Source organism: Pseudomonas sp. zfem001 (genome assembly GCF_032621725.1).
Lineage (GTDB): Bacteria > Pseudomonadota > Gammaproteobacteria > Pseudomonadales > Pseudomonadaceae > Aquipseudomonas > Aquipseudomonas sediminis.
The window spans coordinates 1178347-1293257 of the sequence record NZ_JAVYJI010000001.1 but is presented as its reverse complement, the minus strand read 5'-3'; the positions used below and the strand labels follow the sequence as shown (position 1 = coordinate 1293257).

The 114911-nt window shown below is 62.5% G+C and carries 102 protein-coding genes (2 of these 102 only partly in view); 43 read left to right on the top strand and 59 right to left on the bottom strand.

Annotation, left to right across the window (positions count from 1 at the left end; genetic code table 11):
• Positions 1-455, top strand: the 3' portion of a protein-coding gene (locus RTH74_RS06055; RefSeq protein WP_316914085.1) for a phasin family protein. Its footprint begins 433 nt before the window's first position; the window shows 455 of its 888 coding nt (coding positions 434-888); its start codon lies off the left edge, out of view; its stop codon occupies positions 453-455.
• Between the two features lie 91 nt (positions 456-546).
• On the opposite strand, the gene RTH74_RS06050 is transcribed toward RTH74_RS06055, so the two are convergent.
• The 10 genes from RTH74_RS06050 to RTH74_RS06005 form a co-directional block, all read right to left on the bottom strand.
• On the bottom strand, positions 547-1161 hold the full coding sequence (locus RTH74_RS06050) for a TetR/AcrR family transcriptional regulator (RefSeq protein WP_099522801.1): 615 nt from the start codon (positions 1159-1161) through the stop codon (positions 547-549).
• 67 nt (positions 1162-1228) lie between these two features.
• Positions 1229-2911 (bottom strand): class II poly(R)-hydroxyalkanoic acid synthase, encoded by a 1683-nt coding sequence (gene phaC, locus RTH74_RS06045; RefSeq protein WP_106733717.1) that lies wholly within the window; start codon positions 2909-2911, stop codon positions 1229-1231.
• A gap of 230 nt (positions 2912-3141) precedes the next feature.
• Positions 3142-3999: a poly(3-hydroxyalkanoate) depolymerase gene (gene phaZ, locus RTH74_RS06040; protein ID WP_017678527.1), complete on the bottom strand. Its 858-nt coding sequence runs from the start codon at positions 3997-3999 to the stop codon at positions 3142-3144.
• 153 nt (positions 4000-4152) lie between these two features.
• Entirely contained in the window at positions 4153-5832 is a 1680-nt protein-coding gene (gene phaC, locus RTH74_RS06035; RefSeq protein WP_316914084.1) for a class II poly(R)-hydroxyalkanoic acid synthase, read from the bottom strand.
• 296 nt (positions 5833-6128) lie between these two features.
• Entirely contained in the window at positions 6129-6500 is a 372-nt protein-coding gene (locus RTH74_RS06030) for a gamma-butyrobetaine hydroxylase-like domain-containing protein (protein ID WP_179546007.1), read from the bottom strand.
• 79 nt (positions 6501-6579) lie between these two features.
• The gene (gene hslU, locus RTH74_RS06025; protein WP_099522797.1) at positions 6580-7920 is read right to left on the bottom strand and encodes an HslU--HslV peptidase ATPase subunit; all 1341 of its coding nucleotides are present in this window, start codon (positions 7918-7920) and stop codon (positions 6580-6582) included.
• 75 nt (positions 7921-7995) lie between these two features.
• The gene (gene hslV / locus RTH74_RS06020; protein ID WP_004372920.1) at positions 7996-8526 is read right to left on the bottom strand and encodes an ATP-dependent protease subunit HslV; all 531 of its coding nucleotides are present in this window, start codon (positions 8524-8526) and stop codon (positions 7996-7998) included.
• Between the two features lie 96 nt (positions 8527-8622).
• Positions 8623-9297, bottom strand: a complete 675-nt coding sequence (locus tag RTH74_RS06015; RefSeq protein ID WP_099522796.1) for an SPOR domain-containing protein — start codon at positions 9295-9297, stop codon at positions 8623-8625.
• Positions 9298-11037 (bottom strand): arginine--tRNA ligase, encoded by a 1740-nt coding sequence (gene argS / locus RTH74_RS06010; RefSeq protein ID WP_316914083.1) that lies wholly within the window; start codon positions 11035-11037, stop codon positions 9298-9300.
• A 186-nt stretch (positions 11038-11223) separates the two neighbouring features.
• Positions 11224-13443, bottom strand: coding sequence for a primosomal protein N' (locus RTH74_RS06005; protein WP_316914082.1), 2220 nt, complete (start codon positions 13441-13443; stop codon positions 11224-11226).
• A gap of 158 nt (positions 13444-13601) precedes the next feature.
• Here RTH74_RS06005 and rpmE point away from each other — a divergent pair, with 158 nt between their 5' ends.
• The 4 genes from rpmE (at position 13602) to RTH74_RS05985 (ending at position 17447) form a co-directional block, all read left to right on the top strand.
• The gene (gene rpmE / locus RTH74_RS06000) at positions 13602-13814 is read left to right on the top strand and encodes a 50S ribosomal protein L31 (RefSeq protein ID WP_003459015.1); all 213 of its coding nucleotides are present in this window, start codon (positions 13602-13604) and stop codon (positions 13812-13814) included.
• A 26-nt stretch (positions 13815-13840) separates the two neighbouring features.
• Positions 13841-14641, top strand: a complete 801-nt coding sequence (locus RTH74_RS05995) for a thermonuclease family protein (RefSeq protein WP_316914081.1) — start codon at positions 13841-13843, stop codon at positions 14639-14641.
• The gene (locus RTH74_RS05990; RefSeq protein ID WP_316914080.1) at positions 14638-16074 is read left to right on the top strand and encodes a M48 family metalloprotease; all 1437 of its coding nucleotides are present in this window, start codon (positions 14638-14640) and stop codon (positions 16072-16074) included. The genes RTH74_RS05995 and RTH74_RS05990 overlap by 4 nt, the downstream gene beginning before the upstream one ends.
• A gap of 104 nt (positions 16075-16178) precedes the next feature.
• Entirely contained in the window at positions 16179-17447 is a 1269-nt protein-coding gene (locus RTH74_RS05985) for a malic enzyme-like NAD(P)-binding protein (RefSeq protein ID WP_125833675.1), read from the top strand.
• A 108-nt stretch (positions 17448-17555) separates the two neighbouring features.
• Here the strand turns inward: RTH74_RS05985 and RTH74_RS05980 are convergent, their stop codons facing one another.
• Positions 17556-19964, bottom strand: coding sequence for a penicillin-binding protein 1A (locus RTH74_RS05980; RefSeq protein WP_420713140.1), 2409 nt, complete (start codon positions 19962-19964; stop codon positions 17556-17558).
• A 184-nt stretch (positions 19965-20148) separates the two neighbouring features.
• Here RTH74_RS05980 and RTH74_RS05975 point away from each other — a divergent pair, with 184 nt between their 5' ends.
• The 10 genes from RTH74_RS05975 (at position 20149) to RTH74_RS05930 (ending at position 34497) form a co-directional block, all read left to right on the top strand.
• Entirely contained in the window at positions 20149-21213 is a 1065-nt protein-coding gene (locus tag RTH74_RS05975; RefSeq protein WP_017678539.1) for a pilus assembly protein PilM, read from the top strand.
• Complete coding sequence (gene pilN, locus RTH74_RS05970; protein WP_099522789.1) at positions 21213-21785, top strand: type 4a pilus biogenesis protein PilN; 573 nt, start codon at positions 21213-21215, stop codon at positions 21783-21785. Before RTH74_RS05975 ends, pilN begins: the two co-directional genes overlap by 1 nt.
• Positions 21782-22405, top strand: a complete 624-nt coding sequence (gene pilO, locus RTH74_RS05965) for a type 4a pilus biogenesis protein PilO (RefSeq protein ID WP_099522788.1) — start codon at positions 21782-21784, stop codon at positions 22403-22405. Before pilN ends, pilO begins: the two co-directional genes overlap by 4 nt.
• The gene (gene pilP, locus RTH74_RS05960; protein ID WP_316914078.1) at positions 22402-22926 is read left to right on the top strand and encodes a type 4a pilus biogenesis lipoprotein PilP; all 525 of its coding nucleotides are present in this window, start codon (positions 22402-22404) and stop codon (positions 22924-22926) included. Before pilO ends, pilP begins: the two co-directional genes overlap by 4 nt.
• 55 nt (positions 22927-22981) lie before the next feature.
• Complete coding sequence (gene pilQ, locus RTH74_RS05955) at positions 22982-25093, top strand: type IV pilus secretin PilQ (RefSeq protein ID WP_316914077.1); 2112 nt, start codon at positions 22982-22984, stop codon at positions 25091-25093.
• A gap of 5 nt (positions 25094-25098) precedes the next feature.
• Positions 25099-25617, top strand: a complete 519-nt coding sequence (gene aroK / locus RTH74_RS05950) for a shikimate kinase AroK (protein WP_099522785.1) — start codon at positions 25099-25101, stop codon at positions 25615-25617.
• A gap of 51 nt (positions 25618-25668) precedes the next feature.
• Positions 25669-26772 (top strand): 3-dehydroquinate synthase, encoded by a 1104-nt coding sequence (gene aroB, locus RTH74_RS05945; protein ID WP_316914076.1) that lies wholly within the window; start codon positions 25669-25671, stop codon positions 26770-26772.
• 10 nt (positions 26773-26782) lie between these two features.
• A complete protein-coding gene (locus RTH74_RS05940) occupies positions 26783-28357 on the top strand; it encodes an AAA family ATPase (RefSeq protein ID WP_316914075.1) in 1575 nt (524 codons plus the stop codon).
• 238 nt (positions 28358-28595) lie between these two features.
• The gene (gene gltB / locus RTH74_RS05935) at positions 28596-33044 is read left to right on the top strand and encodes a glutamate synthase large subunit (protein ID WP_316914074.1); all 4449 of its coding nucleotides are present in this window, start codon (positions 28596-28598) and stop codon (positions 33042-33044) included.
• A 34-nt stretch (positions 33045-33078) separates the two neighbouring features.
• Positions 33079-34497: an FAD-dependent oxidoreductase gene (locus RTH74_RS05930; protein ID WP_106737407.1), complete on the top strand. Its 1419-nt coding sequence runs from the start codon at positions 33079-33081 to the stop codon at positions 34495-34497.
• Here the strand turns inward: RTH74_RS05930 and RTH74_RS05925 are convergent.
• Complete coding sequence (locus tag RTH74_RS05925) at positions 34482-36413, bottom strand: sigma 54-interacting transcriptional regulator (RefSeq protein WP_316914073.1); 1932 nt, start codon at positions 36411-36413, stop codon at positions 34482-34484. The two genes, RTH74_RS05930 and RTH74_RS05925, sit on opposite strands and share 16 nt — an antisense overlap.
• Before the next feature lie 268 nt (positions 36414-36681).
• Between RTH74_RS05925 and RTH74_RS05920 the strand changes: the two genes are divergently transcribed.
• From RTH74_RS05920 to hemE, 5 genes are all read left to right on the top strand, one after another.
• Entirely contained in the window at positions 36682-38049 is a 1368-nt protein-coding gene (locus RTH74_RS05920; protein ID WP_316914072.1) for a CmpA/NrtA family ABC transporter substrate-binding protein, read from the top strand.
• Positions 38049-38885: a nitrate ABC transporter permease gene (ntrB, locus tag RTH74_RS05915; protein WP_021487805.1), complete on the top strand. Its 837-nt coding sequence runs from the start codon at positions 38049-38051 to the stop codon at positions 38883-38885. Before RTH74_RS05920 ends, ntrB begins: the two co-directional genes overlap by 1 nt.
• A gap of 4 nt (positions 38886-38889) precedes the next feature.
• Entirely contained in the window at positions 38890-39798 is a 909-nt protein-coding gene (locus RTH74_RS05910) for an ABC transporter ATP-binding protein (protein ID WP_316914071.1), read from the top strand.
• Positions 39791-40231, top strand: a complete 441-nt coding sequence (gene cynS / locus RTH74_RS05905) for a cyanase (protein ID WP_021487807.1) — start codon at positions 39791-39793, stop codon at positions 40229-40231. The genes RTH74_RS05910 and cynS overlap by 8 nt, the downstream gene beginning before the upstream one ends.
• Positions 40232-40334: 103 nt before the next feature.
• Positions 40335-41402 carry a uroporphyrinogen decarboxylase gene (hemE, locus tag RTH74_RS05900; protein ID WP_316914070.1) on the top strand — a complete coding sequence of 356 codons (1068 nt, stop codon included), beginning with the start codon at positions 40335-40337 and terminating at the stop codon, positions 41400-41402.
• A gap of 36 nt (positions 41403-41438) precedes the next feature.
• Here the strand turns inward: hemE and RTH74_RS05895 are convergent, their stop codons facing one another.
• On the bottom strand, positions 41439-41921 hold the full coding sequence (locus tag RTH74_RS05895; RefSeq protein ID WP_316914069.1) for a DUF2141 domain-containing protein: 483 nt from the start codon (positions 41919-41921) through the stop codon (positions 41439-41441).
• A gap of 32 nt (positions 41922-41953) precedes the next feature.
• On the opposite strand from RTH74_RS05895, the gene RTH74_RS05890 reads away from it, so the two are divergent.
• The 4 genes from RTH74_RS05890 to RTH74_RS05875 are packed head-to-tail and all read left to right on the top strand — an operon-like array spanning position 41954 to position 45443.
• Complete coding sequence (locus RTH74_RS05890; RefSeq protein ID WP_316914068.1) at positions 41954-42871, top strand: dialkylrecorsinol condensing enzyme; 918 nt, start codon at positions 41954-41956, stop codon at positions 42869-42871.
• A 19-nt stretch (positions 42872-42890) separates the two neighbouring features.
• Complete coding sequence (locus tag RTH74_RS05885) at positions 42891-44048, top strand: beta-ketoacyl-ACP synthase III (protein WP_316914067.1); 1158 nt, start codon at positions 42891-42893, stop codon at positions 44046-44048.
• Entirely contained in the window at positions 44038-44445 is a 408-nt protein-coding gene (locus RTH74_RS05880; RefSeq protein WP_316914066.1) for a hypothetical protein, read from the top strand. The genes RTH74_RS05885 and RTH74_RS05880 overlap by 11 nt, the downstream gene beginning before the upstream one ends.
• Entirely contained in the window at positions 44442-45443 is a 1002-nt protein-coding gene (locus RTH74_RS05875) for a BtrH N-terminal domain-containing protein (RefSeq protein WP_316914065.1), read from the top strand. The genes RTH74_RS05880 and RTH74_RS05875 overlap by 4 nt, the downstream gene beginning before the upstream one ends.
• 87 nt (positions 45444-45530) lie before the next feature.
• Here RTH74_RS05875 and RTH74_RS05870 read toward each other — a convergent pair whose 3' ends face one another.
• The 6 genes from RTH74_RS05870 to RTH74_RS05845 are packed head-to-tail and all read right to left on the bottom strand — an operon-like array spanning position 45531 to position 49901.
• Entirely contained in the window at positions 45531-46082 is a 552-nt protein-coding gene (locus tag RTH74_RS05870) for a hypothetical protein (protein ID WP_316914064.1), read from the bottom strand.
• Complete coding sequence (locus RTH74_RS05865) at positions 46079-47188, bottom strand: beta-ketoacyl synthase N-terminal-like domain-containing protein (RefSeq protein ID WP_316914063.1); 1110 nt, start codon at positions 47186-47188, stop codon at positions 46079-46081. Before RTH74_RS05865 ends, RTH74_RS05870 begins: the two co-directional genes overlap by 4 nt.
• Positions 47185-47451: an acyl carrier protein gene (locus tag RTH74_RS05860; protein ID WP_074676408.1), complete on the bottom strand. Its 267-nt coding sequence runs from the start codon at positions 47449-47451 to the stop codon at positions 47185-47187. The genes RTH74_RS05865 and RTH74_RS05860 overlap by 4 nt, the downstream gene beginning before the upstream one ends.
• The gene (locus RTH74_RS05855; RefSeq protein ID WP_316914062.1) at positions 47433-48623 is read right to left on the bottom strand and encodes an ABC transporter permease; all 1191 of its coding nucleotides are present in this window, start codon (positions 48621-48623) and stop codon (positions 47433-47435) included. Before RTH74_RS05855 ends, RTH74_RS05860 begins: the two co-directional genes overlap by 19 nt.
• The gene (locus RTH74_RS05850; RefSeq protein WP_316914061.1) at positions 48620-49504 is read right to left on the bottom strand and encodes an ABC transporter ATP-binding protein; all 885 of its coding nucleotides are present in this window, start codon (positions 49502-49504) and stop codon (positions 48620-48622) included. The genes RTH74_RS05855 and RTH74_RS05850 overlap by 4 nt, the downstream gene beginning before the upstream one ends.
• Positions 49497-49901: a beta-hydroxyacyl-ACP dehydratase gene (locus RTH74_RS05845; RefSeq protein ID WP_316914060.1), complete on the bottom strand. Its 405-nt coding sequence runs from the start codon at positions 49899-49901 to the stop codon at positions 49497-49499. The genes RTH74_RS05850 and RTH74_RS05845 overlap by 8 nt, the downstream gene beginning before the upstream one ends.
• 63 nt (positions 49902-49964) lie before the next feature.
• On the opposite strand from RTH74_RS05845, the gene RTH74_RS05840 reads away from it, so the two are divergent.
• Positions 49965-50519, top strand: a complete 555-nt coding sequence (locus tag RTH74_RS05840) for a methyltransferase (RefSeq protein WP_316914059.1) — start codon at positions 49965-49967, stop codon at positions 50517-50519.
• 18 nt (positions 50520-50537) lie between these two features.
• On the opposite strand, the gene RTH74_RS05835 is transcribed toward RTH74_RS05840, so the two are convergent.
• The 23 genes from RTH74_RS05835 to RTH74_RS05725 all read right to left on the bottom strand — a co-directional run bounded on the left by RTH74_RS05835 (position 50538) and on the right by RTH74_RS05725 (position 70275).
• Positions 50538-51131, bottom strand: coding sequence for an Sbal_3080 family lipoprotein (locus RTH74_RS05835; protein ID WP_316914058.1), 594 nt, complete (start codon positions 51129-51131; stop codon positions 50538-50540).
• A gap of 54 nt (positions 51132-51185) precedes the next feature.
• Complete coding sequence (locus RTH74_RS05830) at positions 51186-51626, bottom strand: hypothetical protein (protein ID WP_017363378.1); 441 nt, start codon at positions 51624-51626, stop codon at positions 51186-51188.
• A gap of 102 nt (positions 51627-51728) precedes the next feature.
• A complete protein-coding gene (locus RTH74_RS05825) occupies positions 51729-52118 on the bottom strand; it encodes a hypothetical protein (RefSeq protein ID WP_316914057.1) in 390 nt (129 codons plus the stop codon).
• Between the two features lie 26 nt (positions 52119-52144).
• Entirely contained in the window at positions 52145-53371 is a 1227-nt protein-coding gene (locus RTH74_RS05820) for a beta-ketoacyl-ACP synthase (protein WP_179545979.1), read from the bottom strand.
• Positions 53371-54114 carry a 3-oxoacyl-ACP reductase FabG gene (gene fabG, locus RTH74_RS05815; RefSeq protein ID WP_316914056.1) on the bottom strand — a complete coding sequence of 248 codons (744 nt, stop codon included), beginning with the start codon at positions 54112-54114 and terminating at the stop codon, positions 53371-53373. The genes RTH74_RS05820 and fabG overlap by 1 nt, the downstream gene beginning before the upstream one ends.
• Positions 54107-54580, bottom strand: coding sequence for a hotdog family protein (locus RTH74_RS05810; protein ID WP_179545977.1), 474 nt, complete (start codon positions 54578-54580; stop codon positions 54107-54109). The genes fabG and RTH74_RS05810 overlap by 8 nt, the downstream gene beginning before the upstream one ends.
• Positions 54577-55779 (bottom strand): beta-ketoacyl-[acyl-carrier-protein] synthase family protein, encoded by a 1203-nt coding sequence (locus RTH74_RS05805; RefSeq protein ID WP_316914055.1) that lies wholly within the window; start codon positions 55777-55779, stop codon positions 54577-54579. The genes RTH74_RS05810 and RTH74_RS05805 overlap by 4 nt, the downstream gene beginning before the upstream one ends.
• The gene (locus RTH74_RS05800) at positions 55779-56273 is read right to left on the bottom strand and encodes a hypothetical protein (RefSeq protein WP_316914054.1); all 495 of its coding nucleotides are present in this window, start codon (positions 56271-56273) and stop codon (positions 55779-55781) included. Before RTH74_RS05800 ends, RTH74_RS05805 begins: the two co-directional genes overlap by 1 nt.
• Positions 56273-56992: a class I SAM-dependent methyltransferase gene (locus tag RTH74_RS05795; RefSeq protein ID WP_316914053.1), complete on the bottom strand. Its 720-nt coding sequence runs from the start codon at positions 56990-56992 to the stop codon at positions 56273-56275. The genes RTH74_RS05800 and RTH74_RS05795 overlap by 1 nt, the downstream gene beginning before the upstream one ends.
• A gap of 12 nt (positions 56993-57004) precedes the next feature.
• Positions 57005-58252, bottom strand: coding sequence for an NAD(P)/FAD-dependent oxidoreductase (locus RTH74_RS05790; RefSeq protein WP_316914052.1), 1248 nt, complete (start codon positions 58250-58252; stop codon positions 57005-57007).
• On the bottom strand, positions 58239-59387 hold the full coding sequence (locus RTH74_RS05785) for a sodium:proton antiporter (protein ID WP_316914051.1): 1149 nt from the start codon (positions 59385-59387) through the stop codon (positions 58239-58241). The genes RTH74_RS05790 and RTH74_RS05785 overlap by 14 nt, the downstream gene beginning before the upstream one ends.
• Positions 59384-61708, bottom strand: coding sequence for a hypothetical protein (locus RTH74_RS05780; RefSeq protein WP_316914050.1), 2325 nt, complete (start codon positions 61706-61708; stop codon positions 59384-59386). Before RTH74_RS05780 ends, RTH74_RS05785 begins: the two co-directional genes overlap by 4 nt.
• Positions 61692-62318 carry an outer membrane lipoprotein carrier protein LolA gene (locus RTH74_RS05775; RefSeq protein WP_316914049.1) on the bottom strand — a complete coding sequence of 209 codons (627 nt, stop codon included), beginning with the start codon at positions 62316-62318 and terminating at the stop codon, positions 61692-61694. The genes RTH74_RS05780 and RTH74_RS05775 overlap by 17 nt, the downstream gene beginning before the upstream one ends.
• A gap of 104 nt (positions 62319-62422) precedes the next feature.
• Positions 62423-62848: an acyl-CoA thioesterase gene (locus RTH74_RS05770; RefSeq protein ID WP_179571429.1), complete on the bottom strand. Its 426-nt coding sequence runs from the start codon at positions 62846-62848 to the stop codon at positions 62423-62425.
• Positions 62841-64382, bottom strand: a complete 1542-nt coding sequence (locus tag RTH74_RS05765) for an aromatic amino acid ammonia-lyase (protein WP_316914048.1) — start codon at positions 64380-64382, stop codon at positions 62841-62843. Before RTH74_RS05765 ends, RTH74_RS05770 begins: the two co-directional genes overlap by 8 nt.
• Complete coding sequence (locus tag RTH74_RS05760; protein ID WP_316914047.1) at positions 64363-65310, bottom strand: glycosyl transferase; 948 nt, start codon at positions 65308-65310, stop codon at positions 64363-64365. Before RTH74_RS05760 ends, RTH74_RS05765 begins: the two co-directional genes overlap by 20 nt.
• Positions 65307-66053 (bottom strand): glycosyltransferase family 2 protein, encoded by a 747-nt coding sequence (locus RTH74_RS05755; protein WP_316914046.1) that lies wholly within the window; start codon positions 66051-66053, stop codon positions 65307-65309. The genes RTH74_RS05760 and RTH74_RS05755 overlap by 4 nt, the downstream gene beginning before the upstream one ends.
• On the bottom strand, positions 66046-67710 hold the full coding sequence (locus tag RTH74_RS05750; RefSeq protein WP_316914045.1) for an AMP-binding protein: 1665 nt from the start codon (positions 67708-67710) through the stop codon (positions 66046-66048). Before RTH74_RS05750 ends, RTH74_RS05755 begins: the two co-directional genes overlap by 8 nt.
• Positions 67707-68252 (bottom strand): hypothetical protein, encoded by a 546-nt coding sequence (locus RTH74_RS05745; RefSeq protein ID WP_125833640.1) that lies wholly within the window; start codon positions 68250-68252, stop codon positions 67707-67709. The genes RTH74_RS05750 and RTH74_RS05745 overlap by 4 nt, the downstream gene beginning before the upstream one ends.
• A gap of 4 nt (positions 68253-68256) precedes the next feature.
• Complete coding sequence (locus RTH74_RS05740; RefSeq protein WP_316914044.1) at positions 68257-68523, bottom strand: acyl carrier protein; 267 nt, start codon at positions 68521-68523, stop codon at positions 68257-68259.
• A 12-nt stretch (positions 68524-68535) separates the two neighbouring features.
• On the bottom strand, positions 68536-68796 hold the full coding sequence (locus RTH74_RS05735; RefSeq protein WP_125833638.1) for a phosphopantetheine-binding protein: 261 nt from the start codon (positions 68794-68796) through the stop codon (positions 68536-68538).
• Positions 68777-69586 (bottom strand): lysophospholipid acyltransferase family protein, encoded by an 810-nt coding sequence (locus RTH74_RS05730; RefSeq protein ID WP_316914043.1) that lies wholly within the window; start codon positions 69584-69586, stop codon positions 68777-68779. Before RTH74_RS05730 ends, RTH74_RS05735 begins: the two co-directional genes overlap by 20 nt.
• Positions 69559-70275 carry a beta-ketoacyl synthase chain length factor gene (locus RTH74_RS05725; RefSeq protein WP_125833637.1) on the bottom strand — a complete coding sequence of 239 codons (717 nt, stop codon included), beginning with the start codon at positions 70273-70275 and terminating at the stop codon, positions 69559-69561. The genes RTH74_RS05730 and RTH74_RS05725 overlap by 28 nt, the downstream gene beginning before the upstream one ends.
• 249 nt (positions 70276-70524) lie before the next feature.
• Between RTH74_RS05725 and RTH74_RS05720 the strand changes: the two genes are divergently transcribed.
• Positions 70525-71295, top strand: coding sequence for a ParA family protein (locus tag RTH74_RS05720; protein WP_099522777.1), 771 nt, complete (start codon positions 70525-70527; stop codon positions 71293-71295).
• 45 nt (positions 71296-71340) lie between these two features.
• Here the strand turns inward: RTH74_RS05720 and RTH74_RS05715 are convergent, their stop codons facing one another.
• The 9 genes from RTH74_RS05715 to RTH74_RS05675 form a co-directional block, all read right to left on the bottom strand.
• A complete protein-coding gene (locus RTH74_RS05715; protein ID WP_316914042.1) occupies positions 71341-72138 on the bottom strand; it encodes a universal stress protein in 798 nt (265 codons plus the stop codon).
• A 122-nt stretch (positions 72139-72260) separates the two neighbouring features.
• Entirely contained in the window at positions 72261-72704 is a 444-nt protein-coding gene (locus RTH74_RS05710) for a YiiD C-terminal domain-containing protein (RefSeq protein WP_316914041.1), read from the bottom strand.
• A 92-nt stretch (positions 72705-72796) separates the two neighbouring features.
• Complete coding sequence (trxC, locus tag RTH74_RS05705) at positions 72797-73231, bottom strand: thioredoxin TrxC (protein ID WP_316914040.1); 435 nt, start codon at positions 73229-73231, stop codon at positions 72797-72799.
• Positions 73232-73289: 58 nt separating this feature from the next.
• Positions 73290-75080 carry an SLC13 family permease gene (locus tag RTH74_RS05700; RefSeq protein ID WP_316914315.1) on the bottom strand — a complete coding sequence of 597 codons (1791 nt, stop codon included), beginning with the start codon at positions 75078-75080 and terminating at the stop codon, positions 73290-73292.
• Positions 75081-75361: 281 nt separating this feature from the next.
• Positions 75362-76825: a protein adenylyltransferase SelO gene (gene selO, locus RTH74_RS05695; RefSeq protein ID WP_316914039.1), complete on the bottom strand. Its 1464-nt coding sequence runs from the start codon at positions 76823-76825 to the stop codon at positions 75362-75364.
• A gap of 16 nt (positions 76826-76841) precedes the next feature.
• Positions 76842-80192, bottom strand: coding sequence for a mechanosensitive channel MscK (gene mscK, locus RTH74_RS05690; RefSeq protein WP_316914038.1), 3351 nt, complete (start codon positions 80190-80192; stop codon positions 76842-76844).
• Positions 80193-80315: 123 nt separating this feature from the next.
• Positions 80316-82061: a potassium/proton antiporter gene (locus RTH74_RS05685; protein ID WP_099522771.1), complete on the bottom strand. Its 1746-nt coding sequence runs from the start codon at positions 82059-82061 to the stop codon at positions 80316-80318.
• A gap of 161 nt (positions 82062-82222) precedes the next feature.
• Complete coding sequence (locus RTH74_RS05680) at positions 82223-84028, bottom strand: acyl-CoA dehydrogenase (RefSeq protein WP_316914037.1); 1806 nt, start codon at positions 84026-84028, stop codon at positions 82223-82225.
• A gap of 134 nt (positions 84029-84162) precedes the next feature.
• The gene (locus RTH74_RS05675; protein ID WP_316914036.1) at positions 84163-85209 is read right to left on the bottom strand and encodes a nitronate monooxygenase; all 1047 of its coding nucleotides are present in this window, start codon (positions 85207-85209) and stop codon (positions 84163-84165) included.
• A 122-nt stretch (positions 85210-85331) separates the two neighbouring features.
• Here RTH74_RS05675 and RTH74_RS05670 point away from each other — a divergent pair, with 122 nt between their 5' ends.
• Complete coding sequence (locus RTH74_RS05670) at positions 85332-86180, top strand: 23S rRNA (adenine(2030)-N(6))-methyltransferase RlmJ (protein WP_106733767.1); 849 nt, start codon at positions 85332-85334, stop codon at positions 86178-86180.
• 78 nt (positions 86181-86258) lie between these two features.
• Here the strand turns inward: RTH74_RS05670 and RTH74_RS05665 are convergent, their stop codons facing one another.
• From RTH74_RS05665 to RTH74_RS05650, 4 genes are all read right to left on the bottom strand, one after another.
• A complete protein-coding gene (locus RTH74_RS05665) occupies positions 86259-87512 on the bottom strand; it encodes an HD domain-containing phosphohydrolase (protein WP_316914035.1) in 1254 nt (417 codons plus the stop codon).
• Between the two features lie 70 nt (positions 87513-87582).
• Complete coding sequence (locus tag RTH74_RS05660) at positions 87583-87780, bottom strand: putative motility protein (RefSeq protein ID WP_061238377.1); 198 nt, start codon at positions 87778-87780, stop codon at positions 87583-87585.
• Positions 87781-87796: 16 nt separating this feature from the next.
• Positions 87797-88450 (bottom strand): peptide-methionine (S)-S-oxide reductase MsrA, encoded by a 654-nt coding sequence (gene msrA / locus RTH74_RS05655; RefSeq protein ID WP_296235686.1) that lies wholly within the window; start codon positions 88448-88450, stop codon positions 87797-87799.
• A 50-nt stretch (positions 88451-88500) separates the two neighbouring features.
• Positions 88501-91221, bottom strand: coding sequence for an EAL domain-containing protein (locus tag RTH74_RS05650; protein ID WP_316914034.1), 2721 nt, complete (start codon positions 91219-91221; stop codon positions 88501-88503).
• A 165-nt stretch (positions 91222-91386) separates the two neighbouring features.
• On the opposite strand from RTH74_RS05650, the gene RTH74_RS05645 reads away from it, so the two are divergent.
• Positions 91387-91893 (top strand): hypothetical protein, encoded by a 507-nt coding sequence (locus tag RTH74_RS05645; protein WP_316914033.1) that lies wholly within the window; start codon positions 91387-91389, stop codon positions 91891-91893.
• Positions 91894-92018: 125 nt separating this feature from the next.
• On the opposite strand, the gene aceF is transcribed toward RTH74_RS05645, so the two are convergent.
• Positions 92019-93980, bottom strand: a complete 1962-nt coding sequence (gene aceF, locus RTH74_RS05640; RefSeq protein WP_316914032.1) for a dihydrolipoyllysine-residue acetyltransferase — start codon at positions 93978-93980, stop codon at positions 92019-92021.
• Positions 93981-93991: 11 nt separating this feature from the next.
• Positions 93992-96637 (bottom strand): pyruvate dehydrogenase (acetyl-transferring), homodimeric type, encoded by a 2646-nt coding sequence (gene aceE / locus RTH74_RS05635; RefSeq protein ID WP_106733772.1) that lies wholly within the window; start codon positions 96635-96637, stop codon positions 93992-93994.
• A gap of 271 nt (positions 96638-96908) precedes the next feature.
• On the opposite strand from aceE, the gene glnE reads away from it, so the two are divergent.
• The 15 genes from glnE to RTH74_RS05560 all read left to right on the top strand — a co-directional run bounded on the left by glnE (position 96909) and on the right by RTH74_RS05560 (position 114274).
• Complete coding sequence (gene glnE / locus RTH74_RS05630) at positions 96909-99851, top strand: bifunctional [glutamate--ammonia ligase]-adenylyl-L-tyrosine phosphorylase/[glutamate--ammonia-ligase] adenylyltransferase (protein ID WP_316914031.1); 2943 nt, start codon at positions 96909-96911, stop codon at positions 99849-99851.
• 64 nt (positions 99852-99915) lie between these two features.
• On the top strand, positions 99916-100839 hold the full coding sequence (locus RTH74_RS05625; RefSeq protein WP_003459089.1) for a branched-chain amino acid transaminase: 924 nt from the start codon (positions 99916-99918) through the stop codon (positions 100837-100839).
• 60 nt (positions 100840-100899) lie between these two features.
• Positions 100900-101943 (top strand): lipopolysaccharide heptosyltransferase II, encoded by a 1044-nt coding sequence (waaF, locus tag RTH74_RS05620; RefSeq protein WP_316914030.1) that lies wholly within the window; start codon positions 100900-100902, stop codon positions 101941-101943.
• A gap of 1 nt (position 101944) precedes the next feature.
• Positions 101945-102949, top strand: a complete 1005-nt coding sequence (gene rfaC / locus RTH74_RS05615) for a lipopolysaccharide heptosyltransferase RfaC (RefSeq protein WP_099522760.1) — start codon at positions 101945-101947, stop codon at positions 102947-102949.
• Positions 102950-102958: 9 nt separating this feature from the next.
• A complete protein-coding gene (locus RTH74_RS05610; protein ID WP_316914029.1) occupies positions 102959-104083 on the top strand; it encodes a glycosyltransferase family 4 protein in 1125 nt (374 codons plus the stop codon).
• Positions 104080-104886 (top strand): lipopolysaccharide core heptose(I) kinase RfaP, encoded by an 807-nt coding sequence (gene rfaP / locus RTH74_RS05605; RefSeq protein ID WP_316914028.1) that lies wholly within the window; start codon positions 104080-104082, stop codon positions 104884-104886. Before RTH74_RS05610 ends, rfaP begins: the two co-directional genes overlap by 4 nt.
• Complete coding sequence (locus RTH74_RS05600) at positions 104886-105620, top strand: lipopolysaccharide kinase InaA family protein (protein WP_125879017.1); 735 nt, start codon at positions 104886-104888, stop codon at positions 105618-105620. The genes rfaP and RTH74_RS05600 overlap by 1 nt, the downstream gene beginning before the upstream one ends.
• Positions 105617-106360, top strand: a complete 744-nt coding sequence (locus RTH74_RS05595; RefSeq protein ID WP_179545944.1) for a lipopolysaccharide kinase InaA family protein — start codon at positions 105617-105619, stop codon at positions 106358-106360. Before RTH74_RS05600 ends, RTH74_RS05595 begins: the two co-directional genes overlap by 4 nt.
• Positions 106360-107805 (top strand): lipopolysaccharide kinase InaA family protein, encoded by a 1446-nt coding sequence (locus tag RTH74_RS05590; RefSeq protein WP_316914027.1) that lies wholly within the window; start codon positions 106360-106362, stop codon positions 107803-107805. Before RTH74_RS05595 ends, RTH74_RS05590 begins: the two co-directional genes overlap by 1 nt.
• Positions 107806-107817: 12 nt before the next feature.
• Positions 107818-109572 (top strand): carbamoyltransferase, encoded by a 1755-nt coding sequence (locus RTH74_RS05585; RefSeq protein WP_125879014.1) that lies wholly within the window; start codon positions 107818-107820, stop codon positions 109570-109572.
• Positions 109559-110677, top strand: a complete 1119-nt coding sequence (locus tag RTH74_RS05580) for a glycosyltransferase (protein WP_316914026.1) — start codon at positions 109559-109561, stop codon at positions 110675-110677. The genes RTH74_RS05585 and RTH74_RS05580 overlap by 14 nt, the downstream gene beginning before the upstream one ends.
• A gap of 27 nt (positions 110678-110704) precedes the next feature.
• A complete protein-coding gene (locus RTH74_RS05575) occupies positions 110705-111586 on the top strand; it encodes a DUF6625 family protein (RefSeq protein ID WP_125879128.1) in 882 nt (293 codons plus the stop codon).
• A 2-nt stretch (positions 111587-111588) separates the two neighbouring features.
• Positions 111589-112734 carry a glycosyltransferase family 4 protein gene (locus RTH74_RS05570; RefSeq protein ID WP_316914025.1) on the top strand — a complete coding sequence of 382 codons (1146 nt, stop codon included), beginning with the start codon at positions 111589-111591 and terminating at the stop codon, positions 112732-112734.
• The gene (locus RTH74_RS05565) at positions 112731-113615 is read left to right on the top strand and encodes a glycosyltransferase (RefSeq protein ID WP_125879011.1); all 885 of its coding nucleotides are present in this window, start codon (positions 112731-112733) and stop codon (positions 113613-113615) included. Before RTH74_RS05570 ends, RTH74_RS05565 begins: the two co-directional genes overlap by 4 nt.
• A 2-nt stretch (positions 113616-113617) precedes the next feature.
• Positions 113618-114274: a CatB-related O-acetyltransferase gene (locus tag RTH74_RS05560; RefSeq protein WP_316914024.1), complete on the top strand. Its 657-nt coding sequence runs from the start codon at positions 113618-113620 to the stop codon at positions 114272-114274.
• Here the strand turns inward: RTH74_RS05560 and RTH74_RS05555 are convergent.
• Complete coding sequence (locus RTH74_RS05555) at positions 114247-114891, bottom strand: lipopolysaccharide kinase InaA family protein (protein WP_316914023.1); 645 nt, start codon at positions 114889-114891, stop codon at positions 114247-114249. The genes RTH74_RS05560 and RTH74_RS05555 overlap by 28 nt on opposite strands.
• Positions 114891-114911, bottom strand: partial view of an O-antigen ligase family protein gene (locus tag RTH74_RS05550; RefSeq protein WP_316914022.1) — the 3' portion only. 1161 nt of this gene lie beyond the right edge of the window; only the last 21 of its 1182 coding nucleotides appear in the window; the start codon falls outside the window, past its right edge; it ends in the stop codon at positions 114891-114893. The genes RTH74_RS05555 and RTH74_RS05550 overlap by 1 nt, the downstream gene beginning before the upstream one ends.

Here is a 114911-nt window from a genome sequence, read left to right as displayed (position 1 = left end):
CGGTGGCCAAGCCAGCAGCCAAGGCTGCGCCTAAGCCTGCCGCGAAAGCAGCCGCCAAACCGGCTCCGAAAGCAGCTGCCAAACCCACTGCAAAACCGGCCGCCAAACCTGCTGCTAAAGCTGCAGCCAAGCCAGCTGCCAAACCGGCCACTGCAAAAGCTGCCGCAAAACCTGCGGCAGCGGCCAAGCCAGCAGCCAAACCTGCGGCCAAGCCCGCGGCGAAACCGGCAGCCAAGGCCGCAGCGAAACCCGCTGCCAAGCCTGCAGCAGCCGCCAAGCCCGTAGCCAAGCCTGCGGCCAAACCGGCGGCGGCGAAGAAACCCGCTGCGAAGAAGCCGGCTGCGCCCAAGGCTGCAGCGCCGAAACCGGCTGCACCGGCTCCGGCACCTCCCGCGACCCCGACCGCTACACCGGCTCCGGCTGCCACTCCGGCAACCCCAGCCACCTCGTCCTGAGTGTCTCAGGACCAAAAACGCCCGGCCTAGTGCCGGGCGTTTTCATTTCCGGCCCAAGGTGTGCGCCAAGCGCAGCAACCTAGGGTGCGCATCAGGCTTCCAGATAACGCTGTGCCAGGTGTTCGACGGTGCCGCGTGACGGCTGGTTCAGGTGCGGCGCGACCAGCATCATGATCTGGTACACCACCAGGCGCACTTCACCCTGCTGGTCGAGGATGCGCTGGTAGTCGAGGGAGAAGAGCAGGGTCAGGGTGATCTGCTCGACCAGTTGGCCGAGAGCCTGAGTGCCGCTGTTCAACTGCCCATCGGCCATCAGGCGGGCGAGCAGGGCAGCCAGGGTGCGTTTCAGCGCGTTCAGCCAATGACGAATGCCTCGTGCCAGCTTCGGCAAACGTCCCGCCAGGTTGGACATATCCTGGAAGAGAAAGCGGTATTGCGACAGGCGCTCGACGATCAGGTGCAGGAACAGCCAGTAGTCCTCGACATCCAGTTGGGCCTCTGCGGGTGGATCGAGTAGCGGCGCCATCTCGCTCTGGAAGCGCTCGAACAGTTCCAGTACCAGCGGCTCCTTGCCATGGAAGTGGTAGTAGAGATTGCCTGGGCTGATGTCCAGCTCGTTGGCGATCTCCAGAGTCGAAACATTGGGCTCGCCCTGCTCGTTGAACAGCTGCAGGGCGGTTTGCAGAATGCGTTCGCGGGTTTTCATCCTTGGCTTCTTGTTCGACTGCGCGAGGGCTGACCATAACCGGCCGGCGTGCTGGCGGCCACAGCTTTCAGCGGATATGCACGTAGGTGCCGGGTGCCGCCTCCATGGTCGGATGCTTCTGGCTGCCCAGGGTCATCAGTGTGGCGCGTTGCTCGCCGGAGCGCGCCTGAATCCACTCCAGCCACTGCGGCCACCAGCTGCCCTGCTGATGCTGGGCGTCGTGATACCAGGCGCGCGGGTCTGAGGTGAGCTTGGCGTTCTCGTAGTAGTTGGCCTTGGGGTTGCCCGGCGGGTTGAGAATGCTCTGGATATGGCCGCTGTTGGAGAGGATGAAGCGGCGGTTGCCGCCGAGCAGCAGGGTCGAGCGGTAGACCGCGTCCCAGGGCGTGATGTGATCGTTGATGCCGGCCACGCTGAAGCTGTCGACGTTGACTTTACTGAGGTCCACCGGCGTGCCACACACTTCCAGAGCACCGGGACGGCTGAATGGGTTGTGTTTGAAAAAGTCGATCAGGTCACCATGCAGTGCGGCGGGCAGGCGGGTGTTGTCGTTGTTCCAGTAGAGGATATCGAAGGCCGGAGGCTGCTTGCCGAGCAGGTAGTTGTTGATCCAGTAGTTCCAGATCAGGTCGTTGGGGCGCATCCAGGCGAATACCCTGGCCATGTCGCGACCATCCAGCACGCCTTGCTGGTAGGAGCGGCGCTTGGCCGACTCGAGGGTTTCCTCGTCGGCGAAGAGCATCGCCGGGCTGTCGATCTGACTGTCGAGCAGACTGACCATATAGGTAGCGCTGGCAACCTTGCGTAACTGCCGGCGCGCCTGCAGGTGGCCTTGCAGGGCGGCGATGGTCAGACCACCGGCGCAGGCACCGAGCAGATTGACGTCCTTGCTGCCGGTAATTGCGCGGCAGGCGTCGACGGCCTCCTCGACCGCCTGCACGTAGCTCGACAGGCCCCATTCGCGGTGCCGTGGATCGGGGTTGCGCCAGCTGATCATGAAGGTCTGCAGGCCGTTCTTCAGTGCGTACTGGACGAAGCTCTTGTCGTTGGACAGATCGAATATGTAGTACTTGTTGATCTGCGGCGGCACGATCAGCAGCGGGCGCAGGTACTGCTTTTCGCTCATCGGCTTGTACTGGATCAGCTCCAGCAGCTCGTTGCGAAATACCACCGCGCCGGGGGTGCAGGCCAGGTTACGGCCGACCTCGAAAGCATGCTTGGTCACCTGGCTGGGCATGCCGTCGTTGTGTAGCAGGTCGTCGAGCAGGTGGCGCAAGCCCTTGAATGCACTACTACCGCCGGTATTGAACAGCTCCTTCAGCGCCTGCGGGTTGAGCGGGCTATTGGAGGGCGACAGCGCGTCACTCATCAGCGCGGCGAGAAAGCGCGCGCGGGCGCGATCATCGGCTGACAGATCGCTGTCGTCGATCCATGCCGCCAGTTGCTTCTGCCACGCCAGATAGGCCTGCAGACTGCGGCGATAGAAGGGATTGAGGTGCCAGGTTGGATCGGCGAAACGGGCATCCTGCGGATTGACCTTGTGCAGGGTGTCGCCGAGCAGCACCCGGCCAAGCTGGCCGCCGAAGGCCAGCAGGTGACGACCACTGCGTACCGGGTTCTTCAGGCCTTGGGCGGCCAGCAGGCGCATGGTGGACAATAGATCGCGGCCGCGTACGCCCACTACCGCGCTCTGGGCATTCATGAAACTGGCAGGTGCCGGCAGTGAGGCCGGGTTCGACTTGTCTCGCATGGTGTAACACTCCATCGTCAAACCGCCTGGCAGGTCGTTGAGCACGACCCGCAAGAGACTTTCATGGCGCGGACTGCCTGACGCGCGCCTTGTGCTTGTGCAACCTGTGCAGCAAGCCCTGTACCAGGCGCGCGGGAAGTGCATTCCAGAGCGCCGCGTCGAAAATCGAAGGGGCCGTTATCGGCCCCTTCGTCGCGCATGCCCTACATTGCGCACTAAGCTGGTGCGGGTCAATGCTGGCGCACGGGTGTTGGCTGCGGGTGCATCACCGCGCGGTGCCGTTCCTCTTCGAGAAACTTCATGATGATCGGTGCCACCGCCTCGGCGCGGGTCACCAGGAACAGGTGGCCGTCGTCGATCACGTGCAGTTCGGCGTTGGGAATGCGCCAGGCCAGCAGGCGCATGTTGATCAGTGGGATCAGCGGGTCGTCGTCGCCGGCCATCACCAGCGTCGGTTGGCGGATCTTGTGCAGCCAGTGAATGCTGGTCCAGCCGAGGCCGGCGAACAGCTGCCAGTAGTAGCCCATCTTGCCGCCCGAACGCACCTTGCTGGCATGCGCCATGGCCAGCTTGGGATCGCGGCGGAAGGCGCCGCCGTAGATGTCCGGAGCGATGCGTACGCCGTAGGACGGCTGCACGTAGCGCCGCGGGCTGGCCATGCGCCAAAGCACCTTGGGCTTGCCCGGAACCATCACGGCGCCCGCCGAGGTGGCGGCGAGGATCAGCTTCTTGCAGCGCTCGGGGTAGTCATGGGCGAACTGCTGCGCGAGTGCGCCGCCCCAGGACACGCCGATGGCATTGACCTGACCGTAGTCGAGATAGTCCAGCATGCGCGCCGCCAGCTTGGCCAGACCGGGAAACCGGTAGGGCGTGGCCGGGGTCGATGAGCCACCAACGCCAGGAACGTCGAAGGCGATGATTTCCAACTCTGGGTCCAGGGCGGCGACGAAGGGCATCACCAGCTCCAGGTTGGCGCCGATGCCATTGAAGATCAGCAGCGGCACCAACTGGCTATTGCCCGGCCGCACCGCGGTGCGGATGGTCTGCCCATCGAGGTCGATGGTGCGGAATACGAATGGTTGCGGCATGGGCGCAGCCCCTATGGAGTTAAGCGCTGGAGGCGACGATCCTGGCCGCTTCCAGAATGACCAGGGCAATCCTGGTTCGTCACTCCCGGCCAGGCCGTCGTGACGTGCGGCACTTCCCAGTGCCGCGGGCAGTGTGGCGCCAGAGGCGCCGCATCAACGTTCGTGTACGTAGGTGCCCGGGGCGGCTTCGCCGGCCGGGAATTTCTTGTTGCCCAGTGTGGTGGACGCGTTCTTGGTCTTGCCTGAGCGCTCGGCCAGCCAGGTCTGCCAGTGCAGCCACCAGGAGTCGGCGTGCTTGGTCGAGCTTTCCTGCCAGGCCTTCGGGTCCAGCGGCATCTCGCTGTTGGTCATGTAGCGCGCCTTGGGGTTGCCCGGTGGGTTGAGGATGCTCTGGATGTGGCCACTGTTGGATAGCACGAACTCGCACTTGCCGCCGAACAGGTGAGCCGACTTGTAGCAGGAGTCCCACGGCGTGATGTGGTCGGTGGTGCCGGCGACGACGAAGAAGTCGCAGGTGACCTGCTTGAGGTCGATCGGTGTGCCGCAGACTTCCAGCGCGCCCGGACGGGTCAGCGGGTTGGTCTGGAACATCTCGATGAACTCGCCGTGCAGGGCGGCTGGCAGGCGTGTGGTGTCGTTGTTCCAGTAGAGAATATCGAACACCGGTGGCTCGTTGCCGAGCAGGTAGTTGTTGACCCAGTAGTTCCAGATCAGGTCGTTGGGGCGCATCCAGGCGAACACCTTGGCCATGTCGCTGCCTTCCAGCACGCCGGCCTGGTAGGAACGGCGCTTGGCCGCTTCCAGGGTTTTCTCGTCGGCGAACAGCGCCACCTGGGTGTCGAGTTGAGTATCGAGCACGCTGACCAGCAGGGTCAGGGCGTTGACCTTCTGCTGGCCGAGAGCGGCGTAATGGCCGAGCAGGGAGGCGGTGGTCAGGCCGCCAGAGCAGGCGCCGAGCATGTTGACGTCCTTGCTGCCGGTGATGGCGCAGATGACGTCGATGGCTTCCTTGAGCGCCTCGATGTAGGTGGACAGGCCCCACTCGCGCTGCGCCTTGGTCGGGTTGCGCCAACTGACCACGAAGGTCTGCACCTGGCTGCGCAGGAGGAAACGCGCCAGGCTCTTGTCTGGCGACAGGTCGAAGACGTAGAACTTGTTGATCTGCGGCGGCACCACCAGCAGCGGGCGTTCGTGCACGCTCTCGGTGATCGGCTTGTACTGGATCAGCTCCAGCACGTCATTGCGAAAGACCACGGCGCCGTCGGTGGTGGCCAGGTTCTTGCCGACCTCGAAGGCCTCCATGTTCACCTGGCTGGGCATGCCGCCGTTGTGCACCATGTCCTTGGCCAGGTGCGAGAGACCGTCGAGCAGGCTTTTGCCGCCGGTTTCGAAGAAGCGTTTGACCGCGGCCGGGTTGGCCATGCTGTTGCTTGGTGCCATGGCTTCGGTCATCAGGTTGATCACGAAGTGGCCGCGACTGGCGTCCTGCTCGGACAGCGAGCTGTGCTCAATCCAGTCGTGCAGCTCCTTGCGCCAGGCCAGGTAGGTCTGCAGGTAGCGGCGATACAGCGGGTTTTGGCTCCAGGCCGGGTCGGCGAAGCGGCGGTCACCTTCTTCAGGCTTGAGCGCTGACTGGCCGAGCATGACGTTCTTCAGTTCGAGGCCGAAATGGGCGACATGCTTGGCGCTGTGGAAGGGTTGCTTGAGTGCCTGGGTGAGCACCATGCGGGCAGATGTCAGGAGATCCTTGCCGCGGATGCCAATCACTGGGTTGAGCCCCAGGGTGTTTTCCGAGGCCTGGCGTTTCAGGTCTTCGTTATTCTTATCACTCATCTACGACGCTCCATTGTCCTGAGACGAATACCGGCCTGTGGGGGCGCGCGGCGACACAGGGCCTGGTACTGCTCGGGTTAACCGGGGGCGGATCGAGTCCGCATCTTTCGTTGCATCTGGCACAGCCAAATGCAGGGAACCTGCCAGTTCCTTGGTTACCCGAGTTTTTGAAGTTAAGCAAGCTGGTCAGTGGGGCAGGAGTATGCCGCGATAGATTAGAAAACGCGCTCTAACTGTCGCTAACGTGACTCTATGTGATGGGCGCGAGCGCTCTGCGTCGAGGCTTTTGCAGCCGCTCAGAGCATCAGGCGGACGACCGACTCGCTGGGGTCGCGAGATTTTCCAGCAGCGCTGAGTTCGGCCAGGTAGTCGGCCCACAGCGCGTCCTGGCGTGTGGCAAGTTCGTACAGGTATTCCCAGGTGAACAGGCCGCTGTCGTGGCCATCGTCGAAGCACAGTTTCAGTGCGTAGTTGCCGGCCGGTTCGATGCGCTCGAGACCGACGTTGAGTTTGCCGGTCTGCAGGATCGGCTTGCCATGCCCCTGAACTTCGGCCGAGGGCGAATGCACGCGCAGAAACTCGGCACTGAGCCGATAACTCTGCTCGCCATAACGCAGCTCCAGGGTTTTCGAGGCCTTGTGCAGTTTGATTGCGCTGGGGATGGGCATGGCTGATTTCCGCTATCGGTAGCCCGGATGCAATCCGGGGGCTTTTCAGGGGCCCCGGACTGCATCCGGGCTACGGGGCTTACAGGATATAGCGCGACAGGTCTTCGTCCTGCGCCAGCTCACCGAGGTGGCCGTTGACGTAGGTTGCGTCGATGCGAATCGGTTCGCCGTTCTGCTGGCCAGCCAGATCACCGGCACTGAAGGAGACTTCCTCCAGCAGGCGTTCGAGCAGGGTGTGCAGGCGACGGGCACCGATGTTCTCGGTTTTCTCGTTGACCTGCCAGGCGATCTCCGCCAGGCGCTTGATGCCGTCTTCGGCGAATTCGATGCTCAAACCCTCGGTTTGCAGCAGCGCACTGTACTGCTCGGTAAGCGAAGCGTGCGGCTCGCTGAGGATGCGCTCGAAGTCCTGCGGGCTCAGCGCCTTGAGCTCGACGCGAATCGGCAGACGACCTTGCAGCTCGGGCACCAGGTCGCTCGGCTTGCTCAGGTGGAAAGCGCCCGAGGCGATGAACAGGATATGGTCGGTCTTGACCATGCCCAGCTTGGTGTTGACCGTGCAGCCCTCGATCAGCGGCAGCAGGTCGCGCTGCACACCCTCGCGAGAAACATCGGCGCCGCCGGTGTTGCCGCGCTTGGCCACCTTGTCGATCTCGTCGATGAAGACGATGCCGTGTTGCTCGACGGCTTCCAGTGCGCGGGCCTTGAGTTCTTCCTCGTTGACCAGGCGCGCGGCTTCCTCGTCGCGCACCAGCTTGAGGGCATCGGCGACCTTGAGCTTGCGGCTCTTCTTCTTGCCCTTGCCCATGCTGGAGAACAGGTTCTGCAGCTGGTTGGTCATCTCCTCCATGCCCGGCGGGGTCATGATCTCGACGCCCATGGGCGAGTCGGCCACTTCGATATCGATTTCCTTGTCGTTCAACTGACCTTCGCGCAGGCGCTTGCGGAACAGCTGACGGGTATTGGAATCCTCGCTGCGCGCCGGCTCATCACCGAAACCCTGGCGTGCAGGTGGCAGCAGGGCATCGAGGATGCGCTCTTCGGCGGCATCTTCGGCACGGTGACGGACCTTGGTGATCTCCTGTTCGCGCAGCATCTTCACCGCAGCATCGGCCAGGTCGCGGATGATCGACTCGACGTCGCGGCCGACGTAGCCGACCTCGGTGAACTTGGTCGCTTCCACTTTCAGGAACGGCGCGTTGGCCAGCTTGGCCAGGCGACGGGCGATTTCGGTCTTGCCGACGCCGGTCGGGCCGATCATCAGGATGTTCTTCGGCGTCACTTCTTGGCGCAGTTCGGCCGGCAGCTGCATGCGCCGCCAGCGGTTGCGCAGGGCGATGGCGACGGCGCGTTTGGCGTCGTCCTGGCCGATGATATGGCGGTTGAGTTCGTGGACGATCTCGCGGGGCGTCATGGACATGGAATCTGGCTCGCTATCGGAAAACTGTAAGAGCCTGTTCGTCGGCATCGGGAACAGGTTCTGAGGCAGTGGACGCTACTCGGCAGCGTCCAGTTCCTCGATGGTCTGATGATGGTTGGTGAACACGCAGATGTCGCCGGCGATGCCGAGTGCGGTCTGCGCTACCTCGAGTGCCGACAGGTCAGTCTTCATCAACAGGGCGCGTGCGGCGGCCTGAGCGAAGTTGCCGCCGGAGCCCATGGCGATCAGGCCTTCCTCGGGTTCGACCACGTCGCCGTTGCCGGTGATGATCAGGGAGGCATCCTTGTTGGCGACGGCCAGCATGGCCTCCAGGCGGCTCAGGCTGCGGTCGGTACGCCAGTCCTTGGCCAGCTCGACGGCGGCGCGTACCAGGTGGCCTTGATGTTTCTCGAGCTGGCCTTCGAAGCGCTCGAACAGGGTAAAAGCATCGGCAGTGGCACCGGCGAAGCCGGCCAGCACCTGGCCGTGGTAGAGGCGGCGTACCTTCTTGGCGTTGCCCTTCATGACGGTGTTGCCGAGGGAAACCTGGCCGTCGCCAGCCATCACGACCTTGCCGTGGCGGCGCACTGAAACGATGGTGGTCAAGGGTGAATCTCCACGCTGCGGGGCGAACTTGCCCGGATGGAAACTCAGATGGGGTGCCCGCCGCGGCTTTTCAACCAGCGGCGGATCAAACGGCGATCAGCGGACCTGGCGCTGCTGTAACAGCAGATTGCTGTAGCCGTTGCCAGCGAGGGTCTTCTGCGCGGCCGCGAGTTGCTCGCGACTGGCGAAGGGGCCGACCAGGACGCGGTGCCAAGTCTCGTCGCGCACCTTGCCGGTTTCCACGCGTACGTTCTGGCCGAGCAGGATGATCTGCGCGCGCACGGTATCGGCATCGTCACGCTTGCGGAACGAGCCGGCCTGAAGGAAGAACTGCGTGGTGACGGGCGCGCTTGCCAGTACCGGCGGAGCAGGCGGCGGCACCTGGCCGTTGAGCGCAGCTTCGGCGCGAGCTGTGTCGATCTTCGCAGCCTCTTCCGGGGTGACCGGTTTCTGTTCGGGCACGGGTGGCGGCGTTTCTTCCAGTGCCTGCGGCAGGATCACTTCCGACTCCGGCAGCAGGGTGTAGAAATCGTACTTGGGTCTGGACGGCTCGGGTTGCGTCGGCTTCGGCTCCGGCTTGGTGCTGCGCACCTGCTCGCCCTTGTCGCGCTTGATCTCGTCACGGCCCGGTTCGAGGCTGAACAGGAACATGAAGAAACCGCCGACCACCAGGCCGCAGGCCAGCCAGATCCATCCTGGTACGGGCTTCTTCGCCGGGGCTTGGTAGCGACTGGCGCCACGTTTCGGTGCCGGTTTCTTGCGCGCTGCCATTTACATCCGCTCCAGGGTTTCCAGGCCGAGCAGCTCCAGGCCCTGCTTGAGAGTGCGGCCGGTGAGGGCGGCCAGACGCAGACGGCTGTCGCGGGTGGCTTCGTCCTCGGCACTCAGGATCGGGCAATTCTCATAGAAGCTGGAGAACAGGCCGGCGAGGTCATACAGGTAGGCACAAAGGATATGCGGCGTGCCCTTGTCGGCGACGTTGGCGAGCAGCTCGTTGAATTGTGCCAGCTTGGCGGCCAGGGCTTGCTCCTGATCGGCAACCAGGGTGATTTGCCCGCCGATCTCGTCCACGCCCTTGCCCAGCTTGCGGAACACACCAGCCACGCGGGTGTAGGCGTACAGCAGGTAGGGTGCGGTATTGCCCTCGAAGCTCAGCATCAGGTCGAAGTTGAAGCTGTAGTCGCTGGTGCGGTGCTTGGACAGGTCGGCGTACTTCACCGAGGCGATGCCGACCACGCGGGCGATCTGACGCAGCTCGTCTTCGGCCAGTTCCGGGTTCTTGTCCTTGACCAGGCAGTAGGCGCGTTGCTCGGCTTCATCGAGCAGTTGCACCAGTTTCACCGTGCCGCCGTCGCGGGTCTTGAACGGGCGGCCGTCCGGGCCGTTCATGGTGCCGAAGCCCATGTGTTCCAGATCCATGCTGGCGGGGACGAAGCCGGCCAGGCGCGCGCAGGCGAAGACCATCTGGAAGTGCAACGCCTGACGCTGGTCGACGAAGTACAGCACGCGGTCGGCCTTGAGCGTGCCGGCGCGGTAGCGGGTAGCCGCCAGGTCGGTGGTGGCATACAGGTAGCCGCCGCCAGCCTTCTGCACGATCAGCGGCAGCGGGTTGCCTTCGGCATTCTTGAACTCGTCCATGAACACGCACTGGGCGCCGTTGTCCTCGGTCAGCAGGCCCTTTGCGGCGAGATCGGCGACCACCTGCGGTAGGTCGTCGTTATAGGCGCTCTCGCCCTTGACGTCGGCCATGCTCAGCTTGACGCCGAGGCGGTCGTACAGCGCCTGGCAGTGCGACAGGGAAATGTCGTTGAAACGGTGCCACAAGCGCAGGCACTCGGCGTCGCCGGCCTGTAGCTGGACCACCAGTTGGCGGGCGCGGTCAGCGAACTCAGGGGATTCGTCGAAGCGTTTCTTGGCGGCGCGGTAGAAGCCTTCGAGGTCGGCCAGCTCGCTTTCGGCAGCCGCCGGATTTTCCTGCATGTAAGCCAGCAGCATGCCGAACTGGGTGCCCCAGTCTCCGACGTGGTTCTGGCGAATCACGCTGTCACCGAGGAACTCCAGCACGCGCGCCACACCGTCACCGATGATGGTCGAGCGCAGGTGGCCAACGTGCATTTCCTTGGCTAGGTTGGGTGCCGACAGGTCGACTACCACGCGCTGCGCTGCGCCGTTCTTGCGTACGCCGAGCTTGGCATCGGCCAGCGCCGCTTCCAGGCGCTGGGCCAGAGCATCGCTATTCTGGAAAAAGTTGAGAAAGCCCGGGCCGGCGATTTCCACCTTGGTGACTTGTTCGTCGGCCGGCAGGGCAGCGATCAGCTTCTCGGCCAGGTCGCGCGGCTTCATGCCGGCCGGTTTGGCCAGCATCATGGCGATGTTGCTGGCGAAGTCGCCGTGGCTCTTGTCCTTGGTGTTCTCCACCTGGATGGCCGGCGTCAGGCCCGCAGGCAGCACGCCTTCGGCGGTCAGGCGGTCGAGGGCTTGCTGGATCAGGTGGCGAATGCTGTCTTTCATGTTCGGCTCGGGTTGCCTTGGGGCTTTGGTCGAAAACTGCGCATTATAAGAGCAGCGACAGGCTGCAAGCCACAAGCGGCAAGGAAAAGCGTGCCGCGTTTAGTGGGTAGGGTGGGCTTCAGCCCACCAAGGCTGGCCGCTGTTGGTGGGCTGAAGCCCACCCTACTGACTGTTACAGCGTACCGCTCAAAAAAGATCGATCGGATCGACGTCCAGCGACCAGCGTACCGCACGGCCGCTGGGCATTTGCTCAAGCGCGTGCAGCCAATGGTTTAGCAGGCGGTGTAGCGGTGCGCGGGCGTTGCCCTGCACCAGCAGTTGCGCACGGAAGCGCCCGGCGCGGCGCTCCATCGGCGCGGGTACCGGGCCGAGCAGTTCGATGCCGGTCAATCCCAGCTCACCGAGCAAATGCTCGGCCTCACTGCAGGCCTCATCGAGAAAACCTTCAGCCTGGCCGGGCTTGTGCGCTTCAGCGCGCAGCAGGGCCAGATGGCAGAACGGCGGCAGGCCGGCGGCGCGACGTTCGCTCAGCGCCTGTTCGGCGAAGGCGAAGTAGCCCTGCTCGGTCAATTGCACCAGCAGCGGGTGGTCGGCCAGGTGGCTCTGGATGATCACCTTGCCCGGCTCCTCGGCACGCCCAGCGCGGCCAGCGACCTGCACGATCAACTGCGCCATGCGCTCGCTGGCGCGAAAGTCAGCCGAGAACAGGCCGCCGTCGGCGTCGAGGATCGATACCAGGGTTACCCTCGGGAAATGGTGACCCTTGGCGAGCATCTGCGTGCCGACCAGGATGCACGGCTCGCCCTTGTTGATGGTGGCGAACAGGCGATCCATCGCGCCCTTGCGCGAGGTGCTGTCGCGGTCGATGCGCAGCACCGGGTAGTCGGGGAACAGCACCGCCAGGCGCTCTTCGGCGCGTTCGGTGCCGGCACCGACTGGACGCAGGTCGACGTGCTGGCATTTCGGGCAGTTGCTCGGCTGCCGCTCGACATGGCCACAGTGGTGGCAGCGCAGTTCCTGATAGCGCTGGTGCACGGTCATGCGCGCATCGCAACGCGGGCACTCGGATAGCCAGCCGCAATCGTGGCAGAGCAGGGTCGGGGCGAAACCGCGGCGGTTGAGAAACACCAGCACCTGCTGACCAGCCGCCAGGGTTTGGGCGATGGCCTGCTGCATCGGCCCGGAGATGCCCGAGTCCAGCGGCCGGCTCTTTACGTCCAGGCGCAGGAAGCGCGGCTGGCTGGCACCGCCGGCGCGCTGGGTCAGCTTGAGCAGGGCGTAACGGCCGCTGTAGGCGTTGTGCAGGCTTTCCAGTGAGGGCGTGGCGGAGCCGAGCACGATCGGCACGTCTTCCTGGCGGGCTCGTACCAGAGCCAGGTCGCGGGCGTGGTAGCGCAGGCCTTCCTGCTGTTTATAAGAGGCGTCGTGTTCTTCGTCGACGATGATCAGCCCAGGGTTCTTCATCGGCGTGAACAGGGCCGAGCGGGTGCCGATGATGATGTCGGCCTCACCATCGCGCGCCGCCAACCAGGCGTCCAGACGCTCGCGGTCGTTCACCGCCGAATGCAGCAGGGCGATACGAGCGTTGAAGCGGCGAGCGAAGCGGTCGAAGGTCTGCGGGCCGAGGTTGATCTCGGGGATCAGCACCAGCGCCTGCTTGCCGGCCTCCAGGCACTGGTGGATCAACTGCAGGTAGACCTCGGTCTTGCCGCTGCCGGTAACACCCGCGAGCAGGAAGGCATTGAACTGATCCCAGCCCGAGGCCACGGCATTCACGGCGGCGCGCTGCTCGGCGTTCAGCGGCAGTTCCGGTTGCGCCAGCCAGTGTGCGGGCTTGGCATGCGGCTGGGTGCGGCGCACCTCGACCCGCACCAGTCCCTTCTCATGCAGTAGCTGCAGGCTGTCGCGGTTGAGTTGCAGCTGACTGAGCAGGCTGTGGGCCACGCCATGAGGGTGTTGCGCCAGCGCCTTGAGCGCATCGCGTTGGCGTGGCGCGCGGGCAAGGCGTGGGTCGTCGACGCTGGCGCCTTTGCTGGCCAGCCAGTAACGCTCCTGGCGGGTTTCGGCTGGCTCGCCCTGACGCAGCAGTACCGGCAACGCCCAGCTCAGGGTGTCGCCGAGGCTGTGCTGGTAGTACTGCGCTGTCCACAGGCACAGCTTGAACAGCGACGCTGGGAGCGGTGGGCGGGTGTCGAGCAGCTCCAGGGCGGGCTTGAGCTTGCCCAATGGGACCTCGCTCTGGCTGTCGACCTCAACCAGCACGCCGATCATCTCGCGCCGGCCGAAGGGCACGCGCAGGCGTACGCCTGGCTGCAAGGCACTGCGCGACACGCCGACGGGGGCGAGGTAGTCGAACAGGCGGCGCAGCGGCGAGGGCAGGGCAAGGCGCAGGATCAGGTCGGGCAAGCCAGGAGCTCCTTTGACAGGCCGGCGATCTTAGCACGCGACGACCGGCGCCTTGCGCGGCTTGCATCGACTCACGCGTCTGGTAAGATGCGCGGCCTATTTCTGTGCGGTGCCTGACATTGGTCGGGTGGCGGCACGACTACCCTGAGGAAAGCACGATGAAAGCCGATATCCATCCGAACTACGTCGAAATCGACGCTACCTGCTCCTGCGGTAACGTGATCAAGACCCGCTCCACCCTGGGCAAGAACCTGAGCCTCGACGTATGCTCCGAGTGCCACCCGTTCTACACCGGTAAGCAGAAAGTGCTGGACACCGGCGGCCGTATCGATCGCTTCAAGCAGCGCTTCGGCGTATTCGGCGCCAAGTAAGCGACCGAACGAAAGCGGAATCTGGCATGCGCCACTCCGTGATACTGAAAAAGGCGTCCCTGGTGGGCGCCTTTTTCATTTCTCTGCTTTGCGTCGATCTGGCTCAGGCCTTCTGTCCGCTGCGCACAGATCTGCCTCAGGTTGCCGTGCGTCAGGTGGTTGATGGCGACACCGTGCGTCTGGCCGATGGGCGCAGCATTCGCCTGATCGGTATCAACGCGCCGGAGCTGGGCCGCAAGGGCCGCAGTGACGAGCCCTACGCAGTGCAGGCCAAGCGTCGTCTGCAGGCGCTGGTCGATGCCGGTGACGGACGTGTCGGTCTGCTCTACGGCGCACAGCGCAAGGATCGTTACGGCCGTACCCTAGCCCATCTCTATAACCGCCAGGGGCGTAATCTCGAAGCGCAACTGCTGGGCGAAGGCCTCGGCTTCATAGTGGCGGTGGCGCCCAACAGCGCGCTGGTGGCCTGCCAGGCGCAGGCCGAGCGCCAGGCGCGCAGCAAGCGGCTTGGCGTGTGGCGTGACGAGCAGGTTAAGACGGCTGGCCAGTTGCGCGGTGGCGGCTTCGCCTTGCTCGGTGGGCGAGTCACCAGTGTGCAGCGCAACCGCGGCGGCCTCTGGATCGACCTCGATGGCAGTCGGGTGCTGCGCGTGGCGCCGGAACTGCTGGGTGAGTTCGACGTGCGTGCCTTGGAGAAACTCAAGGGGCGGCAGGTGGAGGCGCGCGGCTGGGTCATCGATCGCCAGAGTCGCGGCGGCTTGAAATCCGGGCAGGCGCGCTGGATGCTGCCGCTTACCCATTCGGCGATGCTGGAGGTGTTGCCATGATTCGTGCATTGACGCTGTGTCTTATCTGCGGCTGGTTGGCGGGCTGTGCGGTCAATCCTGCAACGGGTCGCAACGATTTCGTGATGATGAGCGAACGCCAGGAGTTGGAGCTCGGTGCGCGTTATAACCAGGAAATCCTCAAGCAATACCCGCGCTATCAGGACGCCAAGTTGCAGGCCTATATCCAGCGCGTTGGCGAGCGGGTAGCGCGCAGCAGTCATCGCAATCAGCTCAACTACGTTTTCACTCTGGTGGACAGTCCGGACGTCAATGCCTTCGCGTTGCCGGGTGGCTACATCTATATCCATCGTGGCCTGCTCGCCTACCTCAACTCCGAGGCAGAGCTGGCCGCCGTGCTGGGGCACGAGGTCGGCCACGTGACGGCGCGTCATAGCGTGCGCCAGCAGAGTCAGTCCACGGCCTGGGGCTTGCTCGGCCAGGCCGCCGCCATCGGTACCGGTGTCGGCGCGCTGGGCGATCTGACCAGCGTCATGGGCAATGCTTTCGTGCGCGGCTACGGCCGCGACATGGAGTTGGAGGCCGATGGCCTCGGCGCGCAATATCTGGCGCGTGGTGGCTACGATCCGCAGGCGATGATCGAAGTGGTCAAGGTGCTCAAGGGGCAGGAGGATTTCGCCCGCGAGCAGGCGGCCAAGCGTGGAGAGGCGCCAGCGGCGGGTGGTTACCACGGTTTGTTCGACACGCACCCGGATAATGACCGTCGTTTGCAAGAGGTGATCGGCCCGGCGAGTGCGCTGGTGGGTGGCAACCAGGAAGTGGGGCGTGACAAGTTTCTGCAGATGCTCGACGGCCTGGTGTTCGGCGATTCGGCGGCCAGTGGCATTCGCCGCGGACGCCATTTCTATCACGGCGAACTGGATTTCACTCTGACCTATCCGCAGGGCTGGCAACTGGTCAATCGTCCCGATGTACTTATCGGCCATACCCAGGATGAGCAAGCCTTTATCGCCATGACGCTGGAGGCAGCGGACAAGCAGCTTTCGCCCGCCGAGTATCTGCGCCGGCGCGTTGGCAATCAGCGTCTGGTCGCGGGTGAGGAGCTGCGTCTGGGGGCGCTGCAAGGCTATACGGCGGTGTTGCAGGGGCAGTCGGCGCGTCGCGTGGCGGTGATCTATCGCGGCGACAGTGCGTACCTCTTCGTGGCGGCGGTGAAGGGGCGCGCTTCGCTGGAAACCGAGGACCAGCGTTTCCTCGAGGTCATCCGTAGTTACCGGCCGCTGAAGGCGGCCGAACGCAAGCTGGCCGAGCCGGTGCGCCTGCACTTGGTGCGGGCCAAAGCGGGGCAAAGCTTGTCCACTCTGGCCAAGGACTCGCCGCTGCCAGCTGATGGCGAGGCCCAGTTGCGTCTGCTCAACGGGCTCTATCCAAGCGGTGAGCCGCGCCCTGGCGAGTGGCTGAAAACGCTGCGCTAGTGCGGCGCTTCAATCGCGACCGAACGGTCTTGTGCAGGTGTATACAACTTGCGTATCCTCGGCCGCCTGCCCGTTCAACAGCCAACAAAAGCGGAAATGCCACTATGTCAGATCTAAAAACTGCCGCTCTCGAATATCACGCCCAGCCCCGTCCCGGTAAGCTGAGTGTCGAGTTGACCAAAGCCACTGCTACCGCCCGCGACCTGTCGCTGGCCTACAGCCCGGGTGTCGCCGAGCCGGTTCGCGAAATTGCTCGTGATGCCGAGCTGGCCTACCGTTACACCGGTAAAGGCAACCTGGTAGCCGTGATCTCCGACGGTACCGCCATCCTCGGTCTGGGTAACCTCGGCCCGCTGGCTTCCAAGCCAGTGATGGAAGGTAAAGGCGTGCTGTTCAAGCGTTTCGCCGGTATCGACGTGTTCGATATCGAAGTCGACTCGGAAAGCCCGCAGGCCTTCATCGACACCGTAAAACGCATCTCCATCACCTTCGGCGGCATCAACTTGGAAGATATCAAGGCCCCCGAGTGCTTCGAGATCGAGCGCGCACTGATCGAACAGTGCGACATCCCGGTCTTCCACGATGACCAGCACGGCACCGCCATCGTGACCGCTGCCGGTATGCTCAACGCCCTGGAGATCGCTGGCAAAACGCTCGAAGAAGCGAAGATCGTCTGCCTGGGTGCCGGCGCTGCTGCTATCTCCTGCATGAAGCTGCTGGTGAGCATGGGTGCCAAGGTCGAGAACATCTTCATGATCGACCGCAAGGGTGTGATCCATGCCGGTCGCGACGACCTCAACCAGTACAAGGCCGTTTTCGCCACCGAGACCGACAAGCGCACGCTGTCCGATGCGCTCGACGGTGCTGACGTGTTCGTAGGCCTGTCCGGTGCCAACCTGCTGAGCCCGGAAGACCTCAAGCGCATGGCGGCCAATCCGATCGTCTTCGCCTGCTCCAACCCGGATCCGGAAATCAAGCCGGAGCTGGCGCACGAGACCCGCAACGACGTGATCATGGCCACCGGTCGCTCCGACTACCCGAACCAGGTCAACAACGTGCTGGGTTTCCCCTTCATCTTCCGCGGTGCTCTGGACGTTCGTGCCACCCGTATCAACGAAGAGATGAAGATCGCTGCAGCGCTGGCGCTGCGTGACCTGGCCAAGCTGCCGGTGCCGCAGGATGTCTGTGACGCCTACGGCGGTATCGAGCTGTCGTTCGGGCGTGAGTACATCATTCCGAAGCCGATGGATCAGCGCCTGATCACTGTCGTTTGCGATGCCGTGGCCAAAGCTGCCATCGAGTCTGGTGTGGCGACTCTGCCGTATCCGAAGCACTATCCGCTGACCTCGGTGGATGATGTGTTCAACGGCTAAGCCGGCTGAATGCACAAACAAAAAACCCGCCTAGGCGGGTTTTTTGTTGTCTGTCGCGTTCTCTCGGATACGAGCTTTTACTCGCGTGGCGCGTCGGCAAGATGCCGATCAGAACAGATCGATCGGTGCCATTTCATCGGCCGGTAGCGGGCTGCCAGGAGCGCCCATGCCGGGCTCGAACTCACTCATCGGTGGTGGCGAGTCTTCGCTTTTGAACAGTTCGAAGTAGGCGTCCGGCGTACCCGGTGCGGCAGCGCGGCCACTGACCGGGTCGACGCGCAGCGTCAGCAGGCCCTTGGGTTCTTTGGGCAGATGGTTGGGGCGGTCCTTGAGTACCGCGCCCATGTAGCCCATCCAGATGGGGAGTGCGACGGTGCCGCCATACTCGTGGCGACCGAGACTTTCCGGTTGATCGAAGCCGGCCCAGACAGTGGTTACGTAGTCGGCGTTGTAGCCGGAGAACCAGCTGTCCTTGGACTCGTTAGTGGTACCGGTCTTGCCCGCCAGGTCGTTACGACCCAGTGCAAGGGCGCGGCGACCGGTACCGCGCTTGATCACATCCTGCAGCATGCTGGTCATGATGTAGGCCGTGCGCTCGTCGATGATCTGCTCGGCTACCTTGGGCTCTTCCAGGGGCAGATCGTCGGCCGCGTTAACCGTCAGGTTGGCATTCTCCTCGGCCGGCTCGCTGCCTGGGACGCGCGCCGGGTTGGCGCGGAACAGCGGTTTGCCGTTGCGGTCATCGATGCGTTCGATCAGGTAAGGCTCGATCTTGTAGCCGCCATTGGCGAAGGTGGCCCAGCCCTCGGCGATTTCCATCGGCGTCAGGCTGGCAGTGCCGAGGGCCAGCGACAGGTTGCGCGGCAGGTCCTGCGGGGCGAAGCCGAAGCGCTCGATATAACGCAGGCTGCGGTCGATGCCCATGTCCTGCAACAGGCGGATGGAAACCAGGTTGCGCGACTTGTACAGCGCTTCGCGCATACGAATCGGGCCGAGGAAGGTGTTGTTGTCGTTCTTCGGCCGCCATTTCTGCGACAGGTAGTCATCGGAGAGGATGATCGGCGCATCGTTGACCAGCGTCGCAGCGGTGTAGCCACTGTCCAGTGCCGCACTATAAATGAAGGGCTTGAAGCTCGAGCCTGGCTGGCGTTTGGCCTGCACTGCGCGGTTGTAGTTGCTCTGGTCGAACGAGAACCCGCCGACCAGTGACTGAATGGCGCCGCTGTATGGATCGAGGGAAACCAGTGCACTCTGCGCCGCTGGGACCTGGGTGAAAAGCAGGCTGCCATCTTCCTGGCGCTGCACGCGCACGATATCGCCGACCTGGGCGACATCGCCGGGCTGCTGCGGGCGTGGGCCAAGGCTGTTGGTATTGAGGAAGGGGCGTGCCCACTTCATGCTGTCCCAGGCCACGGCCTGCTCTTCGCCGTTGCGGGTCAGCACCAGGATGCCGCTTTTCTCGACCTGGGTAACCACTGCCGGCTCCAGGCCGCCGATGCTACGAAACTTGCCCAATTCGGCGAGCCAGGTTTCACGTGTCATGCCTGGCAGGCGGCTTTCAGGGCCGCGATAGCCATGGCGTTGATCGTAGGCGATCAGTCCGTCACGTAGCGCGCTATTGGCCACTTCCTGCAGATGGCTGGGCACGGTGGTGGTGACGTTGAAGCCTTCTGTATAGGCCTCGCTGCCATAGCGACCGACCATTTCTGCACGCGCCATCTCCGCTATATAAGGCGCGCTGAGTTCCGGTGCGGGCACGTGGTAGCGTGCATCGACTTCTTCGGCCAGCGCTTGCTCGTAACTGGCTTGGTCGATGCGACCAAGGCGATACAGGCGGCCTAGAATCCAGTCGCGGCGCTCCTTGGCGCGAGTCGGGTTGACCAGTGGGTTGTAGCGCGAGGGGGCTTTCGGCAAGCCGGCAATCATCGCCATCTGTGCCAGGTTCAGGTCACGGATCGACTTGCCGTAGTAGACCTGGGCTGCGGCCTCGATGCCATAGGCGCGATGACCGAGATAGATCTTATTGACGTAAAGCTCGAGGATCTCGTCCTTGCTCAGCTCGCGTTCGATTTGCAATGCCAGGAGAATTTCGGTGGCCTTGCGCGAGAAGCTGCGCTCGCTGGTGAGGAAGAAGTTCTTCGCCACCTGCATGGTAATGGTGCTGCCGCCGCTTTGAATCTGACCGCTTTTCAATAATTGCGTGGCAGCGCGCATCAGGCTGGTCACATCGACGCCATAATGATTGGCGAAATTATCGTCTTCTGCTGCCAGCAGGGCGCTGATGAATTCCTTGGGGATCTCGTCGAAGCGAATGGGTGAGCGGCGCATCTCGCCGAACTCGGCGATCAGCTTGGCATCGCTGCTGTAGACGCGCAGGGGGATCTGCAGCTGGACCTGGCGCAGCGACTCGACGGACGGAAGGGTCGGGCTAAGATAAAGAAACGCGCCGCTGAAACTGAGCAACAGCCCACAAAAAACGGCAACGCAAGACCACCAGAAGAACTTCAGCAGGCGTATCAAAATGTTCGGAATTCCAAGTAAAAGAATGAGTTAAGCAGGAGCTGAGGCAAAAAGGGAAAAGCTGATCACATTATAAGCGTTTTTTTTCCCGGGGAGCCATTTGCGCTTCTGTCAAGACTGATATTTAATGTGGAAAAACATAAATAGTCCGTAAGTCGCGGATGCCAATAGGAAAACGGTCGTGCTAGGGCTCTTCACTAAGAAAGCGAATACGCTGCTGGGGATTGATATCAGCTCGACTTCGGTCAAGCTCCTCGAACTGAGTCGCTCGGGAAGCCGCTACAAGGTAGAGGCTTATTCCGTCGAGCCGCTTCCACCTAACGCAGTGGTAGAGAAGAACATCGCCGAGCTGGAGGGGGTCGGTCAGGCGCTCTCGCGCGTGTTGGCCAAGGCCAAGAGCGGCGTCAAGACGGCTGCGGTTGCCGTGGCTGGTTCGGCTGTCATCACCAAGACCATTGAAATGGAAGCTGGTCTTTCCGAGGACGACCTGGAAAACCAGCTGAAGATCGAGGCTGACCAATACATTCCTTACCCGCTGGAAGAAGTCGCCATCGATTTCGAAGTGCAGGGCCCGGCGCCGCGCAACCCTGAGCGGGTTGAGGTGCTGCTGGCTGCATGCCGCAAGGAAAACGTGGAGGTCCGCGAAGCAGCCCTCGCGCTCGCCGGGCTCACTGCGAAAGTGGTCGATGTCGAGGCCTATGCTCTCGAGCGCGCTTACGGTTTGCTGGAGGCGCAGTTGGGTGGCGGGCACGATGAGTTGACCGTAGCGGTGGTGGATATCGGGGCGACGATGACCACGCTCAGTGTTCTGCACAACGGCCGCACTATCTACACCCGCGAGCAGCTTTTCGGTGGCAAGCAACTGACCGAGGAAATCCAGCGCCGCTATGGCCTGTCGGTCGAGGAAGCTGGTCTTGCCAAGAAGCAAGGTGGTCTTCCAGATGACTACGACAGTGAGGTTTTGCAACCGTTCAAAGAAGCTGTCGTTCAGCAGGTTTCGCGCTCGCTGCAGTTCTTCTTCGCCGCTGGGCAGTTCAATGATGTCGACTACATCCTCCTAGCTGGTGGTACCGCGTCCATTCCTGACCTCGATCGGCTGATCCAGCAGAAGATCGGTACGCAGACGTTAGTGGCCAATCCCTTTGCCGATATGGCGCTGAGCAGCAAGGTCAATGCCGGTGCGCTGGCCAGTGATGCGCCGGCACTGATGATTGCCTGTGGTCTGGCGATGAGGAGTTTCGACTGATGGCGCGGATTAACTTACTTCCCTGGCGTGAACAGCTGCGCGAGGAGCGCAAACAGCGGTTTTTGGTAAGCCTGGTCGGTGTCCTCGTTGTGGCTGCTGGCTTGGTCTTTCTAGGTGATCAATTTCTCAGTTCGGCGATCAGTAACCAGAATGCGCGAAATGACTTCATAAAGAAGGAGATCGCGGTCCTCGATGCGCGTATCAAGGAAATCAGTGAGCTAAGAACGCGCCGCCAGCAACTATTGGAGCGCATGAAGATCATTCAGGACCTGCAGGGCAATCGGCCAATCATTGGTCGTGTGTTCGACCAGTTGGTGAGAACGCTTCCGGACGGTGTGTATTTTACCAGTGTGAAAATGACGGGTAAGAGCATTGCCATCATTGGTGCGGCGGAGTCGAATAACCGCGTCTCGAATCTGATGCGTAACTTGGATGGTTCGGAGTGGTTGGCCGCGCCCAATCTGACCGAAGTCAAAGCTGTCACAGCGGGGGCTTTGGATCAGGCGAATGTGTTTCAGCTGACTGTCCAGCAGACACAGCCTGATCAAGAAAAGGCGGAGGCGGCTAAATGAGTATCAAGAATTCCTTGGACAGCCTGCGCAGCATTGATATCAATGAACTTGATTTGAACAATGTTGGGTCGTGGCCTGGCGCGGTTAAATTCATTGCTGGCCTACTGCTGCTTATTATCGTTCTGGTGTTGGGTTACAACTTCCACCTCAAAGATATGCAGAGCATGTTGGAGCAGCGTCAGCGAGAAGAAGTTACGCTTAAAGAACAGTTTTCCAGCAAAGCATTTCAGGCTGCGAATCTGGAGGCTTACAAAGAGCAGATGCAGGAAATGGAAGTTTCCTTTGGCGCTCTTTTACGTCAACTGCCAAGCGACACCGAGGTTCCTGGGTTGCTGGAGGATATCACTCGTACCGGCTTGGGCAGTGGCTTGGAGTTCGAAGAGATCAAGCTGTTGCCGGAAGTGGCTCAGCAGTTCTATATCGAGCTGCCGATTCAGATTAAAGTCACCGGTAGCTATCACGACCTTGCTACTTTCGTAAGCGGTGTCGCTAGTCTGCCGCGTATCGTCACCTTGCATGATTTCCAGCTGGCACCCGCCAGTACTGAAAACTCCAGCCGCCTGAACATGCAGATCATGGCCAAGACCTATCGCTACAATGATAAGGGGGCTCAACAATGAGTTTCTCTCGTTTGGTTCTGGTGACAGGTTTCGTTTTCTTGGCCGGTTGCGGTGTCGGTAGTGATTTTTCCGACCTGCGAACCTATATGGATGAAGTGCGCGCAAAGCCTAAAGGCTCTATTGAGCCGCTGCCTACCTTTCAACCCTATGAAAGCTTCACCTACCGTGCTGCGTCCTTGCGTAGCCCCTTTCAGCCTCCGGTTAAAATTGATGTCGTCACTCGGCAGAAGGGGGCGCCGGAGATCAAGCCGGATGAAAGTCGTGTCAAGCAATTCCTCGAGGGTTTCAATATTGAAACATTCGAGATGGTTGGCACGCTGAGGAATGATCGCCAGTTATTCGCTCTAGTTAACGGCGCTGGTGGTGTTCATCGTGTAAAAGTTGGCGACTATCTGGGGCGTAACCACGGCAAGATTCTCGTGATCGATGACTCCAAGATCGATGTTATGGAAATTGTTCCAGATGGCGAAGGTGGCTGGCTTGAGCGACCACGCAGCCTTTCCTTGAAGGAGCGCTCCTGAGGGGGCGGGGTGAAAAATGAATATAAATAATCTGTCTGCCACACGGGATACGAAAATGAACGGCTCTCTTTCGCGTCTTAGCGTCGCCCTGTTGGCGGCGCTGCTGTCGCCCGCGGTATTGGCGGCCAATCTCCAGGATTTGAATGTCGCCAGCTTGCCCGGTGATCGGGTTGAGCTGAAGCTGTCCTTCGATGAGCCGGTAACGGCTCCTCGCGGCTATACCATCGAGCAGCCTGCGCGTATTGCTCTGGACCTGCCGGGAGTATCGAACAAGCTCGGCTCCAAGAATCGTGAGCTGGGCGTCGGCAATGCGCGTAGCGTCACCATCGTCGAAGCCAAGGATCGTACCCGTCTGATCGTCAACCTCACCAATTTGGCGCCATACAGCACGCGAGTCGAGGGTAACGATCTGTATGTCCTGGTTGGCGATGCCTCTGCAGCCGCAGCGCGACCCTCTGCGTCGGCGCCTGCGACGGTAACGGCTGTTCCGCCCAAGAAAACCTACGGGCCGCAGGCGAAAGCAATCAGCAATATCGACTTCCAGCGTGGCGAGCAGGGCGAGGGTAATATTGTCATTACCCTTTCCGATGCCTCGATAAGCCCTGATATCCAAGAACAGGGTGGGAAGATTCGTCTGGATTTTGCCAAGACTGAGCTGCCTGAGTCCCTGCGTGTACGCCTGGATGTGAAAGATTTCGCAACGCCCGTGCAATTCGTCAGTGCCACGGGTAGTGCTGATAAAACCAGTATTCTGGTCGAGCCGGTCGGTTTGTATGACTTCCTGGCCTATCAGACCGAGAACAAGCTGACCTTGAGCGTCAAGCCTCTCAGTCAGGACGATGTCGAGCGCCGTAAGGCGGAGCGTTTCGCTTATACCGGAGAGAAGCTGTCGCTCAACTTCCAGGATATTGATGTGCGTTCCGTTCTGCAGTTGATCGCCGATTTTACCGATCTGAATCTGGTGGCGAGTGACACTGTCGCCGGCAACATCACCCTGCGTCTGCAGAATGTGCCTTGGGATCAGGCACTTGATCTGGTGTTGAAGACCAAGGGTCTGGATAAGCGTCAGATTGGTAACGTCCTGCTGGTGGCTCCGGCGGACGAAATCGCTGCTCGTGAGCGCCAGGAGCTGGAGTCGCAGAAGCAGATTGCCGAACTCGCCCCGCTGCGTCGTGAGCTGATTCAGGTGAACTATGCCAAGGCGGCCGATATGGCCAAGCTGTTCCAGTCGGTAACCAGTGCTGATGGTTCGGCTGACGTACGTGGTTCTGTCACCGTCGATGATCGCACCAACAGCATCATTGCCTATCAGACTCAGGAGCGCCTGGACGAGCTGCGTCGCATCATCGCTCAGCTGGACATTCCTGTGCGCCAGGTGATGATCGAGGCTCGTATCGTTGAGGCGAACGTGAATTATGACAAGGCGTTGGGCGTTCGTTGGGGGGGCTCGAGTCGTCGGGGTAATTGGAGTCTTTACGGTAAGGACGGTGCAACCTCATTTGATGAAGGGCAGGCCTTCTTGCCTGGCACTGACACCGTAGGGGATTTCACCCTGGAGGATGGTGTTGCTCCTGTGCCTTTTGTCGATATGGGTGTTGCGGCTAGTACTTCGGGTATCGGTATTGGCTTCCTGACGGACAATCTCGTTCTGGATCTGCAGCTTTCGGCCATGGAAAGCTCCGGTAATGGTGAAATTGTTTCTCAGCCCAAGGTAGTTACTGCAGATAAAGAAACTGCAAAGATTCTCAAAGGGCAGGAGGTTCCGTATCAAGAGGCCAGCTCCAGCGGGGCTACTTCCACATCCTTCAAAGAGGCTGCGCTGTCTCTTGAAGTGACGCCTCAGATCACTCCAGATAATCGAATTATTATGGAAGTGAAAGTTACCAAGGACGCACCTGACTTCCAGCGAGCTATCAACGGTGTTCCTCCGATTAACAAAAATGAGGTCAACGCTAAGGTTTTGGTTTCTGATGGCGAAACAATCGTCATCGGTGGCGTTTTCGAAAACACCCAAACCAAAGCTGTTGAGAAGGTTCCGTTCCTGGGGGATGTACCCTACCTCGGACGTCTTTTCCGTCGTGACATCGTTCGTGACAACAAGACTGAGTTGCTGGTTTTCCTCACTCCGCGCATCATGAACAACCAAGCCATTGCCGTGAACCGATGACCTAAGTGCGGAATGTAATCCTCGTTGGCCCGATGGGAGCTGGAAAGAGCACCATCGGGCGTTTGCTTGCTAAAGAACTGCGTTTGTCTTTCAAAGACTCTGACAAAGAGATCGAGCAGCGTACCGGTGCCGATATACCCTGGATCTTCGATGTCGAGGGTGAGCAGGGCTTTCGTGAGCGGGAGCGGGCGGTGATCGCCGAGCTCTCGATGCAGGACGGTCTTGTGTTGGCCACTGGTGGCGGGGCGGTCATGCGCCCGGAGAATCGCCAGGCTCTGCATGCTGGTGGGCGAGTCGTCTACCTGCACACTTCTGTGGAACAGCAGATCGACCGCACGTCGCGTGATCGCAATCGCCCGTTACTGCGCACGGCCAATCCGTCTCAGGTGCTCAGGGATCTGATGGCCATGCGTGATCCTCTATACCGAGAGGTCGCCGATATCATCATCGAGACGGATGAGCGTCCGCCACGCATGGTGGTTCAGGAAATTCTCTTGCGCCTGGAAGCCCTGTCGCCCCGTTAAAGCGCGGGGCGAACTGCGCTATCCTAGTGGCCTTTTTCTCCTGGGGGCCTCATGCAGACTCTTCACGTCGATCTCGCTGAACGCAGCTATCCCATTTATATCGGTCAGGGGTTGCTGTCTCGCCCTGCACTGCTCACACAGCACATAGCTGGTCGGCAGGTGGCAATCGTGACCAATGAAACCGTCGCGCCGTTGTATCTGCAAGCGCTGCTGCAGGTGCTCGAAGGCTATAGCGTTACGTCTGTGGTGTTACCCGACGGTGAGGCGTTCAAGAACTGGGAAACCCTGCAGCTGATCTTCGATGGCCTGCTGAGCGCTCGACATGATCGCCGCACCACCGTCGTGGCGCTTGGTGGCGGTGTGATCGGTGATATGGCTGGCTTTGCTGCAGCCTGTTATCAGCGTGGTGTCGATTTTATCCAGGTCCCGACGACCCTGCTTTCTCAGGTCGATTCCTCGGTGGGTGGCAAGACTGGCATCAATCATCCGCTGGGCAAAAACATGGTAGGTGCGTTCTACCAGCCCAAAGCCGTTGTGATCGACACGAGCAGTCTTGATACCTTGCCTGTTCGCGAGTTGTCGGCTGGCCTTGCCGAAGTCATCAAGTATGGCCTGATCTGCGATGAGCCCTTCCTGGCATGGCTGGAGCAGAATATGCCGGCCTTGCGTGCGCTCGATCAGCAGGCGCTTACCTATGCTATCGAGCAATCCTGTGCAGCCAAGGCGCGTGTCGTCGGTGCGGACGAGCGTGAGTCGGGAGTGCGCGCCACTCTCAATCTCGGTCACACCTTTGGACACGCCATAGAGACTGAGCAGGGCTATGGTGTGTGGTTACATGGGGAGGCGGTTGCCGCTGGAACGGTGATGGCGTTGGAAATGTCCTATCGCCTGGGCTGGCTATCGGCAGCGGATCGAGACCGAGGTGTACGCCTGTTGCAGGCGGCCGGGCTGCCAGTGGTGCCGCCGCAGGATATGACGCCTGCGCAGTTCCTTGGGCATATGGCAGTGGACAAGAAGGTGCTCGATGGTCAGCTGCGTCTCGTGTTGCTAAAGCGTTTGGGTGAGGCTGTAGTGACTGCCGACTACCCGCGTGAAATTCTCGACGCCACGCTGCGTAGCGATTACGCCGCGTTGGCTCAGTCGTCCAACTCTTGAAGAGTGATCCATGACCAGTTTGCATGCTGACGAAGCTTTCCTGGCGCATTACCAGTTCAGCCACGACCCCTTTGCGCCACGAGTGCCTGGCTTCAAGTTCTTCCCGGCGCAGCGCAAGCCAGTGTTGGGGCAATTGCATCACCTCGCGCGTTACAGTCAGCTGTTGCTCGCCGTGGTCGGCCCTGAAGGCAGTGGCAAGACGCTGCTGCGTCAGGCATTGGTTGCCAGCACCAACAAGCAGGCGGTGCAGAGTATTGTCGTCGCGCAGGGTGTCACCGGTAGCGAGGCGCTGCTGCGCCAAGTTGCTCAGGGGCTGTCCATCGCTCAGGCCGATGTGCGTTCGATTCTGACGCAGGTAGGGCAGTTGGCGTTGACCGGGCAAGAGGTTTATCTGCTGGTCGACGACGCTGATCAGTTGGATGACGCAGCGCTGAAAAGCGTCTTGGCGCTTGCGGCGGGTAATGCCGAGGGGCGTCCGCATATCTTTCTGTTTGCCGAGCAGGATCTGTTGGCGCGCTTGGAAGCGTTGGCTGGTGGCGAGGAGTGTTATCACGCGATCGAGCTTCAGCCTTACGCTGAAGAGGAGACGCGCGACTACCTGGCTCAGCGGCTAGATGGCGCCGGCCAGAGTATTGATCTGTTGACCGAAGAGCAGATCGAGGACATTCATGTTCGTGCTCAGGGGTGGCCCGGAGCAATCAATCAAGAGGCGCGTGAACTGTTGGTCGAGCAGATGCTCGCGCAGCGCTCGGCTGGTCGTGGTACGGGCGGCGGTTTTGCCCTGCCGAAAAAGCATCTGTTGGCGCTTGCCGTCGTATTGGTCGGCGTTGCTGCTGCCTGGTTCATGCAGGGGCGGGAATCTGCCCCGCCTGCGCCGGTGGCCAGCAACTCGTCGCTACCTTTGCAGTCGTCCGCGCCGGCCGTAGAAGCTGAAGAGCCGGCGCAATCGCCTGCTACAGAAAGTCGCGCGCCAGCTATCGAGTTCGCGGGAGCCAGTCAGCCACTGCCGTTGCCGTTGGTGGGTGAGTCCCAGAGCGTGATTCGCCAGCCGTTGGCTGAGGCGGCTGGCGAAGAATTGGATAACTTCGAGCCCCCGGCCTCGCCCGAACCCTCGACAGTGACTTTGCCATCTGCCCCAATCGCTGCTGCACCTGCACCTGCACCTGCACCTGCACCTGCACCTGCACCTGCACCTGCACCTGCACAGCAGCCTGAACCGGCTGCACCCAAACCAGCAACCCCGGCTCCCGCTCCGGCTGCGACGCCCAAGTCTGCGCCCGCTACGGCGGCGGCCAATGCGCATGCGGGTGGTTGGTACGCGCAGCAGCCAGCCTCCCGCTATGCCTTGCAAGTGGTCGGGTCGCGCTCGGAGGCCAACATTCAGGCGTTGGTACGTGAGGGTGGTAGCGAATATCGTTATTTCAAGAAGGTCCACCAGGGACAGCCGCTGTATGTGCTGACCTATGGTAGTTTCGCTAGTCGCGACGCCGCTCAGGCGGCCGTGAGAACGCTGCCGGCCAAGCTGCAGGCCGGTAAGCCCTGGCCGCGTACGCTGGGCAGTATCCAACAGGAAATGAGCCGTTAGACGCTCTGTCCCAAGATGACCGCTTGGTTGTTAGCACGACCTTGTGGTCTTATCCTTCGTTTTTGCGACATAAACTTTCACCCCCTCGTCACGAAAATTTGTGACGAGATGGGTGGATATGTACAATGACCTCCCTTTTGCCCATGCAAAGCTGGCCCGTGCCCGCTTTTCGGGTTCAAGTCATTGAATTAGAAAGCAATTTGCCTGAAGTCTAGGCAGCCTGGTGAGAGTTTCCCCTATGAAAGCAGGTTTGTACCGTCCTGATGAGTTCAAGGATAACTGCGGCTTCGGCTTGATCGCCCATATGCAAGGTGAGCCTAGTCATCACCTGCTCAATACCGCTATTGAGGCCCTCACCTGCATGACTCACCGCGGCGGTATCAACGCCGACGGCAAGACCGGTGATGGCTGTGGCCTGCTGATCCAGAAGCCCGACCAATTCCTGCGCGCGATCGCCCAGGAGCAATTCGGCGTCGAACTGCCTGCGCAATATGCGGTGGGCATGGTGTTCTTCAATCAGGATTCGGCCAAGGCCGAAACCGCGCGCGAGAACATGAACCGCGAAATCCTCGCAGCCGGCCTGCAGCTGGTGGGCTGGCGCAAGGTGCCGATCGATACCAGCGTACTCGGTCGCCTGGCGCTGGAGCGCCTGCCGCAGATCGAGCAGGTGTTCATCGGCGGCGAAGGTCTATCCGACCAGGAATTCGCCATCAAGCTGTTCAGCGCCCGTCGCCGCTCGTCGGTGGCCAATGCCGACGACAGCGATCACTACATCTGCAGCTTCTCGCACAAGACCATCATCTATAAAGGTCTGATGATGCCGGCGGATCTGCAGCAGTTCTACCCGGACCTGGGTGACGAGCGCCTGCAGACCGCCATCGCGGTTTTCCACCAGCGCTTCTCCACCAATACCCTGCCGAAGTGGCCGCTGGCACAGCCTTTCCGTTATCTCGCGCACAACGGCGAGATCAACACCATCACCGGCAACCGCAACTGGGCGCAGGCCCGTCGCACCAAGTTCGCCAACGAGCAGATTCCCGATCTCGACGAGCTGGGCCCGCTGGTCAACCGCGTCGGTTCCGACTCCTCGAGCATGGATAACATGCTCGAACTGATGGTCACTGGCGGTATCGACCTGTTCCGTGGCCTGCGCATGATCATTCCGCCGGCCTGGCAGAACGTCGAAACCATGGACGCCGACCTGCGCGCGTTCTACGAATACAACTCCATGCACATGGAGCCCTGGGATGGCCCGGCCGGCGTGGTGCTGACCGATGGTCGTCATGCCGTGTGCCTGCTCGACCGTAACGGTCTGCGCCCGGCGCGTTGGGTCACCACCAAGAACGGCTACATCACCTTGGCGTCGGAAATCGGCGTGTGGGATTACCAGCCCGAGGACGTCATCGCCAAGGGCCGTGTCGGCCCGGGGCAGATCCTCGCCGTCGATACCGAAACCGGCCAGGTGCTGGACACCGAGTCCATCGACAGCCGCCTGAAATCGCGTCACCCCTACAAGCTGTGGCTGCGCAAGCATGCCCAGCGCATCAAGGCGACGCTGGAAGACCGCGATCACGGTTCGGCCTTCTACGACCCGGATCAGCTCAAGCAGTACATGAAGATGTTCCAGGTCACCTTCGAGGAGCGTGACCAGGTGCTGCGCCCGCTGGGTGAGCAGGGCCAGGAAGCCGTCGGCTCGATGGGTGACGACACGCCGATGGCGGTGCTTAGCCAGCGCGTGCGTTCGCCGTACGACTATTTCCGCCAGCAGTTCGCGCAGGTCACCAACCCGCCGATCGACCCGCTGCGCGAAGCGATCGTCATGTCCCTGGAAATCTGCCTGGGCGCCGAGCGCAACATCTTCAGCGAGTCGCCGGAGCACGCTACTCGCGTGATCCTCAGCAGCCCGGTGATCTCGCCGGCCAAGTGGCGCGCGCTGATGAACCTGGATCGCCCAGGCTTCGACCGTCATGTCATCGACATGAACTATGACGAGTCGCTGGGTCTGGAAGCTGCCGTGCGCAACATGGCCGACCAGGCCGAGGAAGCCGTGCGTGCCGGCAAGGTGCTGCTGGTGCTGACCGACCGTCACATCGCTCCGAGCAAGCTGCCGGCGCATGCCGCGCTGGTCACTGGCGCCGTGCATCACCGCCTGACTGAGAAAGGCCTGCGCTGCGATTGCAACATCCTGGTGGAAACCGCCACTGCGCGTGACCCGCACCACTACGCCGTGCTGCTGGGCTTCGGTGCTTCGGCGGTGTATCCGTTCCTGGCCTACGAAGTGCTGGGCGACCTGATCCGCACCGGCGAAGTGCTGGGCGATCTGTACGAAGTCTTCAAGTACTACCGCAAGGGCATCTCCAAGGGCCTGCTGAAGATCCTGTCGAAGATGGGCATCTCCACGGTCGCGTCCTATCGCGGTGCGCAACTGTTCGAGGCGGTCGGCCTGGCTGACGAAGTCACCGAGCTGTGCTTCCGGGGTGTGGCCAGCCGCATCCAGGGGGCGCGTTTCGTCGATATCGAAAGCGAGCAGAAGCTGCTGTCCTTCGAGGCCTGGAACAACCGCAAGTCGATCCAGCAGGGCGGCTTGCTCAAGTTCGTCTACGGCGGCGAATACCACGCCTACAACCCGGACGTGGTGCGCACGCTGCAGGACGCCGTGCAGCAAGGCAACTACGAGAAGTACAAGGAATACTCGACGCTGGTCGACACCCGTCCGGTGTCGATGATCCGCGATCTGCTCAAGGTCAAGGAATCCAGCGCGCCGATCAGCCTCGATGAAGTCGAGCCGCTGCAGTCGATCTTCAAGCGTTTCGACGCCGCCGGCATCTCCCTCGGCGCGCTGTCGCCGGAGGCGCACGAGGCGCTGGCCGAGGCGATGAACCGTCTGGGTGGTCGCTCCAACTCCGGTGAGGGCGGCGAAGACCCGGCCCGCTACGGCACCATCAAGAGCTCGAAGATCAAGCAGGTGGCCACCGGCCGCTTTGGCGTGACCCCGGAATACCTGGTCAACGCCGAAGTGCTGCAGATCAAGGTGGCCCAGGGTGCCAAGCCCGGTGAGGGCGGCCAGCTGCCGGGCGGCAAGGTCAACGGTCTGATCGCCAAACTGCGCTACGCGGTGCCGGGCGTGACCCTGATCTCGCCGCCGCCGCACCACGATATCTATTCGATCGAAGACCTGGCGCAGCTGATCTATGACCTCAAGCAGGTCAACCCGAAGGCACTGGTGTCGGTCAAGCTGGTAGCGGAAGCCGGTGTCGGCACCATCGCCGCCGGTGTGGCCAAGGCCTATGCCGACCTGATCACCATTTCCGGTTACGACGGTGGTACCGGCGCATCGCCGCTGACCTCCATCCGCTATGCCGGTGCGCCGTGGGAACTGGGCCTGGCCGAAACCCACCAGACCCTGCGCGGCAATGACCTGCGCGGCAAGGTGCGGGTACAGACCGACGGTGGTCTGAAGACCGGCCTGGACGTGATCAAGGCGGCCATCCTCGGCGCCGAGAGCTTCGGCTTCGGTACTGCGCCTATGGTGGCTCTGGGCTGCAAATACCTGCGCATCTGCCACCTGAACAACTGCGCCACCGGCGTGGCCACGCAGAACGACAAGCTGCGCAAGGATCACTTCATTGGCACCGTCGAGATGGTGATGAACTTCTTCACCTACGTCGCCGAGGAAACCCGTGAGTGGCTGGCCAAGCTGGGCGTGCGCAGCCTGGAAGAGCTGATCGGGCGTACCGATCTGCTCGAAGTGCTGCCGGGCGAAACCGCCAAGCAGGGCAACCTGGATCTATCGCCGCTGCTGGCCAGCGCGCATATCCCGGCTGACAAGCCGCAGTTCTGCCAGGTGCCGAAGAACCCGCCGTTCGACGAAGGCCTGCTGGCCGAGAAGATGGTGGAAATGGCCAAGGACGCCATCGCCGGCAAGACCGGTGGTGAGTTCGAGCTGAACATCGGCAACTGCGACCGCTCCATCGGTGCGCGCATTTCCGGTGAGATCGCTCGTGTGCATGGCAACCAGGGTATGAATGGCGCGCCGATCACCTTCCGCTTCAAGGGCACTGCCGGTCAGAGCTTCGGTGTGTGGAACGCCGGTGGTCTGCACCTGCGCCTGGAAGGCGACGCCAACGACTACGTCGGCAAGGGCATGACCGCGGGCAAGATCGTTATCACCCCGCCTGCCGGCAGCCCGTTCGCCACCGAGGACAGCGCCATCATCGGCAACACCTGCCTGTACGGCGCCACTGGTGGCAAGCTGTTCGCCACCGGCACTGCGGGTGAGCGTTTCGCTGTGCGTAACTCCGGCGCTCACGCCGTGGTGGAAGGCACTGGCGATCACTGCTGCGAGTACATGACCGGCGGTTTCGTCTGTGTGCTGGGCAAGACCGGCTACAACTTCGGCTCGGGCATGACCGGCGGCTTCGCCTACGTGCTCGACATGGACAACGGCTTCTACGACCGCGTCAACCACGAGCTGGTGGAAATCCAACGCATCAACAACGAAGCGATGGAGGCCTACCGCAGCCACCTGGAAAGCGTGCTCGCCGAGTACGTCGAGGAAACTGGCAGCGAGTGGGGCCAGAACCTGCTGGAAAACCTGGACGATTACCTGCGCAAGTTCTGGCTGGTGAAACCGAAAGCGGCCAGTCTGAAGTCGCTGCTGTCCAGCACCCGTGCCAACCCGCAATAAGAATGCGCCTGAAGTGGTTTGATGAGGTAATGCAATGACTGAACGTCTGAATAACGACTTCCAGTTCATCGAAGTCGGGCGCAAAGACCCGAAGAAGAAACTGCTGCGTCAGCGCAAGAAGGAGTTCGTCGAGATCTACGACAACTTCAAGCCGGCGCAAGCTGCAGACCAGGCGCATCGCTGCCTGGGCTGCGGCAACCCGTATTGCGAGTGGAAGTGCCCGGTGCACAACTTCATTCCGAACTGGCTGAAGCTGGTGTCGGAAGGCAACATCCTGGCCGCCGCCGAGCTCTCGCACCAGACCAACACCCTGCCGGAAGTCTGCGGTCGCGTGTGCCCGCAGGATCGCCTCTGCGAAGGTGCCTGCACCCTCAATGACGGCTTCGGCGCGGTGACCATCGGTTCGGTGGAGAAGTACATCACCGACACGGCCTTCGCCATGGGCTGGCGCCCGGACATGTCCAAGGTCAAGCCGACTGGCAAGCGTGTCGCAGTGATCGGCGCCGGTCCGGCCGGCCTGGGCTGTGCCGACGTGCTGGTGCGCAATGGCGTGACCCCGGTGGTGTTCGACAAGAACCCGGAAATCGGTGGCCTGCTGACCTTCGGCATTCCCGAGTTCAAGCTGGAGAAGACCGTGCTCAGCCGCCGCCGTGAAGTGTTCACCGGCATGGGCATCGAGTTCCGCCTGAACACCGAGATCGGCAAGGACGTGACCATGCAGCAATTGCTGGATGAGTACGATGCCGTGTTCATGGGCATGGGCACCTACACCTACATGAAGGGTGGCTTCCCGGGTGAAGACCTGCCGGGCGTCTATGACGCGCTGGACTTCCTGATTGCCAACGTCAATCGCAACCTGGGTTTCGAGAAGGCGCCGGAAGACTTCATCGACATGAAGGGCAAGCGCGTCGTGGTACTGGGCGGTGGCGACACCGCGATGGACTGCAACCGCACCTCGATCCGTCAGGGCGCCAAGGCCGTGACCTGCGCCTACCGCCGTGACGAAGAGAACATGCCGGGCTCGCGCAAGGAAGTGAAGAACGCCAAGGAAGAGGGCGTGAAGTTCCTCTTCAACCGCCAGCCCATCGCCATCGTCGGCGACGGCAAGGTGGAAGGCATCAAGGTGGTCGAGACCCGTCTCGGCGAACCGGATGCCCGTGGCCGCCGCAGTCCCGAGCCGATTCCGGGCTCCGAGGAAGTCATCCCGGCGGAAGCCGTGCTGATCGCGTTCGGCTTCCGTCCGAGCCCGGCGCCCTGGTTCGAGCAGTTCGAGATCCAGACCGACAGCCAGGGCCGCGTCGTGGCGCCCGAGCAGTCGCAGTTCAAGCACCAGACCAGCAACCCGAAGATCTTCGCCGGTGGCGACATGGTGCGCGGTTCCGACCTGGTGGTGACGGCGATCTTCGAAGGCCGCAACGCCGCCGAAGGCATCCTCGACTACCTCGGCGTCTGATTCGTCTCGTACCTGCGCGGCTGCGACTTACGCGGTCGGTAGTCGCGCGGGTCGATGGCAAAGCTCTCCAGGCGTGAGCGCAGGGTCGTTGGCTTCAGCTCCAGCAACCGCGCCGCGCCGTCCTTCCCCGATATCCTGCCCGCACAGGCCTTCAATGCTGCGATCAGGTTTTCGCGCATCTGCCGGCGTTGCTCGCCCTGGGTGAAAATCCGCATTTCCTGTTCCACCTGTGGCTGTGATGGCGCGTCGTTGCCGCTGTCGTTGGGCAGATCAAGGCGCAGCCGGGTGCCGGGCGAAATGATCACCGCGCGCTCGATCAGGTTCTCCAGCTCACGAATGTTGCCCGGCCAGGAATAGGCCTGCAGGCGCTGGATGTCGGCCAGGCGCAGGCTCGGCTCGGGGCGGTTGAGCTGACGACAGACGCGGCCGAGAAAGTGCTGAGCTAGGGGCGGAATGTCTTCCGGGCGCTGGCGCAGTGGCGCCGACTCGATGGGGAAGACGTTGAGGCGAAAGTACAGGTCTTCACGGAAGCGGCCGGCACGCACTTCCTGGCGCAGATCGCGGTTGGTGGCGGCGATCACGCGTACATCCACCTGACGGGTACGGTTGTCGCCGACCCGCTCCAGCTGCTGCTCCTGCAGCACGCGCAGCAGCTTGCTCTGCAGCTCCAGGGGGATTTCGCCGACCTCGTCGAGAAACAGCGTGCCGCCGTCGGCCAGCTCGAAACGCCCGACGCGGTCATTCAGTGCGCCGGTGAAGGCGCCGCGGATATGGCCGAAGAACTCGCTCTCGAACAGCTCGCGCGGTACCGCCGCGCAGTTCACCCGAATCAGCGGGCGGCGGCTGCGCCCGCTGTTGTCGTGAATGGCGCGGGCGATCAGCTCCTTGCCGGTGCCTGACTCGCCGGTGATCAGCACGTTGGCGCCGGTGGGGGCGACCAGTTCGATCTGGTGGATCACCTGCTGCATGGCAGCGCTGCGTCCGACCAGATCGTGCTGGGCGTACTCCCCGCGAATTTCTTCCTGCAGGTAGGCATTCTCCAGCTCCAGGCGTTGCTTGAGCTGCTGTACCTCGCTCAATGCCTGGCGCAGCCGGCGTTCGGTTTCCAGGCGCTCGCTGATGTCGCGGAACACCACCACGGCGCCGACCAGTTCGCCGTCATCGCGCAGCGGCGTGCTGGTGTAATCCACCGGGATCGGCTTGCCGTCCTTGTTCCAGAACACCTCGTCGGCCACCTGGTGCACTTCGCCGTCGTTGAAGGCGGCATAGATCGGACAGGTATGGCCGTCGTAGGTGCTGCCGTCGGGATGATGGTGGTGAATCAGGTCGTGAATGTTGTGGCCGATCAGGTCGTCGGCACGCCAGCCGAGAATGCGTTCGGCTGCCGGATTGACGAAGGTGGTCTCGCCATTGCGGTTGACGCCATAAATGCCCTCGCCAGCGGCGCCGAGGATCAGCTGATTCTGCCGCTCGAACTGGCGGAAGATGCGTTCCACGCCCTGCCATTCGAGCAGCCCCTGGCGTTGATAGCGCTCGGCTTCGGCCAGCCCGCGCAGGGCATCCAGGCGACGGCGCTGCTGGATCAGCAGGCCGAGCAGGCTAGCGCCGTCATGTTCCAGCCGGCTGCCGTCGATTTCCACTTCCAGGCGCTCGCCATCGTGATGCAGCAGCCCGAGGCCGTCGCGCCAGGCATTGCGGCGCACCTGCACTTCCTCGGTGAAAGTGACCAGTGCTCCCAGGTCATGTGCCCAGAGACGGCTGGCGCGCTGTGCGAGCAGTTTATCCAGCGGCCAGCCGAGCAGGGCGCAACAGGCTGGATTGGCATGCAGGATGCGGTCGTGGATTGGATCGATGACCAGGCTGGCGCTCTGCATGTGTTGCAGCAGCAATTGGCTGGCGGCATTTGGATCAGGCATCTCGGGCCTCGCGGGATTGAGCTTGTGTCTTGTTATCCAAAGGCCGTGCCATTTGACGAAATATCGTTTCTAACGCTGACGTAATCTCGTTAATGACGAAATATCGTTTTTAAGGGATTTGATTAAAGTCTTTATTTTTCAATCGCTTAATTTGTTTTTTGAGATGGTACAGCTCCTGCAATAGCAGACATGAACCGGCCAGCAATGGCCCAGCCCAGTCAGCGCCCGCCTCACCAATTTGGGGCAGGCCATCGCAGGAGTGATCACGATGAGCGTCAACAGCCTGGACGATCCATTCAGCCCCGACAGCGAGCTTTCCCATGCCGCCGGTTGTGCTTGCCAGCGTTGCACGCCGAGTGCCGCTGCGCTGCCCGATAGCAGTGAAGCCATGCTCGATCGCGCGGTGGAGAACGCCATCGTGCGCGGCGTGTTCGGCCACAACGATTTCTCCCGGCGCAGTTTCATGGGGATGATCGGGGGCGGTGTCGCGGCGGCGATTCTGGGCAGCATGATCCCGCTGGATGCGGTCAAGGCGGCGGTCAAGGACAGCCTCGGCCCGTTGGAGAAGACCAAGCTGAAGATCGGCTTCGTGCCCATCACCTGCGCCACGCCGATCATCATGGCCGAGCCGATGGGTTTCTACGCCAAGTACGGGCTGGAGGTGGAAACGGTGAAGACCGCAGGCTGGGCGGTGGCGCGCGACAAGTCGCTGGCCGGCGAGTACGACGCCTCGCATATGCTCTCGCCGATGCCACTGGCCATCAGCCTGGGGCTGGGTTCGACGCAGACGCCTTTCGTCATGCCGGCGCTGGAAAACGTCAACGGCCAGGCCATCGTGCTCGGCATGCAGCATCAGGACAAACGCGATCCGAAGCTGTGGAAGGGCATGCGCTTCGGTGTGCCGTTCGAATACTCGATGCACAACTTTCTGCTGCGCTATTACGTTGCCGAGCACGGCCTGGATCCGGATCGCGATATCCAGATCCGCGTGGTGCCGCCACCGGAGATGGTCGCCAACCTGCGCGCCGGCAACCTCGATGGCTTCCTCTCGCCGGATCCGTTCAACCAGCGCGCGGTATGGGAGAAGGTCGGCTTCATCCACTTGCTGACCAAGGAACTGTGGCCGGGTCACCCGTGCTGTGCCTTCGCCTGCAGCCAGCGCTTCGCCAGCGAGAATCCCAATACCTATGGCGCGCTGCTGCATGCACTCATCGACGCCACGCAATACTCCTCCAAGGCCGAGAACCGCAAGGCGGTGGCCGAGGCGATCTCGACCCGCAACTACCTCAACCAGCCAGTGCCGGTGGTGCAGCAGGTGCTCAGCGGACGCTATGCCGACGGCCTGGGCAACATTCATGACGAGCCACAGCGCATCGACTTCGATCCGTTCCCCTGGCAGTCGATGGCGGTGTGGATCCTCACCCAGATGAAACGCTGGGGCTATCTGCAGGGGGATGTGGACTACCGCAACATCGCCGAGCGGGTGTTCCTCGCGGCTGACGCCGGCAAGGTGATGAAAGAGCTCGGTCTGCCGGTACCGGCCGATGCCTACAAGTCCTTCAGTGTGATGGGAAAACCCTTCGATCCGGCCGATCCGGACGCTTACCTGGCCAGCTTCGCCATGCGGAGGTCGTGATGAAAGCGTCCATTTCCCTGCGCGCGGCGATCCTCTCCGCCGTGCTGCTGGTGCTGCTGCTCGCCATCTGGGAGGTGCTCTGTCGAGTGCCCGCCAGCGCCGCAGTCAGTGCCGATGACGAATACGCCATGCTCATGGGCGAGGCCGAGCAGGAAGCACGGGTGCCGCCGCCTTCGGTGGTGCTGGCGCATGCCTATGCCGAGCTGAGCCAGCCGTTCTATGACAACGGGCCTAACGACAAGGGCATCGGCATCCAGCTTGCGCACTCGTTGTACCGGGTGTTGACCGGCTATCTGCTGGCGGCGCTGGTGGCGATCCCCGTTGGTTTCGTTATCGGCATGTCGCCGCTGATGTACCGCGCGCTCAATCCCTTCATCCAGATACTGCGACCGATCTCGCCGCTGGCCTGGATGCCGTTGGCGCTGTTCGTGATCAAGGATTCGCAGACCTCGGCGATCTTCGTGATCTTCATCTGCTCGGTGTGGCCGATGTTGCTCAACACCGCCTTCGGCGTCGCTGGCGTACGTCGCGACTGGATCAACGTTGCCCGCACCCATGAGCTGAGCCCGCTGCGCACGGCGTTCAGCGTGATCCTGCCTGCGGCCATGCCGACCATTCTCACTGGCATGCGCATCTCGGTGGGCATCGCCTGGCTGGTGATCGTCGCCGCCGAGATGCTCGTCGGTGGCACCGGCATTGGCTACTACGTGTGGAATGAGTGGAACAACCTCAACCTGGCCAGCGTGATCTTCTCGATTCTGATGATCGGCGTGGTCGGCATGCTGCTCGACCTTCTGCTGGGCAGCGTCGCCCGTCTCGTCAGCTACCAGGAGTGATGTCATGTCCCGCTATTTTCTCGATGCCCGCCGCCTGGCCAAACGTTTCCCGCAACCCGGCAGCGAGCCGCTGACAGTCTTCGAGGACGTCAGCTTCGGTCTCGACCAGGGCGAGTTCGTCTGCATCATCGGTCACTCTGGTTGTGGTAAATCGACCATCCTCAATGCGCTGGCCGGTCTCGACAGCTTCAGCGAAGGCACGCTGGAAATGGCCGGCAAGGAAGTCGCCGGGCCTAGCCTCGAACGCGGCGTGGTGTTCCAGAACTACAGCCTGCTGCCCTGGCTCAGCGCGCTGGAGAACGTCGAATTCGGCGTGCGTGCGCGGTTTCCCCAGTGGACGAAGGAGCAGCGCCGTGCACACAGCCGCAAGTACCTGGAAATGGTCGGCCTGGGCGGCTCCGAGGCGCGCAAGCCGGCGCAACTGTCCGGCGGCATGCGCCAGCGCGTGAGCATCGCCCGCGCCTTCGCCACCCAGCCGCAGTTGCTGCTGCTCGATGAACCCTTCGGTGCGCTGGATGCCCTGACCCGAGGGGTGATCCAGGACGAGTTGATCAAGATCTGGAGCGCTACCAGGCAGACGGTGTTCATGATCACCCATGACATCGACGAGGCGATCCTGCTTTCCGACCGCATCCTGCTGATGACCAACGGCCCGCAGGCGCGCATCGCCGAGTCGGTACGCATCGATCTGCCTCGGCCGCGCCAGCGCGACCAGGTGATTCACCACCCGGCGTACTACCGCATCCGCAACCACCTCGTGGACTTCCTGGTGAACCGCTCACACGAATTGCGCGGCCGCACCGTGGCCGACGAGCAAGGCTTCCCGCCCGAAATCAACCCCGCCCTGGACGAGCCGGCAGCGGCCGCCAGAGTCGTACCTCTGACCCCCGTGAAGGAGTTTCACCATGGATAAGCAAGAAATGCGTAGCACCATCATCGCCGCCAAGGAGCGCCTCGGCCTGGATTGGGCGGAAATCGGCAAGGGCATCGGCATGTCGCCGGTGTGGACCACTTCGGCCTGCCTGGGCATGAACAGCATGCCCAAGGAAAACGCCGACGCCCTGTGCGAGACCCTCGAGCTGCCGGAGGAGGTCTCCGCTGCGCTGCAGAAATTCCCACACAAGCACTGGGACAAGGCGGTCCCCACCGATCCGCTGATCTACCGCTTCTACGAGATGATCAACGTCTATGGCGAGACCATCAAAGAGCTGATCCACGAAGAATTCGGCGACGGCATCATGAGCGCCATCGACTTCAGCATGGATATTTCCCGCGTCGCCGACCCCAAGGGTGACCGCGTGCAGATCGTGCTCAACGGCAAGTTTCTGCCCTATCGCAGCTGGTGAATCGTCGCGGCATATCGTCGCGATGGACAAAAGGCACGGCACCCGCCGTGCCTTTTGTTTTGCGCTCTGCGAAAATGCCCGCACTTTTTTCTAGGACTCTGCCATGACCGCCCTGAAGAACGACCGTTTCTTGCGTGCCCTGCTCAAGCAACCCGTAGACGTCACGCCGATCTGGATGATGCGCCAAGCCGGTCGCTATCTGCCGGAATACCGCGCGACCCGGGCCAAGGCCGGCGACTTCGTGAGCCTGATGAAGAATCCGGAGCTGGCCTGCGAGGTCACCATCCAGCCGCTGGATCGCTACCCGCAACTGGATGCGGCGATCCTCTTCTCCGACATCCTCACCATTCCCGATGCCATGGGCCAGGGCCTGTACTTCGAGACCGGAGAAGGGCCGCGCTTCAAGAAGGTGGTCAGCAATCTGGCCGACATCGAGGCGCTGCCTGTGCCGGACCCGGAGAAGGACCTGGGTTACGTGATGGACGCCGTGCGCACCATCCGTCGTGAGCTCAATGGCCGCGTGCCGCTGATCGGTTTCTCCGGCAGCCCGTGGACGCTGGCCACCTACATGGTCGAAGGCGGCTCGTCGAAGGACTTCCGCAAGACCAAGGCCATGCTCTACGACAACCCGCAAGCCATGCACGCATTGCTCGACAAGCTGGCGCAGTCGGTCACGGCCTATCTCAACGGGCAGATTCTGGCCGGTGCGCAGGCGGTACAGATCTTCGATTCCTGGGGCGGCGCGCTGTCGGCAGCGGCCTATCAGGAGTTCTCCCTGGCCTACATGAAGAAGATCGTCGATGGTCTGATCCGCGAGCACGACGGGCGTCGTGTGCCGGTGATCTTGTTCACCAAGGGCGGCGGCCTGTGGCTCGAATCCCTTGCTGACACCGGCGCCGAAGCACTGGGCCTGGACTGGACGTGCGACATCGGCAGCGCTCGCGCCCGTGTCGGTGCCAAGGTCGCCCTGCAGGGCAACATGGATCCGGCGGTGCTTTACGCCAAGCCGGCGGCGATTCGTGCCGAGGTGGCGCGCATCCTGGCCGCCTACGGTGCTGGCAGCGGCCATGTGTTCAACCTTGGCCATGGCATCACCCCGGAAGTCGACCCGGCCCACGCTGGCGCCTTCTTCGAGGCCGTGCACGAGCTGTCGGCGCAATATCACCAGTAAGCCGCAGCCGGGCGGCCAGGCCTGTCCGCCTGGCCGCTAGCGATCCCCGGCGTGTGGTGCAACGGGGGCTGAGCGTTCCTTGTTCTTGCGCGGTGGGATCAGGCGCACACTGATCATGCTGTCCGCCGTGCCATGCTCGAACAGGCTGTCGCTGGGTTTGGGCTTGCCGCCGAAGAGCGACGGATTGCCGGAGAAGCCGACCGGCTCCAGCGGGATGCCACGCGGGCTGAGATCCAGCTGGCCGTTACCGTTGCTGTCCTGGAACACCTGTACGGCATAGCGACCGGGCGGCAGATCGCTCAGGCGCAGTGGTATTTGCGTACCCTGCAGTTCGTGCAGGCTGGGCTGCCAGTCCTGCTGGTCGGCAGGTACCAGTGCCAGGTACAGATTTGCCTGATCCTGTAAGCCTTCCACCTCGATCAGCAGGTCGCCCGCCTGGATCGACTGGCAAGCGAGTAGCGGAACCAATAGGCAAAGTTGGCACAGGCGGGTTACGGTTTGAAGAAGTCTCTGTGGCATAATTTGCACATTTTGCAGGGAATGCGCCGCGAATGCGTCATGTTTTAGTCGTCCACTTCTCACAGACTGGCCAATTAGACCGCTTGGCGCAATCGGTCTGTGCGCCGTTGCGCGAGTGCGACGGCATCGAAGTGGATTTCCTGACGCTGCAACCTGCCCAGCCTTTTCCCTTTCCCTGGCCCTTTCTCGGTTTCTTCCGGATCTTCCCGGAAACCGTGCTGATGAAGCCGCAGCCCTTGCTGCCGCTGGCTGTGGACGCCAACAAACGCTACGACCTGGTGATCCTGGCCTATCAGGTGTGGTTCCTCTCGCCCTCGCTGCCCTGCACCAGTTTTCTCGCCTCGCCCGAGGCCGCACGCTTACTGAAAAACACGCCGGTGGTCACGCTGATCGGTTGCCGCAACATGTGGCTGATGGCGCAGGAGAAGGTCAAGGCGCGCCTGCAGGCGCTGGGTGCGAAGCTGGTGGACAACGTGGTTCTGACCGATGCCTGCGGCACGGCCGCGAGTTTCCTGGCCACGCCGCTGTGGATGTTCACCGGCCGGCAGAAGCCCTATAGCTGGGTGCCGCGTGCTGGTATCGACGAACGGGAATTGGCGGCGGCCAGCCGTTTCGGCGACGCTATGGCGCGCCGGCTGCTCGCAGATGAACAGCCCATCGAAACACCGATGCTCGCTGGCTTGGGCGCGGTGACAGTGGATGAAAAACTGATCGCCAGCGAAAAGGTCGGCAACCGTAGTTTCACCCTGTGGAGCCGACTTCTCTCGGCGCTCGGCCCGCAGCAGAGTCGCCGACGCGGCGCGGGGTTGGTGCTGTACATCGTATTCCTGATTTGCCTGATCCTGACCGTGGTGCCGATCACGGCGCTGTTGAAAAAATTGCTGGCGCCGCTGTTCAAGGGGCGTATCCAGAGAGAGAAGGCCTACTTTGCCGGCCCGTCCGGCGAGTGAAGTGACCCGAGGTAAGACCGTGGTAACCCCTGTATTCATCAACCGCATCAGCGCCTGCCTGCCGCACGAGCCTGTGGATAACGAGCAGATGGAAGCACGCCTGGGCATGGTCGGCGGCAAGCCGTCGCGCGCGCGCAAGCTGGTGTTGCGCCGCAACGGCATCGTGCAGCGTCACTATGTCATCGACCCGGCGACCGGCGAGCCGAGCATGAGCAATGCGCAGCTCAGCGCCGAAGCGATACGTGGCTTGCAGGGCGACGGCTTTGAGCTGAACCAGCTCGATTGCCTGGTGGCCAGCACCTCATCGCCGGATCAGGTGATGCCGGGCCACGCGGTGATGGTGCATGGCGAGCTGGGCAATCCGTCCTGCGAGGTGGCGACCACCGCCGGTATCTGCCTGTGCGGCATGACCGCGCTGAAATACGCCTGGATGAGCGTGGCCAGTGGCGAGAGCCGCACGGCCGTTGCCTGTGGTTCGGAGGTCGCCTCGACCCTGATGCAGGCGCGCAACTTCAACGCCGAATACGAAAGCCGCGTCGATGAGCTGGAAAAACACCCGGAGATCGCCTTCGAGAAGGATTTTCTGCGCTGGATGCTGTCCGATGGCGCCGGCGCCGTGCTGCTGCAGGATCGCCCGAATCAGAGCGGCCTGAGCCTGCGCATCGACTGGCTGGACATCTACTCCTTCGCCGATCAGATGCAACCCTGCATGTACGCCGGTGCCGATATGCAGGACGACACTCTGCGTGGCTGGAGCCGTTACGACGCCGACGACCGCGCGAAGCAGTCGGTGATGGCGATCAAGCAGAACGTCAAATTGCTCAACGAGAACATCGTCAAGTTTACCGTGGAAGAGGCGCTCAAGCGCATCATGGCGCGCCGTGAGTTGCGCGTGGCGGATATCGACTGGTTCCTGCCGCACTATTCATCGGAGTTCTTCCGCGAGCCGCTGGCCGTGGGCCTGGCCAATGTCGACCTGCCGATCCCGATGGAGCGCTGGTTCACCAACCTGACCAGCAAGGGTAATACCGGCGCGGCGTCGATCTTCATCATCCTCGAAGAACTGTTCAATGGTGGTCGCTTGCGCAGCGGCCAGCGGCTGCTCTGTTACGTGCCCGAAAGCGGGCGCTTTTCCAGTGCGTTCATGCACCTGACGGTGGTTGGCGATGAAGCTTGACGAAGTTCCGCAGGATCCCGGCTCCGCCTATGGTGGGCACAGCAAGCTGCTTTACGCGGTCGATGAAAGCGGCCACTACCAGGGCGCGCAGAGCGTCGGCTGGGACCCTGAATCCTATGCCACGCAACTGGCCGTCGCCGAGCTGGAGGCGCAGGAGGCCGAGGCCCTGGCGTTGTGGCAGCGTGGTGAGCTGTCGCCGCTCAAATGCCTGATGTACCGCTACCGCATGGACGAGCCGGCGCTGTCGCAGATCACCGGCCTGTGGCAGTGGCGGGTGCGTCGGCACTTTCGCCCGGAAATCTATCGTCGCTTGAGCGCGTCGCTGCTGGCGCGCTACGCCGAAGCCTTCGGCCTGACCGTCGACGAGCTGCGTCGCTACCAGAGAGAGTTGCCATGACTGCGTTCCAGCACCGCCAGAGCGCCCACTGCGAAAGTGGCGTCATGGCCAGTCTGCTCACCCATGCCGGTCTGCCGATGAGCGAGCCGATGGCATTCGGCCTGGCATCGGGTCTGGCCTTCGCCTACCTGCCCATCGTCAAACTGGGTGGCATGCCGCTGATTGCCTACCGCATGCCGCCGCGGCACCTGATCAAGACCCTGAGCAAGCGCCTCGGCGTGCGCCTGACCAGCCGTACCTTTTCCAACCCCGAGCAGGGCCGTACGGCACTGGATGCGGCGCTGGATAGCGGGCGCCTGGCAGGGTTGCAGAGTTCGGTGTTCTGGCTGCCGTATTTTCCGCCGGAGATGCGTTTTCACTTCAATGCGCACAACCTGCTGGCCTACGGGCGTGAGGGCGACGAGTACCTGCTCAGCGACCCGGTGTTCGAGGAGCCGGTGCGTTGTGCCAGCGCCGACCTGCAGAAGGCGCGCTTTGCCAAGGGAGCGCTGGCGGCCAAGGGCCTGATGTATTACCTCGACGACGTGTCGCCGGAGCAGGATTGGGAGCGCCTGATCCGCCAGAGCGTGCTGTCCACCTCACGCATCCTCGACGGCATGCCGCTGCCTTGGATCGGTATTCGCGGCATCCAGCACCTGGCCAAATGCGTCGAGTCGCTGGACCCGGCGCAGGCCAAGTACAACCTCCTGTACCTCACCCATATCGTGCGCATGCAGGAAGAAATCGGCACCGGCGGTGCGGGTTTTCGTTTCATGTATGCCAGCTTCCTGCAGGAGGCCGGCGAGAAGATCGGTGATGCCAGCCTGCAGGAGGCTTCGTCGCGCCTGACGGCGGTGGGCGATGACTGGCGCCAGTTCGCCTCGGCCTGTGTGCGCGCTAGCCGCAGCAAGGGCGAGGCGCCGGACTTCCGGCCGATTGCCGAGATGCTCCGTGGCATCGCCGGGCAGGAGCGGGTGCTGATGAAAGAACTGGGCGCCTGGGCCAAGCGCAAGGGCTGAGGCAGGTGCGGTGGGCTGAAGCCCACCCTACGGTGTTCGCTTGATGTAGGGTGGGCTTCAGCCCACCAATGCCATCAACAAGCCAGGTTAGAACTGCAGTTGCAGCACTTCGATGCCTGCTCTCAGCTCGTCAAAGTCCTGTGCCTTCGTTGGCGCCGCAATCAGCACAGCCTGCGCCTGAAAATCCCCGTCCTCGTCGATTACCACCAGCAACGCCTGGCTGATTGCGCCATCGGCCAGGTCCAGGGCGGCCAGCATCTGTAGCTGTTTCCACACATTGGCCCCGGCACCGATAAACAGGTTCGGCCCTTCCAGTCCCAATTGGGCGGCGACGTGGAAGCCTGCCGCATTGCTGACGCTATTGACGAATTCGAAGGGCTTGGGCTGGCGCTGATGCACGCACACCGCATCGAGCAGCGCACCCATGGTGGCGCGGGCCGGGTGGCGTGAGGCCAGGTAGAGGCCGCAATCGCTAAGCACATGCGCCTTGAGTGGCGCGCTGCACAGCAGTGCTTGCAGGATCATGCGGTCGATGCGCCGTGGCGGGGCTGCCAGCCACTGGCCCAGGGCGGCCTTGAGCTCCTTGTCGGAGCAGCTCGCATTCCCGCGAACGCTGCAGGCAGCGATGACTGGCTTCATTCCTGGTTCTCCGCGCAGCGTTGCAGTATCAGGCTGGCATTGTTACCACCGAAGCCGAAGAAGTTGGCCAGCAGCAGGCTGTCCGCTGCCACGCAGGTTGGCTCTGCGCTTAGCGGCAGCACGGCTTCGGCGGCATAGCCCACACTTGGCAGGTTGGCGAGATTCTCCACCAGCAGCAGTGTTTCGCTGAGGCCGCAGGCGCCCAGGGTATGACCGAGCCAGGGTTTGAGCACGCACAACGGTGGCAACGCGTCGCCGAACAGCAGGCGTACGCCATTGTTCTCGGCACGGTCGTTGGCGCCGGTGGCGGTACCATGCAGCTTTACCAAACCGATCTGTCCGGCATCGATGCTGGCACTGCGCAGGGCCTCGCGCATCACCCAGTCGATATGGCTGCCGTCTTCGCGGGTGGTGGTCAGGTTGCTGGTATCGCAGGCGCTGAAGCCACCAAGCAGCTTGGCCAGTGGCGCCTCGCCGGGCTCCTTGGCCAGCAGTGTGGCGGCATAGGCCTCACCGAGAATCAGGCCGTCGCGCTCCGGATGGAAGGGGCGGTAGGCGCCGCTCGGGCTGGTCAGGTCGAGGGCGCCGAAGCCTTGCTGGGCGATGGCGCTGGGTGTTTCGAAGGCCAGTACCAGCACGCGTTCGTAGAGGCCGGCGGCAAGCATCCGTGCGCCATACAGCAGGCCGTTGGCCGCGCTGGTGCAGGCGGTATTGAGGGTGAAGGCGTCAGCGAAGCCCCAGCGCTGACGCAGGTCTTCGGCCAGCAGGTCGAGTGAGGTCGAGTGCTGTGAGCGAAAGCCGCCCTCTGCGGCGATCAGCTGTTCGAGGTCGTCGATATCCAGGCTGGTGCTGGCGATGATCAATAGGCAGTCATCCAGCGCACCTGGCTGTTCGCCCAGGGTTTCGCCGAGCAGTCGGTCGCAGCGCTGCTGGCGGCTTTCACCGCTGCGGCTTACGGCCAGGTAGGGGCGCGGTTGCTGCAGTTCATGCAGCTGGAACGAGCTCGGCACAGGCAGTTGGCCGGCTTGCAGGGCTGCGCTGGCGGCGTGCAGGTCGGTGCCAAGGGCACTATGCAGGGCGCCGCGCTGGAGATAGATGGGCGTCACTTTTTCTGCCTGATGAAGGCCGCGATGCTGGCGATGCTGTTGAGAATACGCCGTCCGTCCTTGGCCCCTTCGATGCGCACGCCATAGTGCTGCTGCAGTGCCAGGGAGACCTGCAGGGCATCGAGGCTGTCCATGGCGATGCGGCTCTGCTGACCGAATAACGGCTCGTCATCGGCGATGCTCTGCCAGTCGATGTCGTCTTCCTTGTCGCATTCACGGATCAGCAATTGCTTGAGTTCTTGTTCTAGTAATGTGTCGTCCATTGCGTTTGCTGCACTCGTCTGCGGAACAGGTAAAGCCCGCCGCCGCCCAGCACCAGGGCGAACAGCAGAAGGCGGGCACAGTCAGGGGCGATGTCGGCAAGCGTTCCCTGACCCACCAGCAGGGTCAGGAAGGCGTCCAGCGCCCAACTCATCGGCGAGATTTCCGCCAGTTGGCTCATGGCCTCGGGCATCACGCTCTTGGGTACCATGATGCCGCCGATGGCGGCGAGGATGATATTGAGACCGCCGCCGAGCAGCAACGCCTGCTCGCCGCTACGTGCCAACGAGGCCAGCAGCAGGCCCAGGCTGCAGGCGGCCAGGCTCAGGCTCAGTGCCAGCAGTGCGTAGGCCAGTGGCGAGCCCGGCAGGCTCAGGCCGCTCAAGCCGAGCAGCGGTAGCAGGTATACGCCGATGGCCAGCAACAGGGCGAACTGCAGCAGGTTGATCGCCAGATAAGGCAGCAGTTTGCTCAGCACCAGGATGCTGGGGCTCAGGCCCAACGCACGAAAGCGCAGCAGGGCGCCGCTCTGCTGTTCACGCTGGAAGCCGCCAGCCATCGGCAGGGCGACGAAGAACATGCCGAAGATCAGCCAGGCCGGCACGCTCAACTGGCTGGCGTTGGCCTTGCCGCTCAGTTCGCCGCTGGCCAGCATCTGCCGTTCGCTGATCTCGCTCTGGGTGCGCTGGCGGATCAGTTGCCAGCGTTGTTCGGTGCTCATCCCCGCGTCCAGCGCGTCGCTGTCTTCCAGGTAGGCCAGCAGGCGGGTCTGCGCCAGGGCGATGTTCAGAGCTGCGCGCAGGCGTTGGCGTGTCTGGCCATCGGTGCGCGGGGGAAAGCTCAGCGTGGGGCCGATGTGAGGCGTATCCAGCAAGGTCTCGGAAAAGTTCCTGGCCAGGCTGATGCGTGGCAAGGGTTCTTCGCTGCTGGCGAGCAGATGGCTGCCCGGTAACTGTTCCTGCAGCGCGTGCTGGAAGAACGCGCTGGCTTCGCTGCCTTGCTCGATCTCCAGCACCAGGCTCAAGGGCGGCGGCTGGTCACGCAGATAGTTGGACAACGCGGCGGCCATCAGCACGAGAAACAGGATCGGCATGATGAACAGCACGGCCAGTGCATGCGGGTCGCGCAGCAGCAGCAAGCATTCCTTGCGCACCAGCGCCAGTAACGGGCTCACAGGCGGCCTCCGTTGAGGCTCAGGTAGAGCTGTTCCAGTGATGGCCGGCCGAAGCGCAGCAAGCTCGGTGGGCTCGGCTGCGTGGCGAGGAACTGGGTGATCACCAGCAATTGCTGGCTGTCCAGATTGCCGATGCGCAGACCATCCGGCAGCGCCTCGGCGCTCAGTTGCAGCTGGTCGAGCAGTTGCTGAAAGCCAGCGGGAACCTGTTCCGGCCATTCCAGCAGCAGGCCGTGGCCGCCATCGAGCAGTTGCTGTTTGTCGACGTCGAGGCGCACCTTGCCTTCGTGCAGCAGCAGGATGCGCCCGGCCACACGCTCGACCTCGTCCAGATAGTGGCTGGTGTAGATCACCCCATGCCCTTCGGCGGCGAGCTTCTCAACGGCATCGAGTAGCATCTGCCGGCTGGCGGCATCGACGCCGACGGTGGCTTCATCGAACAGGTACAGGCGCGCGGGCTGGAGCAGGCCGATGGCGAAGTTCAGGCGGCGCTGCTCGCCACCGGACAGACGTGCGGCGCGGCGTTGCAGCTTGTCTTCGAGGGCGCTGCTGGCGATGCACAACTCCAAGCGCTGGCGGCGTTGCGCGCCGTGCAGGCGATACAGATCGGCGAACAGTGCGAGGTTCTCGGCCACCGTGAGTTCGGCGTAGAAGGCCAGTTGCTGTGGCACCAGGCCCAGGCTGCGCGGGCCGTGCCAGCGGATCTCGCCCTGCTGCAGGGCCAGCGTATCGCTGAGCAGGGCCAGTAGCGTGGTCTTGCCCGCGCCGTTACTGCCGAGCAGGCCCAGACACTGGCCTTCCTGCAGTTGCAGGTCGATGCCGTGCAGGGCGAAGGTGTCTGCGCCCGGGTAGCGGAAGCTGACGTCACTTAACTCAAGCACGGACAAGCACCAGCAGCAGTTTGCCGTCCAGCAGCGGTTGGCTGCCGGCCTGGATGGTGAAGGCGTAGAGAGCGCCAGCCGGACTCAACGCCTCCTGCTGGGCGCTGACCACTAGCGGCTCTGTACTGCGTGTGACCGGGTGCAGATTGAGCTGGGAAAGTTTGCCGACCAGGGCCATTTCAATAGCGTCCGCTTCGCCGTATAGGGCACCATGTGCGGCGCAAAGCTGGGCGGCGGCTTCGAACAGCAGGCAAGGCGAGGCATTTTCGCCAAGCTTGTCGAGATGATGCCAGGCGCTGAGACCGCGGATAGTGAGGGTGTCGTGATCGACCAATGCATCCAGCCAGAGAGCATCGCCCTGGTGCGGCAGCAGTGTGTGCAGTTGGGTGCGATCCATGGCGGGCGGTCGGTACGTACGGGCGACGCAGTGTAACAGAGGCAGGGATAGAGGGAGGATGCAGTGACGATCTGGCAGTGGGTGGCTTTTGTGATGCTCAGCGCAGTGCTGGTGGGAATTTCCTGGCGCACCTTGGGCAATCCGCGCAGTCACGGTTTCTATCGTTTCTTCGCCTGGGAAGCGATGGCGCTGATGCTGGTGCTCAATGCGCCGTCCTGGTTTGGCGACCGCGGCGAGTTGAATCAGCGTATATCCTGGGTACTGCTGAGTCTTTCACTGTTGGTGCTGTTCGCTGGCGTATACCAGATGCGCCGTTTCGGACAGGCCGGTACGCAACGTCAGGATGATGAGCTATTCGCCTTCGAACGCACGTCACAGTTGGTGACGGGCGGTATCTTCCGCTACATCCGTCATCCCATGTACTGCTCGTTGCTGCTGCTGGCCTGGGGTATCGCCTTCAAACGCATCGATGTGCTGATCGTGCTGCTGGCGGTGCTGTCCAGCGTGCTGCTGTGGTGTGCGGCGCGCTGCGAGGAACGCGAGTGCCTGGCCTATTTCGGCGATGCTTATCGCCAGTACATGGGCCGTAGCTGGATGTTCCTGCCACTCGTGCTCTGAGTGCCTCGTTCAGAAGCCCTATTGCGTGCTCTGGTGCTCCAGCAGAAGCTGCCGATAGGCACGTTGATAGTCCTCATAGCCGAGATTCTGCTGCTGCAGATCACGCACGCGTTCATCCAGGCTCTTGCGTGGCTCGGCTGTCGAGTGGGCCTGTGCGGCAGGTTGGGCCGTGCTGCTCAACTGCGCGCTGGCCAGCAACTCGTCGATGACCGGGTCGATCTTGCTCTTGGTGCCTTGCCATTTCATCAACGACAAACCGCCCTTACCGCGCAGGTGGTAGCTGGCTGTGGCCAGTGTCTGGCGACGGGGGCCGAGAATGGTGATTTCGGCGGTGGACAGATACGGCGCCATGTCCCAGGAGCGGCGAGCTGTGTAAGTCACCACGTAAGGGCAATCGGCCCTGGGAATCTTCGAGTGGATTTGCGTCTGGATACCATGTCGGGCAAAGCCTTCTTGCAGCACGGGCACGAAGTCGCTGACCTGAACTTTAGGGTTCTCTTGGATGCACATTTGATCGGCCGCCGTTTTTAGTGGCGTGACCCGGGTAGCGGTGCAGCCACCGAGTAGTGTTGCCGCCGCGAGCAGGGGCAGGGCAATGCGCAGTTTCGACATGCTAGAGGGCTTCCTTGCGTGAAAAGGCCACCTTTACGGTGGCCTTTGGTGGTGTCACTTCACCTTGGCGTACTTGGCCTTCAGTGCTACGCCGGCCATGATGGCACCAGCGTGGCATTCGTATTTGCTGTCGTCGCGGTATTCCTTGTTCTTGTAGTTGCTGGCCAGGTCGACCACGGCGTTGGCGCCTGCGGCCTTGGCCGAGTTTTGCAGTTTGATTAGGGCCGATTGCAGTGCCCAGCTGCAAGCCGCTTCATCGGTCTTGTTGAAGGCGTTGGTCTTCTGGCTGGTGGTGACATTGGCGTTGATGATCTGGGCGCCAGCCGGAGTCTTGTTCAGGTAGAACTTCACCGAACCGTCGAGACGACCAGCCTGGGTCGCTTCGTTGACCACCGACTGGAAGTCCAGGAAGTGAGCGGTATCGCGCGCCTGGCTGAGGCCGGGCAGCAGGGCAACGGAGAGAAGTGCGGCAGTGGTCCAGATTTTTGCTTTCATGGTTATCTCCTTGAATATCACTGTATGGAAAAGCTCGTTCAACGTCTGCTGCGCGTAGGCCTGTAGCAATCACCTACAGCTCATTACCAACCAGGCACCCTGTCAGAAGGACGCCCTGTTCAGTTCCTGCTGGATGCTGCGATCCAGATTGTGAATCCACTTGTTGTAGTTGCGGTGGATCTTGCCGTTCTTGTAACCGAGGTTCTGGCTGTCGCGATAGCGGATCGAATAACTCGACGCGCTATAGGGAATGGTGATCTCGGCCTGGTGATTGCGGCGCTGGATGAGCGCCATGATGTTGCCTCGGTCGGCACGCTCGACGGTCCATTGGCGGCTTTGCAGCGCGGCGAGAATAGCGCGGCGCATATCATCCTCACTCCTGACCGTCGAAGTCGGTGTGCGGTTCTCGATGTTCATCACCGGTTTTGACGTACAGGCTGCAACGCCCAGCAGCAGGGCTGCGATCAGAGCAAATCGAGTGAAACGAGACATCATCCGTGTTCCTTGTCTGTTGAAAATCAATGCCAGCGCTTGAATATCAGCGAGGTATTCACGCCACCGAAGGCGAAGTTGTTGTTCATCACGTACTCGTGGCTCATCTGGCGGAACTCGCCGCGCAGATAATCCAGCTCACCGCAGGCCGGGTCGATCTCGTCCAGGTTCAGGGTGTAGACGTAACTGTCCGAGTTCATCATCTCGATGCTGAACCAGGATTCCAGCGCGCCGCAGGCGCCCAGGGTGTGGCCGAGGTAGCTCTTCTGCGAGCTGATCGGCATCTGCGCACCGAACAGGCTGCTGGTGGCCAGGGTTTCGGCGACGTCGCCCTGTTCGGTGGCAGTGCCATGGCCGTTGACGTAACCGATGGCGGAAGGTTCCAGGCCGGCGTCATCGAGCGCCAGCTGCATGGCGCCGCGCATGGTTTCCTGCACCGGCTTGGTGGCGTGCTGGCCGTCGGAGTTGCAGCCGAAGCCGACGATCTCTGCATGGATGGTGGCGCCACGGGCGAGCGCGTGCTCCAGCTCTTCGAGCACCAGGATGCCGGCGCCTTCGCCGATCACCAGGCCGTCACGGCCGCTGTCGTAGGGGCGCGGGCTGGTGTGCGGGGCGTCGTTCTTCAGGCTGGTGGCGTAGAGTGCATCGAAGACCATGGCCTCGGTGGGGCACAGTTCTTCGGCGCCGCCAGCGAGCATCATCTTCAGACGGCCGAACTTGATCGCCTCGTAGGCATAGCCGATGCCCTGGCTGCCGCTGGTGCAGGCACTGGAGGTGGGGATCAGGCGGCCCTTGAGGCCGAAGAAGATGCTGATATTGGCCGCCGTGGTGTGCGGCATCATGCGGATGTAGGAATTGGCGTTGAGACCGTCGGCTACCGAGTTCAGCAGCATGTTGCCGAAGGCCTTGACCTCCTCGGTGCTGCCGGTTGACGAGCCACAGGCCACGCCCATGCGCCCATCGGCGATGCACGGATCGCCGAGCAAACCGGCGTGTTCCAGCGCGCGTTCAGCGGCATACACCGCCAGCTTGGACACCCGGCCCATGCTGCGCGTCTGCTTGCGATTCCAGTGCTTGGGCTGGACGAAATCGTCCACCGGCCCGCCCAGGCGGGTGTTCAGCTCGGTGAAACGGTCCCATTCGTCCATGCGGCGGATACCACTTTTGCCGGCTTTGAACGCGGCCGAGATGGTTGGCCAGTCGCTGCCCAGCGAGGTGATACCGGCCATACCGGTGACGACTACACGTTTCATCAGCACAGACCGCCATTCACTGCGAGAACCTGGCGGGTAATGTACGCCGCTTCGCTGGACATCAGGAAGTTCACCGCACTCGCCACTTCTTCCGGGGTGCCCATGCGCGCCGCCGGAATCATCTTGAGGATTTCGTCGACCGGAACCAGCTCGTCGAGAATCTCGGTATCGATCAGGCCCGGGGCCACGCAGTTGACGGTGATCTTGCGTTTGGCCAGTTCGATCGCCAGGGCCTTGGCGGCGCCGATCACGCCAGCCTTGGAGGCGCTGTAGTTGACCTGGCCGCGGTTGCCGACCAACCCGGATACCGAGGTGATGCAGACGATACGGCCTGGCGCACGGCGGCGGATCATCGGCATGGTCAACGGGTGCAGCACGTTATAGAAACCGTCCAGGTTGGTGCGCAGCACCTGATCCCAGTCTTCCTCGGACAGCGCCGGGAAGGCTCCGTCGCGGGTAAGGCCGGCGTTGCACACCACGCCGTAGTAGGCGCCATGGGCTTCGACGTCGGCCTCCAGCGCTGCACGGCAGGCGGCGCGGTCGGATACGTCGAATTGCAGGATGCGCGCCTGGCGCCCGAGTTCGAAGATCTGCGCCTGCACGGCTTCGGCCTCATCGCGGCGCGAGCGGCAGTGCAGGACGATGTCATGGCCCGAACGCGCCAGGCGCAGGGCGATGGCGCGGCCGATGCCACGGCTGGAGCCGGTGACCAGAACGGTAGCGGCGGAAGTAGTTTCAGTCATGGGATTGTTCTTGCGGTTCTTGTGGCTCTTGTAAATAAACCGCCGGTTGCGGCGGGCGGAACACGTTGAGGCGCGCCTCGGCCTGGATGCCGGGGCCTTGCAGATGGCATTCGAACACGCCCATGCCGTTGTCGTCCTGCAGCGAGCACAGGGCGCGGATGTGCAGTTCGCTGCCAGCCGGGAAACGCTCGACGTTGCAGGCGTACTTGCGTGTGCCGAGCAGGAAGCCCAGCTCCACCGGCAAGCCGGCACGCTTGGCCTGGATGCCGGCGAAGGCGGCGATGGCCTGGGCCATCAGCTCGATGCCGGTCCAGGCAGGCAGATTGCCGTCGGCATCGCTGAGCAGGCCATCCGGACGTACGACGAGGCGCACCTCGATCGCTTCGCTATCGCAGCTCAACACTTCATCGAGCAGCACCATGTTGCCGGCATGGGGTACCAGTTCGGCGACGGGCCACAGGCTCATGACGCATCTCCCAGAATCAGTGCGACGTTATTGCCGCCAAAGGCGAAGGAGTTGCTCATCAGGTAACGGCCCTTGTCACGGGCGAGGCGGGCGCCAGGCTGGACGAGCTCGAGCGGCGCCAGTTCGGGGTCGTGCTGGCCGTCCCAGAGGTGCGGCGGCAGCAGGCCATCGCGGTTGTATTCGCTCAGGGTCAGCCAGCAGAAGGCCGCTTCCAGCGCACCAGCGGCGCCCAGGGTATGGCCGGTCATGGGTTTGCTCGAGGAGCAAGGCAGGCCGTTGGGGAACAGCGCATGCACGGCCTTGCTCTCCATCACGTCGTTATGCCGAGTGGCGGTGCCGTGCAGGTTGAGATAGTCGATGTCGCTGGTCGCGATGCCGGCATTGGCCAGCGCCTTCTCCATGGCGGCACGGGCACCGAGGCCTTCGGGGTGCGGCGCGGAGATATGGTGGGCGTCGGAGGTGGCGCCGCCACCGAAGAACGCGATGGGGCCATGCTCACGGGTCATCAGGAACAGGGCCGCGGCTTCGCCGATGTTGATGCCGTGGCGGTTCACCGAGAACGGATTGCAGGGCTCGGCGGAAACCGCTTCCAGCGACGAGAAGCCATTCAGGGTCAGGCGGCACAAGCTGTCGACGCCACCGCAGATCACCGCATCGCACAGGCCCTGACTGAGCAGGCGATGAGCGCTGAGCAGGGCGCGGGCGCTGGAGGTGCAGGCTGTGGACTGGCAGTACACCGGGCCGCTCAGGCCCAGCCAGTCAGCCAGGAAGGTGGCTGGGGCGGCCATTTCCTGCTGAGCGTAATCGTAGTCGGCGGGCAGCGCGCCTTCGTTGAGGTGGCGCGCGATATGCTCGCCCGCTTCGCGGATACCCGAGGTGCTGGTGCCCAGCACCAGACCGACGCGATGAGCACCATACTGGCCGATGGCCGCGCGCAGCTCGGGTTCGATCTGCTGCGCAGCGGCCAGCAGCAGCTGGTTATTGCGGCTGTGCGAGCTCTCGAAGCCAGGCGGCATGGCGGGCAGATCGGCATGCACGGTGCCGACCGTCAGGCTGCGCTCGCTAACCCATCCGTGTTCGGCACGCATGCCCGAGGCATCGCCGGCGAACAGCGCATCGGCGACGGCTTGCTTGCCTTCGCCGAGGGCGCAGAGCAGGCCGAGCGCATGGAGGTAGCCGGGGGTGGGGGCGCGGGACATCAATCGCTTTCTTCCAGGTTCAGTGCACGTATCCGGTAGTTCAGGCCGGTCTTGCCAAGGGTGAAATCCAGAGGGCCGTGGTAATCGATGGTCCAGTCCGGTGCGAGGCGGCGCTGTTCATCGTTCACCTGTTGCCAACTGCCGGCGGGATAAGCCTGCAGCGCGTCGCTTCGACTCAGGGCGAACAGCAGCGCGGCGAACAACTCGCGGGCCTCGGCGTTGGGTGGCAACAGGCCGTCGTTGCGCCATTGTCCGGCATCCAGCAGCTGACGCGCCTGTGGGATGCCGAGCGGGTCCATCAATGACCAGCGCAGGGCCGAGCCTTCACGCTGGACGACCAGCAGCCAGTCCTGTCGCACCTGCGCCTGCTCGCGCTGGATCTGCAGGCTGAGCGGCAAGGGCGCGACCAGTGCCGGTGGCGTCTGCGGCACGGGGGTATGTGCGGCGCAGGCGCCCAGCAGCAGGCTGGCGACGAGCAGGAGTATGCGTGGCATCACGGTTTGCGCGCCACTACGTTGAGCAGCGTTTCGTCGCGTTGGCCGACCGGCTTGGGTCGCATCAGGCCCCAGCGCTCCAGCAGGCCGAAGTCCTTGGCCCGGCTCCACCACAGATAGGGGTAGGAAACGCAGGCATCGTCGAATTCGAAACCTTGTGTACGCAGCATGTCCAAGTACTGCTCGGCGCTGCGCTGCACGTGCATCGGGTGGCGGAACAGCCAGCGGATCACCCAGGTATCGATGTAGAACTTGGTCGATTCGGCCAGCAGCAGCCGACCGCCGGGTTTGAGCACACGCCAGAACTCGGCGAGCGCCTGCTCCTGCTCCACCAGGTGGTGCAGCGTCTGATGGCAGAACAGCAGGTCGACGCTGGCGTCGGGCAGGTCGATGGCCGCGCAGTCACTGGCGATCAGTTCGACCTCCAGGCCCAGGCGCTCGGCTTCGCGGCGCGAGCATTCGAGGCTGTGCGGGTCGGCGTCGAGACCGATCATCCGCGCCGGTGCGAAGGCGGCGTTGAGCAGGCCGAAGGAACGGCCCTGACCGCAGCCCGTGTCCAGCAGGACGGGAGCGTGCGGCAGCGGGCCGTCGATCAGACGTACCAGGTCGTTGATCGCGACCCGCAGTACATGGTGTTGCCAGACATGGCTCTGCAGGAACCAGAAGCCGAAGCGGGTTTCTTCGACGTAGGTGGGCGAGACGGGGCGCAGGGCGTTCATCGACTGTCCTTGTCAGGGCTGTGAACAAAGCTCGGCCAGCACACGCAGGCGCCGGCGAGGTTCGGAAACATAGGGATTCTTACCGTCCCAGGCGTAGCCGGCAAGGATCGAACTGATCATGCGACGAATTTCCGGGGAGGCTTTTTCGTAGTAGATCACGTCCTGGAAGGAGCCCTCGTACCAGCCCTCGACGTAGACGCGGAAGGTGTCCACGCCGCGTTTGAGCGGGATGGCGAACTCGGTTTCCCAGTCCACCGTCTCGCCCTCGAGCTGACGATGCAGCAGCCCGGCGGCCATGCTTGCCGAGCGCATGGCGATGGTCACGCCCGAGCTGAACACCGGGTCGAGGAACTCGGCAGCATTACCCAGTAGAACGAAGCCCGGCCCGTGCAGGCTCTTGACGTTGGCCGAGTAACCGTTGATCTCACGCGCCGGGGTATCCCACACGGCATTGCCCAGCACCTTGCTCAGCGACGGGGTCTCGGCGACGAACTGCTTGAGGCAGGCATCGAGATCCTTCGGGTAGTTCTCGTAGTGCTCGGCGGCGCAGACCACGCCCAGCGAGCAACGGCCGTTGCTGAACGGAATGGTCCAGAACCACACGTCGCGCAGAGTCGGATGGGTGGTGATGAGGATCATCTCGCGGTTGAAGCCTGAGGCCGGGTCGATGTTGTCCTCAATGTGGGTGAACACCGCACGGCGTACCGGGAAGGCCGACGGCGTATCGAGGTCGAGCAGGCGCGGCAGCACGCGGCCATAGCCGCTGCCGTCGAGGACGAAGGCGCACTCGACCTGGTATTCAAGGCCGTCGGCCAGGCGGCGTACCGACAGGCGCGGGCAGTCGCCGCTGAAATCAGCGGCGAAGATTTCTTCCTCGTAGCGGATATCCACGCCCTGGCGCTCGGCTTCATCGGCCAGCAGCTTGTCGAAGTCAGCGCGGATCACCTGGTAGGTCGAGCCCTTGCCCTCGGTGAACTTGTCGCGAAAGTCGAAGCTGGTGTAGCGCTCGCCCCAGGCGAACGCAGCGCCATGCTTGGTCTGGAAACCAGCGGCCTGCACCGCTTCAAGCATGCCAGCTTCTTCGACGAAGTCGAGGCAATGCGACAGCAGGCTCTCGCCGATGGAGAAGCGCGGGAAGCGCTGGCGCTCCAGCACCAGCACGTCATGGCCCTGGCGCTTGAGAATGGCGGCGGCGATAGCACCGGACGGGCCGGCACCGATGACGATGATCTGACGTTGTTCGAGTTCAGGAGATTTCATAGCGGGCTTTCGCTTCATGATTGACGGCGTGCCGGCCTAGCAGGGCAGGCAGCAGAGTAGAGAACAGACTCATCAGCAGCAGGCCGAAGTACACCGTTGAATCAATCAGCTGGAGCTGCAGGAGCAGGTTGAGGAACACGATTTCGGTCAGGCCACGGATGTTCAGCAGCAGGCTTTCCCGCCACTTGATCCGCGCTGACGCGGCCGGGTCTGCCCAATGCAGGCCCAGCCAACTGCCAAGCACCTTGCTGATGACCGGCAGCGCCAGCAGGGTAACGATTACCAGCCAGGACAGGTGTTGACCCAGGCCATGGAAATCCACGCGCAGTACGCCATAAGTGAGAATCAGCGGAACCGCGATGCCATTGAGCAGCCCTTTCCAGTGACGCGGCGCCAGTGGCAGGACAAAGGGTTGCTTCAGGTAAGCCAGGCACAGCATGTAGGCGATGCCGAATACCAGCGCATTCAGTTCAAGCTGCTGGAGCACCAGCATCAGGGCGAAGAACGGCAGGCTGTAGAACAGTGGATGACGTAGCGTGAGCCTGTGCAGTAACAGAGGCAACAGCGCCGCCAGCAGTGGCCACAGCAGTGTCGTCGGCTGGCTGCTGCCCTGGGCCAGGCCGAACAGGCTCCAGCACATGAAGTCCATCAGGATTGCCGCGTGCAGCAGGCGTTTGCTGTCGGCTGCCGGGTAGCCGATGCTCTGCAAGAACAGATAGAGCACCGGGATCGCGGTGATGGAGAACAGCAGGCCAATGCCCAGTGCACTCAGCCAGCCACGTTCGCCGGGTAGCAGCCAGAGCGAGTAGGCTACGCCGGCCAGCATCGGCACGAGAAAACTCGGCAGGGCGATCTTCACGCAGGCCGGGCTGAGATCGAGGTCGATCACGTCGCTGAGGATGTAGCCCAGCAGCAAGGCGAAGCACAAGCCATAGGCGAAGTTCAGCCACGCGGGCGCGAGCAACTCGGCCGCGCTCAGTTGCCAGTACGGCTCGGCCCACAGCAACAGCAGCGTCGGAATGACCAGCGCGGCCACCAGCAACTGGCCGACGATGGGAATCAGGCGGCGTGCGCCGATGATTGCGACCAGTGCGTAAATGGCCAGGGCCAGCAGCCAGAACAGGGCCACGCTCATGGATGCGGCTCCTTCGCAGGCGCGTCACCCGCCCAGGGCGCGAGGAGGAAGCTGAAGATCAGGCCGATGCTGATGGTCAGGCCGAAGTTGCTGACCGCCGGTGTGCTGGACACTGCCAGCAGGCCGAACGACAACCAGGTGGTCAGCGCCGACAGCAGCGTGCCGAGCAGGCTGGTGGCAGCGCCGCCGACCCGTTCGCGGATGAGGATGGCGTAGTCCACGCCGATGGCGGTGACCAGCAACAGGCCGAACAGGCTGAACAGCGTCAGCGGCTGGCCAAGCCAGCCGAGGCTGGCCAGGCTGGCCAAGGCGGCCAGCAGCGACACCGCCAATATGCGAGCAGCGCCACGTGCGCCGAAGAAGCACAGTACAGCGAAGATCAGCAGGCAGGAGGCCAGTTTGAGCTCGGCGGCGCTGACCTGGGTGGCGGCGAACAGGCGATTGAGTTCGCCGAGGCGGTCAACCAGCTTCACACCGGCGAGCCCCTCGGCCTGGGCGGCCAGCAGATCGCTGTCGCTCAGGCCTTGCAGGCTGATCAGCCCGGCGACCTGGCCGTCATTCGCATTGCCCAGCCAGAGCGGACGCCAGGGTTCGCTCAGCGGCGCGGCGAGCACCTGCTCAACGCTCAGTGTCGGCAGGGCTTGCAGCTGTCGTGCCTCCTGCTCGATGGCTTCGGCAGGAATACCCAGCTCGGTGAGCGCGGCGCTGTGGCTGGGGAGCATTGTCACGGCCTGACGCAGTTTTTCCTGCTGCGTGGTCGGCGCGATCAGCTGACTCAGCGCCAGATAGCTTTTCAGCTGGCCCTGTTCTACCAGCGTGTCCAGGCGCTGGCTCAGCACCTGCTGGCGTTGCAGCAGTTGCTCCTCATCGTCGCCACGTACCAGGAAGAATTGGCTGGTCGGTTGCGTGCCGACGATCTGGCTGATGGCTTTCGATTGTTCCAGCAATTGCGGCGGCACGCTGGCCCACTGGCGCAGGTCATCCTTGTGCGAGAGCTGCAACAGGCCGCCAGCGCAGAACAGGGCGAAGATCAACAGCAGCCAGGGTGTGGGCAGTTTGCGCAGCAAGGCTTCGCGCCAGTCGAGCAGGCGCTGTGCCAGGGCATGCGGCGGCTGCCAGGGACGTATCTCGGCCTTGCCGAGCAGGGTTGGCAACAGGAACAGCGTGCTCAGGTAGGCGCCGAGTAGGCCGGCGGCGGAAAAGATTGCCACTTGTTTCAGCGCCGGGAACGGGGTGAAGGCCAGGGCCAGATAGCCGATGACGTTGGTCACCAGACCGAGGCTCAGACCGAGCAGCGTCGCGCGCAGGGCTCGCCAGCTATCCCAGGGTTGCAGCGTCCAGCTTTTTGAAAGCAGGTGCAGGGGGTAGTCGATGGCCACGCCAATCAGGCTGGCGCCCAGCACCAGGGTCATCACGTGGATATGGCCGAACACCGCGACGCAGGCCGTGAGCCCAGCGAACACGCCAATAGCCGCGGGGATGAAGGCGAGCAGTACGCGCACCCGGCGAAACACCAGCAGCATCATCAGCAGGGCGCCAGCGCTGGCGATGCTGCCCATCAGGCTGATTTCGCGAGTGGCTTCGCGCTGGCCATGGGCGGAATACAGCAGCCCGCTGCTGGCGAGCAATTGGCCGCCGCGTGCGTGCACCTCGTCGCTGGCCTGGGTGACCAGATCGTCCACGGCCAGTGCCAGGTTGCCGTCGAAGGCGTCGGCGTTGGTGCGGGCGCGTAGCAGGGCCCAGGTGATCCCCTCGCTTTCGGCGATCAGCGCGCCGCTGAGGTCGACCTGGACATTGTGGTAATGCGGAAGCCCTTTCTCCACCAGGGTGCTGAGGCCGAGCAGATCATCATTGGTGGCAACCACGCCCTGACTGCGGAAGGGGTCGAACATATCTTGCACCCGTCGCTCGACGAAGGCGGATGGATTGTCGATCAGCAATTGACGGTCGGCAGCCGGCAACAGCGCCAGGCGTTGATCCTGCAGTTGCTGGCGTATGCCGGAGAGGTCGGCTTGCGGAACCCACTGCACCTTCTCGAACAGCGCTTGTTGCTGCCAGCGTGTGCCCAGTTCGGCGGCCAGTGCCAGGGCTTGCTCGCGCTGCGGGTGGCTGATCAGCACCAGCAGCTCGCGGTTGAGCGGCTCCTGCATACGTTGTACGGCCTGCTGTTCGAGCGCGTCCGGCGTGCCGTTGGGTACCAGTTCCAGCAGGTTGGCCGATACGGGCGCGTCGCCGCGCCACTGCCAGGCAGCGACGGCAACGAGCAGGGCCAGGGCGAGCGGAAAGAGCCGTGAACCCCAGTATTCAACTCTGGAAGTCATGTCGCTCCGCGTCGCTCAGGGACTGATCGGCCTGATTGTCCTCAAGGCGCAGCACGGTGCTATCGCCCTGGGTTTCCTGCAGCTCGATGCGCTGCACCAGTTCACCGCCGGTGATGACGATGGCCTTGAATACCTGCTTGAGCAGAACGCTGCGGGGCGTCAGATCGAGCTGCCAGGCCTCGGCGTTACCGCTCAGGCTAAGTTCGAAATCCTGACGCAGACCGCTGCTGTCGCCCTTGAGCACGGCGAGAAACAGGCGATTCTGCTGAGCGGTGGCGCTTTGCTGGGCGACGAACTGCCAACCCTGTTCGCTGCGCCGGGCGATGCCTTGCGCGTCGATACGGTAATCCTGCTGCAGCGGGCGTTCGAGCAGCCAGAGCAGGCCATGATCCTTGGCCAGGACGAAGGTGCCGCGGCTGGTCAACGGTTTCGGCAGGGCGCGCAGGTGTTTTTCCTGGATGAAACTGCCACGCACCACCTCGGGCTCGCCGAGTTGCTCGCTGAGCTGGTCGAGGTCGAAGGCCATTGCCAATTGGGCAATGCTCGCCAGCAGTAGCCCGGATGCAATCCGGGAGATACATCTGGCGACGCGGCTTTTCTTGGATTTCATCCAGGCGGCGCCTGTAGGAGCGAGCTCTGCTCGCGAAGCTTTCGGGGTTGCCCAGGTTCGCGAGCAGAGCTCGCTCCTACGAAAACGTCGCCAGATCACGGGGGTCATGCCAGCGCCTTCTGCACGGCATCGATGAACACCTGTGGCGAGGCGAACTGCATTTCTCGCGTGGCGATCTCCACGGCAACCTGCACGGTGCTGCCGCGGGTCATGCGTTCGCCGGTCTCAGCATCGCTGATCAGGTAGTTGATCTTCAGGCGGCTTTCCCATTCCACCAGGTCGGCGCGCACGATGATGCGCTGGCCGAACTGGGCGCCGCGCACATAGCGTACCTGCAGGTCGATCACCGGCCAGGCGTAGCCGGAGTCGCGCATCTGCCGGTAGTTGTGGTCGAGCTTGTCGAGCAGAGCGCAACGCGCCTGCTCGAAGTATTTGACGTAGTGGCCGTGCCAGACGATTTCCATCATGTCGACGTCATAGAACTGCACCTGCAGTTCGATTTCCGCCTGCAGTACGCCCTTGCTACGCATACAGCCTCCAGTGCTGAGTGCGGATGCGCTCCAGGCACAGGCGCAGCTCACCTTCCAGGGCGCGATCTTCGATCACTGGCGGGAAATCGCTGGCCAGTTGTTCGCGCATGGCGGCCAGCGGTGCGGGAATGTCCTGCTTGCCGGCGCGCTCGCGCAGCCACACGCCCTGGTTGGCGGCCAGCAGCGTGGCAGCGGCGACCTGTTCGGTCAGCTCCAGGCTGCGCAGGGCATCGCGTGCGGCGATGGTGCCCATACTCACCTTGTCCTGGTTGTGGCACTCGGTGGAGCGCGAGAACACGCTGGCCGGCATGGTGTTCTTCAGTGCTTCGGCAGTCCAGGCGCTGGCGCCGATCTGCACGGCCTTGAAGCCGTGGTTGATCATCGCCGTCTCGACTGGCGCGCCGGACAGGTTGCTCGGCAGACCGTGGTTGTAGCGAGTGTCGACCAGCAGGGCGAGCTGGCGGTCGAGCAGGTCGGCGACGTTGCCGACCAGGTTTTTCAGGCTGTCCATGGCGAAGGCGATATGCCCGCCATAAAAGTGGCCGCCGTGCAGGGTGCGCTCGGTCTCGGCATCGAATAGCGGGTTGTCGTTGGCGCTGTTGAGTTCGATCTCGATGAACTGGCGCAGCAGGCCCAGGCTATCGGCCAGCACGCCAAGCACATGTGGCGCGCAACGGATCGAATAGCGATCCTGCAGGCGATGTAGCGGCGGCAGTGGCGCTTCGACGGCCAGATCCTGGCGAATCCAGGCGGCGACCTGGGTCTGGCCCGGGTGCGGCTTGGCGGCGAACAGGCGCTCGTCGAAGTGCTCCGGATTGCCTTCCAGGGCGATCACGTTGAGCGCGGTGATGCGCGTCGCCAGCTTCAGCAGGTAGTCAGCGCGGGCGTAGGCCAGGCAGGCCAGGGCGGTCATCACGGCGGTGCCGTTCATCAGCGCCAGGGTCTCTTTAGGGCGCAGGGTCAGTGGCGTCCAGCCGAGTTCTTCATGCACCTCGGCGGCGCTGCGGCGCTCGCCTTTGTAGAGTACTTCGCGCTCACCGCTGAGGGTGGCGGCGACGTAGGACAGTGGAGTGAGGTCGCCGCTGGCGCCGACCGAGCCTTCTTCCGGGATCAAGGGCAACACGTCGTGCTCGATGAACGCCTGGATACGCTCCAACAGTTCCACGCGCACCCCGGACACGCCGTGGCACAGCGACTGCAATCGGGCGGCGAGCACCGCGCGGGTACTGGGGGCGTCGAGCAGTTTGCCTAGGCCACAACCGTGGAAGGTGAACAGGTGGTGGGGCAGCGCCTCGACCTGATGCAGCGGCACCGCGACCACGCAGGAGTCGCCGTAGCCGGTGGTGACGCCGTAGATCACGCCTTCCTTGTCCAGCAGGGTGTCGAGGAAACGTGCGCCCTTGGCGATCTTTTCCCGGTAGGCGGCATCGTCCTGCAGCTGGGCACGGGCCTGCCGCTGCGACAGGGCTACGATGTTCTCGATGGTCAGGGCGCGCTCGCCGAAGATCACCGGCTCAGGCTGGTATGTCGTCATCTCGCTTCCAGAAAGGGTAGAAGTTGAACCATTGTTGCGGTGCGTCCAGGCAGTGTTCGCCCAGGCGCTGCGCGTAACGTTGTGCCCAGTCGTGAACCACCTGATCGCGCTCGCTGCGCTTCCAGCTCACGGCATCGGCGAAGTGTTCCAGACGCACCTGGTAGCGCCCATCGATTTTCAGGCAGTGCATCAGCCCGACCGGGCATTGCAGCAGGCCAGCCAGCAACCAGGGACCTTGCGGAAACGCTGCCGGCAGACCGAGGAAATCGACCACCACGCTGCGCCCGCCATGTAGCGGCACGCGGTCGCCAGCGATAGCCAGCCACTCGCCGCGCTCCAGGCGCTCGGCCAGTTGCAGCATGATCGCCGGGTCCAGTTCGCTGACCTGAATCAGGCGTAGGTTGCTGGCGCCGGACTCGCCCAGCAGGCGGTTGAAGCGCTCGGCGTGCTTGGTGTGCACCAGCACGTTCATGCATACCTGCTCGCCGAGTTCGGCCAGGGCGCGGCAGACTTCCAGATTACCCAGGTGGGCGCCGACCAGCAGGCGTCCGCGACCACCGCTATGCAGTTGGCCGCGGATGTCGTCGGGATCGTCCAGTTGCAACTGCTGCAGTGGCAGGCGGCCGTTCCACACATCGAGCTTGTCCAGCAGGCTATCGGCGAACGCCAGGAACTGACGCAACACAGAGCTGCGGCTTGGGCGCAGATCGGGGCGTGCGCTCCAGGCGGCCAGGTTGTTCTGATACTGATGAATGCTGGTGCGTGCACTACGGCCGAAGAGGTAGAAGTACAGGACGATCAGGTACAGCAGCGGTACCAGGGGGCGGCGGCCAAGCAGGCGCGCGGCCGCGACGGTGAAACGCATCAGCAGGAAACTGCCGCGCTCCTTCTGCCGGGCCCAGTGCTCGTTTTGTTCGGCAGCGCTCATGCGACCAGCCTGCGCCAGAGAATGCGCGGCGCGCGCAGCAGCATGCCGAAGAACAACCGGGCATGCATGCCCGAGATCAGCAGGTTGTCGTGCCACAGGCGAAAGTGCGAGAGGCCGTCGGCCGGGTAGTGCACCCGCGTTGGCAACCAGTGCATCGGCTGTTCACGCCAGGCCATGCGCACCAGTATCTCGGTGTCGAAATCCATGCGCCGGCCGAGCTTCACCGTATCGAGCAGGGCCAGGGTGGCCGGCAGTGGGTAGATGCGAAAGCCACACATGGAGTCGCGAATCTGCAGCGACAGGCAGTTGATCCAGACCCAGACGTGGGTCAGGTAGCGGGCGTAGAGGCGTGACTTGGGCACGCTCGCATCGTACTGCGGGTAACCGCAGACCAGCGTTTGCGGATGAGCGCGAGCGGTGGTGATGAAATGATCCAGGGTGCTCAGATCGTGTTGACCATCAGCGTCTACCTGCAGGGCGTGGCTGTAGCCAAGGCGCGCGGCCTCGCGCAGACCGGCCATCACTGCGCCGCCTTTCCCCTGGTTGCTCGGCAGGCGTAGCAGGTGAATGTTCGGCTGCTGCGCCAGTTCATCCATAACCGCAGCGCAGGCCGCGTTCGAGCCGTCGTCCACCAGCAGGCATGGCAATCCAGCGCTGCGCAGTTGCCCGACCACGCCGGGCAACGGCCGCTCGTGGTTGTATACCGGGATCACCGCGCAGGGATTGAAGTCTGGCTCAGCCATGGGCCGGCTCCAGCAGAATGCGCCCTGAGGAACAGGCAGCCTCGCCATTGCGGTAGGCGAAGTAGAGCTTGCCGCGTTCGGCGTCGAAGCGCAGCGACAGCTGCAGGGTGTCGCCGGGGCGTACCAGTTGCTGGAACTTGAGCACTTCCATACCGGCGAAGCGCGGCGGCATGTCGATGATCAACTGGCGCGCCAGTTGCTGCGCCCAATCGACCTGCACCACGCCCGGCAGTACCGGCGTCTGTGGGAAGTGGCCGGTGAAGTGGGCAAGGTCCAGTGGCACCTGCAGTTGCAGCAGCCATTCGCCGTCACGTTCTTCGGCGCTGACAGGCTCTACCCTCGTTGGTCGTGGCGCAGCCAGCAGGTCGTCGATCTGGCTCTGCGCCAGCTTGCCCTGGCTGCTGTAGGGCAATTCCAGCAGCAGACGCCAGCGGCGCGGCAGGGCGATGGTTTCGCAGTGTTCGGCCAGGTGTCGACGCAGGGTTTCGGTCACGGTACGGCGGCCCTGGTTGCGCAGGGCATGCACGCCGTTGGCGCTCAGCGCCAGCACGGCGCCGAGGAAGGCGCGGCCTTCCTGGATAACGCCCAGGCGGGCATCGGCAACCCAGTCATGATTGACCAGTGCCTGCTCGATCATGGGCAGGGAGATGCGCTTCTCCTCCAGCTTGACGATGCGATCCAGTCGTCCGCGCAGGACGAAACGACCGTCGTCACCGATCTCGGCGGCATCCGCGCTCTGTTCGATATGTCCGGCTGGCAAATATGGCGAGGCGATGCGCAGGGCTCCGGCCTCATCCAGGCTCAGTTCGACGCCGGTGAACGGTTGCCAAGGCGTGTCACCCTGGCGCCAGCCGATACCGCCGGTTTCCGAACTGCCATAGATTTCCGTCGGCCATTGGCCCAGGCGGTCATGCAGGGCCTGCGCTGCTTCGGCGGGCAGGGCGCCGCCGGAAGAGAACACCTGCTTCACCCGGCTCAGCGCCAGCCAGTCTAGGTTGTCGCCCATGCGCTTGAGCAGGGCCGGGCTGGCGACCCAGACGAAATGGGGCTGACTGAGGCTGACCTGCTGCAGGTCTTCAGGGAATGGCAGGGCGCGGCTGTGCACCGGGCGACCGGCGCATAGCGGCCACAGCAGGCGGAACAGCAGGCCATAGATATGCTGGCAGGCGACGCTGCCGAGAATGGTCGCGTTGCCCAGGTTGGCACCCCAGAGCTCTTCCAGAGCGCTGACCTCGTTGGCCAGTTGCGCCAGGCTCTTGTCGATCAGCTTGGGTTCGCCGCTGGAGCCCGAGGTGCACAGCGTCAGGCAGCAGTGCTCGGGGTCGAGAGCGGCAGCGGGCAGCGCCTCGGCGTCCAGCCCTGACAAATCATCCAGCCACAGATCGACCTGGGCTGCCAAACGTTGGCGGGTCTGCACTTGGGCATCGGCGGGCAACAGCACCTGTACCCCGGCGCGCCAGGCACCAAGCAGGGCGATCGCCAGCTCGCCGGCATCTTCCAGATACAGTGCCACGCGCTTTACGCCATGCCCCTGTAGGGCAGCGGCCAGGCGCAAGGCGCGCTCACGCAGTTCTGGATGATGCAGTGCGGGTTCCAGAGCGACCTGGCGCTCGTGGTGAGTCTCGAGCAGCAGATCGGTGAGGGGCAGCCAGGTCATTCGTGTTTCCTTACTTGCTGGCGCACCAACCACTCGCCAGCGAACAACAGGCCTATCAGGCCGTAAGAGATTAATCCGGTGTACAGCGTCCACCAGGACAGCGGTGCCCACATCGCCAGTGCCATCAGTAGGACGGTATTGCCGAGGAAGAACAACGCCCACACCTTGGTGACGGTGCGCGTATAGCGCACGGCGACTTCCGGTAGCTCTGGCTCGCGCAGGCGCGCCATGCGTTCTACCAGCGGTGGGCCAAACTTCAGACTGAGTCCGAACAGCGCCAGCAGCATCAGGTTGAGCAGTACCGGGTACCAGCGCAGCAGTGCCGGTTCGTTGGCGACGCCGAGCAGCAGGCAGAACACCAATGCTGCCACGGCCAGCCACAGGCCGCCCGGCCGGCGCCGTGCCGTCAGAGCGCGGGCTAGCCAGAGGCCGCCCAGCAGCGCGGCGAACACGCGTGGCGACCAGTGCTCCAGGCCGTAATAGACGGCGAATGGATAGAGGATGCCGGCGATCAGCAACAGCAGGCCAAACAGGCGAGCCATGGGGTCAGTCTTGGGCCTGAGGAACGTCATTGATCAGGCGATAGACGGCCTCGACCACATCGCCCACGCTGCGCACGCTTTTGAACTCTTCCGCAGCGAGCTTGCGCCCGGTCTGGCGCTTGATATGGTCGATCAGGTCGACCGCGTCGATGCTGTCGATTTCCAGGTCTTCATACAGGCTGGCGTCCAGGGTCACACGCTCGGCATCCAGCTCGAACAGCTCCACCAGGGCGCTACGCAGGGTAACGAAGATTTCTTCACGGCTTTGCATCGCGGATAGTCCTCAAGCAACTTGCTGGGCAGAAACGAACGCAGCCAGGCTCGCGACGTTGGCGAAATGCTTGCGCGTGTCCTTGGCTTCAGCGTCGATCTTGATGCCGAAACGCTTCTGGATCGCCAGCCCCAGTTCGAGTGCGTCTACCGAGTCCAGGCCGAGCCCTTCGCCGAACAGCGTCTGCTCCGCGCCAATGTCATCGGCGCTCATGTCCTCGAGGCCGAGGGCATCGATAATCAGGTTCTTGATTTCAAGTTGCAGATTGCTCATCTGAGGCGAGCTCCTTCATAAAGTGTTGATGCAGATGGTCGTTGAGCTTGCGCGAGGCAATCGGCAGTGGTGCCTGCTCGGTGAATTGCCGCGGATCGATATCCTCTCCGACCCGCAGGCGAAAGTGAAAACGGCGCGACGGAATGCTGTACCAGGGTTCGGCCTTGGTCAGGGTGGTCGGTGTCACGCTGATGACCACCGGGGTCACCACGCTAGCGCCGCGTACCGCAATAGCCGCTGCACCCCGATGAAACTCCGGGTTGGTGCCGGGTACGGTGCGGGTGCCTTCGGGGAAAATGATCAGGGTTTCGCCGCTTTGCAGGGCGCCGGCAGCTTCATCGAGCATGTCCATGCTGCCGCTGTTGCTGATGTACTGGGCGGCGCGAATCGGCCCGCGCATGCAGGGGTTTTCCCACAGGCTCTGTTTGACCACGCAGTTGGCGTCGCGGATGAAGGCGATCAGCACGACCACGTCGATCAGCGAGGGGTGATTGGCGATCACCATTTGCCCTGGACGGCCCAGGCGTTCTGCGCCCTCGACCTCATAGGTGAGTACACCGGTGCGGAACATGAACTCGACGAATAGGCGAAACGTCCGGCTGACCACGGCGCGTGCTCGGGTACGCCGACGCAGGACGTCGCCGGGCAGCAGGCTGAGCAGGGGGAAGACCAGCACGCGTAGCAGCACACCGCCGACGCCAAAGAGGGCGAAGCTCAGTGCTGTGGCGACAAGCCTCCATGCATAAGGCGGGCTGTAAGGGCTCAGGCCTCGTTGCGTGACCAGGTCCATTGGCGGTCTTTCCAGTAATGAGTCAGCGTTCGCTGCCCGCCATGGAAGGCGCGCAGCAGGTTCAGGGGGTGTGGCCAGGCGGCGGGTAAGCCGGATTCGGCGGGAGCGAGGCTCAAGGTCCAGGTTGTGCCCGGTTTCAGCAGCAGAGCCAGCGCGTAGGAGAAGGGTACGTCATCTATATAGGGCGTGTAGAGGTCAGGCGGTAATTCTTCTGCAATAACTAGTAACACTGCAGGAGCGCCTTCGGCCAGCAGGCCACTTGCTTCGACCATGGCCTGTTCCAGGCCGTCGCCGGCGGCGGCCATGGCGGTCATCTCGCTACGGTCTTCACGCAGGATCGACCACAGGCCGATGATGGCGTTGTGCACAGACAGGCTGAATTGGGTAGGCGACAGCGGCTCGCCCTTTGCCAGTTCGTTGAGGATTGCCAGCGTGCGTGGGGTTTCGCCATGGCGCGAGGCGAACACCAGGGGTAAAGGGCCTTGGCCTTCTGCCAGTGGCCAGGCGACATGGAACAGCATTCGCGCCAGTCGGCTTAGACGACGCCGCTGCATGGCGGGTAGAAAGCTTACGTCCGGCTGCTGCTGGTCGTCAGGCACGACCGTGGGGGCGCTGCACCAGGCCCGCCAATCATCCTCTGACTCCAGGCCGGGGGCCCAGGCGCGCAATCCTTCGATCTGGAAATTCATAGCACGAGGCTTTTCGCCACTCCGGGCATACTGGGCGGCACGACGAGTCGCCTGAAAGAGACGGCGTCAGTCAGTGCCATGGCATAGTGCCGGTACTTGTTCGGGCGGGCATTATCTAGATGCGCGCGGCACTGTGCAAATGTTGCGCAGCTTCTTCTGATGGGCGGATGATGGCGATGTGGCCTACGTCTCGTGCTTGTCATGGGCTTTGCATAGAATTCGGAACATTCCAGATCAGGGAGAGCGGCGATGCGACGTGTGGTGTTCAACCAGAAGGGGGGCGTGGGCAAGTCCAGCATCGCCTGTAATCTCGCGGCGGTCAGTGCGGCGCAGGGCTACCGTACGCTGCTGATCGACCTGGATGCCCAGGCCAATTCGACCCATTACCTCACCGGGCTGACCGGCGAGGAGATTCCCATGGGTATTGCCGACTTCTTCAAGCAGACCCTGGCTTCCGGGCCTTTTGCCAAGAAGGGCAAGGTGGATATCTACGAGACGCCGTTCGACAACCTGCATGTGGTCACCGCCACGGCAGAGCTGGCCGAGCTGCAGCCCAAGCTCGAGCAGAAACACAAGATCAACAAGCTGCGCAAACTGCTCGACGAGTTGGCCGAAGATTACGACCACATCTACCTGGATACCCCGCCGGCACTGAATTTCTATACGGTTTCAGCCTTGATCGCCGCAGACCGCGTGTTGATTCCCTTCGACTGCGACAGCTTCTCGCGCAACGCGCTGTACGGCCTGCTGGCCGAGATCGAGGAGTTGAAGGAGGACCATAACGATGGTCTGGAGGTGGAAGGCATCGTGGTCAACCAGTTCCAGCCGCGCGCGACCTTACCGCAGCAGTTGCTGGACGAGCTGATCGCAGAAGGATTGCCGGTGTTGCCGGTAAACCTGATGAGCTCGGTGAAGATGCGCGAGTCGCACCAGGTGTGCACGCCGCTGATCCATCTGGATGCACGGCACAAACTGACCCAGCAGTTCGTCGAACTGCACGATCTGCTCAATCAGGCTTGAAGGTTTGTCAGCGATAAATCAAGGCGCCCGCGGGCGCCTTGTTCGTTAGCGCACCACGAACACGTCGCAAGGCGCCTTGTGCAGGAAGTGCTGCGCCAGGCTGCCCAGTAGCGCCTGAGAAAAGGCGCTACGGCCGTGGCTGCCGAGTACCAGCAGTTCTGCTCGACGCGTCTTGATCTGCTCCTGCAGGCTGCGCAGGATGCCGCCTTGCAGCACTTCATGGCTCAGCTTCGGGCCGTCCGCTGGAAGTTTCTGTGCTTCGTCGAGCAGTAGCTGATCGATCAGGCCGTGCTGGGTCTGCAGTTGCAGTTCGACCTGTTGCGGCGTGCCCTTGTCAGGTTCGAATACATGCAGGGCGTGCAACTCGGCATGGCCGGGCAGCAATTGATAGGCCTGGCCGAGTGCGCTGCAGGCGCACAGGGAAAAATCGATGGCGGCCAGCGCCCGCTGGTAAGGCTGGAAATCGTTGCGCGCTACCAGTAGCAGCGGCACGGTGCAGCGTCGGGCGATGCGATCGAGGCTGGTGCCGGAGAAGAAATCGTGACGCTTCTGATGCCCGCCCAGGACCAGCAGGTCGCAGCCGCTGTCCTGCACCTGTTGCAGCACCACCTCGGAAGGCTTGCCGCTGAGCATGCGCAGCTCTGTACCGGGCGGGGCGTATTGGGTCAGGCTGCGATCCAGCGCCTGGCGCGCTTTCTCATGCTGGTCGCTGCTCTGGCTCGGGTCGAGCACATGGAGCATGGTCAGGCGGGCGTTATGCTGCTGGGCCAGTTGGGTGGCGCGGCATAGCGCCATGTCAGCTGTGTCGCGCAGGTCATGGGCGATGAGGATGTGCTTGAACATGGTGACGGCTCTCCTGCCGATACCCCTCGGCAATTTTATTGTGCCTGTTCAGATAGCCGCTCTTTTGACCTATGGCAAGGTCAGGGACTGTTACCGAGTGCGAATGCAGGCAGCGGCGCCATTCAGCGTAAACGCAATTGGTAGTGGCCGCGACTTTCTGCGACTACTTCTCCATCACCGTCGGTCAGTTGCAGCTCCAGCAGGTAATCGGCCTTGCCCTGGTGGCTGGCCTGTTCTTCCAAGCGAGCGATTTCCTCGGCCGAAAGGCGCGCCTCGACCTCGATATCACCCGTAGCGGGGCGACGAAAACGCAGGTTCATTTCCTTTATGATGGGGTAGAAGCGCTGGGCGTCGAAGCTGGTCAGAAACAGCGCGCCGCCGGGTATTTCCGCCAGGGTGAAGAGAGCGCCGGCGTACATGCTGCCGATATGATTCTGGTTGCCTTGCAGGGGCATGCGCAGGCGCACGAAACCTGGTTCCAGCACCTCGGCCTTGAGGCCGCTGCGTTTGACGAAGGCGATCTGTTCTTCGGTGAGTTGGCGGGCGATTTCAACGGGCAGCGGCATGGCGAAACTCCTTGAGCGGACGTTTTGCCAGACTAAGGGGCCGGTGGCGCGCTGCAATTGACCGCAGCGCCCGTGGCGAGTGACCGAAGCGCTCAGATGCCCTGCTGACGCAACCATGCCTGCAGTTGCGGCAGTGGCATGGCGCCGCTCTGACGCGCCACCTCGATGCTGCGCTTGAACAGGATCAGGCTGGGAATCGAACGGATACCCAATTGCCCGGCCAGGTTCGGGTTGGCCTCGCTGTCCAGTTTGCCCAGGCGGCAACGCCCCTGTAGTTGTGCGGCTACCTGCTGAAAGGTTGGCGCGAAGGCCTGGCAGGGACCGCACCAACTGGCCCAGACGTCCACCAGCAATGGCAGGTCGCCCTTCAACTGACTGGCGAAGTTGGCTTGGGTCAGGGTGATCGGCGCAGCGGGCAGCACTTCACTCTTGCAGCGACCGCAGCGCGGGGCGTCGTTCAGGCGCTCGGCAGGAATGCGGTTGAGCCCGTTGCAGTGCGGGCAGGGAATCAGCAGCGGATCGGACATGAGGTGAGGCTCCGTGGGTCATGCGTCTTAGATGGAGCCAGCGCCTGCGGATATCGAGTCAGAGCGGGGTCAGCGGGAAGAACCAGGGGATGACCACCGTAGCGACGCCCCACAGCAGCAGGTTCAGCGGAATACCGATCTTCATGAAGTCGGTGAAGCGGTAGCCACCGGCGTTGTAGACGAAGGTGTTGGTCTGGTAGCCGATCGGGGTGGCGAAGCTGGCGCTGGCGGCGAACATCACCGCGACCACGAAGGCGCGTGGATCGACGCCCAGGTGCTGAGCCATGCCGATGGCGATGGGCGTCACCAGCACCGCGACTGCATTGTTGGACAGCATCTCGGTAAGGATGGATGTGAACAGGTAGATGAAGCTCAGCATCAGCAGCGGTCCGGCCCAGGGCAGCCAGCCCATGACGTTTTCCACCAGCAGCTTGACCAGGCCGACCTTGTCCATGGCGATGCTGATGGCCAGCATGCCGAAGATCAGGCTGAGGATCTTCCAGTCCACGGCCTTGTAGGCGTCTTCCACGTCCAGGCAGCGGGTCGCCAGCACGGTGACGGCGCCGATGATCGCCAGCCCTTCGATAGGCATCACACCGAAGGCCGCCAGCAGCATCACAGCGAGGGTCGAGATAATTGCGATGGGCGCCTTGTCGCGGCGGAAGGCGCGCTCCTGCACGGCGTTGAGGCTGATCAGCTCGCCGTTGTCGGCGAAGCGTTTGATCTGCGCCGGTGTGCCTTCGACCAGCATCACGTCGCCGAATTGCAGCTCGAAATCATCCAGGTTGCCCTGCACGTTCTCGTCCTGGCGGTGCACGGCGAGCACGGCGATGCCGTAACGTGCGGTGAGGTCGAGATCGCGCATTGGGCGGTGGCTGTAGCGCGAGTTACGCCCGACGATGGCCTCGGCGAGGATCACGTCGTGGCTGCTGATGGTCTCGAAGGCGTCACTACGGTTGAAACTCAGGTGGCCGCTTTCGCGCAGCTCCACCACATCCTTGACCTGGCCATGCAGCACCAGGCGGTCGCCACTGGCCAGCAGGGTTTCGGCGCTGGGTTCGGTCAGCTCCTGCTCTTCACGGAACAGCTTGAGCACCTGCAGGCCGCTGCCGCCATTGAGGTTGGCCTCGTGCAATGTTTTGCCGATCATCGGCGAGTTGTGCGGTACCAGCAGTTCGGTCATGAAGGTGCGCGGCAGATCAGGGCGCAGCTGGCGTGACAGGGTCTCGCGTTCCGGCAGCAGGCGATGACCGATGGTCAGCAGGTAGAGCATGCCGCAGGCGGCCATGACCAAGCCGACACCGGTGATTTCGAAGATGCCAAAGGGCGCGAGGCCGGCCTTGCGCGCGACGCCGTCGACCAGAATGTTGGTCGAGGTGCCGATCATGGTCAGGGTGCCGCCGAGGATGGTGGCGTAGGACAGCGGGATCAACAGCTTCGATGGCAGGGTGCCGGCGCGGCGCGCCAGAGCAATGGCCACCGGGGTGAGGATGGCCACCACTGGTGTGTTGTTGAGGCAGGCAGATACCACCAGCGCGGTGACGGTGAGGCCGGTGAGCACGCGAATCGGGCTGGTGCCGACCAGATTACCCAGCCAATTGCCGAGAGCGTCGATGCAGCCGGTGCGCTCCAGCGCAGCGGAGAGCACGAACATGCAGGCGATGGTGACGGGAGCGGAGTTGGACAGCACACTGAGCACTTCGCCCGGCGTCAGCAGTTGGCTGACCAGCAAGGCGGCCACGGCGATGGCGGCGACTATGTCCGGGCTCCATTTCTCGCGAACGAAGGCATACAGCACCCAGATCAGCAGGGCGCCGACAAACAGCAGGGGCAGGGAATCCCAGAACATGAACATCCTTAGATCCTGTATCTGATTCAGGTGGCTGACGCGGCGTTTGGGCTCGCGGCGCTGGCTGACGAATCAGGGGCAGAATCTTTGCGTCGAATCTCGTGTGAGGTATCGGGCACGCACTGGGCGGCCTGGCAGGGCGCCAAGATAGAGGGGTTCTTTTAGATAGTCTAAGAATGTTTGGGCAGATTGATATGCCTTTTCGATTTAACAGATAAGCGCAGTCGAAAGGCCGGCCAACGTCTGTGAGCTGCCGCGCAACAGGCCGGCAGCACTACCACTCACGACGAACAGCTGATCTCCAGGTGCTTGCCCCATTCGGGCGGACGCTCGGCATAGCGTTCGAACCCCGGCTGCTCGTCGAACGGTCGTGACAGTACCGAATGCAGCTCGCGCACCGGAGCGTAGTCGCCTCGCTCTGCCGCTTCGATGGCGTGCTGGGCGAGGTAGTTGCGCAGGATGTACTTGGGATTGACCGTGTGCATGCGCGCCTGGCGTTCGCTCTGCTGCCCGCCTTCCAGTTCGCAGCGGGCCAGATAGTCGCGGCTCCAGGCATCGAAGCCGGCGAGGTCGACGAAATCATCGCGTACGACCTTGAGCGACTCGGCGGGTGCCTGGTCGCCGAGGTGGCGGAAGAACAAGGTGTAGTCGGTGGATTTACCGGCCTGCATCAGTTGCAGCAGACGCTGGATCAGCGCTTCGTCCTCCTCCTCGGCGCTGGTGAAGCCCAGGCGCTTGCGCATCAGGTCGAGGTAATGCGCCTGGTATAACGGCAGGAACAACTCCAAGGCCTCGCGCAATTGTTCGACCGCGGCGAATGGCGTCATGGCCTGAGCCAGTGCGGCGAGGTTCCAGTGGGCGATGGGCACCTGATTGCTGAAGCTGTAGCGGCCGGTGTCATCGGAGTGGTTGCAGATGTGGTTGGCGTCGAAGTCGTCGAGGAAGGCGTAAGGGCCGTAGTCGAAGGTGATGCCGAGGATCGACATGTTGTCGGTGTTCATCACGCCATGGCAGAAGCCGTAGGCCTGCCAGTGGGCGATCATCGCGGCGGTGCGTTCGATCACCTCGCGCAGCAGGGCCAGCCAGGGCTCGTCCTGCTCCAGGCAGGCGGGGAAGTGGCAGGCCATGACGTGTTCGCCGAGGGTCTTCAGATGCTCGTGCTGGCGCGTGTAGTAGAAGTACTCGAAATGGCCGAAGCGCACATGGCTCTGCGCCAGGCGTAGAACCATGGCTGCGCTTTCCTGCTTCTCGCGCCACACCGGCGTGCTCGATCCGGTCACGCACAGCGCGCGCGAGCTGGGGATGCCGAGGGCGTGCAGGTGTTCGCTGGCTAGAAACTCGCGGATCGAACTGCGCAGCACCGCGCGGCCGTCGCCCATGCGCGAGTATGGCGTCATGCCGGCGCCCTTGAGGTGCAGGTCCCAATGCTCACCGGCCAGGTTGACCACTTCGCCCAGCAGCAGTCCGCGACCGTCGCCCAATCGTGGGGTGTAGCCGCCGAACTGATGACCGGAATAGACCATGGCACGTGGCTCGGCTTCTTCCCAGATTTTGTGTCCGGCGAACAGTTCGGCGAACTCGGGGTGCTGCGCTTCGCTAGCGGCGAGATCGAGCAGAGCCAATGCAGACTCGCTCGCCACCACCAACCTTGGCTGCTCGATCGGCTCGGGCAGTATTTCGGTTGAGAACGCATCACCGAGGCGGGCGAAGCGGTTGTCGAAGCTCAGTGTATCGAGACTTTTCACCAGGGTTCCTAACTGCTCAGGGCGCCGCGGGCGGCTTGGGTGGTTGCTGCAGGCTGGCTGCGCCGGCAGCTGCGGCCTTGGTCAGATCCTTTTGATCGAGTTTTTGCTCACCGTGTTCAAGGTTCTTCACATACACCTCGACCTGACGGAAGGCGATATTGATGCCGTTCTTCGGGAACTCGCGGTCGATGAAGCGGTTGATCTCGTCGGTGGCCGGGTTGCGGTCGCCGAGGTCGCGCACGTGGATGCGCAGCTCATGGTCCAGCGTGCTCTCGCCAAAGTTGAGGAAGTACACCAGCGGCGACGGCTCCTTGAGCACCCTGGGGTTTTCCTGCGCCGCTTGTAGCAGCAGCTTGCGCACCAGGTCGAGATCCGAGCCATAGCCCACGCCGACCTTGAGGGTGACGCGGGTGACCGTGTCGCTCAGCGACCAGTTGATCAATTGGCCGGTGATGAAGGTCTTGTTCGGAACGATGATTTCCTTGTGGTCGAAATCCGTAATGGTGGTAGCGCGGATACGAATCTTGCTCACCGTGCCGGACAGGTTGCCGATGGTCACGACGTCACCGATACGCACCGGGCGCTCGAACAGGATGATCAGGCCAGAAATGAAATTGGCGAAGATTTCCTGCAGGCCGAAACCCAGGCCGACCGACAATGCCGCCACCAGCCACTGCAGCTTGTCCCAGCTGACGCCGAGTGTCGACAGCGTGGTGACGATACCAATGGCCACCAGTGCATAGGACAGCAGGGTGGTGGTCGCATAGGCGCTGCCCTGTGCCAGACGCATGCGCGAGAGCACCAGTACCTCGAGCAGGCCCGGCAGGTTGCGCGCCAGGGCTACGGTGATAGCGACGATGATCAGCGCGCCGATCACGTCCATCAGGCTGATCGGCACCAGCGTTGCGTTGTCCCCGGTACCGCTGCTGTACTCGTAGAGATTGATCGTATCGAGGTAGGTGAAGACGCCGATCAGGTCGGCCCAGACCCAGTACAGGCAGAGCAGGAAACCGCCGAGCAGAGCCAGGCGAATCAGGCGCAGGGACTGCTGGTTGACCTGCTCGATATCGAGCGTCGGCTCCTCGATCACTGCCTCGCCTTCTGCGCCGTCCTTGGCCTGCGCCTGGCGTTTGGCCAGGGCACGCTGATAGGCTAGGCGTCGTGCTGCGACGCTCAGGCCGCGCACCAGCGTAGCCTCGACGATAAGCAGGATGATCAGTAGGTACAGGGTATCGATCAAGCGGTCGGTGAGCTTGAGCGCCGTGTAGTAATAGCCGAACGCAACCGCACCGATCAGCGCCAGCGGCAGCAGGTTGAACAGCACGCCGACACTGGTGCGCAAGGCGGAGGTGTTCTCGCGCAGCGGAGCGCTGAACAGCAGGTGGAACAGCAGCCAGGCCATCAGGGCGTAGCAGCTGAGGACCACGGCGATGCCGATGACGTCGTTGGCCAGGCTCGCTGGCTGGTGTTCGGCAATGCTCACTACGGCCACCAGCGCCATCACCACCAGGCCCAGGCGACGCAGGTGCTGACGGAAGAAGGCGACGTTGGCCGGTGGCCAATGGAAGTGCATGATGGCTACGCCATCCGGAGACAGAATCCGGTGAAGGGTGTAGAACACCAGCCAGGCTTCTGCCATCTCGTAGAGTGCAGCGCCCAAGTAGAGGTTCTGCCCGCGGGCATCATGCAGCAGGGCATAGCCGCAAAGCGCCAGGAATAAAGTAACCGGCAGCGCGAGGATGACGTTTAGCCCCAGCGCCATTGGTGTATGCAGCTGGCTGTCATGCTTGTAATGGCCGATGTCGCCATGCAGCGCGCTGAGCTTGTCGAACAGATACTGGCGTCGCCAGAGGATCAGCGCGCAGAGCAGAATCAGCGGCAGAAATACAAGGGGGCGTTCGATCAGTCCGGCCCCCAGTTCACTGATGGCCATACCCCAGGGCATGTCGGCCAGTTGCTGCTTGAGGTAGCGAGGCGCTGACTTGAGCCACTCGAGATCCAGGGGTTTGTTACTGGGAATCCAGAACATCTGCTCATCGATAGTCGCGCGCAGGCTACTGGCGGTGCTTTGCAGCTCCTTTTGATTGAGCTGCAGGGTGATCGATTCATTGAGCAGCGCATTCAGCGAGCGATTGAGGCGGTCGAGTAATTCACGCCGGGTGTTGAGCTGCTCGCGCAGTGCACTGCGCAGTTCCGGGGTGACCTCCTCGCTCGGCTGACCGCTGAGCAGGTTGTCCACATAGCGGGCAGGGTCGCTGATTTCTTCGCGCTGCTTGTTCAGCTCGAACTGATAGAGGCGAATGTCGGCGATCTCGTCGGCCAGTGAGCCGTCTTCGAGCTTCAGTTTCGGTAGGGCCTGTTTCTGCTGGTAGAGAATCTTCGAAAGCAGCAGACTGCCTTGCAGCACCCGAATCTGCTCATCCAGTGCCTGATCAGCCTGAGCCAGGTTGTCCAACTGCTGACGTGTTTGCAGGTTCTGCTCGGTCAGGCTATTGAGGCGGTCGGTTGCGCGTAGTAGGTAGTCGGAGAGCTTTAGGTTGAGGGTACTCTCCTTGGCCAGCAGCTTGTCCGAACTGGCGCGTTCAGCTTCCAGGGACTGCTCGGCCACGGTCTGCTCCGACTCGGCGCGGCGTCGATCATTGATCAGGCTCTGCAGTGCCTGACGCTCCTGTTCGGCGCGGTTGATGCGTTCCTCAAGCAGGGCGCGTTGGGCGCCTCCCAGGTCCTGCAGCAGGCTGTTGCCTGCCAGCTCCTGACGCCGTACTTGCGTCTGCGCTGCGAGTAATGCCAACTCAGCATTGAACTGGTCACGGCGCTCCGGGCTCAGGAGCTTGCCGTCATAGCGGCCAGTCTTGAGCGCATCATTGATGATCTGGCTACGCGCCTGATTCTGGCTGATCTCGGCTTGCGCACGCTCGGGGCGTGTCTGTGCAGTGATGACCAGGCTGTTGGCTTCGATGATTGCCTTGTTCCACTCGGTGAGCTGGGTGGAACGGTCGGTGAGCAGTTGTTCCAGTTGAGATAGGCTGGTGCGCGTGTGACGCTCGGCGATCGGTACTTCCGGGCTGGACTTGAGTCGGCTCAGCTCGCGCTGGGCCTCGTTGATCAGGCGCGGCGCTTCATCCAGTTGCTTGCGCAAATCGCTGAGACGCTGATCAGCGCTCTGGCGGTCCTGCAGCATGCGCAAGGTCTGCTCAAGGGTCTGTTTCAGTGCCAGTTGTTCTGCTTCCGGCAGCTTGCGGTCTGCCAGACCGTCAAGACTCTGCTGCACACTTTCGGCTTTTGGTGGCTCCTCGGCAAATACCTGCGCGGCACCGAGACACAGGGTTAACACAACGGCAGTGAGGGAGAGGCGCAACAGATGCATGGTCGATTGATCTACTGAGTGAGCGGTGGCGATTAAAATACCGGAGGCGCAACGCACGCGCGGGCCTTGAGGCCCGCGCGTGAAACTGATGCTAGCAGAGTATCAGCAGGTAGTTTTAGCCTGCTAGAAGTGCAGCCCTGGGCCAGGGCGTGTGCCCTCGGGGAATCTGACGCCGACTTTGCGCACCTTGTTCCCTTCCATGGCGGCAACCGTCCAGGTCAGGCCCTGCCACTCCACCTGGTCGCCGACTACCGGCTCGCCGCCGATTTCGTGGGCGATGAAGCGGCCCAACGGCTGATTGCCCTCCAGTTCGTCGAGCTTCAGGCCGTAGAGTGCGGCGACTGCGCTTAGCTCGGCGTCGCCCTCCAGCACGAAATCACCGAAAAAGCGCAGATCCTGGCCTCGTTTCGGCGCCTGGCTGAACAGCTTGCCGAGGGCAGGCAGGTCGTGTTCGTGACCGATCACGCAGAGCAGATCACCTGCTTGCAGACGCGTACTACCCGACGGGTGGAGCAGCTCGCGGCCCCGGAACAGTGCGGCGATACGGGTGCCTTCTGGCATGTTCAGCTCACGCAGGGCGGCGCCGATGCACCATTTTTCTGCACCCAGGCGATAGACGAACAGCTCCCACTGGCTGGTCGGGTGCACTTCCAGGCCGGCGCGTGACACCGGTGCGGGCTCTGGCGGTACGGTCACGCGCATCAGCTTGGCGGCCAGTGGCAGGCTGGTGCCTTGCAGCAGCAAAGAGATGATCACGATGAAGAACGCCACGTTGAAGAACAGCTGCGCGTTGGGCAGACCGGCCATCAGCGGGAACACCGCGAGGATGATGGGCACGGCGCCACGCAGGCCAACCCAGGCGATGAAGATCCGCTCGCGGTCGTGGAAGGCACGAAACGGCAGCAGGCCGAGGAAGATCGACAGGGGGCGCGCGAAGAGAATCATCCACAGTGCCAGAGCCAGTGCCGGCAGAGCGATGGGCAGCAGCTCGTGCGGGGTGACCAGCAAGCCGAGAACCAGGAACATGCCGATCTGCGCGAGCCAGGTCAGGCCGTCTAGCATATGCAGGATGCCGTGGCGCGAACGGATTGGCCGGTTGCCCAGCAGCAGGCCGCACAGGTAGATGGCCAGGATGCCGCTGCCGCCTACGGCAGTGGTGATAGCGAAGATGATCAGGCCGCCGCTGACCACCAGCAGCGGATAAAGGCCGGTGGCCAGTTCCATGCGGTTGATCAATTTGAGCAGCAGCCAGCCGCCGCCCAAGCCCAGCAGGGCGCCGAGGCCAAACTGCTGCACCAATTGAATCGGCAGGTCCCAACTGAAGCCGGTTTGGCCGCTGGCGAGCATGGCGATCAGGGTAACGGTGAGGAATACCGCCATCGGGTCGTTGCTACCGGACTCGATTTCCAGTGTAGAGCTGACCCGCTCATTGAGGCCGCGTCCACCGAGCAGGGAGAATACTGCCGCCGCATCGGTGGAGCCGACGATGGCGCCGATCAGCAAGCCTTCCAGCAACGTCAGGTTGAACAGCCAGGTAGCCGCCAGGCCGGTAAGCCCGGCGGTGATCACCACACCCACCGTCGCCAATGACAGGGATGGCCACAAAGCCACGCGGAAACTGGAGACCCGGGTGCGCATGCCGCCGTCGAGCAGGATGATCGCCAGCGCCAGGTTACCGACCAGATAGGCGAGGGGATAATTGTTGAAGATGATGCCGCCGGGGCCGTCGGTGCCGGCAAGCATGCCGACGCCGAGGAAGATCACCAGGATGGGAATGCCAAAGCGCGACCCGAACGCGCTGACCAGGATGCTGGCTGCTACCAGCATTGCGCCGATCAAGAACAGATTATTGATGGCGCTGGCATCCAACTGCGCGTACTCCTGGCTGGGTCATCGGGGCGCCGCTATGCATGGCGCGTGCCAGGGATTCTAACCGTAGCCCTCGTACCTCTGTCAAAAAGGTTATTACATTTTTCTAACGCGCCCCTGGGCGCCCTGTTACTGGGCGCCTCGGAGGCCCTCAGGGAACCTCAGAACCAGGCGTCCTGCATGCCCAGGCAGGTGTCGTCGCGGGCCTCGAGAATACTCAGGTCGTGGTGGCAGCTCGGTACCTCCCAGGTCAGGAAGTAGCGCGCCGCCTGCAACTTGCCGCGATAGAAATCCTGCTCCTCGGCATTGTTGCTACTGGCCAGACCCTGCTCGGCACGAATCGCCTGTTCCAGCCAGCGCCAGCCGATCACCGTATGACCGAACACCTTCAGGTACAGCGCCGAGTTGGCCAGCCCCTGGTTGACCTTGCCGCTCATCAGATCGCCGAGCAGGGCCAGGGTCACCGCCTGCAGGCGCGCCAGCAGTTGTTCCAGCGGCTGGCGCAGGGCAGTGAGCGATTCATGCTCGCTGGCACGCTGGCAGCAGTCGTTGATCAGCTTGAGCAGTTGCTTGAGAGCGGCACCGCCGTTCTGCGAGACCTTGCGCCCGAGCAGGTCGAGCGACTGGATGCCATGGGTGCCTTCGTGGATCGGGTTGAGGCGGTTATCGCGGTAGTACTGCTCCACCGGGTATTCGCGGGTATAACCGTGGCCGCCGAGAATCTGGATCGCCAGTTCGTTGGCCTTGAGGCAGAACTCCGATGGCCAGGATTTGACGATGGGCGTGAGCAGGTCGAGCAGTTCCAGCGCGCGGCTGCGCTCTTCGGCGGTTTCCAGGGTGTGGGTGTCATCGAACAGCCGTGCGGCGTACAGACCGAGATCGAAGGCACCTTCGACGTAGGCTTTCTGCGTCAGCAGCATGCGCCGGACGTCGGCGTGCTCGACGATGGAAATCTGCGGGCTGCTCGGGTCCTTGCCGTCCGGCTGGCGGCCTTGCGGGCGGTTACGCGCGTAGTCCAGCGAATACAGGTAGCCGGCGTAGCCAAGCATGATTGCGCCCATGCCGACGCCAATGCGCGCCTCGTTCATCATCTGGAACATGTAGGACAGGCCCGCATGCGGTTTGCCCACCAGGTAGCCGACGCACTCGCCGTTGTCGCCGAAGTTCAGCGCCGTGGACGTGGTGCCGCGCCAGCCCATCTTGTGGAACAGGCCGGCCAGGGTCACGTCGTTGCGCGCGCCGAGGCTGCCGTCGTCGTTGACATGGAACTTGGGCACCAGGAACAAGCTGATGCCTTTAACCCCGGGCGGTGCATCCGGCAGCTTGGCCAGCACCATGTGCACGATGTTTTCGGAGATCGGCTGGTCGCCGCCGGAGATGAAGATCTTGTTGCCTTTGATCCGGTAGCTGCCGTCGGCGTGCGGTTCGGCCTTTGTGCGGATGTCCGACAGCGACGAGCCGGCGTGCGGCTCGGTCAGCGCCATGGTGCCGAAGAAGCGGCCGTCGATGATCGGCTGCAGGTAGCGGGATTTCTGCTCCTCGTTGCCGAAGGCCTCGATCAGGTTGGCCACGCCCATGGTCAGCATCGAGTAGGAGCTGGTGGCGATATTGGCCGACTGGAAATGCGCGAAGCAGGCCTGCGACAGCAGGTTGGGCAACTGCATGCCGCCATGCTCGAAGTCGCGGGTGGCGTTGAGGAAGCCCGCTTCATGAAAAGCACGCAGCGCCGGCTCGATCTCGGGGATCAGCACCGCGCCGCCGTCGACGTACTGCGGCTCGTGTTCGTCGTTCTTGCGGTTGTGCGGGGCGAACAGCTCTTCGGCAATGCCGCGCGCGGTGCTGATGGCCGCGTCGAAGGTCTCGCGGTTGTGATCGGTGAAGCGCGGACGCTGGGTCAGGGCTTCGGCGTCGAGCACTTCATAGAGTTCGAACGCCAGGTTGCGTGAGCTGAGCAGTGTCTCGGACATGGAACGGGCCTCCAGATGATCGTCCGAGTCTAGGCAGTCTGCCGCCTGACTGCCCAGCATCATCATTGGCCGTGATAAAGCGCTACATCGTCTCGCCAGTACCCGTCCCGTAGGAGCGGCTTCAGCCGCGAAACTCAACCTTTAGCGAAGCCTCGCGCCAGCTCGCGGGTCAGTTCGGCCGCCGGCATTGGCCGGAAGTTGGCGATATTCTGCCCGGCCCACAGCGGCGAAAAATCCCCGTTGCCCTGCGCCTCGGCTGTCGCCCTTAATGGAGCGATGGCGGCCGTGGCCAGTGGGAACGCTGGCGCCTGAGTACTGAGCGGCCCCAGCTCGCGCATCAGGCGATTGACGATACCGCGCGCGGGGCGACCGCTGAACAGGTTGGTCAGCGCCGTATGGCGCGCCGCCGGGCTCTGCAGGGCGGCGCGGTGGATGGCGCTGGTGTTGGCCTCGGGGCACAGCAGATAGGCGCTGCCGATCTGCACGCCGGCTGCGCCTAGTGCCATCGCCGCGGCCACGCCTCGTGCATCGCTGATGCCGCCGGCAGCTATCACTGGCAACGACAGGGCATCGACCAGTTGCGGCAGCAGGGCGAAGGTGCCGAGCTGGCGGCTAAGGTCGAAATCAAGAAAATGCCCACGATGGCCGCCAGCTTCCAGGCCCTGAGCGATCACCGCATCGACGCCCCGTTCCTGTAGCCACAGCGCTTCGTCCAGCGTGGTAGCGCTGGAGAGGATCTTCGCTCCGCTGCGGCGTACTCGCTCCAGCAGGTCAGGCTTCGGCAGGCCGAAGTGGAAGCTGACCACCGCAGGGCGGAACTCCTCCAGCAGTGCGGCCGCCTCATCGTTGAACGGCAGGCGGCCTGGCCCGCTGGCAATGCTCGCAGGGTTCACGCCCAGCTCGTCATAGTAGGGCGCCAGCGCTTCGCGCCAGCCAGCCTCGCGGGCCGCGTCCGGCTCGGGCGGCACATGGCTGAAGAAGTTGAGGTTGAACGGCCGCTCGGTCAGCTCGCGCATCGCCTGCAGTTCCTGGCGCAGGACGGCAGGCGTGAGCATCGCGCAGGGAATCGAGCCGAGGCCGCCGGCCTGGCACACGGCGGCGGCCAGGCGATGATCCTGCGAACCGGCCATCGGCGCCTGGATCAGGGGAAGTTCGCTACCGAGCAGCTTTTGCAGGGGCATGGCGGGGTTCTCGCTGTCCATGGAAGAGCGGGCAGACTAGGCCGTGAAGGTGCAGTGGAGCAAGCCACGATGCGAGTGGCCGGCGGCCTGTTAAACTGCGCGCCTGATTCGAGGACTGATCCATGAACTACCGCCACGCCTTCCATGCCGGCAACCACGCCGATGTACTCAAGCACCTGGTGCTGACTCGCCTGATCGGCCTGCTGTCGAAGAAAGAGGCACCCTTCGCCTACCTCGACAGCCACGCAGGACTCGGCCTTTACGATCTGCAAGGTGATCAGGCCAGCCGCACCGGCGAGTACCTGGAAGGCATCGGTCGTCTTTGGCAGGCCACGCAGTTACCGGATGCGGTGGAGGCCTACCTGGAGGTGGTGCGGGCGATGAACCTGGATGGCGAGCTGCGCTATTACCCTGGCTCGCCCGAACTGGCGAGGCTGCTTAGCCGTGAGCAGGATCACCTGCAACTCAACGAAAAACATCCCGAGGACGGCCGCCTGCTCAAGGACAACATGCGCGGCGACCGCCGCGTCGCTGTGCACCTGGGCGAAGGCTGGCACGTGCCTCGAGCGCTGATGCCGACCCGCGAAAAACGCGTGCTGCTGCTGATCGATCCGCCGTTCGAGAAGGCTGACGAGCTGCAGCGCTGTGTCGAGGCCTTGAACGAAGCGCACGGGCGCATGCGCCAGGCCATCGTCGCGATCTGGTACCCGATCAAGGATGAGCGTCAATTGGCGCGTTTCTATCGCGATCTGAGCAAGAGCGCCGCGCCCAAGCTGCTGCGTGCCGAGCTTTACGTGCACGCGCCGGACGATGCCACGCGCTTGAGTGGTTCAGGTCTGGTTATCAGCAACCCGCCATGGGGGCTGGAAGATGAGCTCAAGCAGCTGCTGCCCTGGCTGGCAGGCGCACTTGGCCAGAGCCAGGGCGGCTGGCGCCTGGACTGGCTGATCGAGGAAAAGTCGGCCGGTTGAGCGAGCGGGGCGGTGCGCATGGCGCACCCTACGGCTACGCAGCTGTAACCTGGAGACAAAGTCGTCGCTGACGGCTGCTCAACCCGGCTTGTGATTGGGCTCGATGTGGTAGCTCAGGTTGCGCCGCGGGCTGAGGTATTCCAGCACCTCCAGCGGTAGTTGCGAAGGGCGCAGGCTGCGGGCGATGGCGAGCTTCGGCTCCTGGGCGAGTTCCACGATCAATGCTTCCTGCTTGGGAATGTCGGCGTCGTAAATGATCAGCGTCGGTTTCAGTGCCTGAGTCGGGTTCATGCCCAGCACCAGCGCATAACGCTCATCGTCCAGTTGCACCAGGCTGCCCGGCGGGTAGATGCCCATCACGCGAACGAAGGCCTTGAGCATCACTTCGTCGAAGTGCTCGCGCTGCTGCTTGAACATCAGCGCCAGGGCCTCGTGCGGACTCAGCGCCTGGCGTGGGTCCAGCGGGTTGCACAGGCCGTCGAAGTGATTGGTGATGGCCACCAGGCGACTCAGGCGGCCGATCGCTGCTTCGCGCAGGCCACGCGGATAGCCGCTGCCGTCACAGTGCTCGTGATGTTCATGAATGATGCGCAGCACCTCGTCATCGAGCATCAGCTTTTGCCCCATGCGCAGGCCGAAATCGGTGTGCATATGCAGCAATTGCTGCTCCGGGCGGGTCAGTGGCTCGGGCTTGAGTAGCACCTTGCTCGGCACTTCCAGCTTGCCGATATCGTGCAGCAGCGCGCCGAGCCCGATGCTGTGGCAGGCCTCACTGTCGAGGCCGAGCTGGCGCCCGAGCAGCAGAGACAGCACGGTGACGTTGAGGGCGTGGAAGTAGCTGTCCTCGGCGGCCTTGCCGGTGATGCTGTGGAGTACGACGCCAGGAGCCCCGAGCAGCGTTTCGACCATTTCGCCGACGATGGCGCCGGCCTGCCGCATGGCATCTTCCGGGCGGCTGCGCAGGGTCTGGTTGAGCGTCTTGATGCGTTGGCTGGCTTCGATGAAGCGGCGGTCCACCTCGGCCAGACGGCTGCGCAAGTGGCGCAGCTTCTGTGCGCGCTCCTGACGCTCCTGGGTTTGCGGGTCGACGAGCGCTGCGATGGGAGCGGGCGCCGGTATGTCTGCGACGAGCTCCAGGGGCGGGCAGTCGCTGCGTGCCGGGTCATAGCGCAGTTGCTTCAGATTGAGGGCATGCAAGGCGCGAATCTGTGCCTCGTCCTTGATCTTGAAATTGCTGAAGGCGAAATCATGCTCCCACCAGCTCAGGTCCAGATGAACGTAGAGGCCGACGCAGAGCTGATCAGGCGTGATGGTGGGCAGAGTGGCGGGCATGCCGAGCTCGTCGAAAGATGGCTAATTGCCCGCAGTTTAGTCCGGCTGATGGCCTGACGGTATCAGTTGTTCAGGCCATCACGTCGATGCTGTTGCCCAGGTTGGGCGGATTGCTGGGGGCGCTGGCCGGTGCAGCCGACTGCACCAGCCCGGTGATGTTGGCTGCCTGCAGCTCCAGCGTCTTGCGCAGCAGCAGAAGCGACATCTGCGCGGAGATCTGCGCCGATGCCTGGCTCGATACCTGACTGGAAATGCTGCTCAGCTCCACGACCCGCTACCCGCGCTCAAGACTCAGGGGGTAGACATACGCCTGTTCCGCCAAGGCCGCAATAGCCGCCCGGATTCTTCGCCAGGTATTGCTGATGATAGGTCTCGGCGTAATAGAAGGTCGGCGCCTCGGCGATTTCCGTGGTGATGTGGCCCATTCCGGCCTTGTCCAGCTCGGCCTGGAAGCGTGCTTGGCTGGTTTTGGCAGCGCTCAGTTGCGCCTCGTCCTGGCAGTAGATCGCCGAGCGGTACTGGGTGCCTTGGTCGTTGCCCTGGCGCATGCCCTGGGTCGGGTTGTGCACTTCCCAGAACACCTTGAGCAGCGCTTCGAAGCTGGTTTGCTGCGGGTCGAACACGACCAGCACCACTTCGGTGTGTCCGGTCAGGCCGGAGCAGACCTCCTCGTAGGTGGGGTTGGGCGTGAGGCCGCCAGCATAGCCGACCGCCGTACTGAACACGCCCGGCTGCTGCCAGAAGCGGCGTTCTGCCCCCCAGAAACAGCCCAGACCGAATACCGCCTGCTGCAGGCCGGCAGGGAAGGGCGCCTTGATCGGATTGCCGTTGACATAGTGGGTGTCGGCCACCGGTAGCGGCTCGGCGCGACCGGGCAGCGCCTGCTCGGCAGTCGGCAGGACATTCTTGTTAACGAGAATCTGGGAACGCAGAACCATGGCGGTCTCCTCGAAATGGGTCAATGATGGACTACGCGCAACGCGGCGTATTACGTCCGTTGGTCGGCCTGGCGACTGGCGTCGGTCTGTGGTCGGCAGGGGTAGCGGCGCAGGCTGACGATCAGCTCGCGGCCGGAAATCGGTTTGTCGAACAGGTAGCCCTGGCCGACGTCGCATTGCTGGCGGCGCAGGAAAGCGAGCTGGGCGCCGGTCTCGATGCCTTCGGCCACGACCTTGAGCTTGAGGTTGTGGGCCATGGCGATCACCGCCGAGGTGATCTCCATGTCGTCCTGGTTGTCCGGGATGTCTTTGATGAAGCTGCGATCGATCTTGATCACGTCGATGGGGAATTTCTTCAGGTAGCTGAGCGACGAATAGCCCGTGCCGAAGTCGTCCATGGCCAGGGTCAGGCCCAGGCTCTTGAGACGACCCAGTTGGTGGCGGGTGTCGTCGGTGGCCTCCAGCAGCAGGCTTTCGGTGAGTTCCAGTTCCAGCAGCCTGGGGTCGAGCTGTTCTTCATGCAGGATGGCGGCGATGGAGCCGACCAGATCCGGGTCGGAGAACTGTTTGGGCGACAGATTGATCGCCACCTGCAGTTGACCCAGGCCAATGGCGGCGATCTGCTTGCTCATGCGGCAGGCCTGGCGCACCACCCACTTGCCGATGGGGATGATCAGGCCGGTTTCCTCGGCAACGCCGATGAACTGATCCGGGCGGATCATGCCCTTCTCCGGATGCTGCCAGCGCAGCAGCGCCTCCATGCCCAGCAATTGCCCGCTCTTGAGGCAGAGTTTGGGTTGGTAGAAGACTTCCAGCTCGTTCTGAGTCAACGCGCGGCGCAGGTTGTTCTCGACGAACAGCTTGTAGTTGGCCTCGGCGTTCAGCGCTTCGGTGAACAACTGCACCTGATGTTTACCGTTGGCCTTGGCTTTGTGCAGGGCGAGACCGGCGTGTTTCATCAGGGTCTGCGGGTCATCACCGTGTTCCGGGGCGATGGCCAAGCCCACAGAGCCGGTGATGCTGATCAACTGGTTATCGACGAACAGCGGCTTATCCAGGGTTTGCAGTACCTGATGAGCGACACGCAGGCCCGCGTCCTGATCGCAACCGTCGAGCAGGATGGCGAATTCATTGCTGGCGAAGCGTGCCAGGGTGCCCTTGGCGCCAAGACTGTTGCGCAGGCGCCGAGCTAGGGCCGAGAGCAGCTTGTCGCCGGTCTGGTGGCCGAGGCTGTCGTTGATCCGCTTGAAGTTGTCGATGTCCACCAGCAGCAGTCCGAGCGACTGAACATTGCGGGCGAAGCGCTCTTCAAGGCTGCGGATGAACGACGGGCGATTGCCCAGGTTGGTCAGGTTATCGGTATAGGCCAGGCGTTCGATGCGCTGCTGCGCCAGCTTGGCCTCGGTAATGTCTTCGTAGATGCCGATGTAGTGGGTCAGTTCGCCATCGTCGCCATACACCTTTGAGATCGACAGATGGCCCCAGTACGGCTCCTGATTCTTGCGCCGACTGCGGAATTCGCCTTGCCAGCTGCTGTGTTCGGCCAGGCTGGACTGGGCGTCGAACAACAGGTCGCTAAGGTTGGCCATGGCCGGTAGCTCGGACAGGCGGTGACCGCAGACTTCGTCGCTGCTGTAGAGGGTGATGGCGGTGAAGCTGGGGTTGACGTATTCCACCCGGCCGTCGCGGTCGACCAGAAGAAATGCGCTGGCGCTCTGCTCGACGGCGCGTTGGAACAGATACAGCGCGTGGGTGGCGGAGCGCTTCTCCTGATTGACCAACACCTGGGCGAACTGGTCGGCCAACTCGCCGGCGAAGGCAATCTCGTCGGCCTGCCAGAAACGTTTGGGGCCGATATGTTCGAGGCAGAGCACGCCCACCACTTCACCTTCGATGCGGATACTGGCATCCAGCATCGAGGTGATGCCCAGCGGTTGCAGGTAACCGGGGGCCAGCTCGCGGGTGCGCAGGTCATGCTGGGCATCGTGGGCGTCGATCGCTCTGCCGCTTTGCAGGGCCTCCAGGTAGTGCGGGAAATGATGCGCATCGATCGAGGGCAGCTGCTCGTGTCGGTTCAGGTCGCGGCGGTACAGCGACACCGAATCGAGGCTATTGCCGCCCAGATGCCAGATTCCGGCCCGGGCCACACCGTAAACCTCGCAGGCCGCCTGGGTGATGAGTTCGGCGGCTTCCTGGCGCGGATCGCTGGAGACATAGCGTTGGCGTGCCAGGCGCACGATCAGTTGCTGCTGGGTATGCGAGCGCGCCAGATGCTGCAGATGGTCGTTCTGGGTGCGCTGATATTGCTGCAGCGAGCTACGCAGCTGCTGATTCTGCGTGTGCAGCTCCTGTTCGGCAGGGGCGTAATGGTCGAGGCTTTCATCAACTACCAGCAGATAGCCGCGCAGCAACTGGCGGTTGCGCTGTTTGAAGGGTTCGCCCATCTCCAGCAGGGTCAGCGCACCGTGCGGTGTGTGCAGGGTGTAGCGCACCAGATAATGCGGGCCTTGCAGTAGTTGCTGCTGGATGGCGTCGTGCAGACGGTAGCGCGCCTCGGGCTCCATCAGACTGGCGTAGGGGGCATCCACCAGCGCGCAGAGATCGCTGGCACTAATACCCAGCCGGCGTTCACAGGCCGGGTCGAGAAACAGCAGGGCCCAGCTCGGCTCGTTCAAGCGCTCGAAACGCAACATGCCGAGCCGCGAGGGCACTGGCAACTGCGTCACAACCTCGGCTGCCGAGCGTGTGCTGGCATCGGGATGGCTTTTCATTGGGCGTTGGGCTTCCAGTATGCTGACCAGGCGAGGCATCCGTTCTCGGTACAAGGCCGCTGCGTCAGAAGGCGCATTGGCGTGGACGGAGGCTAGGGCTCAGGCCTACTTCACTATAGCGTTCGGCAAGGGTGCATCATGCAAGCGAGACTGACAAGAAAACTCATGGCCATGGTGCTTGGCGGAGCACTTTTTACGGCCATACCCGCGGTTGCCGGCGCCGAGGACGCGGCGATATTGCGGGGCGACGAGCAGGCGGCTTATCTGGACGGGCTCAAGCGTCTTTATCTGGCCGATAACGAGCGCAATGCGTTGCTCGCGCACAGCAACGCATTGCTGGAAACCTACGCCCTGCGCGCTGGCTATCAGGTTGGCCAGGCGCAACGGCAGGATCTGCTGTACCGCTTCAACGTGGGTAATGCCGGTGAGCTTGTTCTGCGTGAGGAGAGTCGTAGTGCACAGGGCACCGCCATCTCAGTGCGCAATCAGCGTGTTCCGGTATTCGGTATCGATCCGTTCATCCGCTACGAATGTCCGACCGGTGGTATCCGTTGCGTGTTGTTCAACCCGGCCGACGGCAGCCCGTTGCTGAGCATTGTGCGTGATCACCAGGGCGCCGGAGAGTTGGCCAAGGCGCTGAGCTTTCTGATTCGCAACGTGCAGAAGGGCTGAACAAGAGCGCGCAGCAGCTCTCGGTGTCCTCGTCGTGAGCGGACGTTTCAGGCAGAAGACAGGCAAAAAAAACCCCGCCTAAGCAGACGGGGTTGAGGATGCGAGCGTGGCGTGCTCGAAACGATTTACAGCAGGATGGTGCGGATATCGGCCAGCAGCTGCGATAGACGCTGAGTGAAGCGTGCGGCGGCCGCGCCGTTGATCACCCGGTGGTCGTAGGACAGCGACAGCGGCAGCATCAGCTTGGGCTGGAAGGCCTTGCCATCCCAGACCGGCTGGATGGTGGCTTTGCTGACACCGAGAATCGCCACTTCCGGCGCATTGACGATCGGCGTGAAGCCGGTGCCGCCAATGTGGCCGAGACTGGAGATGGTGAAGCAAGCGCCCTGCATGTCGTCAGCCGACAGTTTCTTGCTGCGCGCTTTCTCCGCCAGAGCGGCTGCCTCAGCCGCAAGCTGCAGCAGACTCTTCTGATCGACGTTCTTGATCACCGGCACCAGCAGGCCGTCCGGCGTATCGACGGCGAAGCCGACATGCACGTACTTCTTGCGGATGATCGCCTTGCCGCTCGGGGCCAGCGAACTGTTGAAGTCCGGCAGTTCCTTGAGCAGGTGAGCGCAGGCCTTGAGCAGCAGCGGCAGCACGGTCAGCTTGACGCCAGCCTTCTCGGCCACGGCCTTCTGCGCGACGCGGAAGGCTTCCAGGTCGGTGATGTCGGCTGAGTCGAACTGGGTCACGTGTGGCACGTTGAGCCAGCTGCGGTGCAGGTTGGCAGCGCCGACCTGCATCAGGCGGGTCATCGCCACCTCTTCGATTTCGCCGAACTTGCTGAAGTCCACGGTCGGGATCGGCGGGATGCCGGCGCCGCCAGTGGCAGCGGCTGCAGTCGCCTGCGGTGCGGCCTTGGCCTTGTGCATCATCGCCTTGACGTACACCTGCACGTCTTCCTTGAGGATACGACCTTTCGGGCCGGTGCCGGCGATATCCGCCAGTTCCACGCCGAAATCACGGGCCAGCTGACGCACGGCAGGGCCGGCATGCACCTTGGCACCATCGCGCTTGGGCGCGTTGGCGACTTCGGCAGCCGCAGCCGACAGTGAGGCTATGGCGCGTACTTCAGCAGCCACTTCCGGTGCGGCACCTTCCGGTACGCGGTGCACTTGCTGACTGGCTTGCGCCGGCGCGGCACCTGCTACCTTGAGCTTGAGAATCAGATCACCGGTGCTGACTTCGGCGTCCAGCTTGACCAGCACTTCTTCCACCACGCCGGCAGCCGGCGAGGGGATTTCCATGGAGGCCTTGTCGGACTCGAGGGTGATCAGCGACTGGTCGGCTTCGATGGTGTCACCGGCCTTGACCATGACTTCGATGACCTTGACCTTGCCGTCGGTGCCGATATCGGGCACGTGCACGTCCTGCACCGAAGCAGCAGCCGGGGCTGCGGCAGCAGGAGCAGGTGCGGCGGATGGCGCAGCAGCGGGTGCAGCCGCTTGAGCCGGTGCAGCGCTGGCGGTTGCACCACCGGCGGTACGCAGTTTGAGGATCAGGTCGCCGGTGCCGACTTCGGCGTCCAGTTTGACCAGCACTTCCTCCACCACGCCGGCAGCCGGCGAGGGGATTTCCATGGAGGCCTTGTCGGACTCCAGGGTAATCAGCGACTGGTCGGCTTCGATGGTGTCACCCACCTTGACCATGACTTCGATGACCTTGACCTTGCCGTCGGTACCGATATCCGGCACGTGCACATCCTGCACGCTGCTGGTCGCGGCAGCGGCAGGAGCCGCCGCCGGAGCGGCTGCTTTCGGCGCTTCGGCAGGTGCGGCTTCGGCTTTCGGCGCAGGCGCCGCTTCCGCGGCTCCTTCGACTTCCAGGACCAGCAGCTCGTCGCCTTCTTTCAGGCGGTCACCGATCTTGACCTTGATTTCCTTGATCACGCCGGCTTTGGGCGAGGGTACTTCCATGGAGGCCTTGTCGGACTCCAGGGTCAGTACGCTCTGGTCGGCTTCGACACGGTCGCCGACCTTCACCAGCAGTTCAATCACCTCGCCTTCACCGCCGAGGTCGGGTACGCGAATCAATTCACTCATCGCTACGCTCCTCAGCAGTCCAGGGGGTTGGCTTTGTCGGCATCGATACCGAACTTGGCGATGGCGTCAGCCAGCACCTTGGCTTCGATCTCGCCACGGTCTACCAGGGCTTCCAGAGCGGCCAGCACGACCCAGTTGCGATCCACTTCGAAGAAGTGGCGCAGCTGCTTGCGGCTGTCGCTGCGGCCGAAGCCGTCGGTGCCCAGAACCTTGTACTCCTTGCTCGGAACCCACTGACGAACCTGCTCGGCGAACAGTTTCATGTAGTCGGTCGATGCGATGACCGGGCCCTTGCGGCCGCCCAGGCACTGCTCGATGTAGGTCTGCTTGGGCTTCTGGCCCGGGTGCAGGCGGTTGCTGCGCTCCACGGCCAGGCCGTCGCGACGCAGTTCGTTGAAGCTGGTGACGCTCCACACATCGGCGCCGATGTTGAACTCGTCGCGCAGGATCTTCGCCGCCTCGACGACTTCACGCAGGATGGTGCCGGAACCCAGCAGTTGCACGTGGTGCGCGGCTTCCTTCTTGTCTTCCTCGAGCAGGTACATGCCCTTGATGATGCCGTCTTCCACGCCTTGTGGCATGGCCGGCTGCTGGTACGACTCGTTCATCACGGTGATGTAGTAGAAGATGTCCTGCTGCTCTTCGGCCATCTGGCGAATGCCTTCGCGGATGATCACCGCGAGTTCGTAGCCGTAGGTCGGGTCGTAGGTGCGGCAGTTGGGGATGGTCGCTGCCAGCATGTGGCTGTGACCGTCTTCGTGCTGCAGGCCTTCACCGTTGAGGGTGGTGCGGCCGGCGGTACCGCCGATCAGGAAACCACGGGTGCGGCTGTCGCCAGCGGCCCAGGCCAGGTCACCGATACGCTGGAAGCCGAACATCGAGTAGAAGATGTAGAACGGCAGCATCGGCTGGTTGTGGCAGGAATACGAGGTGCCTGCGGCGATGAAGGAGCTCATGGCGCCGGCTTCGTTGATGCCTTCCTCGAGGATCTGACCTTTCTTGTCCTCTTTGTAGAACATCACCTGGTCTTTATCGACCGGCTCATACAGCTGGCCGACCGAGGAGTAGATGCCGAGCTGACGGAACATGCCTTCCATACCGAAGGTACGGGCTTCGTCGGGGATGATCGGGACGATGCGCTGGCCGAGTTCCTTGTCCTTGACCAGCTGCGCGAGGATGCGCACGAAAGCCATGGTGGTGGAGATCTCGCGGTCGCCCGAGCCATCGAGGATGGCCTTGAGGGTATCCAGCGGCGGAGTCGGGATGCTGAAGCTCTGCTGGCGACGCTGCGGTACGAAACCACCCAGCGCGTTGCGGCGCTCGTGCAGGTACTTGTACTCGGGGCTGCCTGGCTCCGGCTTGACGAAGGGCAGGTTTTCCAGCTCTTCATCCTTGACCGGGATATCGAAGCGGTCGCGGAACTGACGCAGGCTGTCGACATCGACCTTCTTGGTGTTGTGCGCGGTGTTCTTCGCTTCACCGGCGCCGGTACCGTAGCCTTTGATGGTCTTGGCCAGGATCACGGTCGGCTGGCCGCTGTGGTTCACGGCCTGGTGGTAGGCCGCGTAGACCTTGTACGGGTCGTGGCCACCACGGTTGAGCTTCCAGATCTCGTCGTCGGAGAGATCCTTGACCATCTCCTTGAGCTCCGGGGTGTTGAAGAAGTTTTCGCGAACGTAGGCGCCGTCTTTGGCCTTGTAGTTCTGGTATTCGCCGTCGACCACTTCGTCCATGCGACGCTGCAGGGCGCCGTCCTTGTCCTTGGCGAACAGCGGATCCCAGAAGCGACCCCAGACCACCTTGTTGACGTTCCACTGGGCACCGCGGAATACGCCTTCGAGTTCCTGGATTATCTTGCCGTTACCGCGTACCGGGCCGTCGAGGCGCTGCAGGTTGCAGTTGATGACGAAGATCAGGTTGTCCAGCTTCTCGCGGCCAGCCAGGGAGATAGCACCGAGGGATTCTGGCTCGTCGCACTCGCCGTCGCCCATGAAGCACCAGACCTTCTGCTTGCCGGCCGGGATGAAACCGCGCGCTTCCAGGTACTTCATGAAGCGCGCCTGGTAGATCGCCTGGATCGGGCCCAGACCCATGGAAACGGTGGGGAACTGCCAGAAGTCCGGCATCAGCCAGGGGTGCGGGTAGGACGACAGACCTTTGCCATCCACTTCGCGGCGGAAGTTCTTCATCTGGTCTTCGCTGATGCGACCTTCCATGAAGGCGCGGGCGTAGACGCCAGGGCTGGCGTGGCCCTGATAGAACACCAGGTCGCCGCCGTGTTCTTCGGTCGGGGCCTGGAAGAAGTAGTTGAAACCGATGTCATACAGCGTCGCGGAAGAGGCGAAGCTGGAGATGTGGCCGCCCAGATCCGGGTCGTCCAGGTTGGTGCGCATCACCATGGCCAGGGCGTTCCAGCGCACCAGCGAGCGGATACGGCGCTCCATGAACAGGTCGCCGGGCATGCGAGCTTCATGGGTTACCGGGATGCTGTTGCGGTAAGGCGTGGTGATCGCGTAGGGCAGTTGCGCACCGCTGCGGGTGGCCAACTCGCCCAGACGGGTCATCAGGTAATGGGCTCGGTCTTCACCCTCACGGTCGAGGACGGATTCAAGGGCGTCCAGCCATTCCTGGGTTTCGATCGGATCGAGGTCTTGCATGGCTTGCTCCAGGGCGGAAAGGCTTCCAGAATCGGATGCCAGTTGGGTCTCACCGGCTTTTTGGGCGGGCGAGTTGAAATTCTTGGATTTACCGGGGGTAGGACCGGCCGCGTGTAGTTTTACTACATTTCGACGACGGATTCAGCCCTCTGGATACAATTCTTTCGTAGTAAAACTACAATCCGCGGCACCGCCGGCCGCGCGTGCCCCGCTGGAGCGGGGCTGCGGGCGATTGCACCGTGCGTCCGGCAGTCCGCCAAAAGGATAGACCATGAGCCTGCCGTTGCTGGTCGAGTTGCCCCCTTCCCTTGTTCCCCTGGCCGAACGTGCCGAGCAGTCACTGCAAACCGCCTTGGTCGAGCACGAAGCGCTGGCTGAGCGTGTTGCGGGCTGGCCGCAACAGCGCCGCGATGCCTGGCGGCAGGTTTCGGCGCTGAGCGATTTCGTCGCCGAACAGGCGCAGCGTGATCCGCAGATGTTCGTCGCGCTGGCGGAATCTGGTGAGCTGGAGCGTAGCCTGGCGCCGGGCGAGTTGCGCCAGCAACTGGAAGTGCAATTGAATGAATGCGCCGATGAGGACGCCCTCGGGCGCTGTCTGCGACGCTTTCGCAGTCGTCAGCAACTGCGCATCATCTGGCGCGACTTCAGTCGCCAGGCGGCGCTCGGTGAAACCTGCCGCGACTTGTCCGATCTTGCCGATGCCTGCATCGATCTGGCCTATCACTGGCTGTACCCGCGCCATTGCACGCAGTTCGGTACGCCCGTAGGGCGGCGCAGCGGCCAGCCGCAGCACATGGTCATCCTTGGCATGGGCAAGCTGGGCGCGCACGAGCTGAATCTTTCCTCTGATATCGATCTGATCTTCGGCTACCCGGAAGGGGGTGAGACCGAAGGCGTGAAGCGTCCGCTGGATAATCAGGAATTCTTCATTCGTTTGGGGCAGAGGCTGATCAAGGCGCTGGATGCGATCACCGTCGACGGTTTTGTGTTCCGTACCGACATGCGTTTGCGCCCGTATGGATCTAGCGGGGCGCTGGTGTTCAGCTTCAATGCACTGGAGCAGTACTACCAGGATCAGGGCCGCGACTGGGAGCGCTACGCCATGATCAAGGCGCGCGTGGTTGGTGGTGATCAGTCTGCGGGTGCCGAGCTACTTGAGATGCTGCGGCCTTTCGTTTACCGCCGCTATCTGGATTTCTCGGCCATCGAGGCGCTGCGCGCGATGAAGCTGCTGATTCAGCAGGAAGTGCGGCGCAAGGGTATGAGCGAGAACATCAAGCTCGGCGCCGGTGGTATTCGCGAGATCGAGTTCATCGCCCAGGCGTTTCAGTTGATTCACGGCGGGCGCGACCTCAGCCTGCAGCAGCGACCGCTGCTCAAGGTACTCACCACGCTGGAGGGGCAGGGCTACCTGCCGCCAGCGGTGGTCGCGGAGATGAAGGAAGGCTACGAGTTCCTCCGTTATGCCGAGCACGCCCTGCAGGGCATTGATGATCGGCAGACGCAGATGCTGCCGGCCGACCCGCAGGATCAGGCGCGAGTCGCCGCGATCATGGGTTTCGCCGACTGGGCGAGTTTTCATGAGCGCCTGATGCATTGGCGTGGCCGCATCGAATGGCATTTCCAGCAGGTGATCGCCGACCCTGACGAAGACGAATCGGATGCTGGCGAGGCCAGCGTCGGCGCTGAGTGGCTACCGCTGTGGCAGGGTGCGCTGGACGAAGAGGCGGCCGCGCAGCAACTGCTGGAGGCCGGTTTTGTCGACGCAATGGCGGCTTGTCGGCGGCTCGCCGATTTGCGCAACGGCCCGCAGGTGCGCGCCATGCAGCGCCTGGGGCGTGAGCGTCTGGATGCGTTTATTCCGCGCCTGCTGGCGCAGACCGTTGAGCACGACAAGCCTGATCTGGTGCTGGAGCGGGTACTGCCGCTGGTGGAAAAGGTCGCACGGCGCTCGGCCTACCTGGTGCTTTTGAGCGAAAACCCGGGGGCGCTGGAGCGGCTGATCAGCCTTTGCGCAGGTAGCCCGTGGATCGCCGAGCAGATTGCCCGCTACCCGCTGTTGCTCGACGAGCTGCTCAACGAAGGGCGGCTATATTCGCCGCCGCTGGCGCCGGAACTGGCGGCCGAGCTGCGCGAGCGGCTGATCCGTATTCCCGAGGAAGACCTGGAGCAGCAGATGGAGGCGTTGCGCCACTTCAAGCTGGCCCACAGCCTGCGCGTGGCCGCGTCGGAAATTGCCGGCACGCTGCCCTTAATGAAGGTATCGGACTACCTGACCTGGCTGGCCGAGGCGATTCTCGATCAGGTGCTGGCGCTGGCCTGGCAGCATACGGTGCAGCGTCACGGCCGGCCGTATCGTGCCGACGGCACGCCGTGCGATCCGGATTTCATCATCGTCGGTTACGGCAAGGTAGGCGGCCTGGAGTTCGGCCATGGCTCGGACCTGGATCTGGTGTTCATCCATGACGGTGACCCGCAGGCCGAAACGGATGGCGCCAAGCCCATCGATGGTGCGCAGTTCTTCACCCGTCTGGGGCAGCGCATTATTCATTTGTTGACCACCCAGACCACCTCTGGTGCGTTGTATGAGGTCGATATGCGCCTGCGACCATCGGGCGCAGCCGGGCTGCTGGTCAGCTCGCTGGGCGCCTTCAAGCGCTATCAGGAAACCGAGGCCTGGACCTGGGAACATCAAGCACTGGTGCGTGCGCGGGTGCTGGTGGGCTGTTCGCGCCTGGCCGGCGAATTCGCTCGCGTGCGCGCCGAGGTGCTCGGTCGCCAGCGTGATATCGAGGCGCTGCGTGTCGAGGTCAGCGAGATGCGCGCGAAGATGCGTGACAACCTTGGCAACAAAAATACCGCGGCCGGTACGGCGCCGAATGCCTTCGAGGCCACGTCCTCCTTCGATCTGAAGCAGGACGCCGGTGGTATCGTCGATATCGAATTTATGGTGCAATACGCGGCTCTGGCCTGGTCGTGGCAACACCCGCAGCTACTCGAGTTCACCGATAACATTCGCATTCTGGAAGGTCTGGAACGGGTGGGTTTGATGGGCGCCGAGGATGCCGCCTTGCTGCGCGAGGTCTACAAGATCTATCGCTCGGCCGCTCATCGCCAGGCGCTGCAGAAGCAGCCTGGGGTGGTGCCGGGAGATCAGTTTCAGGATGAGCGCCGCGCCGTGATGCGCCTGTGGCGTGAGCTGGGGCTGAGTTGAATGACGGGGGCTGCGGCCCCACCTAATTGTTCGAACTGTGAAGCGAATTTGAGGAGCAGGCAAGATGTCGATGTCCGACCGTGATGGCGTGATCTGGTACGACGGCAAACTGGTGCCGTGGCGCGAAGCCAACACCCATGTGCTGACCCACACCCTGCACTACGGCATGGGCGTGTTCGAAGGCGTACGTGCCTACAACACCCCGGACGGCACTGCGATCTTCCGCCTGCAGGCGCACACCGACCGTCTGTTCGACTCCGCGCACATCTTCAACATGCAGATTCCTTTCACCAAGGAAGAGATCAACGAAGCACAGCGCGCCGCCGTGCGAGAGAATGGCCTGGAAAGCGCCTACCTGCGCCCGATGGTGTTCTTCGGCAGCGAAGGCATGGGCCTGCGCGCCGCTGGCCTGAAGGTGCATGTGATCGTCGCCGCCTGGCATTGGGGTGCGTACATGGGCGAGGAAGCGCTGGAGGCCGGCATCAAGGTGCGCACCAGCTCCTACACCCGCCACCACGTCAACATCGCCATGACCCGCGCCAAGGCCAACGGCAACTACATCAACTCGATGCTGGCCCTGCAGGAAGCCATCTCCGGTGGCGCCGACGAAGCAATGCTGCTGGATCCGGAAGGCTACGTGGCCGAAGGCTCGGGCGAGAACATCTTCCTGGTCAAGGACGGCGTGGTGTACACCCCGGAAGTGACCTCCTGCCTCAACGGCATCACCCGCAGCACCATCCTGACCCTGGCTGAAGAGCATGGCATCAAGGTGGTCGAGAAGCGCATCACTCGCGATGAGGTGTACATCGCCGACGAGGCGTTCTTCACCGGTACTGCCGCTGAAGTCACGCCGATCCGCGAAGTGGATGGTCGCAAGATCGGCGCTGGTCGCCGTGGTCCGGTCACCGAGAAGCTGCAGAAAGCCTACTTCGATCTGGTCACCGGCAAGACCAGTGGCCACGCCGAATGGCGTACGCTGGTCAAATAAGCGATTGCTCGAAGGCTCGACGGGGAGGCGAAAGCCTCCCCGGTCGTTTCTGGAAAGAATATGAAGATACTTATCGTTGGGCCTAGCTGGGTAGGCGACATGGTGATGGCGCAGACGCTGTTCCAGTGTCTGAAACAGCGTCACCCCGAGTGCGAGATCGACGTGCTGGCGCCGGACTGGAGCCGGCCGATCCTCGAGCGTATGCCCGAGGTGCGCGCCGCGCTGAGCCTGCCGCTGGGCCACGGCGTGCTCGACCTGGCCACGCGTCGGCGCATAGGCAAGTCCCTGGTCGGTCAGTACGACCAGGCGATCCTGTTGCCTAACTCGCTCAAGTCCGCCTTGGTGCCCTGGTTCGCCGGCATCTCCAAGCGCACCGGCTGGAAGGGCGAGATGCGTTATGGTCTGCTCAACGATATCCGCACGCTGGATAAAGACCGCTATCCGTTGATGATCGAGCGCTTCATGGCGCTGGCCTATGAGCCAGGTGCTGCGTTGCCGCAACCTTATCCACAGCCGCGTTTGCAGATCGATGAGTCCAGCCGTGCAGCGGCCCTTAGCAAGTTCGGTCTGCAGCTGGATCGTCCGGTACTGGCGCTGTGCCCAGGTGCGGAGTTCGGTGAGGCCAAGCGCTGGCCGGCCGAGCATTACGCCAAGGTGGCCGAGATCAAGATCCGCGAGGGTTGGCAGGTCTGGCTGTTCGGCTCGAAGAACGATCATGCCGGTGGCGAAGACATTCGCATGCGCCTGATTCCGGGGCTGCGTGAGGAAGTCAGCAACCTGTCCGGGCAGACCAGCCTGGCCGAGGCCATCGACCTGATGTCGGCGGCCACTGCCGTGGTGTCCAACGATTCCGGACTGATGCATGTAGCGGCGGCGCTGAACCGCCCGCTGGTGGCGGTCTATGGCTCCACCTCGCCAGGTTTCACCCCGCCGCTGGCCGATCGCGTCGAGATCGTTCGCCTGGGGTTGGAGTGCAGCCCCTGCTTTGATCGAACCTGTCGTTTTGGTCACTACAACTGCCTGCGTGAACTCAAGCCGCGCCCGGTGATCGAGGCGCTGGATCGGCTGGTCGGCGAAACCTTGACCCTGGTCGAGGGCGACTGATTTGCGGGTTCTGATCATCAAGACCTCATCGCTGGGCGACGTGGTGCATACCCTGCCGGCGTTGACCGACGCGGCTCGCGCCATTCCCGGCATCCGCTTCGACTGGGTGGTGGAAGAAGGCTTTGCCGAGATTCCCGCCTGGCATCCGACAGTGTCCCAGGTGATTCCGGTGGCCATTCGCCGTTGGCGCAAGCATCCGCTGCGCACCTGGAAGAGCGGTGAGTGGGCGCGTTTCAAGCAGCGCCTGCGCGACACCCGCTACGATCTGGTGATCGATGCCCAGGGCCTGCTCAAGAGTGCCTGGCTGACGCGTTATGTGTCGGCGCCGGTGGCCGGGCTCGATCGTGACTCGGCACGTGAGCCCCTGGCCAGTCGTTTCTACGACCGCCGCTACGCGGTGGCCAAGGATCAACATGCGCTGGAGCGTGTGCGCCAGTTGTTCGCCAAGGCGCTCGGTTACACGCTGCCGTCCGGCACCGGTGACTACGGTCTTAACCGTGCGGCGATGATGGATGCCGCAGCGCAGCCGTACTTGGTGTTCCTGCATGGCACCACCTGGGCCAGCAAGCACTGGCCGGAAGCCGATTGGCGTGCGCTGGCCGAGCGCATGGACGAGCTGGGCTGGGCCGTGCGCCTGCCCTGGGGCAACGAGACCGAGAAGGCGCGTGCCGAACGCATCGCCGCCGGCCTCACGCATGCCGCCGTGCTGCCGAAGCTGAACCTGGCCGGCGTGGCCAAGGTGATTGCCGGTGCCAGCGCCTGCGTCTCTGTCGACACCGGCCTAGGCCACCTGGCCGCTGCGCTAGATGTACCCAATATTTCGCTGTATGGCCCGACGTTGCCCGGCAAGGTGGGCGCCTACGGTCGTAGCCAGATTCACCTGTGTGCCAGTGGCCCGGGCGCCGGCAGCGGTGACCGTGACAAGCCTTGCTTCGATGGCCTCGGCGCCGAGCGTGTCGGCCTGGAACTGGAGGCGCTGCTGCTCGCGCCTCCCGGCACCTTTTAAGGAGCGGCTATGCAACTGGCCTTCGTTCTCTACAAATACTTCCCCTTCGGTGGGCTGCAGCGCGATTTCATGCGCATCGCCCTGGAATGCCAGGCGCGTGGCCACGCCATTCGCGTCTATACACCGATCTGGGAAGGGGAAAACCCCGGCGGCTTCGATGTGCGCGTGGCACCGGTGCGTGCGCTGTTCAATCATTGCCGCAACGAGAAATTCAGCGCCTGGCTGCAGGCTGACCTGAAGCGCGACCCGGTCGATCGGGTGATAGGTTTCAACAAGATGCCGGGCCTGGATGTTTATTACGCTGCCGACGGCTGTTTCGAGGACAAGGCGCAGACCCTGCGTAACCCGATCTATCGTCGCTGGGGGCGCTACAAGCACTTCGCCGAGTACGAGCGCGCGGTGTTCGCGCCGGAGTCGAAGACCGAGATTCTGATGATCTCCGAAGTGCAGCAGCCGCTGTTCATCAAGCACTACAAGACCCCGCTGCAGCGCTTCCACTTGTTGCCGCCCGGCATCGCCCAGGATCGCCGCGCGCCGGCCAATGCCGCCGACATCCGTGCCGAGTTCCGCCGTGAGTTCAAGCTGGCTGACGACGACCTGCTGCTGGTGCAGATCGGCTCCGGTTTCAAGACCAAGGGTCTGGATCGCAGCCTCAAGGCACTGGCCTCGTTGCCGCGTGAGTTGCGTAAGCGTGCGCGGCTGATCGCCATCGGCCAGGACGATCCCAAGCCCTTCCTGCTGCAGATCAAGGCGCTGGGTTTGTCCGATCAGGTGCAGATCCTCAAGGGCCGCAGCGACATCCCGCGTTTTCTGCTCGGCGCTGACCTGCTGATCCATCCGGCCTACAACGAGAACACCGGCACCGTGCTGCTGGAGGCTCTGGTGTCCGGCCTGCCGGTGCTGGTCACCGATGTCTGCGGCTACGCGCATTACATCGCCGAGGCCGACTGCGGCCGCGTGCTGCCCAGCCCCTTCGAGCAGGAACAGCTCAATCGTACCTTGGCCGACATGCTGGCCGATCCGAAGCAGCGCGGCTTCTGGGGGCGTAATGGCCTGGCCTATGCCGACAGCGCTGACCTGTACTCGATGCCGAAGAAGGCCGCTGATGTGATCCTCGCGGAGAGACGCGCGTGAAGCTGATTCTTGCCGAACCCTTCAAGAGTCTGTGGGCGGGTCGCGATGCTTTCGAAGCCGTCGAAGCGCTTCAGGGGCAGGTATATCGTGAGTTGGAAGGCCGCCGCACATTGCGCACCGAAGTCGATGGGCGTGGCTATTTCGTCAAGATCCACCGTGGCATCGGTTGGGGCGAGATCGTCAAGAACCTGCTCACGGCCAAGGCACCGGTGTTGGGTGCCGCGCAGGAGTGGCTGGCGATCCAGCGTCTGACCGAAGCTGGGGTGCCAACCATGACCGCTGTTGCCTACGGCGAGCGCGGCAGTAACCCGGCGAGCCAGCACTCGTTCATCGTCACCGAAGAGCTGGCTCCTACCGTCGATCTGGAACAACTCAGCCTCAACTGGGCGCAGCAACCTCCCAAACCGGCGCTCAAGTGGGCGCTGATCGAGCGAGTCGCGCGGATGACCGGTGACATGCACCGCGCCGGAGTCAATCACCGCGACTGCTATATCTGCCACTTCCTGCTGCATACCGACCGGCCGATCCAGGCCAATGATTTGCGCCTGTCGGTGATCGACCTGCACCGCGCCCAGGTACGTAGCGCCACGCCACGGCGCTGGCGCGACAAGGATCTGGCCGCGCTGTATTTTTCGGCGCTGGATATTGGCCTGACCCAACGTGACAAGTTGCGCTTTCTGTGCACCTACTTCCAGCGTCCGCTGCGCCAAGTGCTGCGCGAGGAGGCGAGCCTGCTGACCTGGCTGGAGCGCAAGGCAGCGAAACTGTATGAGCGTAAGCAGCGTTATGGAGATGCGCTCTGATGGCTAGCTGGAGTCTTGCTTCTGAATATCAGGCGCTGGCCGAAGATTTTGGGTCGCTTGAGGCTGTTTTCGCGATAAAGGGCGAGCGGCTGACCAAGGATCCGCTGTCGGAGGTGGTCCGTATCGAGCGCGAAGGTGTGCATTACTACGTTAAGCGCTATTGGGGGGCAGGCAAGGGGCTGCGTCGCTACCTGGGGCGTCCCCGGGTCAAGGCCGAGTGGCAGAACCTCAAGTTGTTCGCCAAGTGGGGCATCCCCACTGCACAGATCGTCGCCCATGGCCTGGAACGTCGGGCAGGTGCTTTCGTGCGCGGGGCATTGGTTACGCGTGAGTTGGAAAATACGCGAGATATGGCTGAGATGGCCAATCAGGGTGATCCGCGTTTGCGGGACCCCTGCTGGGTGTCGAACATCAGTCGGCAACTGGCAAGTTATACCCGTACGCTGCATGACCACCGCTTCACTCACAACGATCTGAAGTGGCGCAACCTGTTGGTCAACGACAACGCCGAGCTGTTCTTCATTGACTGCCCTACGGGTAGTTTCTGGTGGGGGGCACTGCTGCGCTATCGCATCATCAAGGATCTGGCCTGCCTCGACAAGGTGGCCAAGCGTGTGTTGTCGAGGACTCAGCGTCTGCGTTTCTATTTGCAGTATTGCGGACATGATCGTTTGAATGATGGCGATAGATTGCAGGTGTTGGAAATCCTGAAATTCTTCGAGGGGCGGGAATGAGCGATTTTATCGCGGCAGAAGACCGAGCCCTGCTTGAGCGTCATGGGTTGGCCAGTTTCGAGGCTCTGTGGGCATTGAAGTTGGAGGCAGTGGACGAGCCCAACACCGAGCGAGGCGGTTGGAGCAGTGTCTATCGCCTGGAATTGGACGAGCGGGCCTTCTACCTGAAGCGGCAGAGTAATCACCTGACGCGCAGCCTACTGCACCCCTTCGGTGAGCCGACCTTCGCCCGCGAGTTTCGCAATATTCGCCGTTATGCCGAGCTGAACATACCGGCCCTGCAGGCTGCTTTCTTTGCTGAGCGCCGAGTTCCGGGCGAGCGGCGTGCCGTTCTACTGACCCGTGCATTGGACGGCTGGCGGGATCTGGATAGTTGGCTGCCGTGCTGGCACGAGCTCGATGTTCTGCATCGCGGGGCGATCCTGCGCGCCTGTGGCGAGCTGGCGCGACGTCTGCATCAGGCCGGGCAGATGCACGGTTGTTTCTACCCCAAGCATATCTTCCTGCGTGAACAGGGCGCTGGTGTCGAAGCGCAGTTGATCGATCTGGAGAAGACCCGGCCGCTGCTGCTGGGGCAGCGTGATCGGATCAAGGATCTGGAGCCGCTGCTGCGCCGCGCCAGGGTCTGGAGCGAAGCCGAAGTCCGCGAATTACTGACAGCCTACCTGGGCGCTGTGACCGAGGTTGACGCCTGGTGGCACCTGCTCGGCGCTCGTCAGCGTCACAAGGAGGTGCGCTGATGCGCTTGGGCGAACTGGCCGAGGTTGGGCGCAGCCCCGAGCTGCCGCTGACGCTGCAGATCGACGGTGAGCCGCTGCTACTGGAGCGTGTGCTGCGTGTGCTGCCTGGGCAGCGTTATGTCGCACAGGCCCACTGGCAGGGGCGTCCGGTACTGGCCAAGTTGCTGGTAGGCAGCAAGGCGCAGCGGCATTTCCAGCGTGAGCGGGAAGGTGCCGAACTGATGGCTCGGCAAGGACTGGTCACGCCTGAATTGTTGGCGCAGGGTTTTATCGGCGGGCAGGGCGGCTGGCTGCTGTTCGACTATCTGGACGGCGCGCAGAGCCTCTGGGAGGCCTGGCGCCAGGCGGCTCGCGAGCCGTTGCTGAGCGATGCGCAGCAGACGGTATTGGCCGAGGCGCTGGGTGCGATTGGGCAGATGCATGCTCAGGGCCTGTGGCAGGCCGACCTGCATCTGGACAACCTGCTGCGGCATGAAGGTCGCCTGTATCTGATCGACGGCGGCGGCGTGCGCTGCGAAACGCCAGGCCAGCCGCTGTCCCGCGCGCGCGTGCTGGAAAACCTCAGCGTGTTCTTCGCTCAACTGCCGGCCGAGCTGGATCCCTTTCTCGAAGAGCTGTTGATTCACTACCTGCTGGCCAACGGTGAGCATGCGTTGCCGCTGGAGTTACTCCAGGCCGAAATAGCCAAGGTGCGGCGTTGGCGTCTTCGTGATTACCTGAAGAAAATCGCACGCGATTGCAGCCTGTTCGCGGCGAGTATCGGCGGTTTCGGTCTGCGCGTGGTGCGTCGTGAGGCCGAGCCAGCACTGCAGCCGCTGTTGGCTGATCTCGATGCATGGATCGACGCCGGGCATATCTACAAGACCGGAGGCACGGCCACTGTGGTGCGGGTCGAATGCGGTGGCCGCCCACTGGTGGTCAAGCGTTACAACGTTAAGAGCCTGCGACACTGGTTCAAGCGTTTCTGGCGCCCCAGTCGTGCCTGGCATAGCTGGTGCGAAGGCAATCGCCTGCAACTGCTGGGTATCGTCACGCCAGCGCCACTGGCCGTGATCGAGCGGCGTTGGTGCTGGCTGCGTGGACGTGCGTACCTGATTACCGACTATTGTGGTGAGCAGGATATAATCGCGCGTTTTGAGGCACACGAGCAGGCAACACCCCCGGAAGCCGAGCTGCTAGCGCTGGATCGTTTGTTCTCCGCCCTGCTGCGCGAACGCATCAGCCATGGTGATTTCAAGGGACACAACCTGTTCTGGGATGACGCGCAAGGCGCCTGGTCGCTGATCGACCTGGATTCCATGCGTCAGCACCGCAGTACGCGCAGCTTCGCCCGGGCCTATGCCCGCGATCGCGCTCGTTTTCTGCGCAACTGGCCGGCGGATTCTGCTCTGCGCCAGTTGCTCGACCAACGTTTACCGCAGGTGCCTGGCACCTGCCCGAATTAGAGGCTCAAACCTGTGGCACTGACCATTCTCGGCCTGTCTGGCGCCCTCAGTCACGATCCGTCCGCCGCGCTGTACATCGACGGCAAGCTGATCGCGGCGGTGGAAGAGGAACGCTTCGTGCGCGACAAGCACGCGAAGAACCGCATGCCCTACGAATCGGCCAAGTTCTGCCTGGAACAAGCCGGGATCAAGCCGTCCGACGTCGACGTGGTGGCGATTCCCTTCGCTCCCATCAGCATCTTCGAGAAGGCCCGCTGGCAGTACGCCAAACGTTACGCCTACGCGCCGGATCGTGCCCTCGATGCGATCCTGTTCGGTAACCGCCGTTACAAACGCTACAAGAAGCGTATCGAGTGGTGCCTGGTGCAACTCGGCTTTGACCTGAAGAAGGTCAAGATCGAGCCGGTCGAGCACCACCTGGCGCACGCCTCCAGCGCCTACCACTGCTCTGGCTTCAAGGAGAAGACCGCGATCCTCGGTATCGACGGCAAGGGCGAGTACGCCACCACCTTCTTCGGCTATGGCGAGAACGGCAAGATCCACAAGATCAAGGAATTCTACGATCCGGATTCGCTCGGCGGCCTCTATGGTGCGATCACCGAGTACCTGGGCTTCGAGATGCTCGATGGCGAGTTCAAGGTCATGGGCATGGCTCCCTATGGCGATGCCGCCAAGTACGATTTCTCGCGTCTGGCCAAGTTCGAGAACGGCGAGCTGATCATCAACACCGAGTACGCCAACGTCATCGGTTTCCGTCGCTACAAGGAAAACGGCAAGGGCTATTACTTTTCGCCCAAGCTGATTGAATGGCTCGGCCCGAAGCGCGAGGGCGATATCGCCGACGACCCGTACATCCACTACGCGGCCAGCATGCAGGCGCTGTTCGAGAAGCTGGCGCTGCAGATGATGGAGTACTACCTGGGCGACATCCTGCGGGAGACCGGCAAGATCGCCTTCGCCGGTGGCTGCGCGTTGAACGTCAAACTGAACCAGAAGATCATCGCCCGCGATGACGTCAAGGAGCTGTTCGTCCAGCCTGCCTCCGGTGACGCGGGCACTGCTGTCGGCGCTGCCGCCTACGTTTCGCACCAGCGTGGCGTGCCGGTGGAGAAGATGGAGCACGTCTACCTCGGCCCTTCGTACAGCAACGAAGACGTCATCGCTGCCTGCGCCAAGCACCCGAACCAGCCGGTGTTCAAACGTATCGACAACACGGCTGAGCGCATCGCAAAAATCATGGTCGACGGCAACCCGGTAGCCTGGTTCCAGGGCCGCATGGAGTTCGGCCCGCGCGCCTTGGGTGGCCGCTCGATCATCGGCTGCCCGAGTATTCCGGGCGTGGCCGACCGCATCAACGAGCAGATCAAGTTCCGCGAGCGCTGGAGACCCTTCTGCCCGTCCATGCTCGACACCGTGGCAGCGAAGATGCTCAAGGTGGATCACCCGAGCCCGTTCATGACCTTCACCTTCGAGGTGAACGACGAATGGAAGGAGCGTGTGAGTGAAGTGGTGCACGAGGACGGTACCTCGCGTGCCCAGGTGCTTGAGCGTCGTTTCAATCCGCGCTGGTATGACCTGATGCTGGAACTGGAAAAGCTCACCGGCAATGGCGTGTCGCTGAACACCTCGCTCAATCGTCGTGGCGAGCCGATGATCTGCTCGCCGACCGACGCGCTGAACATGTTCTACGGCTCGGACCTGCAGTACCTCATCATGGAAGATGTGCTCGTGGTCAAGGATGGCAAGGATTGGTATGACAGCGTCTGAGCATGCCTCTGGCCAGGCGCAGCGCTGGGTTCTGCAGTTCTGCCATGGCTATGACGGCCCCTTTCTTGATTGTGCACGGCAGTACGCCGTGCTGTTCAGGGACACGCCCTACAAGGTGTGTACGGTCTACCTGACCGGTAAGCCGTCGGAGGAGGTCGAGCAAGGCTCGGCTTCCGACGAGGTGATCTTTCTCAACTATTCCAGCGCTCAGGTGCGTGGCCTCAAGCTGGGGGCGATCCGTGATTTCCGCAGGATTGCCGCCTCGCGCGACTTTGCCTTGTGCATTGCGCACCGCTTCAAGCCGATCTACGTGGCCCTGCTGGGCAGCAACTTGCCGGTGATCGGCGTGCATCATGCCTTTGGCGACTACAAGCGCCGTTCTCGGCAACTGTTCGCCAACTTCTTCCGTAAACGTCTGAGTTTGCTCGGCGTGTCCAACGCCGTGCGCGACGACATGCGCGCCTGTCTGCCTGGTTGGCCCGTCGAACGCATCGAAACGCTGTACAACCGCATCGACGTCGAGGCGGTGCAGGCCGAGCAAGTTTCTCGCGAGCAGGCCCGCGAGCATTTGGGCCTGCCGCAGGACGCTTGGGTAGTTGGTAACGTTGGGCGTCTGCATCCGGACAAGGATCAGGCCACGCTGATTCGTGGTTTCGCTCAGGCGTTGCCACAACTGCCGGCGGGAAGCCTGCTGGTGGTCATGGGTAGTGGTCGCCTAGAGGCGCAGCTCAAGGAACTGGCGTTGGAGCTGGGCGTCAGCGAGTCCGTGCGCTTTCTTGGCCAGGTGGTGAATGGGCGGCGCTATTTCAAGGCTTTCGATGTATTTGCGTTGACCTCCGATCATGAGCCGTTCGGCATGGTGTTGCTGGAGGCGATGGCCGCAGGAGTGCCAGTCATATGTAGTGATTGTGGTGGCGGTCGTGAGGTGGTGAAGGGGAGTGGCTTGCTGGTTGCTTTTGCTCAACCCTCCACACTGGCAACTGGCTTGCGTGAATGTGCCGAGGGTCTGATAGACACGCAGTCATCAGCGGATAGGTTGAGTTTGTGCTTTAGTGATCAGGCAGCACGTGAGCGCTTCTGGACGCTCGGTTGGTTGTCCCAATAATTTGCCGCGTTTTATTTGAATTCCGGGATCGTGACTGTGGCCCCTAGTATTTGTTTCATCATTCCGTATTTTGGGCGCTGGCCGTTCTGGATGCCTCTGTTTCTTGAAAGCTGCAGAACCAATCCAGATATAGACTGGTTGCTTTTTAGTGACTGTGGCGAGCCGGAGGGTCTGCCGGCCAACGTTCGCGTTGAGCCCGTGACGTACGCTGACTATTGCTCGTTGGTTTCGGATCGTCTCGGTATATCGTTCTCACCGGTTAATCCCTACAAGCTTTGTGACCTCAAGCCCGCTCTTGGCTTTATTCATCAAGAGCAATTGCGGGGGTACGATTTTTGGGCGTTCGGTGACCTCGACTTGATTTACGGGCGTTTACGCCGGTACTTCACCGATGAGCGGCTTGCACGTTACGACCTCTTTTCCACACATGCCAGGCGTGTATCTGGGCATCTTTGCCTGATACGCAATACGGACGTGATGCGTCAGCTGTTCATGCGCATGCCGCACTGGCAGGAGCGTCTGGGGGATCAGGAGCATCATGCACTCGATGAAGGAGCATTCAGTCGTTTGTTCCTGTGGCGGAAGAATTTCCCAAAGCCGCTTTTCAATTTGGTAGGGCGGTTCAATCCATTGCGTCGGCGTAGTGAGTTCATTGAAGCATTCAGTACCCCAAGCGGTTGTATTCCATGGATTGATGGCGGCTTTCATTTTCCTCATAGGTGGTTCTGGCGTGACGGCTGCCTGACTAACGATCAGGACGGTGATCGGCAGTTTCCATACTTTCACTTCGCCATATGGAAACGAGGAGAGTGGTCGAACAAGACGGCTCCCACGCAGGAGGCGATGCAGGCATTGGCAGGTAAGCGTGCCTGGGTGGTAGATGAAGAAGGATTTTCGCAGTGGGAGTGAATATGGCGCGGCGTATCAAAGTCTTGCAGTTGCATCCGGACTACAACATCAAGGCGCACGATTTTGCCGATTTAGGAGAGCAGATATTTCGCGCCCTGCCTCCTGCGCGTTTCGAAACGGTCAATGCGTTTCTCCGTGGGCGTCCGACCGGTGATCAGCCTGAGAGTCGGGCCGAGCGCTCGATCTATTTCGAGTTTTCCGACGCCCAACTCAAGGGTATGCGGATTCGCGCCATGTGGCAGCTGTTCCGATACTGCCGAAGTGAGCGCTTCGATGTAGTGATCTGCAATCGCTTCAAGCCTGTGAACATGATGCTGATGCTCAATCGCTGGTTGAAGATTCCTTTGTGCATCGGAATTGCTCATGGCTTCGGCGAATACGATCGAGCCTATCGTCGTCAGCAGACTGCTCGATTGGTCAGTCCCGCCTGGCGTTTCGTGGGGGTTTCACCTGCGGTTAGGCAATATCTCCTCGATTGCCGATGCGGCTTCACCGAGCGCAATACTGTCGCGATAACCAATGCCATTGATATTGTGCAGGCCGAAGGCCTGCAGCTTTCGCGTGATGAGGCGCGCTCCCAGTTAGGGCTCGAGCCACATGTACGGCTTGTTGGAGCGTTGGGGCGATTGGTCCCGGTAAAGGGGCATATTCACCTGATCCGTGCTTTTGCGCAGATTGCAGGGGCGCATCCGGATGCGCAGTTGGCAATCATTGGCGCGGGGCGCGAGCACGACCGCTTGCTGCGGGAGGTAGAGCTTCTCGGTTTGCAAGGGCGTGTGCATCTGCTTGGTTTCCGCGAAAACGCCCTGCGCTATGTGCGCGCATTCGACATATGGGCCATGCCTTCTTTAGCAGAGGGCCTAGGTTTAGCACTGCTCGAAGGAATGAGTGGGCGTCTACCGGTGATCGCGAGCGATGTCCCAGCCATGCTGCCATTGATCCAGGGGGCTGGTGGTATTGCTGTCGCACCGGCAGATGTCGAGGGGTTGAGCAGGGCCTTGGATGAGTACCTCTCTCTCAGTGATGAGCAGCTCCAGATGAAGGGGGAGCAGTCCTACCGTTATCTGACGGAACGGCACGACATTGACGTGTTTCGTCAGCAGTACCTGGAGTTGATCGACTCTGCGTTGTGCGAGGTGACGCCATGACGGAGCAACTGCCATTGGTCACGGTTGTCATTGCCTCATATAACCATGCGCCCTATATCGAACAGTGCATCCTCAGTGTCGTGCAACAGACATATCCGCATATCGAGTTGCTCGTAGTTGATGACGGCTCCACGGATGACAGTGTGGCGCGAATAGAGCAGTTGCAGCGTGAGCATGGATTCGAGCTGCGTGTTCAGCAGAACAAAGGCCTGACGCACACGCTCAACGAGGCGATTGCGCGCGCCAAAGGTAGCTTGATTGCTCCGTTTGGTTCGGATGACATCATGGTGCCCGAGCGAATCGCCAAGCAGGTCGCGTACATGCAGGACAAGCCTGAGGTGGGAATCTGCGCCGGTAACATCGAATTGATCGATTCCGATGGCCAGCTGTTTCCCGAACCTCGTCAGCGAAGGGATATCGCGTTCCGTCGACTGGATTTTGATGACGTTTTCATGGAGCGCAAGCCTTATCCCCCAGCACCCACTCTCCTATTTCGCAAAGAGGCGCTGGAGCAGGTGGGTGGTTTCGATCCGCAGATTCGACTGGAGGATCTGCTCATCGAACTCAAGATAACCCATGCCGGCTACTACATCGACTGCCTTGGCGAGGTGCTAGCTCAATACCGCAAGCATGACAGCAACTCGTCCAAGAATACGCCGTTCATGGTGGAAAGCATTCTGCGTACCTATGCCTTGTTCAAAGATCACCCACAGTACGAATTTGTCCGCACACGCTTTCTCAGTTCGATGTTCCTCAAGTGCTCCAATCGAGATCGTGATTACGCGAAGCAGTTGCTCAGGCAGATTCCGTTTCGTAGCTGGAACAAGAAGACCTGGCGTGGCTTGGGGCGTCTGCTTTTCTCGCCCTTGGAGAAAAATTGACCATGAGCTTCTGGGCAAGATTTAGAGAGCGTCGGGCCAAGAGAGCGATCCGTAAGTTGCCGAAGCTGTATCGCGGTCAGGCACGGTTCCTGCTGCGCTATCCCCACTATTCGATAGGTGTCGGCAGTTATGGTTTGCCAATCGTTCATGACTGGAACGAGGGGGCTACGCTGCGTGTCGGCGCTTACACTTCTATCGCCGAGCAGGTCGAGATTTTTCTGGGTGGTCATCACCGCACGGAGTGGGTCACGACCTACCCGTTCCCCGCAATGATTGATGAGGCGGCGGAGATTCCCGGTTATGCATTCAGCCGTGGCGATGTTGTTATCGGTAATGACGTGTGGCTATGTACCGGCGCGGTGATTCTTTCCGGCGTCACTGTGGGGGATGGCGCGGTGGTCGCCGCTGGCGCTGTGGTCACCCGTGATGTTGCGCCATACTCGATCGTAGCCGGCAACCCTGCACGACATATCCGCTGGCGTTTTTCTGAGTCGATCAGAGAGGCACTTTTAGCTGCGAAATGGTGGGATTGGCCGGAGGGCGAGATCCGTCAGGTCAGTACGTTGCTTTGCTGCGAGCGGTTGGATGCGTTTATCGAGTACGCAGAACGGCGCACCAACGCTACGTCTAATCAGTCCGGCCTCAGCAAAAGCGCCTGAACGAAGCGAGGGGCGTACTGGCCGTAGCCTTCGCTCAACGCGTCCCTGTATAACCCGAAAAGCCAGTGTTCATCCCTTTCGTAGCGACGCATGTGCTTCAGGTTGCGTTGACGCATGCTCAGGCTGAGCGGGTGGCGTCCCACTTTCATATCCGCTACATCGATGAGGCCTAATGCTTCATTTGGCATCACGAGTACGTTGCCCAGGTGGATGGAACGGAAATAGACACCTTGCTCATGCAGGTGTCCGAGTAGTTGGCCAAATTGCGTAATCAATCTGCGCTGTTGTTCCGGCTGTGCTTCCTCTAGGGCCTTTCTCAGCGTATCGCCAGGCAATGGCACGTAATGCACTGCCGTGCCGTTTACTGCATCTTCTACGCGATAGGCTGCGATGATCTGCGGCGTGCTGAAGCCCAGACGTTGTAGGCGTTTGGCATTCTCGGAAAATCGCACTGCGTAAGGTTTTAGTGTTTCGCTGGACAATAACCGGCGCTTACGAAACAGCTTCAGGAAGCTGCCATCCTTCAGGCGCAGAACCTTAGGGCCGAGACCATCCTGTTCCAAAACGGTTGAGTCGTGCATCAATATTTGTAGTTGATCGGCTGACAGACGTTGCATCAACGGCCTCGCTCTTTTTG

Bases quoted from the DNA above. Each gene is read 5' to 3' on its own strand.
- RTH74_RS06050 (WP_099522801.1), bottom strand. From the start codon at position 1,161: ATGAAAACCCGCGAACGCATTCTGCAAACCGCCCTGCAGCTGTTCAAC.
- phaC (WP_106733717.1), bottom strand. From the start codon at position 2,911: ATGCGAGACAAGTCGAACCCGGCCTCACTGCCGGCACCTGCCAGTTTC.
- phaZ (WP_017678527.1), bottom strand. From the start codon at position 3,999: ATGCCGCAACCATTCGTATTCCGCACCATCGACCTCGATGGGCAGACC.
- phaC (WP_316914084.1), bottom strand. From the start codon at position 5,832: ATGAGTGATAAGAATAACGAAGACCTGAAACGCCAGGCCTCGGAAAAC.
- RTH74_RS06030 (WP_179546007.1), bottom strand. From the start codon at position 6,500: ATGCCCATCCCCAGCGCAATCAAACTGCACAAGGCCTCGAAAACCCTG.
- hslU (WP_099522797.1), bottom strand. From the start codon at position 7,920: ATGTCCATGACGCCCCGCGAGATCGTCCACGAACTCAACCGCCATATC.
- RTH74_RS06015 (WP_099522796.1), bottom strand. From the start codon at position 9,297: ATGGCAGCGCGCAAGAAACCGGCACCGAAACGTGGCGCCAGTCGCTAC.
- argS (WP_316914083.1), bottom strand. From the start codon at position 11,037: ATGAAAGACAGCATTCGCCACCTGATCCAGCAAGCCCTCGACCGCCTG.
- rpmE (WP_003459015.1), top strand. From the start codon at position 13,602: ATGAAAGCCGATATCCATCCGAACTACGTCGAAATCGACGCTACCTGC.
- RTH74_RS05995 (WP_316914081.1), top strand. From the start codon at position 13,841: ATGCGCCACTCCGTGATACTGAAAAAGGCGTCCCTGGTGGGCGCCTTT.
- RTH74_RS05990 (WP_316914080.1), top strand. From the start codon at position 14,638: ATGATTCGTGCATTGACGCTGTGTCTTATCTGCGGCTGGTTGGCGGGC.
- RTH74_RS05985 (WP_125833675.1), top strand. From the start codon at position 16,179: ATGTCAGATCTAAAAACTGCCGCTCTCGAATATCACGCCCAGCCCCGT.
- pilN (WP_099522789.1), top strand. From the start codon at position 21,213: ATGGCGCGGATTAACTTACTTCCCTGGCGTGAACAGCTGCGCGAGGAG.
- pilO (WP_099522788.1), top strand. From the start codon at position 21,782: ATGAGTATCAAGAATTCCTTGGACAGCCTGCGCAGCATTGATATCAAT.
- pilP (WP_316914078.1), top strand. From the start codon at position 22,402: ATGAGTTTCTCTCGTTTGGTTCTGGTGACAGGTTTCGTTTTCTTGGCC.
- pilQ (WP_316914077.1), top strand. From the start codon at position 22,982: ATGAACGGCTCTCTTTCGCGTCTTAGCGTCGCCCTGTTGGCGGCGCTG.
- aroB (WP_316914076.1), top strand. From the start codon at position 25,669: ATGCAGACTCTTCACGTCGATCTCGCTGAACGCAGCTATCCCATTTAT.
- RTH74_RS05940 (WP_316914075.1), top strand. From the start codon at position 26,783: ATGACCAGTTTGCATGCTGACGAAGCTTTCCTGGCGCATTACCAGTTC.
- gltB (WP_316914074.1), top strand. From the start codon at position 28,596: ATGAAAGCAGGTTTGTACCGTCCTGATGAGTTCAAGGATAACTGCGGC.
- RTH74_RS05930 (WP_106737407.1), top strand. From the start codon at position 33,079: ATGACTGAACGTCTGAATAACGACTTCCAGTTCATCGAAGTCGGGCGC.
- RTH74_RS05925 (WP_316914073.1), bottom strand. From the start codon at position 36,413: ATGCCTGATCCAAATGCCGCCAGCCAATTGCTGCTGCAACACATGCAG.
- RTH74_RS05920 (WP_316914072.1), top strand. From the start codon at position 36,682: ATGAGCGTCAACAGCCTGGACGATCCATTCAGCCCCGACAGCGAGCTT.
- ntrB (WP_021487805.1), top strand. From the start codon at position 38,049: ATGAAAGCGTCCATTTCCCTGCGCGCGGCGATCCTCTCCGCCGTGCTG.
- RTH74_RS05910 (WP_316914071.1), top strand. From the start codon at position 38,890: ATGTCCCGCTATTTTCTCGATGCCCGCCGCCTGGCCAAACGTTTCCCG.
- cynS (WP_021487807.1), top strand. From the start codon at position 39,791: ATGGATAAGCAAGAAATGCGTAGCACCATCATCGCCGCCAAGGAGCGC.
- hemE (WP_316914070.1), top strand. From the start codon at position 40,335: ATGACCGCCCTGAAGAACGACCGTTTCTTGCGTGCCCTGCTCAAGCAA.
- RTH74_RS05895 (WP_316914069.1), bottom strand. From the start codon at position 41,921: ATGCCACAGAGACTTCTTCAAACCGTAACCCGCCTGTGCCAACTTTGC.
- RTH74_RS05890 (WP_316914068.1), top strand. From the start codon at position 41,954: ATGCGTCATGTTTTAGTCGTCCACTTCTCACAGACTGGCCAATTAGAC.
- RTH74_RS05880 (WP_316914066.1), top strand. From the start codon at position 44,038: ATGAAGCTTGACGAAGTTCCGCAGGATCCCGGCTCCGCCTATGGTGGG.
- RTH74_RS05875 (WP_316914065.1), top strand. From the start codon at position 44,442: ATGACTGCGTTCCAGCACCGCCAGAGCGCCCACTGCGAAAGTGGCGTC.
- RTH74_RS05870 (WP_316914064.1), bottom strand. From the start codon at position 46,082: ATGAAGCCAGTCATCGCTGCCTGCAGCGTTCGCGGGAATGCGAGCTGC.
- RTH74_RS05860 (WP_074676408.1), bottom strand. From the start codon at position 47,451: ATGGACGACACATTACTAGAACAAGAACTCAAGCAATTGCTGATCCGT.
- RTH74_RS05845 (WP_316914060.1), bottom strand. From the start codon at position 49,901: ATGGATCGCACCCAACTGCACACACTGCTGCCGCACCAGGGCGATGCT.
- RTH74_RS05835 (WP_316914058.1), bottom strand. From the start codon at position 51,131: ATGTCGAAACTGCGCATTGCCCTGCCCCTGCTCGCGGCGGCAACACTA.
- RTH74_RS05830 (WP_017363378.1), bottom strand. From the start codon at position 51,626: ATGAAAGCAAAAATCTGGACCACTGCCGCACTTCTCTCCGTTGCCCTG.
- RTH74_RS05825 (WP_316914057.1), bottom strand. From the start codon at position 52,118: ATGTCTCGTTTCACTCGATTTGCTCTGATCGCAGCCCTGCTGCTGGGC.
- RTH74_RS05820 (WP_179545979.1), bottom strand. From the start codon at position 53,371: ATGAAACGTGTAGTCGTCACCGGTATGGCCGGTATCACCTCGCTGGGC.
- fabG (WP_316914056.1), bottom strand. From the start codon at position 54,114: ATGACTGAAACTACTTCCGCCGCTACCGTTCTGGTCACCGGCTCCAGC.
- RTH74_RS05810 (WP_179545977.1), bottom strand. From the start codon at position 54,580: ATGAGCCTGTGGCCCGTCGCCGAACTGGTACCCCATGCCGGCAACATG.
- RTH74_RS05805 (WP_316914055.1), bottom strand. From the start codon at position 55,779: ATGTCCCGCGCCCCCACCCCCGGCTACCTCCATGCGCTCGGCCTGCTC.
- RTH74_RS05800 (WP_316914054.1), bottom strand. From the start codon at position 56,273: ATGCCACGCATACTCCTGCTCGTCGCCAGCCTGCTGCTGGGCGCCTGC.
- RTH74_RS05795 (WP_316914053.1), bottom strand. From the start codon at position 56,992: ATGAACGCCCTGCGCCCCGTCTCGCCCACCTACGTCGAAGAAACCCGC.
- RTH74_RS05790 (WP_316914052.1), bottom strand. From the start codon at position 58,252: ATGAAATCTCCTGAACTCGAACAACGTCAGATCATCGTCATCGGTGCC.
- RTH74_RS05785 (WP_316914051.1), bottom strand. From the start codon at position 59,387: ATGAGCGTGGCCCTGTTCTGGCTGCTGGCCCTGGCCATTTACGCACTG.
- RTH74_RS05780 (WP_316914050.1), bottom strand. From the start codon at position 61,708: ATGACTTCCAGAGTTGAATACTGGGGTTCACGGCTCTTTCCGCTCGCC.
- RTH74_RS05775 (WP_316914049.1), bottom strand. From the start codon at position 62,318: ATGAAATCCAAGAAAAGCCGCGTCGCCAGATGTATCTCCCGGATTGCA.
- RTH74_RS05770 (WP_179571429.1), bottom strand. From the start codon at position 62,848: ATGCGTAGCAAGGGCGTACTGCAGGCGGAAATCGAACTGCAGGTGCAG.
- RTH74_RS05765 (WP_316914048.1), bottom strand. From the start codon at position 64,382: ATGACGACATACCAGCCTGAGCCGGTGATCTTCGGCGAGCGCGCCCTG.
- RTH74_RS05760 (WP_316914047.1), bottom strand. From the start codon at position 65,310: ATGAGCGCTGCCGAACAAAACGAGCACTGGGCCCGGCAGAAGGAGCGC.
- RTH74_RS05755 (WP_316914046.1), bottom strand. From the start codon at position 66,053: ATGGCTGAGCCAGACTTCAATCCCTGCGCGGTGATCCCGGTATACAAC.
- RTH74_RS05750 (WP_316914045.1), bottom strand. From the start codon at position 67,710: ATGACCTGGCTGCCCCTCACCGATCTGCTGCTCGAGACTCACCACGAG.
- RTH74_RS05745 (WP_125833640.1), bottom strand. From the start codon at position 68,252: ATGGCTCGCCTGTTTGGCCTGCTGTTGCTGATCGCCGGCATCCTCTAT.
- RTH74_RS05740 (WP_316914044.1), bottom strand. From the start codon at position 68,523: ATGCAAAGCCGTGAAGAAATCTTCGTTACCCTGCGTAGCGCCCTGGTG.
- RTH74_RS05735 (WP_125833638.1), bottom strand. From the start codon at position 68,796: ATGAGCAATCTGCAACTTGAAATCAAGAACCTGATTATCGATGCCCTC.
- RTH74_RS05730 (WP_316914043.1), bottom strand. From the start codon at position 69,586: ATGGACCTGGTCACGCAACGAGGCCTGAGCCCTTACAGCCCGCCTTAT.
- RTH74_RS05725 (WP_125833637.1), bottom strand. From the start codon at position 70,275: ATGAATTTCCAGATCGAAGGATTGCGCGCCTGGGCCCCCGGCCTGGAG.
- RTH74_RS05720 (WP_099522777.1), top strand. From the start codon at position 70,525: ATGCGACGTGTGGTGTTCAACCAGAAGGGGGGCGTGGGCAAGTCCAGC.
- RTH74_RS05715 (WP_316914042.1), bottom strand. From the start codon at position 72,138: ATGTTCAAGCACATCCTCATCGCCCATGACCTGCGCGACACAGCTGAC.
- RTH74_RS05710 (WP_316914041.1), bottom strand. From the start codon at position 72,704: ATGCCGCTGCCCGTTGAAATCGCCCGCCAACTCACCGAAGAACAGATC.
- trxC (WP_316914040.1), bottom strand. From the start codon at position 73,231: ATGTCCGATCCGCTGCTGATTCCCTGCCCGCACTGCAACGGGCTCAAC.
- RTH74_RS05700 (WP_316914315.1), bottom strand. From the start codon at position 75,080: ATGTTCTGGGATTCCCTGCCCCTGCTGTTTGTCGGCGCCCTGCTGATC.
- mscK (WP_316914038.1), bottom strand. From the start codon at position 80,192: ATGCATCTGTTGCGCCTCTCCCTCACTGCCGTTGTGTTAACCCTGTGT.
- RTH74_RS05680 (WP_316914037.1), bottom strand. From the start codon at position 84,028: ATGTCCGAGACACTGCTCAGCTCACGCAACCTGGCGTTCGAACTCTAT.
- RTH74_RS05675 (WP_316914036.1), bottom strand. From the start codon at position 85,209: ATGCCCCTGCAAAAGCTGCTCGGTAGCGAACTTCCCCTGATCCAGGCG.
- RTH74_RS05670 (WP_106733767.1), top strand. From the start codon at position 85,332: ATGAACTACCGCCACGCCTTCCATGCCGGCAACCACGCCGATGTACTC.
- RTH74_RS05665 (WP_316914035.1), bottom strand. From the start codon at position 87,512: ATGCCCGCCACTCTGCCCACCATCACGCCTGATCAGCTCTGCGTCGGC.
- msrA (WP_296235686.1), bottom strand. From the start codon at position 88,450: ATGGTTCTGCGTTCCCAGATTCTCGTTAACAAGAATGTCCTGCCGACT.
- RTH74_RS05650 (WP_316914034.1), bottom strand. From the start codon at position 91,221: ATGAAAAGCCATCCCGATGCCAGCACACGCTCGGCAGCCGAGGTTGTG.
- RTH74_RS05645 (WP_316914033.1), top strand. From the start codon at position 91,387: ATGGCCATGGTGCTTGGCGGAGCACTTTTTACGGCCATACCCGCGGTT.
- aceF (WP_316914032.1), bottom strand. From the start codon at position 93,980: ATGAGTGAATTGATTCGCGTACCCGACCTCGGCGGTGAAGGCGAGGTG.
- aceE (WP_106733772.1), bottom strand. From the start codon at position 96,637: ATGCAAGACCTCGATCCGATCGAAACCCAGGAATGGCTGGACGCCCTT.
- glnE (WP_316914031.1), top strand. From the start codon at position 96,909: ATGAGCCTGCCGTTGCTGGTCGAGTTGCCCCCTTCCCTTGTTCCCCTG.
- RTH74_RS05625 (WP_003459089.1), top strand. From the start codon at position 99,916: ATGTCGATGTCCGACCGTGATGGCGTGATCTGGTACGACGGCAAACTG.
- waaF (WP_316914030.1), top strand. From the start codon at position 100,900: ATGAAGATACTTATCGTTGGGCCTAGCTGGGTAGGCGACATGGTGATG.
- RTH74_RS05610 (WP_316914029.1), top strand. From the start codon at position 102,959: ATGCAACTGGCCTTCGTTCTCTACAAATACTTCCCCTTCGGTGGGCTG.
- RTH74_RS05600 (WP_125879017.1), top strand. From the start codon at position 104,886: ATGGCTAGCTGGAGTCTTGCTTCTGAATATCAGGCGCTGGCCGAAGAT.
- RTH74_RS05595 (WP_179545944.1), top strand. From the start codon at position 105,617: ATGAGCGATTTTATCGCGGCAGAAGACCGAGCCCTGCTTGAGCGTCAT.
- RTH74_RS05590 (WP_316914027.1), top strand. From the start codon at position 106,360: ATGCGCTTGGGCGAACTGGCCGAGGTTGGGCGCAGCCCCGAGCTGCCG.
- RTH74_RS05580 (WP_316914026.1), top strand. From the start codon at position 109,559: ATGACAGCGTCTGAGCATGCCTCTGGCCAGGCGCAGCGCTGGGTTCTG.
- RTH74_RS05570 (WP_316914025.1), top strand. From the start codon at position 111,589: ATGGCGCGGCGTATCAAAGTCTTGCAGTTGCATCCGGACTACAACATC.
- RTH74_RS05565 (WP_125879011.1), top strand. From the start codon at position 112,731: ATGACGGAGCAACTGCCATTGGTCACGGTTGTCATTGCCTCATATAAC.
- RTH74_RS05560 (WP_316914024.1), top strand. From the start codon at position 113,618: ATGAGCTTCTGGGCAAGATTTAGAGAGCGTCGGGCCAAGAGAGCGATC.
- RTH74_RS05555 (WP_316914023.1), bottom strand. From the start codon at position 114,891: ATGCAACGTCTGTCAGCCGATCAACTACAAATATTGATGCACGACTCA.